The sequence below is a fragment of the Enterobacter sp. PI-10 genome (genome assembly GCF_027947695.1).
Classification (GTDB): Bacteria; Pseudomonadota; Gammaproteobacteria; order Enterobacterales; family Enterobacteriaceae; genus Enterobacter; species Enterobacter vonholyi.
Genome location: NZ_JAJNOG010000001.1, coordinates 115,051 through 229,511, shown reverse-complemented (window position 1 = coordinate 229,511; position 114,461 = coordinate 115,051). Strand labels below are relative to the sequence as shown.

At 55.8% G+C, this 114,461-nt stretch carries 109 protein-coding genes, 1 other RNA gene and 1 other annotated feature (2 of these 111 only partly in view); of the genes, 55 read left to right on the top strand and 55 right to left on the bottom strand.

Annotation, left to right across the window (positions count from 1 at the left end; all coding sequences use genetic code 11):
- The 3 genes from LRM19_RS01085 to fimZ form a co-directional block, all read left to right on the top strand.
- Positions 1–355, top strand: the 3' portion of a protein-coding gene (locus LRM19_RS01085) for an EAL domain-containing protein (protein ID WP_271366956.1). The gene continues 344 nt to the left of window position 1, outside the view; the window shows 355 of its 699 coding nt (coding positions 345–699); the start codon falls outside the window, past its left edge; it ends in the stop codon at positions 353–355.
- A gap of 24 nt (positions 356–379) precedes the next feature.
- Positions 380–1,108 (top strand): helix-turn-helix transcriptional regulator, encoded by a 729-nt coding sequence (locus tag LRM19_RS01080; protein ID WP_111963361.1) that lies wholly within the window; start codon positions 380–382, stop codon positions 1,106–1,108.
- A gap of 799 nt (positions 1,109–1,907) precedes the next feature.
- Complete coding sequence (gene fimZ / locus LRM19_RS01075) at positions 1,908–2,540, top strand: fimbria biosynthesis transcriptional regulator FimZ (protein ID WP_008499339.1); 633 nt, start codon at positions 1,908–1,910, stop codon at positions 2,538–2,540.
- A gap of 51 nt (positions 2,541–2,591) precedes the next feature.
- On the opposite strand, the gene sfmF is transcribed toward fimZ, so the two are convergent.
- The 6 genes from sfmF to fimA all read right to left on the bottom strand — a co-directional run bounded on the left by sfmF (position 2,592) and on the right by fimA (position 8,603).
- Positions 2,592–3,113, bottom strand: coding sequence for a fimbria assembly protein (gene sfmF, locus LRM19_RS01070; protein WP_271366954.1), 522 nt, complete (start codon positions 3,111–3,113; stop codon positions 2,592–2,594).
- A 9-nt stretch (positions 3,114–3,122) separates the two neighbouring features.
- Positions 3,123–4,130: a type 1 fimbria D-mannose specific adhesin FimH gene (gene fimH / locus LRM19_RS01065; protein ID WP_115874401.1), complete on the bottom strand. Its 1,008-nt coding sequence runs from the start codon at positions 4,128–4,130 to the stop codon at positions 3,123–3,125.
- On the bottom strand, positions 4,123–6,684 hold the full coding sequence (locus LRM19_RS01060; RefSeq protein ID WP_271366952.1) for a fimbrial biogenesis usher protein: 2,562 nt from the start codon (positions 6,682–6,684) through the stop codon (positions 4,123–4,125). Before LRM19_RS01060 ends, fimH begins: the two co-directional genes overlap by 8 nt.
- A 14-nt stretch (positions 6,685–6,698) precedes the next feature.
- Positions 6,699–7,391 carry a type 1 fimbria chaperone FimC gene (gene fimC / locus LRM19_RS01055; RefSeq protein WP_115874399.1) on the bottom strand — a complete coding sequence of 231 codons (693 nt, stop codon included), beginning with the start codon at positions 7,389–7,391 and terminating at the stop codon, positions 6,699–6,701.
- Positions 7,392–7,425: 34 nt separating this feature from the next.
- Positions 7,426–7,971: a type 1 fimbrial protein subunit FimI gene (gene fimI / locus LRM19_RS01050; RefSeq protein WP_111963365.1), complete on the bottom strand. Its 546-nt coding sequence runs from the start codon at positions 7,969–7,971 to the stop codon at positions 7,426–7,428.
- A gap of 68 nt (positions 7,972–8,039) precedes the next feature.
- Positions 8,040–8,603, bottom strand: coding sequence for a type 1 fimbrial major subunit FimA (gene fimA / locus LRM19_RS01045; RefSeq protein ID WP_023310641.1), 564 nt, complete (start codon positions 8,601–8,603; stop codon positions 8,040–8,042).
- 310 nt (positions 8,604–8,913) lie between these two features.
- Between fimA and folD the strand changes: the two genes are divergently transcribed.
- From folD to LRM19_RS01020, 5 genes are all read left to right on the top strand, one after another.
- A complete protein-coding gene (gene folD, locus LRM19_RS01040) occupies positions 8,914–9,780 on the top strand; it encodes a bifunctional methylenetetrahydrofolate dehydrogenase/methenyltetrahydrofolate cyclohydrolase FolD (protein WP_008499332.1) in 867 nt (288 codons plus the stop codon).
- Between the two features lies 1 nt (position 9,781).
- Positions 9,782–9,994 carry a ribosome-associated protein YbcJ gene (ybcJ, locus tag LRM19_RS01035; RefSeq protein ID WP_023334767.1) on the top strand — a complete coding sequence of 71 codons (213 nt, stop codon included), beginning with the start codon at positions 9,782–9,784 and terminating at the stop codon, positions 9,992–9,994.
- Positions 9,995–10,228: 234 nt separating this feature from the next.
- Entirely contained in the window at positions 10,229–11,728 is a 1,500-nt protein-coding gene (locus LRM19_RS01030; RefSeq protein ID WP_024906880.1) for a PTS transporter subunit EIIC, read from the top strand.
- Positions 11,729–11,811: 83 nt separating this feature from the next.
- Positions 11,812–12,828: a Mal regulon transcriptional regulator MalI gene (malI, locus tag LRM19_RS01025; RefSeq protein ID WP_127729849.1), complete on the top strand. Its 1,017-nt coding sequence runs from the start codon at positions 11,812–11,814 to the stop codon at positions 12,826–12,828.
- A gap of 73 nt (positions 12,829–12,901) precedes the next feature.
- Positions 12,902–13,423: a metal-dependent hydrolase gene (locus LRM19_RS01020; protein ID WP_127729846.1), complete on the top strand. Its 522-nt coding sequence runs from the start codon at positions 12,902–12,904 to the stop codon at positions 13,421–13,423.
- A gap of 86 nt (positions 13,424–13,509) precedes the next feature.
- Here LRM19_RS01020 and cysS read toward each other — a convergent pair whose 3' ends face one another.
- On the bottom strand, positions 13,510–14,895 hold the full coding sequence (cysS, locus tag LRM19_RS01015) for a cysteine--tRNA ligase (protein WP_127729843.1): 1,386 nt from the start codon (positions 14,893–14,895) through the stop codon (positions 13,510–13,512).
- Between the two features lie 174 nt (positions 14,896–15,069).
- Here cysS and ppiB point away from each other — a divergent pair, with 174 nt between their 5' ends.
- The 6 genes from ppiB to mnmH all read left to right on the top strand — a co-directional run bounded on the left by ppiB (position 15,070) and on the right by mnmH (position 19,539).
- A complete protein-coding gene (gene ppiB / locus LRM19_RS01010; protein WP_111963369.1) occupies positions 15,070–15,564 on the top strand; it encodes a peptidylprolyl isomerase B in 495 nt (164 codons plus the stop codon).
- A gap of 3 nt (positions 15,565–15,567) precedes the next feature.
- Complete coding sequence (gene lpxH, locus LRM19_RS01005) at positions 15,568–16,290, top strand: UDP-2,3-diacylglucosamine diphosphatase (RefSeq protein WP_271366948.1); 723 nt, start codon at positions 15,568–15,570, stop codon at positions 16,288–16,290.
- A gap of 138 nt (positions 16,291–16,428) precedes the next feature.
- Positions 16,429–16,638 carry a YdgH/BhsA/McbA-like domain containing protein gene (locus LRM19_RS01000; RefSeq protein WP_111963370.1) on the top strand — a complete coding sequence of 70 codons (210 nt, stop codon included), beginning with the start codon at positions 16,429–16,431 and terminating at the stop codon, positions 16,636–16,638.
- A 171-nt stretch (positions 16,639–16,809) separates the two neighbouring features.
- Positions 16,810–17,319, top strand: a complete 510-nt coding sequence (gene purE / locus LRM19_RS00995) for a 5-(carboxyamino)imidazole ribonucleotide mutase (protein ID WP_014882834.1) — start codon at positions 16,810–16,812, stop codon at positions 17,317–17,319.
- Positions 17,316–18,383, top strand: a complete 1,068-nt coding sequence (purK, locus tag LRM19_RS00990; RefSeq protein ID WP_271366946.1) for a 5-(carboxyamino)imidazole ribonucleotide synthase — start codon at positions 17,316–17,318, stop codon at positions 18,381–18,383. Before purE ends, purK begins: the two co-directional genes overlap by 4 nt.
- Before the next feature lie 85 nt (positions 18,384–18,468).
- Positions 18,469–19,539, top strand: coding sequence for a tRNA 2-selenouridine(34) synthase MnmH (mnmH, locus tag LRM19_RS00985; protein ID WP_271366944.1), 1,071 nt, complete (start codon positions 18,469–18,471; stop codon positions 19,537–19,539).
- An 87-nt stretch (positions 19,540–19,626) separates the two neighbouring features.
- Here mnmH and LRM19_RS00980 read toward each other — a convergent pair whose 3' ends face one another.
- From LRM19_RS00980 to ybbA, 3 genes are all read right to left on the bottom strand, one after another.
- Positions 19,627–20,772, bottom strand: coding sequence for a porin (locus LRM19_RS00980; RefSeq protein WP_115874391.1), 1,146 nt, complete (start codon positions 20,770–20,772; stop codon positions 19,627–19,629).
- 184 nt (positions 20,773–20,956) lie between these two features.
- On the bottom strand, positions 20,957–23,371 hold the full coding sequence (ybbP, locus tag LRM19_RS00975; RefSeq protein WP_271366943.1) for a putative ABC transporter permease subunit YbbP: 2,415 nt from the start codon (positions 23,369–23,371) through the stop codon (positions 20,957–20,959).
- A complete protein-coding gene (ybbA, locus tag LRM19_RS00970; protein WP_271366942.1) occupies positions 23,368–24,054 on the bottom strand; it encodes a putative ABC transporter ATP-binding protein YbbA in 687 nt (228 codons plus the stop codon). The genes ybbP and ybbA overlap by 4 nt, the downstream gene beginning before the upstream one ends.
- Between ybbA and tesA the strand changes: the two genes are divergently transcribed.
- From tesA to LRM19_RS00955, 3 genes are read left to right on the top strand one after another with little or no spacing between them, the layout of a single operon-like run.
- Positions 24,025–24,648: a multifunctional acyl-CoA thioesterase I/protease I/lysophospholipase L1 gene (tesA, locus tag LRM19_RS00965; protein ID WP_115874389.1), complete on the top strand. Its 624-nt coding sequence runs from the start codon at positions 24,025–24,027 to the stop codon at positions 24,646–24,648. The two genes, ybbA and tesA, sit on opposite strands and share 30 nt — an antisense overlap.
- A gap of 28 nt (positions 24,649–24,676) precedes the next feature.
- Positions 24,677–25,447, top strand: coding sequence for an SDR family oxidoreductase (locus LRM19_RS00960; RefSeq protein ID WP_115874388.1), 771 nt, complete (start codon positions 24,677–24,679; stop codon positions 25,445–25,447).
- Positions 25,448–25,505: 58 nt separating this feature from the next.
- Positions 25,506–26,360, top strand: coding sequence for a co-chaperone YbbN (locus tag LRM19_RS00955; protein WP_023310624.1), 855 nt, complete (start codon positions 25,506–25,508; stop codon positions 26,358–26,360).
- Between the two features lie 51 nt (positions 26,361–26,411).
- Here the strand turns inward: LRM19_RS00955 and fetB are convergent, their stop codons facing one another.
- Together fetB and fetA are read right to left on the bottom strand one after the other, a co-directional pair.
- Complete coding sequence (fetB, locus tag LRM19_RS00950; RefSeq protein WP_111963376.1) at positions 26,412–27,194, bottom strand: iron efflux ABC transporter permease subunit FetB; 783 nt, start codon at positions 27,192–27,194, stop codon at positions 26,412–26,414.
- Complete coding sequence (gene fetA / locus LRM19_RS00945) at positions 27,187–27,858, bottom strand: iron efflux ABC transporter ATP-binding subunit FetA (protein ID WP_115874386.1); 672 nt, start codon at positions 27,856–27,858, stop codon at positions 27,187–27,189. The genes fetB and fetA overlap by 8 nt, the downstream gene beginning before the upstream one ends.
- A gap of 143 nt (positions 27,859–28,001) precedes the next feature.
- Between fetA and LRM19_RS00940 the strand changes: the two genes are divergently transcribed.
- From LRM19_RS00940 to LRM19_RS00930, 3 genes are read left to right on the top strand one after another with little or no spacing between them, the layout of a single operon-like run.
- A complete protein-coding gene (locus LRM19_RS00940; protein ID WP_271366939.1) occupies positions 28,002–28,853 on the top strand; it encodes a hypothetical protein in 852 nt (283 codons plus the stop codon).
- 44 nt (positions 28,854–28,897) lie between these two features.
- Positions 28,898–29,812 carry an SPFH domain-containing protein gene (locus LRM19_RS00935; protein WP_008499312.1) on the top strand — a complete coding sequence of 305 codons (915 nt, stop codon included), beginning with the start codon at positions 28,898–28,900 and terminating at the stop codon, positions 29,810–29,812.
- A complete protein-coding gene (locus tag LRM19_RS00930; protein ID WP_032656590.1) occupies positions 29,809–30,261 on the top strand; it encodes an NfeD family protein in 453 nt (150 codons plus the stop codon). Before LRM19_RS00935 ends, LRM19_RS00930 begins: the two co-directional genes overlap by 4 nt.
- Here LRM19_RS00930 and cueR read toward each other — a convergent pair.
- The gene (gene cueR, locus LRM19_RS00925; RefSeq protein WP_021241620.1) at positions 30,258–30,668 is read right to left on the bottom strand and encodes a Cu(I)-responsive transcriptional regulator; all 411 of its coding nucleotides are present in this window, start codon (positions 30,666–30,668) and stop codon (positions 30,258–30,260) included. The two genes, LRM19_RS00930 and cueR, sit on opposite strands and share 4 nt — an antisense overlap.
- Positions 30,669–30,776: 108 nt before the next feature.
- Here cueR and copA point away from each other — a divergent pair, with 108 nt between their 5' ends.
- The 3 genes from copA (at position 30,777) to ybaK (ending at position 34,799) form a co-directional block, all read left to right on the top strand.
- Complete coding sequence (gene copA / locus LRM19_RS00920; RefSeq protein WP_271366937.1) at positions 30,777–33,275, top strand: copper-exporting P-type ATPase CopA; 2,499 nt, start codon at positions 30,777–30,779, stop codon at positions 33,273–33,275.
- Positions 33,276–33,325: 50 nt separating this feature from the next.
- Positions 33,326–34,120: a TraB/GumN family protein gene (locus tag LRM19_RS00915; RefSeq protein WP_271366936.1), complete on the top strand. Its 795-nt coding sequence runs from the start codon at positions 33,326–33,328 to the stop codon at positions 34,118–34,120.
- Positions 34,121–34,319: 199 nt separating this feature from the next.
- A complete protein-coding gene (gene ybaK / locus LRM19_RS00910; RefSeq protein ID WP_248172712.1) occupies positions 34,320–34,799 on the top strand; it encodes a Cys-tRNA(Pro)/Cys-tRNA(Cys) deacylase YbaK in 480 nt (159 codons plus the stop codon).
- Positions 34,800–34,920: 121 nt separating this feature from the next.
- On the opposite strand, the gene ushA is transcribed toward ybaK, so the two are convergent.
- Positions 34,921–36,573, bottom strand: coding sequence for a bifunctional UDP-sugar hydrolase/5'-nucleotidase UshA (ushA, locus tag LRM19_RS00905; protein ID WP_143344776.1), 1,653 nt, complete (start codon positions 36,571–36,573; stop codon positions 34,921–34,923).
- A 169-nt stretch (positions 36,574–36,742) separates the two neighbouring features.
- Here ushA and LRM19_RS00900 point away from each other — a divergent pair, with 169 nt between their 5' ends.
- Complete coding sequence (locus LRM19_RS00900; protein WP_045887946.1) at positions 36,743–37,951, top strand: MFS transporter; 1,209 nt, start codon at positions 36,743–36,745, stop codon at positions 37,949–37,951.
- A gap of 230 nt (positions 37,952–38,181) precedes the next feature.
- On the top strand, positions 38,182–39,858 hold the full coding sequence (gene ybaL / locus LRM19_RS00895) for a YbaL family putative K(+) efflux transporter (RefSeq protein WP_045909744.1): 1,677 nt from the start codon (positions 38,182–38,184) through the stop codon (positions 39,856–39,858).
- Between the two features lie 92 nt (positions 39,859–39,950).
- On the opposite strand, the gene LRM19_RS00890 is transcribed toward ybaL, so the two are convergent.
- From LRM19_RS00890 to LRM19_RS00850, 9 genes are all read right to left on the bottom strand, one after another.
- Complete coding sequence (locus LRM19_RS00890; protein WP_045909745.1) at positions 39,951–41,255, bottom strand: inosine/guanosine kinase; 1,305 nt, start codon at positions 41,253–41,255, stop codon at positions 39,951–39,953.
- A gap of 62 nt (positions 41,256–41,317) precedes the next feature.
- Positions 41,318–42,280, bottom strand: a complete 963-nt coding sequence (gene hemH, locus LRM19_RS00885) for a ferrochelatase (RefSeq protein WP_023616311.1) — start codon at positions 42,278–42,280, stop codon at positions 41,318–41,320.
- Positions 42,281–42,404: 124 nt separating this feature from the next.
- On the bottom strand, positions 42,405–43,049 hold the full coding sequence (gene adk / locus LRM19_RS00880) for an adenylate kinase (protein WP_006809841.1): 645 nt from the start codon (positions 43,047–43,049) through the stop codon (positions 42,405–42,407).
- A gap of 195 nt (positions 43,050–43,244) precedes the next feature.
- Complete coding sequence (htpG, locus tag LRM19_RS00875) at positions 43,245–45,119, bottom strand: molecular chaperone HtpG (protein WP_136195275.1); 1,875 nt, start codon at positions 45,117–45,119, stop codon at positions 43,245–43,247.
- Positions 45,120–45,229: 110 nt separating this feature from the next.
- The gene (gene recR / locus LRM19_RS00870) at positions 45,230–45,835 is read right to left on the bottom strand and encodes a recombination mediator RecR (protein ID WP_008499298.1); all 606 of its coding nucleotides are present in this window, start codon (positions 45,833–45,835) and stop codon (positions 45,230–45,232) included.
- Positions 45,835–46,167 (bottom strand): YbaB/EbfC family nucleoid-associated protein, encoded by a 333-nt coding sequence (locus LRM19_RS00865; protein ID WP_045286615.1) that lies wholly within the window; start codon positions 46,165–46,167, stop codon positions 45,835–45,837. Before LRM19_RS00865 ends, recR begins: the two co-directional genes overlap by 1 nt.
- A gap of 55 nt (positions 46,168–46,222) precedes the next feature.
- Positions 46,223–48,151, bottom strand: coding sequence for a DNA polymerase III subunit gamma/tau (dnaX, locus tag LRM19_RS00860; RefSeq protein WP_271366929.1), 1,929 nt, complete (start codon positions 48,149–48,151; stop codon positions 46,223–46,225).
- Positions 46,829–46,893 (bottom strand) — a sequence feature (DnaX frameshifting element). Its footprint overlaps the gene before it by 65 nt.
- 88 nt (positions 48,152–48,239) lie before the next feature.
- On the bottom strand, positions 48,240–48,791 hold the full coding sequence (apt, locus tag LRM19_RS00855; protein ID WP_000127359.1) for an adenine phosphoribosyltransferase: 552 nt from the start codon (positions 48,789–48,791) through the stop codon (positions 48,240–48,242).
- Between the two features lie 150 nt (positions 48,792–48,941).
- Positions 48,942–49,319: a DUF454 family protein gene (locus LRM19_RS00850; protein WP_127729808.1), complete on the bottom strand. Its 378-nt coding sequence runs from the start codon at positions 49,317–49,319 to the stop codon at positions 48,942–48,944.
- Positions 49,320–49,369: 50 nt separating this feature from the next.
- Between LRM19_RS00850 and priC the strand changes: the two genes are divergently transcribed.
- Both priC and rsmS read left to right on the top strand, forming a co-directional pair.
- Entirely contained in the window at positions 49,370–49,897 is a 528-nt protein-coding gene (gene priC / locus LRM19_RS00845; RefSeq protein ID WP_127729805.1) for a primosomal replication protein N'', read from the top strand.
- A 14-nt stretch (positions 49,898–49,911) separates the two neighbouring features.
- The gene (gene rsmS / locus LRM19_RS00840; RefSeq protein WP_127729803.1) at positions 49,912–50,088 is read left to right on the top strand and encodes a pleiotropic regulatory protein RsmS; all 177 of its coding nucleotides are present in this window, start codon (positions 49,912–49,914) and stop codon (positions 50,086–50,088) included.
- Between the two features lies 1 nt (position 50,089).
- Here the strand turns inward: rsmS and mscK are convergent, their stop codons facing one another.
- Together mscK and acrR are read right to left on the bottom strand one after the other, a co-directional pair.
- Complete coding sequence (gene mscK / locus LRM19_RS00835) at positions 50,090–53,437, bottom strand: mechanosensitive channel MscK (RefSeq protein WP_127729800.1); 3,348 nt, start codon at positions 53,435–53,437, stop codon at positions 50,090–50,092.
- Between the two features lie 113 nt (positions 53,438–53,550).
- Entirely contained in the window at positions 53,551–54,204 is a 654-nt protein-coding gene (acrR, locus tag LRM19_RS00830) for a multidrug efflux transporter transcriptional repressor AcrR (protein ID WP_271366924.1), read from the bottom strand.
- Positions 54,205–54,344: 140 nt separating this feature from the next.
- Between acrR and acrA the strand changes: the two genes are divergently transcribed.
- From acrA to LRM19_RS00800, 6 genes are all read left to right on the top strand, one after another.
- Entirely contained in the window at positions 54,345–55,538 is a 1,194-nt protein-coding gene (acrA, locus tag LRM19_RS00825) for a multidrug efflux RND transporter periplasmic adaptor subunit AcrA (RefSeq protein WP_023310601.1), read from the top strand.
- Positions 55,539–55,560: 22 nt separating this feature from the next.
- Complete coding sequence (gene acrB, locus LRM19_RS00820) at positions 55,561–58,707, top strand: multidrug efflux RND transporter permease subunit AcrB (RefSeq protein ID WP_029741964.1); 3,147 nt, start codon at positions 55,561–55,563, stop codon at positions 58,705–58,707.
- A gap of 510 nt (positions 58,708–59,217) precedes the next feature.
- Positions 59,218–59,592, top strand: coding sequence for an Hha toxicity modulator TomB (tomB, locus tag LRM19_RS00815; RefSeq protein ID WP_008499288.1), 375 nt, complete (start codon positions 59,218–59,220; stop codon positions 59,590–59,592).
- Between the two features lie 27 nt (positions 59,593–59,619).
- Positions 59,620–59,838 carry an HHA domain-containing protein gene (locus LRM19_RS00810; protein WP_008499287.1) on the top strand — a complete coding sequence of 73 codons (219 nt, stop codon included), beginning with the start codon at positions 59,620–59,622 and terminating at the stop codon, positions 59,836–59,838.
- A gap of 204 nt (positions 59,839–60,042) precedes the next feature.
- Positions 60,043–60,594: a maltose O-acetyltransferase gene (gene maa, locus LRM19_RS00805; RefSeq protein WP_023310599.1), complete on the top strand. Its 552-nt coding sequence runs from the start codon at positions 60,043–60,045 to the stop codon at positions 60,592–60,594.
- 117 nt (positions 60,595–60,711) lie between these two features.
- A complete protein-coding gene (locus tag LRM19_RS00800) occupies positions 60,712–61,179 on the top strand; it encodes a YlaC family protein (protein WP_023310598.1) in 468 nt (155 codons plus the stop codon).
- Here the strand turns inward: LRM19_RS00800 and pdxR are convergent.
- The gene (pdxR, locus tag LRM19_RS00795) at positions 61,151–62,611 is read right to left on the bottom strand and encodes a MocR-like pyridoxine biosynthesis transcription factor PdxR (protein WP_271366917.1); all 1,461 of its coding nucleotides are present in this window, start codon (positions 62,609–62,611) and stop codon (positions 61,151–61,153) included. The genes LRM19_RS00800 and pdxR overlap by 29 nt on opposite strands.
- A gap of 101 nt (positions 62,612–62,712) precedes the next feature.
- On the opposite strand from pdxR, the gene LRM19_RS00790 reads away from it, so the two are divergent.
- Entirely contained in the window at positions 62,713–63,423 is a 711-nt protein-coding gene (locus LRM19_RS00790; RefSeq protein WP_271366915.1) for a GNAT family N-acetyltransferase, read from the top strand.
- Here the strand turns inward: LRM19_RS00790 and ykgO are convergent.
- Positions 63,420–63,560: a type B 50S ribosomal protein L36 gene (gene ykgO, locus LRM19_RS00785; protein WP_003859006.1), complete on the bottom strand. Its 141-nt coding sequence runs from the start codon at positions 63,558–63,560 to the stop codon at positions 63,420–63,422. The genes LRM19_RS00790 and ykgO overlap by 4 nt on opposite strands.
- A gap of 2 nt (positions 63,561–63,562) precedes the next feature.
- The gene (locus LRM19_RS00780) at positions 63,563–63,823 is read right to left on the bottom strand and encodes a type B 50S ribosomal protein L31 (protein ID WP_010428154.1); all 261 of its coding nucleotides are present in this window, start codon (positions 63,821–63,823) and stop codon (positions 63,563–63,565) included.
- Positions 63,824–64,043: 220 nt separating this feature from the next.
- Between LRM19_RS00780 and LRM19_RS00775 the strand changes: the two genes are divergently transcribed.
- Positions 64,044–65,609 (top strand): EAL domain-containing protein, encoded by a 1,566-nt coding sequence (locus tag LRM19_RS00775; RefSeq protein WP_271366911.1) that lies wholly within the window; start codon positions 64,044–64,046, stop codon positions 65,607–65,609.
- Here LRM19_RS00775 and LRM19_RS00770 read toward each other — a convergent pair.
- Positions 65,602–65,874, bottom strand: a complete 273-nt coding sequence (locus LRM19_RS00770) for a metal-sensing transcriptional repressor (RefSeq protein ID WP_115874368.1) — start codon at positions 65,872–65,874, stop codon at positions 65,602–65,604. The two genes, LRM19_RS00775 and LRM19_RS00770, sit on opposite strands and share 8 nt — an antisense overlap.
- 134 nt (positions 65,875–66,008) lie before the next feature.
- On the opposite strand from LRM19_RS00770, the gene LRM19_RS00765 reads away from it, so the two are divergent.
- Positions 66,009–66,866, top strand: coding sequence for a nickel/cobalt efflux protein RcnA (locus tag LRM19_RS00765; RefSeq protein ID WP_271366910.1), 858 nt, complete (start codon positions 66,009–66,011; stop codon positions 66,864–66,866).
- Positions 66,867–66,905: 39 nt separating this feature from the next.
- Here LRM19_RS00765 and LRM19_RS00760 read toward each other — a convergent pair whose 3' ends face one another.
- From LRM19_RS00760 to yczE, 3 genes are all read right to left on the bottom strand, one after another.
- Positions 66,906–69,995 (bottom strand): beta-galactosidase, encoded by a 3,090-nt coding sequence (locus LRM19_RS00760; protein ID WP_271366909.1) that lies wholly within the window; start codon positions 69,993–69,995, stop codon positions 66,906–66,908.
- A 102-nt stretch (positions 69,996–70,097) separates the two neighbouring features.
- Positions 70,098–71,168, bottom strand: a complete 1,071-nt coding sequence (locus LRM19_RS00755; RefSeq protein WP_271366908.1) for a LacI family DNA-binding transcriptional regulator — start codon at positions 71,166–71,168, stop codon at positions 70,098–70,100.
- Positions 71,169–71,246: 78 nt separating this feature from the next.
- Positions 71,247–71,858, bottom strand: a complete 612-nt coding sequence (gene yczE / locus LRM19_RS00750; protein WP_111963402.1) for a membrane protein YczE — start codon at positions 71,856–71,858, stop codon at positions 71,247–71,249.
- A gap of 86 nt (positions 71,859–71,944) precedes the next feature.
- On the opposite strand from yczE, the gene yczR reads away from it, so the two are divergent.
- Positions 71,945–73,366 carry a MocR-like transcription factor YczR gene (yczR, locus tag LRM19_RS00745; RefSeq protein WP_271366907.1) on the top strand — a complete coding sequence of 474 codons (1,422 nt, stop codon included), beginning with the start codon at positions 71,945–71,947 and terminating at the stop codon, positions 73,364–73,366.
- An 81-nt stretch (positions 73,367–73,447) separates the two neighbouring features.
- Here yczR and LRM19_RS00740 read toward each other — a convergent pair whose 3' ends face one another.
- The 5 genes from LRM19_RS00740 to ffs all read right to left on the bottom strand — a co-directional run bounded on the left by LRM19_RS00740 (position 73,448) and on the right by ffs (position 76,773).
- Positions 73,448–73,663: a hypothetical protein gene (locus tag LRM19_RS00740; RefSeq protein ID WP_023310588.1), complete on the bottom strand. Its 216-nt coding sequence runs from the start codon at positions 73,661–73,663 to the stop codon at positions 73,448–73,450.
- Positions 73,660–73,911 carry a hypothetical protein gene (locus tag LRM19_RS00735; RefSeq protein WP_032638522.1) on the bottom strand — a complete coding sequence of 84 codons (252 nt, stop codon included), beginning with the start codon at positions 73,909–73,911 and terminating at the stop codon, positions 73,660–73,662. The genes LRM19_RS00740 and LRM19_RS00735 overlap by 4 nt, the downstream gene beginning before the upstream one ends.
- Before the next feature lie 948 nt (positions 73,912–74,859).
- Complete coding sequence (locus LRM19_RS00730) at positions 74,860–75,468, bottom strand: hypothetical protein (RefSeq protein ID WP_271366905.1); 609 nt, start codon at positions 75,466–75,468, stop codon at positions 74,860–74,862.
- Positions 75,465–76,514 (bottom strand): N-acetylmuramidase family protein, encoded by a 1,050-nt coding sequence (locus tag LRM19_RS00725; protein WP_271366904.1) that lies wholly within the window; start codon positions 76,512–76,514, stop codon positions 75,465–75,467. Before LRM19_RS00725 ends, LRM19_RS00730 begins: the two co-directional genes overlap by 4 nt.
- 162 nt (positions 76,515–76,676) lie before the next feature.
- An RNA gene (ffs, locus tag LRM19_RS00720) (signal recognition particle sRNA small type) lies at positions 76,677–76,773 on the bottom strand.
- 170 nt (positions 76,774–76,943) lie between these two features.
- Between ffs and LRM19_RS00715 the strand changes: the two genes are divergently transcribed.
- Positions 76,944–77,255, top strand: coding sequence for an MGMT family protein (locus LRM19_RS00715; protein ID WP_271366903.1), 312 nt, complete (start codon positions 76,944–76,946; stop codon positions 77,253–77,255).
- Positions 77,256–77,288: 33 nt separating this feature from the next.
- Here LRM19_RS00715 and LRM19_RS00710 read toward each other — a convergent pair whose 3' ends face one another.
- Positions 77,289–77,816 (bottom strand): YbaY family lipoprotein, encoded by a 528-nt coding sequence (locus LRM19_RS00710; RefSeq protein WP_024906833.1) that lies wholly within the window; start codon positions 77,814–77,816, stop codon positions 77,289–77,291.
- A 200-nt stretch (positions 77,817–78,016) separates the two neighbouring features.
- Here LRM19_RS00710 and tesB point away from each other — a divergent pair, with 200 nt between their 5' ends.
- Positions 78,017–78,877: an acyl-CoA thioesterase II gene (gene tesB / locus LRM19_RS00705; RefSeq protein ID WP_023310585.1), complete on the top strand. Its 861-nt coding sequence runs from the start codon at positions 78,017–78,019 to the stop codon at positions 78,875–78,877.
- A gap of 96 nt (positions 78,878–78,973) precedes the next feature.
- On the opposite strand, the gene amtB is transcribed toward tesB, so the two are convergent.
- The 5 genes from amtB to LRM19_RS00680 all read right to left on the bottom strand — a co-directional run bounded on the left by amtB (position 78,974) and on the right by LRM19_RS00680 (position 84,892).
- Positions 78,974–80,263: an ammonium transporter AmtB gene (amtB, locus tag LRM19_RS00700; protein WP_115874359.1), complete on the bottom strand. Its 1,290-nt coding sequence runs from the start codon at positions 80,261–80,263 to the stop codon at positions 78,974–78,976.
- Between the two features lie 35 nt (positions 80,264–80,298).
- A complete protein-coding gene (gene glnK, locus LRM19_RS00695) occupies positions 80,299–80,637 on the bottom strand; it encodes a P-II family nitrogen regulator (RefSeq protein WP_008503304.1) in 339 nt (112 codons plus the stop codon).
- 207 nt (positions 80,638–80,844) lie between these two features.
- On the bottom strand, positions 80,845–82,638 hold the full coding sequence (locus LRM19_RS00690) for a SmdB family multidrug efflux ABC transporter permease/ATP-binding protein (protein WP_271366900.1): 1,794 nt from the start codon (positions 82,636–82,638) through the stop codon (positions 80,845–80,847).
- The gene (locus LRM19_RS00685) at positions 82,631–84,403 is read right to left on the bottom strand and encodes a SmdA family multidrug ABC transporter permease/ATP-binding protein (protein ID WP_271366899.1); all 1,773 of its coding nucleotides are present in this window, start codon (positions 84,401–84,403) and stop codon (positions 82,631–82,633) included. The genes LRM19_RS00690 and LRM19_RS00685 overlap by 8 nt, the downstream gene beginning before the upstream one ends.
- Before the next feature lie 30 nt (positions 84,404–84,433).
- The gene (locus LRM19_RS00680; RefSeq protein WP_023310581.1) at positions 84,434–84,892 is read right to left on the bottom strand and encodes an Lrp/AsnC family transcriptional regulator; all 459 of its coding nucleotides are present in this window, start codon (positions 84,890–84,892) and stop codon (positions 84,434–84,436) included.
- A gap of 112 nt (positions 84,893–85,004) precedes the next feature.
- On the opposite strand from LRM19_RS00680, the gene LRM19_RS00675 reads away from it, so the two are divergent.
- On the top strand, positions 85,005–86,054 hold the full coding sequence (locus tag LRM19_RS00675) for a PLP-dependent cysteine synthase family protein (protein WP_271366898.1): 1,050 nt from the start codon (positions 85,005–85,007) through the stop codon (positions 86,052–86,054).
- A 40-nt stretch (positions 86,055–86,094) separates the two neighbouring features.
- Here LRM19_RS00675 and cof read toward each other — a convergent pair whose 3' ends face one another.
- The gene (gene cof / locus LRM19_RS00670) at positions 86,095–86,913 is read right to left on the bottom strand and encodes an HMP-PP phosphatase (protein WP_271366896.1); all 819 of its coding nucleotides are present in this window, start codon (positions 86,911–86,913) and stop codon (positions 86,095–86,097) included.
- Positions 86,914–87,014: 101 nt separating this feature from the next.
- On the opposite strand from cof, the gene LRM19_RS00665 reads away from it, so the two are divergent.
- Positions 87,015–88,715, top strand: a complete 1,701-nt coding sequence (locus LRM19_RS00665; protein WP_223581443.1) for an SgrR family transcriptional regulator — start codon at positions 87,015–87,017, stop codon at positions 88,713–88,715.
- A 66-nt stretch (positions 88,716–88,781) separates the two neighbouring features.
- Positions 88,782–89,477 (top strand): 7-cyano-7-deazaguanine synthase QueC, encoded by a 696-nt coding sequence (gene queC / locus LRM19_RS00660; protein WP_008503311.1) that lies wholly within the window; start codon positions 88,782–88,784, stop codon positions 89,475–89,477.
- Between the two features lie 61 nt (positions 89,478–89,538).
- On the opposite strand, the gene LRM19_RS00655 is transcribed toward queC, so the two are convergent.
- From LRM19_RS00655 to bolA, 9 genes are all read right to left on the bottom strand, one after another.
- Positions 89,539–89,937 (bottom strand): YbgC/FadM family acyl-CoA thioesterase, encoded by a 399-nt coding sequence (locus tag LRM19_RS00655; protein WP_024906822.1) that lies wholly within the window; start codon positions 89,935–89,937, stop codon positions 89,539–89,541.
- Positions 89,938–90,036: 99 nt separating this feature from the next.
- A complete protein-coding gene (locus LRM19_RS00650; RefSeq protein WP_133293886.1) occupies positions 90,037–90,417 on the bottom strand; it encodes a helix-hairpin-helix domain-containing protein in 381 nt (126 codons plus the stop codon).
- A gap of 148 nt (positions 90,418–90,565) precedes the next feature.
- Positions 90,566–92,437, bottom strand: a complete 1,872-nt coding sequence (ppiD, locus tag LRM19_RS00645) for a peptidylprolyl isomerase (protein WP_271366893.1) — start codon at positions 92,435–92,437, stop codon at positions 90,566–90,568.
- A gap of 212 nt (positions 92,438–92,649) precedes the next feature.
- Positions 92,650–92,922, bottom strand: a complete 273-nt coding sequence (hupB, locus tag LRM19_RS00640; protein ID WP_002444653.1) for a nucleoid-associated protein HU-beta — start codon at positions 92,920–92,922, stop codon at positions 92,650–92,652.
- A gap of 210 nt (positions 92,923–93,132) precedes the next feature.
- Positions 93,133–95,487: an endopeptidase La gene (lon, locus tag LRM19_RS00635; protein WP_023334706.1), complete on the bottom strand. Its 2,355-nt coding sequence runs from the start codon at positions 95,485–95,487 to the stop codon at positions 93,133–93,135.
- A 182-nt stretch (positions 95,488–95,669) separates the two neighbouring features.
- The gene (gene clpX / locus LRM19_RS00630; protein ID WP_023310570.1) at positions 95,670–96,944 is read right to left on the bottom strand and encodes an ATP-dependent protease ATP-binding subunit ClpX; all 1,275 of its coding nucleotides are present in this window, start codon (positions 96,942–96,944) and stop codon (positions 95,670–95,672) included.
- 126 nt (positions 96,945–97,070) lie between these two features.
- Complete coding sequence (gene clpP, locus LRM19_RS00625) at positions 97,071–97,694, bottom strand: ATP-dependent Clp endopeptidase proteolytic subunit ClpP (RefSeq protein ID WP_010428105.1); 624 nt, start codon at positions 97,692–97,694, stop codon at positions 97,071–97,073.
- Between the two features lie 260 nt (positions 97,695–97,954).
- Positions 97,955–99,253, bottom strand: a complete 1,299-nt coding sequence (gene tig, locus LRM19_RS00620) for a trigger factor (RefSeq protein WP_133293885.1) — start codon at positions 99,251–99,253, stop codon at positions 97,955–97,957.
- A 330-nt stretch (positions 99,254–99,583) separates the two neighbouring features.
- Complete coding sequence (gene bolA, locus LRM19_RS00615) at positions 99,584–99,901, bottom strand: transcriptional regulator BolA (protein ID WP_021241655.1); 318 nt, start codon at positions 99,899–99,901, stop codon at positions 99,584–99,586.
- Positions 99,902–100,206: 305 nt separating this feature from the next.
- On the opposite strand from bolA, the gene LRM19_RS00610 reads away from it, so the two are divergent.
- The 8 genes from LRM19_RS00610 to LRM19_RS00575 all read left to right on the top strand — a co-directional run bounded on the left by LRM19_RS00610 (position 100,207) and on the right by LRM19_RS00575 (position 109,081).
- Positions 100,207–100,785 (top strand): lipoprotein, encoded by a 579-nt coding sequence (locus LRM19_RS00610; protein ID WP_023310568.1) that lies wholly within the window; start codon positions 100,207–100,209, stop codon positions 100,783–100,785.
- A gap of 46 nt (positions 100,786–100,831) precedes the next feature.
- On the top strand, positions 100,832–102,307 hold the full coding sequence (ampG, locus tag LRM19_RS00605) for a muropeptide MFS transporter AmpG (RefSeq protein ID WP_271366886.1): 1,476 nt from the start codon (positions 100,832–100,834) through the stop codon (positions 102,305–102,307).
- A gap of 477 nt (positions 102,308–102,784) precedes the next feature.
- Positions 102,785–103,732: a cytochrome o ubiquinol oxidase subunit II gene (gene cyoA / locus LRM19_RS00600; RefSeq protein ID WP_014882770.1), complete on the top strand. Its 948-nt coding sequence runs from the start codon at positions 102,785–102,787 to the stop codon at positions 103,730–103,732.
- 16 nt (positions 103,733–103,748) lie between these two features.
- A complete protein-coding gene (gene cyoB, locus LRM19_RS00595; RefSeq protein ID WP_014168864.1) occupies positions 103,749–105,740 on the top strand; it encodes a cytochrome o ubiquinol oxidase subunit I in 1,992 nt (663 codons plus the stop codon).
- Positions 105,730–106,344 carry a cytochrome o ubiquinol oxidase subunit III gene (locus tag LRM19_RS00590; RefSeq protein ID WP_008503324.1) on the top strand — a complete coding sequence of 205 codons (615 nt, stop codon included), beginning with the start codon at positions 105,730–105,732 and terminating at the stop codon, positions 106,342–106,344. The genes cyoB and LRM19_RS00590 overlap by 11 nt, the downstream gene beginning before the upstream one ends.
- A complete protein-coding gene (locus LRM19_RS00585; RefSeq protein WP_006176899.1) occupies positions 106,344–106,670 on the top strand; it encodes a cytochrome o ubiquinol oxidase subunit IV in 327 nt (108 codons plus the stop codon). The genes LRM19_RS00590 and LRM19_RS00585 overlap by 1 nt, the downstream gene beginning before the upstream one ends.
- A gap of 11 nt (positions 106,671–106,681) precedes the next feature.
- Positions 106,682–107,569, top strand: coding sequence for a heme o synthase (gene cyoE, locus LRM19_RS00580; RefSeq protein ID WP_013095848.1), 888 nt, complete (start codon positions 106,682–106,684; stop codon positions 107,567–107,569).
- A 150-nt stretch (positions 107,570–107,719) separates the two neighbouring features.
- Positions 107,720–109,081 (top strand): MFS transporter, encoded by a 1,362-nt coding sequence (locus tag LRM19_RS00575; protein WP_115874347.1) that lies wholly within the window; start codon positions 107,720–107,722, stop codon positions 109,079–109,081.
- A gap of 31 nt (positions 109,082–109,112) precedes the next feature.
- Here the strand turns inward: LRM19_RS00575 and LRM19_RS00570 are convergent, their stop codons facing one another.
- Positions 109,113–109,604 carry a YajQ family cyclic di-GMP-binding protein gene (locus tag LRM19_RS00570; protein WP_008503327.1) on the bottom strand — a complete coding sequence of 164 codons (492 nt, stop codon included), beginning with the start codon at positions 109,602–109,604 and terminating at the stop codon, positions 109,113–109,115.
- 121 nt (positions 109,605–109,725) lie between these two features.
- Between LRM19_RS00570 and panE the strand changes: the two genes are divergently transcribed.
- Positions 109,726–110,637 (top strand): 2-dehydropantoate 2-reductase, encoded by a 912-nt coding sequence (panE, locus tag LRM19_RS00565; RefSeq protein WP_149366117.1) that lies wholly within the window; start codon positions 109,726–109,728, stop codon positions 110,635–110,637.
- Positions 110,600–111,190 (top strand): protein deglycase YajL, encoded by a 591-nt coding sequence (yajL, locus tag LRM19_RS00560; RefSeq protein WP_214576059.1) that lies wholly within the window; start codon positions 110,600–110,602, stop codon positions 111,188–111,190. Before panE ends, yajL begins: the two co-directional genes overlap by 38 nt.
- A gap of 69 nt (positions 111,191–111,259) precedes the next feature.
- Here yajL and thiI read toward each other — a convergent pair whose 3' ends face one another.
- Complete coding sequence (thiI, locus tag LRM19_RS00555; RefSeq protein ID WP_111963420.1) at positions 111,260–112,708, bottom strand: tRNA uracil 4-sulfurtransferase ThiI; 1,449 nt, start codon at positions 112,706–112,708, stop codon at positions 111,260–111,262.
- 191 nt (positions 112,709–112,899) lie between these two features.
- Between thiI and xseB the strand changes: the two genes are divergently transcribed.
- The 3 genes in view from xseB to dxs are tightly spaced (at most 24 nt apart) and all read left to right on the top strand, a layout consistent with a single transcriptional unit that may run on beyond the window.
- A complete protein-coding gene (gene xseB, locus LRM19_RS00550) occupies positions 112,900–113,142 on the top strand; it encodes an exodeoxyribonuclease VII small subunit (RefSeq protein ID WP_008503331.1) in 243 nt (80 codons plus the stop codon).
- Positions 113,143–114,042, top strand: a complete 900-nt coding sequence (gene ispA / locus LRM19_RS00545) for a (2E,6E)-farnesyl diphosphate synthase (protein WP_133293879.1) — start codon at positions 113,143–113,145, stop codon at positions 114,040–114,042.
- 24 nt (positions 114,043–114,066) lie between these two features.
- Positions 114,067–114,461, top strand: partial view of a 1-deoxy-D-xylulose-5-phosphate synthase gene (gene dxs / locus LRM19_RS00540; protein WP_271366881.1) — the 5' portion only. The gene runs 1,468 nt beyond the window's last position; the window shows 395 of its 1,863 coding nt (coding positions 1–395); it begins with the start codon at positions 114,067–114,069; the stop codon falls past the right edge of the window.

Sequence of the window (114,461 nt, the reverse complement as noted above, 5' to 3'; positions counted from 1 at the left end):
CCCCGCGTCCATTTTGGCGCTTTCCGTCGCACAGAAGCAGTTCGTGGTTCAGAATCTCCATCAGTTGAGCAGACGAGGGCACGCAATCTGGCTGGACGACATAGATGACGTCTTAGTGCAGTCGTTTTTATCCTTTCGACTCCCGTTAAGCGGCATCAAAATAGATAAGGAAGCATTCTGGCGTTTACGCGACACCCCTGAGTTGAGGCAACTGGTTTCCCTTTGCTTTCAGCTTGCCGGGAAAGTGCTTATTGAAGGTATTGAGACTGAACGCGATCGTACCTGTGCACTGCAGGCAGGCGCAGATCTCGGCCAGGGGTATTACTGGCCGTCCTGGACATGGCCGGAGGATTAGAAAGCCATTTCCAGGAGGGAGACCATGCGAATGACAGTGCGCCGTTACCGGCGGCGGCGTACAGGAAGTGATGCACTGGGATTTACGCGCTCACCTTTTGCTCCCCCCTTTTTCGACCGGCTCGAATTCTTGAGCCAGTCCATCAGCCAGCCCCGCAAAACAGACGCCCCTTTTATCCTTCTGGTGACTGAGGATCACTACCTGCGCACCGGTTTTCTCAACGGGCAATTTCCCCTGAGCAGCTGCTGCGACTACGCCACGCTGGACGATGCCCTCATCGCTCAGACGCAGTGGCCCTCAGCCCGTCTGGTCGTGGATATTGAAAGCCGGTCCACGGGGCTTCTGGAGAAACTGGATCAGTTGAGACGGCATAGTCTGTTTCCTCCGTTCCTGACGCCCTGGCTGTTGGTCAGGGCCGATAATTACGACACCCGCCTCTTCTGCAAAGCGGCAGGTCCCTTTCATGTTCTCGAACGCCAGCTGAATGCCGCTGCGCTCCAGCAGAGCCTGCTGGATACCCTCCCTCCGCAGGGTACGGAGAAAGACTGGTTTTCACGCAACGAATGGCCCATCCTGCAGGAGCTTTCCCGGGGCAAGACATTACGTCAGATTGCCCTTATGCAGAATCGTCCCTATAGCCGTATTATCTATCGTCTCAGCTGCATCCTGGTGAAGCTCGGGCTGAGCCATCGTCAGGAATTGCTACATCTTCTTAATAACCTCTCAGACTGCACATTTTCACTCACGTCCTAACCCCTTATTTCCTAAAGCTGTTTAGGAATTTACTTACCACTTGCGTTGCATAAATGTTAATTTTTAACAATTAAATCGAATTTATAACTATTCCTAATTTAAGGACGCGAACATTGTGAAATGCCACAGAATGAACAAACGGCAGCACTTTACTCCATCCGTTAAGTGAATGCAGATAGCGTTAACAAGATGATAATGATGTAAAAACAAGCAGCTTAGCGACAACGTCCGGGAGGAAAAAGCAAAGCGGATAGCATGTTCTCCTGTGCAGGAGATGCGGACCCTCTAATCAACCAGCGCGCTTTCAGATGAAGGACTGGCGGCCTGCGAGGGCAATTGTTGAGCTCATCAGCGTGGGTTAGTCCCCCTAAATGATGGGTATTTTCGTTAACAATTAATCAACATAAAGAGATATCTGTTATTTTTTGTTATTACATAAAGATGAAAATATGCGGTAAATGAGATAACAGGATATTTCCGCTAAATTTAAAAAAATAGCGATTCAGATCCAGAAGATAATACAAACCCATAAGCGGATATTAATTTACAGGGTTTTCGGAAAAAACTTACCCTGTATAATAAGATGCGTATCAAATCTGAATAAGAAAAACCTTTTTGCCAACACCAGCCTAATGAGATGACCGCGCTGAGGCATAGTTCTTTTCATTACGTAAACAAGGATGCTTTCGCTCTTTCCAGGGAAATACTACGGTATAGGGATCTGCACATTATATCCTTCCGGCATTTCGAGAGTTTTACAAACTCTGCACAACGCTTTTAACAATCTGAGGCATTAAAAATGAAACCGGCATCCGTTATCATTATGGACGAACATCCTATCGTCAGAATGTCGATAGAAGTCCTGCTACAGAAAAATAAGAATATCACAGTCAAGCTCAAGTCTGGCGATAGCCATGAAGTTCTTGACTGTATCCGCAATCACCCTATCGACCTGGTGATCCTTGACATTGAACTCACGGGCACGGATGCTTTCGCTTTGCTTAAGAGAATCAGAAACTTAAACAAAGACATTAAGGTTCTGTTTCTCTCGTCTAAATCAGAGTTATTTTACGCGGGTCGCGCCATTCGCGCCGGGGCAAATGGCTTCGTCAGTAAGCGTAAAGATTTGGGTGAGATCTACAACGCCGTAGAAATGATCCTGATGGGCTATTCCTTTTTCCCGTCAGAAACGCTGAACTTTATAAACCATTTGGGTTCAGGGAAAGGGATGGCAGTAGATATGCCATTATCGAACCGCGAGGTCACGGTATTACGATATCTGGCGAATGGTTTATCCAATAAGGAAATTGCAGAACAGCTACTATTAAGCAACAAAACCATTAGCGCGCATAAATCCAATATTTATTCCAAGCTGGGTGTGCAAAGCATCGTGGAATTAATTGATTACGCCAAAGCGCACGAACTGCTTTAACCTGAATTCACTCCCTGCAGCTTATCTGAGCTGCAGGGAGTGCGGTCAGTGCTAATTATAGTTAATCATAAAGGTGGCATCCGCATCGGCTCGTCCGGGCTGAGGGTTATCGGCAGTGGCAATATAATTAGCATAAAACGACAGTATCGCATTCCCCTGCGCATCAACCGAGACCGGCTGGCTGGCCTGCTGGAGAGCCAGGCGCGTTTTATCCGCATCCCTGATCTCTACCGCGACACGACTTGCAGTACTGGCGTCATTCAGCGCCAGCAGGCCGCTATTGCTCCCGTCGGCTTTACCCGAAAACGTGATGGACGCCGAGCCCGGCGGACAGCCGGTCAGCTTCAGCGTAAACGGCATGGGCTGCGTGCGGCTCCCGGTGGTGCTGAGCTGTTTGGTGGGCCAGGTGCCCAGCGTGACGGTCTTGTCGCTGTCGCTGCCTTCCGCGACGCAGGTAAAATCGACAATATTGCCGTAGAGCCGAATGTTGATCTCGCCCAACGCGGTGTCCGCCTGGGCCTGTGTGCAAAGCGCAAAGAGCGCCACGGTGATTAAACAGATCCCGTTTCGCATATCGGCTCCTTAATCGTAATCCACGCGCAAATACCCGCGCGAGGTGAAGCGCCCTTCCGCAGGCTTGTTGCCCGTCACGCTCACCGGCCAGACCCGGATCCCCACCTGCGCCTGCGCGCTGTCGTCAAGGCGGAACGGAATTTTACTTGTCAGGTTGTTAGGCGTCAGCGGCGCCCCGCTCTGATTAGCAATGATGAATCCCACATCCGGGTTATCCGATACCAAAACATTATCAGAGACTTTTTCCGCCTCGACGCGCATCGTCAGCATGGCGTTCGCCTCTACATTGGTGCATTTAATGGCGATGGTTTTGCTCTGCGATGAGACGCCCTCCGGTTTGTTACCTACGCCCGCCTTGCTGAACAGGGAGGCGCCAATGTCGCCGAAATCAAATTCCACCACGTTACCGGCATTAATGGCGCAGCTTTGCGGCACCTGAATGGTTCCGCTGTAGCTAATGGTATAAACCGGCGTGGTTAACGGATCGGATGAGGTGGTGGTGACGTAGACGCGGAACATGGTGGCGCGCGGGATAACGACCATGTTAATAAAACGCCGGGTCACCTTAAGGCGGAAGACAAGGCTGGAGTCCTGAACGCCAAACGGTTTGTTTTTAGAGACGTTAGGATGGCTCCCCATCTGGATATAGCTTTTTGGCGGATAAAACACGCCAGCATAGCTGTCCGTGATTTTCATGGCCCCGTCCAGATAGTCGTTAAGCTTCAGATACTGGTAGCCATCGCTCGTTCCCGTTACCTGATAATCGGTCACATAGCTACGCTTGGTGGTATTCCCGACGGTGCCCTTCGGGCAGACGGCATTGACCCCTACCCACTGCGACTTCTCGCTGAGCGTCACGACCTGTCCGATCTGGTTATTCGAGCTGTTGAATTTATCCGTCAGATCGTAATGCACTTCCGTCGGCACGCCTTTTTCATTGACGCACACGGTCGCTAATGCGTTTGTCGCGGGCAGTAACGCCAGAAGCGACAAAGCAAAGATTTGAGTTTTAATCACAGCCGATCCCCTTAAGTGTGATTGCCTGTTGCAGGCTCTTTTCAGGCAAGCTATAAGGCGCGCGACACTGGGACTGCGCCCCGTCGCCCCACTGGATCAGCAGTTCGCCTTCCAGAGGCAGCCCGCTCAGGTAAATTTGCCCGTCATCCCCCACCATGCTGGTCACGCCGCTTCGGTTTTCGCGAACCACCGCGCCGAACGGCACCGGCTGGTTGCCGCGCATCACCGTCAGCAGGGCGCGCACGCCGATGCGGGTATCAAAGCTGGCGCGCACCAGCGCGCCTTTGGTCGGCACCACGCTGCTCACGTTGTTTTCGATATCGGTATTGTTGCTCATGGTGTTGGTATCCAGCGCCACACGGTTGTAGCGGTAGACGGTGGCATACGGCATCACCGCGTAGCCACGCCAGTCGGTTCTCACGCCGGTCTGGTTTTCCACGCTGACGCCAGATGCCCCCGGAGCTTTGATCAGCACGTTGGTGTCCCCCAACGGCTGGCTGAAGGTCACGCCATCGGCGTGGCCGACCACCCCGCCGGAGAGCTGCCAGTTGAGATCGTGCTGATCGTCGCTGTAGTTGTAGCCGACGCCCAACGTGCCGTAGGTCGCCTGCCAGTTGGCGCTGGCGCTTCCGCTTGAGCCGTTGGTGCTGGTGTGTCCCTGGGTCACACTGTAGTTCAGGTTGCGGTCTTCCAGCAGCGTGCCGCTGACGCCGGTTTGCCAGCTTGTATCGCCATCGCTGTTCCGGCTGGCGGATGCCGTAGCGTAGGCGCGGTCAATCGCGCTGTCCCGGCGATAGCCCTGACGGGTAAAGATACTGAACGGCACGGAGACGTTAAACGACGCGATGCGGTCGGTGCCGTCGATCCCGACGGATTTGTTCCACGACCACGAGACGGAGTAGTTGATCCCCTTCATGCCTCCCGCGTAGCCCAGCTGGTACCAGAGATTCGTCTCGTCTGTTCCCCAGTAGGTCTGCTCGCTACCGGAGATATAGACCGAGCCATAGTCCCCCAGCGACTGAGAAACGTTGAGCTGGAAGCGGCCTTTTTTATTCCACGTCAGGTTGTGATAACTCTGCACGTCCGGCACATCGTTATCGTTCTTGCTATCGGCATACTGATAGCCCTCCATTGAGCGCCAGGCCACATCGTCAAGGGTGTAAAACCCTTTTGTGGAGTAGCGGTAGCCCAGCAGCTGGAAGTTGGTGCCGAAGCCGTTAAGGGATTTCGCGTAGAGGAAGCGCAGAGACTGCCCTTCATGCTTGCTGTCGTCCACGAGCTGGCTGCGGGCGTGGGTGATATCGAGCGAGACCGCGCCCCAGTCGCCTAGGTTTTTTCCGGCCCCGACGGCCACCGCGGTATAGCGCGATGCCAGCTGAGTTCCGCCGTAGAGCGTGTAACCGTTGGCGAGACCGGTAATCAGGGTTCCCTGGGTGAAGAATGGCGTATCCTGATCGCTGTTACCGCTGCGGTAATCCCCCGCCACGAGGTCATACTTCCAGCGCCCTTCACGCTGCAGAAGCGGCACGGTGGAGTACGGCACGGTATAGCGCTGCTGGGTGCCGTCTTTCTCTTCGACCGTGACTTCCAGGTCACCGCTTGAGGAGGTGGGGTTAAGGTCGGTGATGGCAAATGCGCCCGGCTGCACATAGCTTTGATAGATAACGTAGCCATTCTGTCGAACGACCACTTTGGCGGGCGTACGGGCGATCCCGCGCACGGTCGGCGCGTAGCCCTGCAGGCTGTCCGGGTACATGCTGTCAGACGAGAAAAGCCGCCCGCCGCGAAAACCCATGCTGTCGAAGACGTCATTCCCGGTATTGCTGTCGCCCAGCACCAGTTCACTTTTCAGCGGGATGACGGTGCGCTGCGCCCAGGTGCCAATATTCTGCCACTCGCTGTGCCGCTGCCCGTTATTCTCCGTGTACCGCCATGCGCCGTTGTTACGTAAACGCCAGGCGCCATAGTTCAATCCGCTTTGCAGGTTGAGGTAATAGCTGTCGTCTTCGCTTCCCCGGTTACCGGAGAAGCTGTAGTTCACCAGTGCGGCGGGGATACCTTCATCCCATTGTTCAGGCGGAATATAGCCCCGGGCGCTGTTTTGCAACGCCACCTGCGGCAGGCTGACGTCCAGACGCTGCGAGGCAAAGTTGAATACCGTTTCGCTGCCGGGTATAGCCGTGGTCAGCGGAACGCAGGTCTCGCCCTGCACCTTCGCCAGCTCGGGAAACGCCGCGACGTTGACGCCAAAGCGATCGAGCATCGCGCGCGTAATGCACGCCGACAAACCGCCCGACACCGGCGGCGTGTTCTCTGCCTGCTCAAAACGCACGTCCTGGGTACCGATAAACTCATCGTTACGCCAGATATCCACGCGATAAACGCCGGGTGCCTGCTGGTGTCCCTGTTCAAAACGCGACAAATCCGCCACGCTGGCGGTATCGTCGGACAAAAAGGCCGGGTTGAAATAACTTTCGCTCCAGCCAGCCTGCGGCCAGAGCGCAGCCATCAGCGCCAGCGCAACCGGGCAGTAACGTCCCTGGTGGTTTTTCATCGCCCTGACTCTGCTCACAGGTTGACGCTACGCGCCGGGGTGATGGCACCGTAGTCATTCACGCTCTGCCAGGAAAGCGTACCGCTGGCACCGGCTGGCAGCACCTGCTGAGACGAACTTTTCGGCGCAACCATCAGGTTGTCCAGCGTCTGCCCGCCCAGCTTCAGATTAACGAGCGTGATGTAATACGGCGACGCGTTGCTGACTTTGAGATGGTTGCCCGCGCGCTCAAACCGCAGCTGGGAAAGCGCCTCTTCCGGCTGCATCGCCAGGTTGTTCGGGCGCACAAACAGCTTGATGCGTGAAAGGATAGCCAGCTGCAGCACGTTATTGTTTTCCGTTTTCGCTTTGTTCACCGACGGGATCGCCTTCACGTTCATGTAAAAGAGCGATTCGCGATCGGCAGGCAGCGCCGGCCCGGCGTAAATAATACGCAGCGTGTTTTCGCTGTTCGGCTCGCTAACAAACAGGGGCGGAGTGACGGCAAACGTTTTTTCTTTTTGCCCGCTCGCATTTTCGATCCACGCGTTAATTAAATAACGTTCCTGTTTGTTGCTGTTGGTGATCGCCAGCGACGTTTGCTTCGCCTCTGCCGGATAAATAACGCGCGTGGCCCCCAGTGCAATACCGCCGGATGCATTTGCGCATGCAGAAACCATCATCAAAATAAACGATAAAAAAAGTCCTGGTTTAATTAGGGTATTCATCACAACCGTACCTTTAATAATGTGTTCGCAGGTGTTACGGATAAATCAACGTAAACCAGACATCCGACTGAATTTTGCCTGGCTCGAGATGTTCGGAAATAGCCCGATAGCGGGCGCTAAAATGGAACGCGAGCTCGCGGGTATCGACAGGCAGCCAGCTGACGGCCGTAGCGTTTGGGATTATCTGACGTTGCTGTTCGTCAAAGAGCGCCAGCCCGACGCCGCTGCTGACGGATGTTTCACCCGGCCGCGATGTCGCCAGAAAGACCTGCGGATCCTCTGCGGGCGTGACGCCCTGAAACTGGATCCCCACGGTGCGCGAAACATCAACGCTGCAGTCCAGCAGCCGTACGGTGAAAGGCACATTCACCGTGGAAAAACTGCCCACACCGGAAAATGAATTGGTTCGGTACTGGCCCATGTCGATGCGCATATTCTGGCTGTCGGGCGCCACGGCGCAGCCGCCGTTCACCAGTTCACCTCTGAGATGAACCTTGCCGCCTTCGATCACCACGGTATGCGCTGATGCCGGGCAAGCCATCGCAAGGGTTAACAGCAGTAGTGTTCCAGTCCTTGTCATCCTTCGTTCCTGGCATTAGCGTATGACGGGCCTCGTCCCTGAGGCCTGAACATCCCTGTGCGGAGGAATTACTCGTATTTCATTACGAAGGTGGCGTCAGCGTTCGCCTGGCCTGGCTCAGTGGTGGCAGCCGTTGATTTGTAACGCGCGGTGAACTTCAGGGTGTTCGTCCCTTCGATCAGCGTCTGCGCAGCAGAGAAGGTCGCGCCGTCCGGGGTCAGAACGCTGGATTTGCTGTCGAGGATCTCGATACCCACGCCTTTCGCGGTGTTGTCGTTGTTACCGGAGGTGACGGCCAGCAGGGTTTTGTCGGTTGGGTCGATCTGACCGGTGAACGCAACGGCTGCAGTTTTGGCAACCAGCGGATCGCAATCGTTCAGTTCAATGTTGAATGGGATATTAGAGGTGGTGTCGCCCACTTTGGTGAATTTCGCGGTACGATACTGACCCAGATTAACGGTCTGCTCGGAAGAATCAGTATTTACTGAACAAGCAGCATTAACCAGCTCACCTTTAAAATGTACGGTACCGCCATTTACGGAAACCGGCGCAGCAGGATCCGCTGCATTTGCGGCACCCGCAACCAGGGCCAAAGTTGCAATAACAGTAGAAGCAATGTTGCTGAGTTTCATGTCTATTCCTTTAAAATGTAAATAACCCTTCCCGCGAATAATCGGGAATAAGAAATACGTTCAATTGATGAATTGAAAGCTTATTTCGGAGGAGACAAAGTAGCTCAGGACACGGTTTTTAAATATGTCAAAACGCTGCCATTTCGCCAGGTCACATCCTAATCCCGCCTAAGAAATTGACCATCCCTTAAGAAGGGTTTTTGCGTCACGCTGATAAAAACGCGTAAAGGGTGACTGACAGCGACGCTCGCTTCTGACAAAATACACGCCATCCCCCCTTTCAAACGTTACAGACGGAATCTTCTCTCTGATGGCAGCAAAGATTATTGACGGTAAAACGATTGCGCAGCAGGTGCGCTCTGAGGTCGCGGAAAAAGTGAAGGCGCGTAAAGCTGCCGGAAAACGCGCCCCCGGGCTGGCCGTTGTGCTGGTTGGCAGCAACCCGGCATCGCAAATTTATGTCGGCAGCAAGCGCAAAGCGTGTGAAGAAGTGGGCTTCGTCTCCCGCTCTTACGATTTGCCGGAAACCACCAGCGAAGCAGAACTGCTGGAACTTATTGACACCCTGAACGCCGATAAAGAAATCGACGGTATTCTGGTTCAGCTGCCGCTACCCGCCGGTATCGACAACGTGAAGGTGCTGGAGCGTATCGCACCGGATAAAGACGTGGACGGTTTCCACCCGTACAACGTTGGCCGCCTGTGCCAGCGTGCGCCGCGTCTGCGCCCGTGCACGCCGCGCGGTATCGTGACGCTGCTTGAGCGTTATAATATCGACACCTACGGTCTGAATGCCGTGGTCATCGGCGCGTCCAACATCGTGGGCCGTCCGATGAGCATGGAGCTGCTGCTGGCCGGCTGCACCACCACCGTCACCCACCGCTTCACCAAAAACCTGCGTCACCACGTCGAGAACGCCGATCTGCTGATCGTCGCGGTCGGCAAGCCGGGCTTTATTCCGGGCGAGTGGATCAAAGAGGGCGCGATTGTCGTGGACGTCGGAATTAACCGTCTGGAAAACGGCAAAGTGGTCGGCGACGTGGTGTATGAAGATGCCGCCGCGCGCGCCTCTTACATTACCCCAGTACCGGGCGGCGTAGGCCCGATGACCGTAGCAACGCTGATTCAGAATACGCTGCAGGCGTGCGAAGAATATCACGACGTAGAGGACGCGTAAGATGGCGACTTTTTCATTAGGTAAACACCCGCACGTTGAGCTGTGCGACCTGCTCAAGCTGGAAGGCTGGAGCGAAAGCGGCGCACAGGCGAAAATCGTTATCGCCGACGGGCTGGTAAAAGTCGACGGCGTGGTAGAAACGCGCAAGCGCTGCAAGATTGTCGCGGGCCAGACCGTGAGCTTTGAAGGACAGAGCGTAACCGTTACGGCCTGAGCCGTTTGATGCCCTCACCCTAACCCTCTCCCACAGGGAGAGGGGATATAAAATCCCCTCACACCCATCGCGGTTATTTATCGATCCACTTCAAATAATCACTATTTCATCTGTTGAAAAGTGAAAATTCAGTTGCGCGTTTTTCACTCTTTGCCCACGATAAGTAGAACGTTCTACTAAAACGTTCTACTTACAATAACAGCGCAAAAAAAGCGCTACTCGGGGGAAATCAGCATGAGTCTGATATCAGGGTTTGTTAAATCGCTGTCTAAGTTATCGATGATTGGTCGCGCCTTAATGCTGCCAATTTCACTGCTCCCCGCTGCGGGCCTGCTGCTGGCCTTCGGCGATAAGTTCCACCTGCCGCTGATGATGAACGCGGGCGGGGTTATTTTTGATAACCTGCCGATGCTGTTTGCCATTGGCTCCGCCGTGGGTCTGGCGTCAGAATCCGGTATTGCGGCGCTGTCTGCGGCCGTTTCGGTGTTTGTCACGAATATCACCATCAGCACCGTGCTGAGCATCACGCCGGAAATGGCCTCTCAGGGCGGGAAATACGCCATGGTGGTGGGCATTCCGACGCTGCAGATGGGCGTCTTCGGCGGCCTGATCTGCGGTATTCTCGCGGCCTGGTGCTATAACCGCTTCCACACCATGCAGCTTCCGGAATTCCTGGGCTTCTTCTCCGGCAAGCGCTTCGTGGCGATTGCAACGGCGTTCCTCTCGTTCCTGATGGGGCTGCTGCTGCCATACGTCTGGCAGCATATTCAGGCCGGTATCGACGCGCTCTCCGTGGTGGTGAACGGTGATAATCAGGCGGCGTCGACCTTTATCTTCGGTCTGGTAGAGCGCGCGCTGATCCCGCTAGGTCTGCACCATATCTGGTATCCGTCCTTCTGGTATTCGTTTGGGGATTACACCACCCAGGCAGGCCAGGTGATCCACGGCGACCAGACCATCTGGTTCAAGATGCTGGAAGAAGGGGTGAAATCCTTCAGCAGCGACACCTACCAGAACGCTGGTAAGTTCATGCAGGGTGAATTCCCGCTGATGCTGTTCGCGCTGCCTGCGGCATGCCTGGCGATGTATCACGAAGCCCATACGAAGAATAAGAAAATCGCGGCCGGTATTCTGTTCTCCGCGGCGCTGACCTGCTTCCTGACGGGGATCACCGAACCGGTTGAGTTTACCTTTATCTTCGTGGCGCCGATCCTGTACGTCTTTAACGCCATCATGGCGGGCCTGGCCTACATGACCATGTACCTGCTGCATGCGCATATCGCCAAGTCGTTCTCCGCGGGCTTTATTGACTATCTGTCATTCGGGATCCTGCCGTCCTTTAACGGCTACCAGACCCACTTCCTGAGCGCCATTATCATCGGCATTCCAATGGGCCTGATTTATTACTTCACGTTCCGCTTTGTGATCCGTCGTTTCGACGTGAAAACGCCGGGCCGCACTGAAGTGACCGCTAACGCGGATGAGAAATCGGATTCCGAACTCGCGACAGAGATCATCACCCTGCTGGGCGGTGCGCATAACATCGACTCCGTCGGCGCCTGTATCACCCGTCTTCGCCTGGAAGTGACAAAAAGCGAGGTGGTGGATAAAGACGGTCTGAACGGACTCGGCGCGCGCGGCGTGGTGTTTGTCGGCGACAACGGTATTCAGGTGATTTTCGGTGCCAGAGCACAGTTTATCGCCCAGACCATGTCCACCATGATCGGCAAATAATAAGATGCCTGAACGACACGTCTCCTGTACGCTGGGAGACGTGTTTTATCTGGCTGATAATCGGTAAATTTCAGGGAGCGGTTTTGAAGAAAGTCAGCATTATTGATGTCGCAAAGCACGCGGGCGTGTCGGTCTCAACCGTCTCGCTGGTGCTGCGCCAGAAAGGGAAAATCTCAGAGGCAACGATCGAGAAGGTCAACGCTGCCATCAATACGCTGGGCTATGTTCATAACGTTGCCGCTGCCAACCTCCGCGCCAATACGTCCAACCTGATTGGCCTGATCCTCCGTGACTTTAGCGACAGTTTCTCCATCAAGGTGATGGCGAGCATCGTTCAGGATCTCGAAAAACAGGGGTATATGGTTTTTCTCGGTCAGCCCCAGAACGACCATGACCATCTTGAGCGCTGCCTGCTGTCGTTTAAGCAGCAGGGCGTCGCCGGAGTTATCTATCTGGCCTCGGATACCCGCACGTCTACCCTGCCGGAACAGATTCGCCGCTGCCCGCTGCCGCTGGTGGTGGTCTCGCAGTCGCTGCTGGATGAAAAATGCAATCTGGTGATGCGCGATAACCGACAGGCGGCCAGTCTGGCGGTGCGTTATCTTATCGAGCGCGGTCACCGCAATATTGCCTACATTGGCGGACGCGAAGGCTGCCTTATCCGCGCACAGCGCCTGCTCGGTTTTCGCAGCGCGATGGCGCAAAACGGGCTGGTCTGGCGCGATGAATACTCTCCGGCCTGCAGCGATGACACGCTGGCCGCGGGTTTCGCCACCCGCCAGCTGCTGGAAAAAAACAATACCATCACCGCCCTGCTCTGCCACTCGCCGGATGCCATGATCGGCTCCATCTCCGGTATTCATCAGGTCGGGCGTACGGTGGGTAAAGATGTCTTTCTGACGCAGCAGGTCGCGCTGGTCGGTTTCGAAGATATGCTCCACGTTAACCTCACCTCACCCTCGTTTACCTACGTCTCGTCCGCCAGCGAAGAGACGGGGCGTCAGGCGGCCGGGCTGATTATCCGCACGCTGAAGGAGCCGACGCTGCAAACCCAGCGTATTACGCTCTCCGGGCAGCTTATCGCTCGCGAGTCGGCGTAAATTCAGAATTTCGCACAGATTTTTTAGCGCGGGATGACTGCTATATTTCCATGATTTGCCATGGATAATTACAATGCCTACCGTTATTACGCACGCTGCTGTTCCGCTTTGCCTGGGCTTAGGCCTGGGAACCAAAGTGATTCCTCCCCGCCTGCTGTTTGCCGGGATTATCCTCGCCATGCTTCCGGATGCCGACGTGCTGGCATTTAAATTTGGCGTCGCGTACGGCAATGTTTTCGGCCACCGCGGCTTTACCCACTCCCTGCTGTTTGCCTTCGTGGTGCCGATACTTTGCGTGCTGACTGGACGACGATGGTTCAGGACCAGCCTGACGCGATGCTGGCTGTTTTTAACCGTGTCACTGCTGTCGCACAGCCTGCTGGATTCGATTACCACGGGCGGGAAAGGCGTCGGCTGGCTGTGGCCGTGGTCAGATGAACGTTTCTTTGCGCCTTGGCAGATGATTAAGGTGGCGCCGTTTGCGCTGTCGCGCTATACCACGCCGTACGGGCATGAGGTCATTATCTCGGAACTGCTGTGGGTGTGGCTGCCGGGGGTGGTGCTGATGGGAATGTTGTGGTGGAAAAGAAGGTAAAAAAAAGCCGGGTGGCGGCTGCGCCTTACCCGGCCTACTTTTGCCTGTAGGCCCGGCAAGCGTGAGCGCCTCCGGGCGTTACAGACTTACTTACGGCGCCAGGTGGTTCCCTGCGGGCCGTCTTCCAGGATGATGCCCATCTCGGTCAGACGGTTGCGAGCCGCATCTGCCGCCGCCCAGTCTTTCGCCTGACGCGCTTCCAGACGCGCCTTGATCAACGCTTCAATTTCCGCCACTTCACCGTCATCTGCCTGCGCACCGCTCTGCAGGAACGCGTCCGGCTCCTGCTCCAGCAGGCCAAGCACGGAAGAGAGCTTACGCAGATGGGACGCCAGCGCATTCGCGGCCGCCACATCTTCTGACTTCAGGCGGTTCACTTCGCGCGCCATGTCGAACAGCACGGAGTAGGCTTCCGGTGTGTTGAAGTCGTCGTTCATCACCTCAACGAAGCGAGCTTCGAACGCTTCGCCGCCTGCAGCAGGAACAGACCTGTCGGTACCGCGCAGCGCGGTATACAGGCGCTCCAGAGCCGAGCGCGCCTGTTTCAGGTTCTCTTCGCTGTAGTTCAGCTGGCTGCGATAGTGGCCGGACATCAGGAAGTAGCGAACGGTTTCCGCGTCGTAGTACTTCAGCACGTCGCGCACGGTGAAGAAGTTACCCAGCGATTTCGACATCTTCTCGCGGTCAACCATAACCATCCCGGAGTGCATCCAGTAGTTCACGTACTCGCCGCCGTGGGCGCAGGTGGACTGCGCGATTTCGTTTTCGTGGTGCGGGAACATCAGGTCTGAGCCGCCGCCGTGAATGTCGAAGTGTTTGCCCAGCTGTTTGCAGTTCATCGCGGAACATTCAATGTGCCAGCCCGGACGGCCTTCGCCCCACGGGGATGGCCAGCTTGGTTCACCCTCTTTGGACATCTTCCACAGCACGAAGTCCATCGGGTTACGCTTCACGTCAACCACGTCAACGCGGGCACCGGCCTGGAGCTGATCCAGATCCTGACGGGAAAGCGCACCGTAGGTGGGGTCCGTCGGCACGGAGAACATGACGTCGCCGTTGTCCGCAACGTAGGCATGACCGCGGGCGATCAGCTTTTCGGTGATCTCGATGATTTCGTGAATATGGTGGGTCGCGCGCGGCTCGCTGTCCGGACGCAGAATATTCAGGGCGTCGAAGTCTTTGTGCATCTCAGCGATCATGCGATCCACCAGCGCGACAAAGCTTTCGCCGTTTTCATTGGCGCGCTTGATGATCTTATCGTCGATGTCGGTGATGTTGCGCACGTATTTCAGGTTGTACCCCAGAAAACGCAGGTAGCGAGACACCACGTCGAAGGCGACAAAGGTACGGCCATGGCCAATATGACAGAGATCGTAAACCGTAATACCACACACGTACATGCCAACTTCCCCGGCATGGATAGGTTTAAATTCCTCTTTTTGGCGCGTCATTGTATTAAAGATTTTTAACATCGAAGATTCCATGTAAACACGTGTGTGGTTGAAAACCGGCTATTCTACCCGTAATTCAAACCCGAAGCAGCACACAATGCAAGGTGATCGCATCCTGTGGTTATGCTATAACAAGCCCCTATAGATGACCCGAAGGCGGGTCGACGTACCACAATAACGGAACAGGATGCAAAAATGGTTACTTTCCACACTAATCATGGCGATATCGTAATCAAAACCTTTGATGACAAAGCGCCTGAAACAGTTAAAAACTTCCTGGACTACTGCCGCGAAGGTTTCTACAACAACACCATTTTCCACCGCGTGATCAACGGTTTTATGATCCAGGGCGGCGGTTTCGAACCTGGCATGAACCAGAAAGCCACCAAAGAAGCGATCAAAAACGAAGCGAACAACGGCCTGAAAAACACCCGCGGCACGCTGGCGATGGCGCGTACTCAGGCACCTCACTCTGCTACCGCGCAGTTCTTCATTAACGTGGCTGACAACGACTTCCTGAACTTCTCCGGCGAAAGCCTGCAGGGTTGGGGCTACTGCGTATTCGCAGAAGTGGTTGAAGGTATGGACGTGGTTGACAAGATCAAAGCCGTCGCTACTGGCCGCAGCGGTATGCACCAGGACGTTCCTAAAGAAGACGTTGTGATTACAAGCGTGACCGTCAGCGAGTAATTGGTGGCGACACTCTTTATTGCAGATCTGCATCTGCAAACAGAAGAACCGGCGATTACCGCCGGTTTTCTGCGTTTTTTACGCGGTGAAGCGAAAAGCGCCGATGCGCTGTACATCCTGGGCGACCTGTTTGAAGCCTGGATTGGCGACGACGACCCTAACCCGCTGCACCGTGAAATGGCCGCCGCCATTCACGCGCTGGTAGATTCCGGTGTCCCCTGCTACTTCATTCACGGCAACCGTGATTTTCTGATCGGCAAGCGCTACGCCCGCGAAAGCGGCATGACGCTGCTGCCGGAAGAACGGGTGCTCGATCTCTATGGCCGCAAGGTCCTGATCATGCACGGCGACACGCTCTGCACCGACGATACCGGCTACCTGGCGTTTCGCGTCAAGGTCCACACCCCGTGGATCCAGAAGGTGTTCCTTGCCCTGCCGCTGTTTATCCGCAACCGTATCGCCGCCAGAATGCGTGCGGGCAGCAAAGCCGCCAACAGCAGCAAATCCATGACCATCATGGACGTGAATCCGCAGGCCGTGGTGAGCGTGATGGAAAAGCATGGCGTTCAGTGGTTGATACACGGTCATACCCATCGTCCAGACGTCCATTCCCTTATCGCCAACGGCGAACCGGCCCATCGCGTGGTGTTGGGTGCCTGGCACACCGAAGGCTCCATGGTCAAAGTCACGCCAGAGGGCGTCGAGCTGATCGCTTTCCCGTTTTAATCCCCCTCAAAATTCATTCTATTTTTTTGAACAATATTGGCAAATTGTTTCGATTTTAATCAGTCCATGGTCGGTCTACTATTTATCACATCAGGGCAAAACACCCTATCCCAAACAAAATACTTAAGGAATACGACCATGAAATCCATCAAAACTTTCGTTGCAGTTGCTGCTCTGTCTCTGGCTTCTTTCGGTTCTTTCGCTCAAAGCGTGAGCGCAACTGCCTCTACCCTTGACCGCGCAGAAGCGAAAATCGCTGCACAGGCTGCTGAACAGGGTGCGTCTTACAAAATCACCAGCGCGAAGGTCGACAACCGCGTCTATATGACCGCAGAACTGACGAAATAATGATTGCCCATCGACGAAAACAGACCGCCAGAATGCGGTCTGTTTTGTTATGAATTGACGGCAACAACGGCTCAAGATTTAACCGCGCAACCGTTTTCCTTGCCCGTATAACATGCTATTCTCTGTGCCCTCGAAAGCAGTGTGTTTCGCACCACAGGAGTTTTAAGACGCATGTCTTCCCGCAATAATCCGGCGCGTGTCGCCATCGTGATGGGGTCCAAAAGCGACTGGGCTACCATGCAGTTCGCCGCCGAAATCTTTGAAATCCTGAATGTTCCGCACCACGTTGAAGTGGTCTCCGCGCACCGTACGCCTGACAAACTGTTCAGCTTCGCAGAAAGCGCCGAAGAGAATGGTTATGAGGTGATCATTGCCGGCGCGGGCGGCGCAGCACATCTGCCGGGCATGATTGCCGCCAAAACCCTGGTACCGGTTCTGGGCGTCCCGGTACAAAGCGCCGCGTTAAGCGGTGTGGATAGCCTCTACTCCATCGTCCAGATGCCGCGCGGTATTCCTGTCGGCACGCTGGCGATTGGCAAAGCGGGTGCCGCCAATGCCGCCCTGCTGGCTGCGCAGATCCTGGCGACACACGATAAAGCGTTGCATCAGCGTCTGGCGGAGTGGCGTAAAGCCCAGACCGACGAAGTGCTGGACAATCCAGACCCGCGGGGTGCGGCATGAAGCAGGTTTGCGTCCTCGGTAATGGCCAGTTAGGCCGCATGCTGCGTCAGGCCGGTGAACCTCTGGGGATTGCCGTCTGGCCCGTCGGGCTGGACGCCGAGCCGGAAGCCGTCCCATTCCACCAGAGCGTGATCACCGCCGAGATCGAACGCTGGCCGGAGACCGCTCTGACCCGCGAGCTGGCGCGTCACAACGCTTTTGTTAACCGCGACGTGTTCCCAATCATTGCCGACCGTCTGACGCAAAAGCAGCTGTTCGACAAGCTCGGTTTGCCGACCGCACCGTGGCAGCTCCTGTCCGATAAAAGCGAGTGGAACGACGTCTTCGCCATGCTGGGCGAGCTGGCGATCGTGAAGCGCCGCGTGGGCGGCTACGACGGCCGCGGCCAGTGGCGCCTGCGCGCAAACGACACCGCCGAGCTGCCGGACGACTGCTACGGCGAATGCATTGTTGAGCAGGGCATTAACTTCAGCGGTGAAGTCTCGCTGGTTGGCGCGCGCGGGCACGACGGGCATACCGTCTTTTATCCGCTGACGCATAACCTGCACCAGGACGGCATTCTGCGCACCAGCGTCGCCTTCCCGCACGCCAATCCTGACCAGCAGGCGCAGGCGGAAGAGATGCTCTCTGCCATCATGCACGAGCTGGGCTACGTGGGCGTCATGGCGATGGAGTGTTTTGTGACGCCGTCTGGCCTGCTAATCAACGAGCTGGCACCGCGCGTGCACAACAGCGGCCACTGGACGCAAAATGGCGCGTCCATCAGCCAGTTCGAACTGCACCTGCGCGCCATCACCGACCTGCCGCTGCCGCAACCGGTGGTCAATAGCCCGTCGGTGATGATCAACCTGATCGGCACCGATCTGAACTACGACTGGCTGAAGCTGCCGCTCGTGCATCTGCACTGGTATGACAAAGAGGTTCGCGAGGGTCGTAAGGTCGGTCACCTGAACCTGAACGACAGCGACACGGGCCGCCTGAGCGCCACGCTGGAAGCCATGATCCCGCTCCTGCCGCCGGAATACGCGAGCGGTATTGTCTGGGCACAGTCAAAGCTAAAATAGTTCTCCCTCCGCCGGGGAGTTGACCTTCCCCTTCCCCGGCGTAAAATCCCCGCCCATTGCTGCTGAGTTTTCTTCTGGAATAACCATGAACGATGGAACGGACTATCGCGCGATCCTCGCGTCTGATACCCCTTTAATCGACGTTCGCGCGCCGATCGAATTTGCCCAGGGTGCGATGCCCGCCGCCATTAACATGCCGTTGATGAATGACGACGAGCGCGCCGCCGTCGGCACCTGCTATAAACGCCAGGGCCCCGAGGCCGCGCTGGCGCTCGGCCATCGTCTGGTGAACGGCGACACGCGTGAAGCACGCATCAACGCCTGGCGGGAAGCCAGCCTTGCCCATCCTGAGGGCTTTCTCTGCTGCGCGCGCGGCGGCCAGCGCTCGCATATCTCGCAGGCCTGGCTGAAAGAGGCGGGTATCGACTACCCGCTGATCCGCGGCGGCTATAAGGCCCTACGCCAGACGGCGATTCAGGTGACCATTGAGCAGTCGCAAAAGCCGATGGTGCTTATTGGCGGCTGTACCGGGAACGGTAAAACCCTGCTGGTGAAGCAGCACGCGCAGGGTATTGATTTAGAAGGGCTGGCGCACCATCGCGGTTCGTCGTTTGGCCGCACGCTCACGCCGCAGCTTTCCCAGGCCAGCTTTGAAAATCACCTTGCGGCTGAGCTCCTGAAAAAAGACGCCGCACGCTGGGTGCTGGAAGACGAAGGCCGGATGATTGGCTCCAACCACCTGCCGGAGTGCCTGCGCGACCGCATGGTTGAAGCCCCTATAGTTGTTGTCGAAGACCCGTTTGAGATCCGTCTTGAACGGCTGCGCGAAGAGTATTTCGACCACATGTGGGCGGATTTTTCTGCGGCCTACGGTGAAGAAGCGGGATGGAAAGAATACAGCGAGTACCTGCATCACGGCCTGTTCGCCATTCGCCGCCGCCTGGGGCTGCAGCGCTTTGCGGAATTTACCGCGCTGTTAGATTCCGCGCTGCTGGAACAGCAACGATCTGGCCGTACGGACGCGCACTTCAGCTGGCTTGCGCCGCTGCTGAACGACTATTACGACCCGATGTACGGCTATCAGCTGGAGAAAAAGGCGGAGAAGATTGTCTATCGCGGGACGTACGGCGAGGTCGCTGACTGGCTTAATCGCTGAAAAAAGCCGGGTGGTGGCTACGCCTCACCCGGCCTACGCGTGCATTTGTAGCCCAGGTAAGCGCAGCGCCACCGGGGAACAGACGGCTTAGAAGTCGTAACGCAGACGCACCAGGTTCATGTCGCCCAGGTTGTCGGTGCTGGAAGTGAACACGTGTTCGTAATCCACGCGGAAACCGTAATCCAGCTGGAAGCTGATACCCACGCCGTTGTCGATGCGCTGGTAGTTACGGCCGTTCACGTACTCAATGCGGTCACCCATGAAGTAAGGCTGGATGGATTTAACCGCGTACTGACCGACTGGGAATTTATAACCGGCGAAGTACTCAATACCCCACGCGTCGCCCGCAAAGTAATCGTTAACAGACACTTTTTTGGTGGTCAGGAAGTTCTGATACCAGCCGCCGCCTGCGGAGAAGGTCCAGTTGTCCGGGGTCCAGCTCAGCGCGGTACCGAGAATGTTCTGGTCGTAGGTTTTGCTGTCGCCGTTGTCCGGGTTACGCATGTCGGCGCGGGTGTAGTTCCACGCGGCGCCCCAGGTCAGGTCGGTAGTCAGGTGGTAATCCAGACCCAGCGAGCCGCCGCCTTTACGCTTGTAGCGCAGGCCGTTGCCCGGCAGGTATTCACTGTCTTCAAACAGGTAGGATGCATAAATGTCAGCATCGCCCACGGTTTTCTTATATTTCAGCATTTTACGTGAACGGTAAGAACCGTCGTAATCGCCTTTGATCCCGTTACCCGGCGCCTGACCAATCATGTCGTAGTCCCAGATATCGGTTTTCGCGCCCACCACATCATAGTAAACGCTGTTCTGTTGACCGAAGGTCAGCGTACCCCAGGTATCGCTCTTGAGACCGGTGTAGAGCATACGACGCGTCGTGTCGTGATCGCTCTCGCTGTAGTGGTTATCCCAGTTGAACATTGCAGGGAAGTTCACGCCCAGCTCGTAGTAGCTTACCCAGCTGATATCATCAAACAGGTAGTAATCTGCAGCGAAACGGAAGCGGGTACCGCCGTCAAAACCGTTACGCTTGTAGCTGTTTTTACCGTCGTCGCCGGTCATGTTCTGGAACTGAGGACGAATGCTGCCGCCAACGGTGAAGTTCAGGCGGCTCAGCGGGTTACCCGCCTGAGGATCCTGCTTAAGAACCGTGATTTCCGCCTGAGAAGCGAAGGTAGTCAATGCCACTGCCGCGCCGATCGTTGCCGCCAGCGCTGATTTTTTTATAGTCATTATTTTTCCCTTAATAGACACGCTGCTAAATATTTAGCGGGTGAATATTAACTGGAAATAATCGGGCCGTGTGGTCGGTTTTTTAATGTTTTGTGCTACTAAATGAGTGGGTATTATCACTTTGTGCCATTTTAATACTACGCGCCGGAATTAAAAACCGACGCGTAATTATCACAGTGCTAAATCAACTGGCAAACTGACGGAACAGGGCTTTGCCCTTTAACAGCCGCGTGCCGAGCCAGCCTCCGCAGAGAGAAAGCAGCGCAGCGCCGCACAGAGGCAGGATCAACCAAAGACGCCAGTCAGGCTCCCACGGGAAGTCGAAGACCTTTGTCTGCAGCACCGCCAGCGCAGTCTCTGCGCTAATGGCGGCCACCAGACCGGCCACCAGCCCCAGCAGCGCAAACTCGCTCCAGAGCGTCATTCGCAGCAGCCGCTTTCCGGCCCCCAGCGTACGGTAAACCACCAGCTCCTGATGGCGCTGGCGCATGCCCACCTGCACCTGGGCCAGCAGCAACAGCACGCCGCAGATCGTTACCAGCACCACCATGACCTCCAGCGCGCGGCTTACCTGCTCCAGCACCTGCCCCACCTGTTTGAGGATCGCGCCGATATCCAGCAGGCTGACCGTCGGAAACTCCCGGTTAAGCTGGGTCAGCATGCCGTTGCCGTTCTCCCAGCGGAAGCTGGTCAGCCAGCTCTGCGGCTGCCCGTCCAGCGCCCCCGGGGGGAAGATAAAGAAGAAGTTGGGCCGCAGGCTCTCCCAGTCCACCTTACGCAGGCTGGTGACCTTCGCGGTGAAATCCTGCGTATCGCCTGTGAAGGTGACGCTGTCCCCCAGCTTCACGTTCAGGCGCGTCGCCAGCCCCTCCTCCATCGACACCTCCCCCGCTTTTGGCGGCCAGGTGCCGGCGGTTATCGGGTTGTGGTCAGGGCGTTTCTCCTGCCAGGTCAGGTTCAGCTCGCGGTTAAGCGACTCGTCCTTGTTCCCCTCCGTTGGCTGCCCGTTGATCTGCGTCAGACGCGCACGCACGATGGGGTAGAACGACTCGGGAATAATGTGATGCTCCGCCAGGAAGCCCTTCAGCGGCGTAACCTGCTCAGGCGCGATATTGATCAGGAAATAGTTCGGGCTTTCCGGTGGAAGCTGCTGCTGCCAGCGGTCGAGCAGATCGCCGCGCAGCACCAGCAGCAGCGCCAGCAGCATAAACGACAGCGAGAACGCCGACAGCTGGCTGAGCGTAGACCAGGGCTGGTGCAGCAGTCGGTTGACCGCCAGGCGCACGGGCAGCGATTTTACCGTCACCCTTTTCAGGAGGTTGAGTAGGATCCAGCCCAGCACGCCGCACAGCAGCGCCAGCACAACCGCTCCGGCCAGCACCGCCCACAGCAGCGTGCTGCCGCCCATCAGCCACGCCAGCAGCCCCACCGTCACCGCAATAATCACCGGAAGGTAGAACTTCAGCGGCCAGACGTTCGCCACGACATCGTTGCGGAGCACGCGCAGCGGCTGAGTGGCGAGCAGCAGGCGGTAGGGTCGGAGCCCCACCAGCACCGAGATCACCGTCATCGCGCCCATCGCCCACAGCCACGGCCAGAGGCTGGCCGGCGGCAGTGCGGCCGGGAGCACCGGTTTCAGCATCATCATCAGCAGTTTTTCAAACAGCAGCCCTATTATTCCGCCGGTCAGCGCGGACAGGACCAGCAGCATCAGCCACTGGCCGACAATCAGCTTGCGCAGCTGCGCCCGGCCCGCCCCGAGGGTTTTGAGGATCGCCACCAGGTCGTAGCGGCTGCGGCAGTAGTGCCCCATCGCCACGGCCACCGCCGCCACCGCCAGCAGCAGGGTCAACAGGGCCGAAAGCAGCAGGAACTGCTGAGAGCGCTCCAGAGATTTACCCAGCGCCCCCTCATCCTGCTCCAGCCCGTACCAGCGGTGCTCTGGTTTGAGCTGCGGCTGAAGCCATTTTTCATACGCGACAAGCTGGGCGGGCGTGCCGCCAAACTTATAGCGCCAGGTGACGCGGCTGCCCGGCTGTACGGCATGGGTGGCCGCGACATCAGCGGTGTTCATCAGCAGGCGAGGCGCAAGCTGGAACGGGTTAAAACCGCCGTCGGGCTCCTGCACCACTTCTCCGGCGATTTTCAGCGTGGCGTCGCCCACGTCGATACTGTCTCCAGGTTTCAGGTTCAGCAGCGCCATCAGACGCGATGCCAGCAGCACCGTACCGGGCGTCGGCTTTAATCCCGGCGGGCTGGTCTGTAAGTCACCGTACATCGGGTAGATATCATCGACGGCCTTGACGCTCGCCAGCTGCGGCGTGTCGCCCGCGAAGGTCATGGTCTGGAAGGTGATTTGTTCCCCCACCTTCAGCCCTTCTTTGCGCGCTGCTTCAATCCAGCCCGACGACACGGGGCGGGAGCTTTCCAGCGCCCTGTCTCCCGCCATAAACTCCCGGCTCTGCTGGCCAAGCCCTTTTTCCATGCGGTCACTGACGCTGCCGAGCGCCAGCACGCAGGCCACCGCCAGGCTGAGCGCCAGCCAGACAATCAGCAGCGAGGGCGAGCGCCACTCGCGCCAGAACCAGCGGGTAATCATGCTTCCTCCTGCAGAACACCGTTGACCAGCCGCAGGCGACGGTCGCAGCGCACCGCGAGCTGCGGATCGTGGGTCACGAGGACAAGCGTAGTGCCGTGCTCGCGGTTGAGCGAAAATAGCAGGTCGGCAATCCGGTCTCCGGTTTTACGGTCAAGGTTGCCGGTAGGCTCATCGGCAAACAGCACCTCAGGGCGGCCGTTAAACGCGCGGGCCAGCGCCACGCGCTGCTGCTCACCGCCGGAAAGCTGGGCGGGAAGATGGTCGAGACGTTTACCCAGACCGAGCTGCTCCAGCAGCGCCTTCGCGTGAGCGCGGCTTTCACGGCTATTTTTACCGCGCAGCAGCGCCGGGAGCTCAACGTTTTCCAGGGCGTTCAGGGTCGGGATCAGCATAAAGGACTGAAAGACAAAACCAACGTGACGCGCGCGCAGCGCGGCCCGCGCCTCTTCATCAAGCTGATGCAGCGGCTGCCCGACAAGGTGGACCTCGCCGCTGCTGCCGTCGTCCAGACCGGCTAAAATCGCCAGCAGCGTGGACTTGCCGGAACCGGATTCGCCAATCAGCGCGATGGTTTCAGCGCGTTTGACAACGAGTTCAACTCCGGTAAGGATGGAAAGCTCGTGCTCCCCCTGACCGACGGACTTCTTAAGATGATGAACTTCAACACTGTTTTCCGCTGGCATTTGCCCTTCCTGTTTTTGATTCTGATGACCTTCCGCGCGGCGGCAGCGGACACGTTACTGGTTCTCGGCGACAGCCTGAGCGCAGGCTATCGCATGGCGGCCAGCGCGGCCTGGCCCGCCCTGCTCAATGACAAATGGCAGAGCAAAACGTCTGTAATCAACGCCAGCATCAGCGGCGATACCTCGCAGCAGGGTTTATCGCGCCTGCCTGCGCTGCTCAAACAGCATAAGCCGCGCTGGGTGCTGGTTGAGCTTGGCGGTAATGATGGGTTGCGCGGTTTCCAGCCTCAGCAAACCGAGCAAACGCTGCGCACCATTCTGCAGGACATCAAGGCGGCAAACGCCCAGCCGCTGCTGATGCAAATTCGCCTGCCCGCCAACTACGGTCGTCGGTATAATGAGGCCTTTAGCGCGATCTACCCTAAGCTTGCCAAAGAGTTTGATATTCCGCTGCTGCCATTTTTCATGGAAGAGGTCTATCTCAAACCCCAGTGGATGCAAGACGACGGGATCCACCCCAATCGCGATGCGCAGCCGTTTATTGCCGACTGGATGGCAACGCGGCTGGCTCCTTTAGTTAAACATGACTCCTGATTAAGCGGAGATCCTGACAGGTAAAGTTATGCAAAAATCGGTCTTAATTACAGGATGTTCCAGTGGAATCGGCCTGGAAAGCGCGCTCGAACTGAAGCGCCAGGGGTTTCGGGTTCTGGCGGCCTGTCGCAAACCCGACGACGTCGAACGCATGAACGGCCTGGGCTTTACCGGCGTGCTGCTGGATATGGACTCGCCGGAAAGCGTTGAACGCGCCGCCGATGAGGTGATCGCACTGACCGCTAATCGTCTGTACGGGCTCTTTAATAATGCCGGCTACGGCGTGTATGGCCCGCTGGATACCCTCTCCCGCGAAACGCTGGAGAAGCAGTTTTCGACCAACTTCTTCGGCGTGCATCAGCTCACCATGCGTCTGCTCCCCGCGATGCTGCCGCACGGTGAAGGGCGCATCGTGATGACGTCGTCGGTGATGGGACTGATTTCCACCCCGGGCCGCGGCGCCTACGCCGCCAGCAAATATGCGCTGGAGGCCTGGTCCGACGCCCTGCGCATGGAGTTACGCCACAGCGGCATTAAGGTCAGCCTGATTGAGCCCGGCCCGATCCGCACCCGCTTTACCGAAAACGTTAACCAGACGCAGGCGGATAAACCGGTCGAAAACCCCGGCATCGCCGCGCGTTTTACCCTCGGGCCAGAGGCGGTGGTAGCCAAAGTGCGCCATGCTTTTGAGAGTGAACATCCCAAAATGCGCTATCCGGTAACGCTGGTCACCCACGCCGTAGGCTGGTTAAAGCGCCTGCTGCCGGGCCGGATAATGGACAAAATTTTGCGCGGTTGAGTTGAAGCGACGACGCTCATCCCCATGTAAAGAACAAACCGACAAAAGAGAAAGCCGCATGTCCGTACAGAATATCGTCAATATCACAGAAGCTAACCTGCAACAGACTCTTGAACAGTCGATGACCAAACCGGTCCTGTTCTACTTCTGGTCTGAACGCAGCCAACACTGCCTGCAGCTGACGCCGGTGCTGGAAAGCCTTGCCGCCCAGTACAACGGTCAGTTCATTCTCGCGAAGCTGGACTGCGACGCCGAGCCGATGGTCGCGTCTCAGTTTGGCCTGCGCGCCATCCCGACCGTCTATCTGTTCCAGAACGGCCAGCCTGTTGATGGTTTCCAGGGGCCGCAGCCGGAAGAGGCGATCCGCGCCCTGCTGGATAAAGTGCTGCCGCGCGAAGAAGAGCTGAAAGCGCAGGAAGGCATGGCGCTGATGCAGGAGGGCAAATACGACGAAGCGCTGCCGCTGCTCAAAGAGGCGTGGCAGCTGTCGAATCAGAACAGCCAGATTGGCCTGCTGCTGGCGGAAACGCAGATCGCCCTGCACCGCTCAGAAGACGCGGAAGCCGTACTCAAGACGGTTCCGCTCCAGGATCAGGACACCCGCTATCAGGGGCTGGTTGCACAAATTGAGCTGCTGAAACAGGCCGCGGACACCCCTGAAATTCAGCAGCTGCAGCAGCAGGTTGCCGACAACCCGGCCGATGCCGCGCTGGCAAGCCAGCTGGCGCTGCAGCTGCATCAGGTGGGGCGTAACGAAGAAGCGCTTGAGCTGCTGTTCAGCCATCTGCAAAAAGATTTAGCCGCCGCGGACGGTCAGGCGCGCAAGATGTTCCAGGAGATCCTGGCCGCGCTGGGCACCGGAGACGCGCTGGCGTCGAAGTATCGTCGTCAGCTGTACGCGCTGCTGTACTGATAAAAAAAGCCCGGTGGCGGCTTCGCCTTACCGGGCCTGGAAAAGCCGATATTACCCCATCTTTTTCAACTGCGTCACCACCAGCTGGTGGCGCGCGTTGTAGAACTTCCGATAGGTCAGGTAGCAGGCAATGATGGTCGACAGGCTTGCCGTGGAAAGCAGCATAAACGTCACCATGATCTGATACTTAATCGCTTTTACCGGATCGATACCGGCAAAAATCAGCCCCGACATCATGCCCGGCAGGCTCACAAGCCCCACCGTTTTGGCGGAATCCACGGTCGGGATCAGCGATGAGCGAATGCTCTCGCGAATCAGCCGCGCCGAGGCCACTTTAGGCGTCGCCCCCAGGCTTAGCTTTTCCTGCAGCTGCTGCTGTTCGCTGCTGAAACGCTGGCCGAGATTGTTGTAACAGAGCCCAACGGCCACCATCGCGTTCCCCGCGATCATCCCCGAGATAGGGATAACCTGCATCGGCGTAAACTCAATCGAGCCGGAGAGCACCAGCACCGCCAGCGTGAGCGCCGTTCCGGTGGTAATCGCGATAAACGACGAAACAAACGCTTTATCAATGTATTTGCTGCGCTTTTGCGCATTCCACGCCGCGTTAAAGCAGATAAAGAGCACCATCAGCAGCGTCAGCACCGCGTGGTTAACGTTGAAGATATACTTCAGCACATAGCCGACGATGATGAGCTGAACCACCGCGCGGCAGATACTCCACACGATATCTTTTTCCAGCCCCAGCTTTTCCCGGTAGCTGACCACAATCGCAATCAGCACCAGCACCATCGAAAAGGCCAGAGATTCGTTGGTAATGTTATGTTCACCCACGGTTTGCCTCCTGCATTTTTCCGCCGTGCGGCTGGAGCGTAATCACGTCATCCGCATGGGTTATTTCGTTAGCGTCGTGCGTCACCCACAGCACGGCAATGTTCTGCTCCCGGGCGTAACGATGAATAATCTCGTTAACGTTGCGCTTGTTGACGTCATCGAGCGCGCTGGTGATTTCGTCCAGCAACAACACCTTCGGTAAAAACTGCAGGTTGCGGATCAGCGAGACCCGCTGCTTTTCGCCGCCCGACAGCGCGTTGATGGATTTGGTCAGCGTCTCCTGCGCCAGGCCAAAGCGGGCCAGATCCTGGATAAACTTTTCCGGCTCCGGCGTTTTATTGCGAATTTGCCACGGGAAAATCAGGTTGTCGTAAACCGTATCGCCAAAAAGCACGGGCGTTTGCACGCAGTACGAGACCTGCTGGCGATAGCTTTCCGGGGAAAGCGACGCGATATCCTCGCCTTCAAACAGAATGGCTCCCTCCGTCGGGCTGAGGAGTGACGCCACAATTTTCAGCAACGTGCTTTTACCACAGCCTGAGGGACCCGTGATTAATTTAAACTCGCCCGGCGACAGGCTAAACCCGACGTGCTGCAGGATCGTGTTTTCCCCGACTCGAAACCCGACGTCCCTGAGATGCAAAAGGTTTTTTTTATCGTTCATTGCGCTTCCGTTAACCGCTTCGTGTAATAACCGCCTGTAGCATAATCCTTTCGCCCGCACAGCGCGAATAGCCTCACGCTGAAGCAAGTGTTAAACTTTTTGTTTATAAATTGTCACCACCATCACTACAGGAAGTATGCAGCATGGCACATATATTTTATGAGTTTCCTTCCCTGAAGCCTGGTGTTCCTGATGTCGAAACATTAATGGAAGTCATCAAATCGTCGGAGCTCACGCGGTTTGTGATAGGTGCAGAGGTGGTGGACTTTGTTAAGAAGGCGCTCATCGTGAACACCACGATCGCCAGCTTCAAAAATTGCTATTTCGCCTTCGACAACGGGACACACTTCCTTGAATTTGACGGTAAAGGCAAATCAAAACGCTTCAATGAGGTGCCGGACTGGTTCGTCTCTCCGGCGGAATTTTCACGCACACAGTGGCTTATCAACCACGATCTTGCGGATGTGAAAGCCACCCGGTTCATTGAGGTCCTGATGTCCTACCCGCTGAAAGCGCGCCGCGCGCACTGTAATTTGTTATTCGGGCTGGAGCTGGAAAAGGTGAATGCGGTTCCGGCCGCGGCGTCAGCGGCAGGTAAAATCGGCAATAAAAACGGAAAAACGACCAAACCCCGCGTCACCGATCTGGGATCGTTCGAGCTGTTCAGCCAGTTCTTTGCGCGCATGAAAACCGCCGTGCTGGCCGATGAGTTCCCTACCCTGCAGATCCTGACGGGCATGGATAACCTGGCAAAAGCGCCGCATAATTTAAAGCAGGGTATCAGAACCTGGTTTAAAGCCATCGCGGGCGACCTTCCACCGAATAACAAACGCGTTGAGGCGGGAAATGCCGTTCTGTTCTGCGCCCCCATTCGCGAACAGATCCAGCGTATCGAAGGGCTGGGGCTGGAGAATTACTATCAGGGATTATCGAAAGCCATTGCCGAAGCGGGTGATGGATTCATCTCTGACTTTACCTATACTTACGAGCAATAAACACACACTTTCACTCGTCACAGCATGCAAAACAGGAGGTTTTTATGCTTATCGTTGTTCCTGTCCTTATTTTCGTTGCGCTGGTTATCGTAGGCGCTGGCGTCAAAATTGTCCCTCAGGGCTATCAGTGGACCGTCGAGCGTTTCGGTCGCTACACCAATACCCTCCAGCCAGGCTTAAGCCTGATTGTTCCGTTCATGGACAGAATCGGTCGCAAGATCAACATGATGGAGCAGGTACTGGACATTCCTTCACAGGAAGTAATCTCCAAGGATAACGCCAACGTCACCATCGACGCCGTCTGCTTTATTCAGGTGATTGACGCGCCGAAAGCGGCCTATGAGGTCAGCAACCTGGAGCTGGCGATCGTCAACCTGACGATGACCAACATCCGTACCGTGCTCGGCTCGATGGAGCTGGACGAGATGCTTTCCCAGCGCGACAGCATCAACACCCGCCTGCTGCACATTGTCGATGAGGCAACGAACCCGTGGGGGATCAAAGTCACCCGCATTGAGATCCGCGACGTGCGCCCGCCGGCGGAGCTGATCGCCTCCATGAACGCCCAGATGAAGGCCGAGCGAACCAAGCGCGCCTACATTCTGGAAGCCGAAGGGGTACGCCAGGCGGAGATCCTCAAAGCGGAAGGGGAAAAACAGTCGCAGATCCTGAAAGCGGAAGGCGACCGTCAGTCCGCGTTTTTACAGGCGGAAGCGCGTGAACGTTCAGCCGAAGCGGAAGCCCGCGCCACCCAGATGGTGTCCGAGGCAATCGCCGCCGGTGATATCCAGGCCGTGAACTACTTTGTGGCGCAAAAATATACCGACGCGCTGAAAGAGATCGGCTCGGCGAACAACAGCAAAGTGGTGATGATGCCGCTGGACGCCAGCAGCCTGATGGGCTCTATCGCGGGCATAGCCGAACTGATCAAGGACAGCGGAAACGAGCGTAAAAAATGATTGAGCTGATTGTTGCACATCCTCACGCCTTCTGGCTAAGCCTCGGCGGCTTATTGCTGGCGGCGGAGATGCTGGGCGGCAACGGCTACCTGCTCTGGAGCGGTGTGGCCGCCGTCATTACGGGTCTTCTGGTCTGGATCCTTCCCCTGGACTGGGCGTGGCAGGGCGCGCTGTTCGCCGCGCTGACGCTGGTGGCCGCCTGGCTGTGGTGGCGCTGGCTTAACCGGCGGGTCAAAGAGCAGAAACCGGTCGACGCCCACCTTAACCAGCGCGGACAGCAGATTGTCGGCAAGCGTTTTACGCTCGACACCGCGCTGGTGAACGGACGCGGGCACATGCGGGTGGGCGACAGCTCGTGGCCGGTGGTGGCCGACGATGACCTCAGCGCCGGCACGCGGGTGGAGGTCATTGCCGTGGAAGGCATTACCCTGCGGGTGAAAGCCTGCTAAGCGTGGGTTTTACGGTGGCAGCAGCCGGCAAGGTTATCGATAATCGGGCAGTCGGCGCTGTCATCCCCCGGACAGGAGTCCGCGAGCTGCAGCAGCTGTTCGCGCATCGCCTGCAGCTCGACGATGTGGCGTTCAATTTCGGCCACCTTTTCCAGCGTGCGTTTTTTCACGTCGGCGCTGTGACGCTTCGGATCGTTGAACAGATTAACCAGCTCGCCGCACTCTTCCAGATTAAAACCAACCTGTCTTGCCTGGCGAAGCAGCGTCAGCTCATCCAGATGCAGCTGCGTGTAGCTGCGGTAGCCGTTTTCACTGCGCAGCGGCGGCGTGACCAGCCCCTTCTCTTCATAAAAGCGAATCGCTTTGCTGGTTAAGCCGGTTTTTTTTGCCACGTCACTGATATTCACAATTCCCCCTTGACCTTCCCCTTGATGGAAGGTTTAACCTTCATAACAGTTAGCGAAAAGCGTTACTCCGGTCAACTACTGACCAGTTCATTATACGGGAGTTTTGTTATGTCTCACACTATCGACCTGACGCTGGACGGCCTCTCTTGCGGCCACTGCGTCAAACGCGTTAAAGAAAGCCTGGAACAGCGCCCTGATGTGGAAAGCGCTGACGTGACTATCGATCATGCCGCCGTCACCGGCAGCGCCAGCGCGGATGCGCTGATCGATACCATCAAGCAGGCCGGTTACGGGGCGGAGTTAAGCCACCCAAAGGCTAAACCGCTGGCAGAGTCATCATCCCCGTCGGAAGCACTGACAGCGGCCACTCCTGAGCTTCCGGCAGCGGATGATATTGATGACAGCCAACAGCTGCTGATCAACGGCATGAGCTGCGCCAGCTGCGTCTCCCGGGTACAAAACGCCTTACAGGCTGTACCAGGCGTCGCGCAGGCACGGGTTAATCTTGCGGAGCGTACTGCGCTGGTGATAGGCAGTGCCTCCGCCGCAGAATTAGTGCAGGCCGTTGAGAAAGCAGGCTACGGCGCGGAGGCCATCGAAGACGATGCCGAGCGTCGCGAGCGCCAGCAGGAAACGGCTATCGCCACCATGAAGCGCTTCCGCTGGCAGGCCATCGTCGCCCTGCTGGTGGGTATTCCGGTGATGGTGTGGGGCATGATGGGTGACAATATGATGGTCACCGCTGACAACCGCACCCTGTGGCTGGCGATCGGTCTGATTACCCTGGCGGTGATGGTATTCGCAGGCGGTCATTTCTATACCAGCGCCTGGAAGAGCCTGAAAAACCGCACCGCGACGATGGATACGCTGGTTGCGCTCGGTACCGGCGCGGCGTGGCTCTATTCGATGAGCGTGAACGTCTGGCCACAGTGGTTCCCGATGGAAGCGCGGCATCTCTATTATGAAGCGAGCGCAATGATTATCGGCCTGATCAACTTAGGCCATATGCTGGAAGCCCGCGCCCGCCAGCGCTCCTCGAAAGCGCTGGAAAGGTTGCTTGATTTAACCCCGCCGACGGCCCGCGTGGTCACGGACGAGGGGGAAAAGAGCGTTCCGCTGGCCGAGGTTCAGCCCGGCATGACGCTGCGTCTGACCACGGGCGACCGGGTTCCCGTTGACGGCAAGATAACGCATGGCGAAGCCTGGCTGGATGAAGCGATGCTGACCGGGGAGCCTATCCCTCAGCAGAAATCAGACGGCGACGCCGTGCATGCCGGTACGGTCGTGCAGGACGGCAGCGTGCTGTTCACCGCCAGCGCCGTCGGCAGCCATACGACGCTGTCGCGTATTATCCGCATGGTGCGCCAGGCGCAGAGCAGCAAGCCGGAAATTGGCCAGCTTGCTGACAAAATCTCGGCCATTTTTGTTCCGGTGGTGGTCGGTATTGCCCTGCTGAGCGCGGCGATCTGGTACTTCTTCGGCCCGGCGCCGCAGATTGTGTATACCCTTGTGATCGCCACCACGGTGCTGATCATCGCCTGCCCTTGCGCCCTTGGTCTGGCGACGCCGATGTCGATCATCTCCGGCGTAGGCCGCGCGGCCGAATTTGGCGTGCTGGTGCGGGATGCGGACGCGCTGCAGCGGGCCAGTACCCTGGACACGCTGGTGTTTGATAAAACAGGCACGCTGACGGAAGGCAAACCGCAGGTGGTCGCCGTCCACACTGTGGGCATTTCGGAAGAGGATGCACTGCGTCTCGCCGCCGCGCTGGAGCAAGGCTCCAGCCATCCGCTGGCGCGCGCCATTCTTGATAAAGCCAATGCGTCTGCCCTGCCGCAGGTGAATCAGTTCCGCACCCTGCGCGGGCTCGGCGTGAGCGGTGAAGCAGAAGGCCACGCGCTGCTGCTGGGCAACCAGGCGTTGCTCAATGAAAACGGTGTTGATACCGCCGCGCTGGAAAACGAGCTGAAGGAGCAGGCGTCACAGGGCGCCACCCCGGTTCTGCTGGCGGTGGATGGCAAAGCCGCCGCGCTGCTGGCCGTGCGCGATCCGCTTCGCCAGGACAGCGTGGATGCCTTACAGCGCCTGCACCGTGCGGGCTACCGTCTGGTGATGCTGACCGGGGATAACCCGACCACTGCCAACGCCATCGCAAAAGAAGCCGGTATTGATGAGGTCATTGCAGGCGTACTGCCGGACGGCAAAGCGGACGCCATCAAGAAACTGCAAAGCCAGGGTCGTGAGGTGGCGATGGTCGGCGACGGCATCAACGATGCCCCGGCGCTGGCCCAGGCGGACGTGGGGATCGCAATGGGCGGCGGGAGCGATGTCGCCATCGAAACCGCTGCCATCACGCTGATGCGCCACAGCCTGATCGGCGTTGCCGACGCGCTGGCCATTTCAAAAGCCACGCTGCGCAACATGAAGCAGAATCTGCTGGGGGCGTTTATCTACAACTCGCTCGGCATCCCGATTGCTGCCGGCATTTTGTGGCCGCTGACCGGTACGCTGCTTAACCCGGTGGTCGCGGGTGCGGCGATGGCGCTCTCCTCCATTACCGTGGTCAGCAACGCCAATCGGCTGTTGCGGTTTAAACCGAAGGATTGAACCTTGTACCCGTACGCGCTAGCATGAACTTTTCCGTTCATGGAGCGCGTATGGGTCTGTTTCATCGTATAAAAACATCGTTTCGCGCCCTCTTTCCTCGCCGTTATGCCTGGCCCGGTCTGGATATCTCGCTTCCCGGCGGGCAGCACCTGCACCTGGTCGGCAGCATCCATATGGGCACGCGGGATATGTCTCCCCTGCCTCCGGGCCTGATAAAACTGCTTAAACACGCCGACGCGCTGGTCGTTGAGGCGGACATTTCGGGTCAGGAGTCACCGTTTGCCGGGCTCGAAAGCGATCTCACTCTGGCGGAACGCCTGGATGAAACCCAGCTTGCGGAACTGACGCGCGTCGCCGATGAGACGGGCGTCTCGCTCTCCATGATAGACACCCTGCCGCTGTGGCAAATCGCGATGGTATTGCAGGCTACGCAGGCGCAGCGTCTGGGCCTGCGCGGTGATTACGGTATTGATTACCAGCTGCTGAACGCGGCAAGGGCGCGCAGCCTGCCCATCATCGAGCTGGAAGGAACGGACAGCCAGATTGCGCTCCTGCGACAGCTTCCCGACGACGGTCTGATGCTGCTGGATGATACACTGACCCACTGGCACACCAACGCGCGCCTGCTGCAAACGATGATTGGCTGGTGGCTGGATGCGCCGCCCGCGGACGGCAGGCTGGCGTTACCATCAACGTTCAGCGAATCGCTGTATGATGTGCTGATGAATGCGCGTAACAAAGCCTGGCGAGAGACGCTGCATGCCTTACCTGCGGGGCGTTACGTGGTGGCGGTCGGGGCATTACATTTGTACGGAGAAGGGAATTTGCCGTCGTTGCTGAAATAAAAAAATGGCCAATATTTCTATTGGCCCGTCAAAGAGGAATTTCATCGTTTTTATTATGCCGAAGGAGACCTTCGGTTGAGCCGATTGTCGCTCAAAGTGACCATCACTGCCAATACTATTGCGCAAGATGGTGCTATTTTTTAGACAAACGTCAGGCGTATGCTGGCTGCATGAATTGTCTGTCGTAAGAAGGATAGCTATGACTCCCGCCGTTAAATTACTCGAAAAAAACAACATTTCTTTCCGGATCCACACCTACGATCACGATCCGAATGAAACCAACTTTGGTGATGAAGTGGTGCGCAAGCTGGGGCTGAACGCTGACCAGGTTTATAAAACGCTGCTGGTGGCGGTGAACGGCGATATGAAGCACCTCGCCGTCGCGGTGACTCCCGTGGCAGGACAGTTGGATCTGAAGAAGGTCGCCAAAGCGCTGGGGGCGAAGAAGGTGGATATGGCGGATCCCATGGTGGCGCAACGCACCACGGGCTACCTGGTGGGCGGGATCAGTCCGCTCGGACAGAAAAAACGCCTGCCGACGCTGATCGATTCTCCTTCACAGGAATTTGACACCATCTTTATCTCCGGTGGCAAACGCGGGCTGGACATTGAGCTTGCCGCGGGTGATCTGGCAAAAATGCTGGACGCGAAGTTTGCGGATATTGCCCGCCGGGATTGAGGAAATTGCCCGGTGGCGGCTACGAGGTAAAAGCAAAACGGTAACAGGCGTTACCGTTTTTTGTATTTGCGCCCTCTCCCGGTGGGAGAGGGTTGGGGTGAGGGCATCAGGCAGCACAACGCTACTGCCAGCTCACCTCACCTTTCGGCTCATACGCATTCACGTCAATCGGCGAATTCTGCTCGATATACTGCTTCAGCACTTCCGCATCGATAAAGCCGGTATTCACGTATCCCGGCTTATTATCAATATGCGGATAGCCGTCGCCGCCGGTGGCGTTAAAGCTTAACGTTGCCAGACGGTAGGTTTTCGCCGGGTCAACCGGTTCGCCTTTGATCTTCAGGTCGTTAAGCTTGCCGTCTTTCGCTACGAAGCTCACGTTGGCAAACTGTGGATAGGCCCCGGAATCCGGCTTCATCTGCGCCACGGCGGTCAAGTACTCAACAACCTCTTTCCCGCTCATGTCAGCATAAACCACTACGTTGCCGAACGGCTGCACCTTCAGAACGTCTTTATAGGTGATGTTTCCACCTTCGATGGAATCTCGAATACCGCCGCCGCTCATCACCCCAAAATCAGCCCCGGTGCGCGCCATTTGCGCCGCCAGCACCAGGTGCCCCATGTTGGTCTGCACGAAGCGAACTTTACTGCGGTCCCCCTCCAGACGCCCGTTCAGCGTGCCGATTTTCACGTCCAGCTGCGCCTTGCCTTTGTTCTGGAACGGCGTCAGCAGGGAGAGCATCTGCTGGTTTTCTGCGATTTCTGGCGTGTAAAGTACGCGCTCGCTCTTCCCGTCCGGGTAGGTCACTTTCTTCTTCAGGTTGACCGGGATAAGCTGATAATGAACCAGCTTCATCTCGCCGTTACGGAACTCAAAGTCCGCCCTGCCCACGTATTTGCCCCACTCGTGCGCCTGCACAATCCAGATACCGTTCTGACGGTCTGGCGCACAAGGCGTGCCCGGGACATAGTCCACCTGCTTTTTGTTCTCGGATGCCATACATACCGGATCCTGTGAGTGACCACCCACAATCATCGCCAGCGAGCCCGCAGGCAGGCTGCGCGCCATCTCTACGTCGCCGGGCGCGTTAGAGCCATGCTCGCCGTTGTCATAGTGCCCCATGTGCGTGGTGGCGATAATCACGTCCGGCTTTTCGTTTTGCTGCAGCTCCTGAATCACCAGCTTCGCTTCGTCTGCCGGTTTACGGAATTCGATATCGGTAAAGAACTCAGGATTGCCAATTTTCGCCGTGTCGTCGGTGGTTAAGCCGATGACCGCGATCTTCAGATCCTGACGCTTAAACAGCGCCCACGGCTTAAACAGCCGCTCGCCGGTGCTTTTCTGGTAAATATTGGCGGAGAGGAACGGGAATTTGGCCCATTTTTCCTGCTGACGCAGCACGCTCAGCGGATTATCAAACTCATGGTTACCGACGGCCATCGCGTCGTAGCCAATCAGATTCATGCCGCGAAAGTCAGGTTCGGCGTCCTGCAGGTCGGATTCCGGCACGCCGGTATTAATATCGCCGCCTGAGAGCAACAACACGCTGCCGCCCTGGGCCGCCACCTCTTTACGAATGCCATCCACCAGCGTTTTTTGTGCCGAGAGGCCATATTCGCCGTATTCACTGCGCCAGAAATGACCGTGGTGGTCGTTGGTATGCAGAATGGTAATTTTATAGGTTTTGTCTTTTTCATACGCCTGCGCGGGCAGGCTTACCAGCCCCCACGCCGCGATGAGCGCCAGCGCGACGCCCCGCTTCATTAACTTCATCTTCTCTCTCCCTGACCAATAGACAAAGGCAGAAATTACAGTGACTAATAAGAATAGACAAATAAGTTTTCGGAATTGCGACTTTCTTCAAATGTCCCGGGCGGGTATGTTAGTCGGATAATAATTACACCCTGCACCTCTAATAACTAAAGACGTGGTACTTCTCTCTATGGCAATCAGTGAATCAACTCAGCCCGTTCCGGGCGCGCCGGCGTCGCGCACCTCCTTTAAAGTCTTAGGCGCAATCAGTCTCTCGCACCTGCTCAACGACATGATCCAGTCGTTGATTCTGGCAATTTACCCGCTGCTGCAGTCCGAATTTTCGTTAACCTTCGTGCAGATCGGGATGATCACCCTGACCTTCCAGCTGGCTTCCTCGCTGCTGCAGCCGGTGGTGGGCTACTGGACGGATAAATATCCTATGCCGTGGTCGCTGCCCATAGGCATGTGCTTTACCCTAAGCGGCCTGGTGCTGCTGGCCATGGCCGGGAGTTTTGAAGCCGTGCTGATCGCCGCCGCGCTGGTGGGTACCGGCTCGTCCGTGTTCCATCCGGAGTCTTCCCGCGTGGCGCGCATGGCGTCCGGCGGTCGTCACGGCCTGGCGCAGTCGCTCTTCCAGGTTGGCGGTAACTTTGGTAGCTCTCTCGGCCCATTGCTGGCGGCGGTGATCATCGCGCCGTATGGTAAAGGCAACGTGGCGTGGTTTGTTCTGGCCGCGCTGCTGGCGATTATCGTGCTGGCGCAGATTAGCCGCTGGTATGCCGCTCAGCATCGCGTGAATAAAGGAAAACCTAAAGCGAAGGTTATCAATCCCCTGCCGCGCAATAAGGTTATCCTGGCGGTTTCCGTCCTGCTGGTGCTGATTTTCTCGAAATACTTCTATATGGCGAGCATCAGCAGCTATTACACCTTTTATCTGATGCAAAAATTCGGATTATCGGTACAAAACGCGCAGATCCACCTGTTTGCCTTCCTGTTCGCCGTCGCCGCCGGTACGGTCATTGGCGGGCCCGTGGGTGATAAGATCGGGCGGAAATATGTCATTTGGGGCTCTATCCTCGGCGTGGCGCCCTTTACCCTCATTTTGCCGTACGCCAGCCTTGAATGGACGGGCATTTTAACCGTGATTATTGGTTTTATCCTCGCCTCCGCGTTTTCCGCCATTCTGGTTTATGCCCAGGAGCTGCTGCCTGGCCGTATCGGTATGGTTTCCGGACTCTTTTTCGGTTTTGCCTTCGGCATGGGCGGGCTGGGTGCAGCGGTGTTAGGGATGGTTGCGGATCACACCAGCATCTTCCTGGTTTATAAAATCTGCGCTTTCCTGCCACTTCTTGGGATGTTGACCATATTCCTGCCTGATAACCGCCACAAAGCGTAAATTACGGGCAGCCAAAGTTTGACTTTGGCTGCCTGACACCCTGATGCCATAAGGGTTTCTTCTTTCTCCACTCGCTGAATTTATCAAAATGCGCTTTTTTACGTGCATATTGCTGTTTTATTCAAACTTCAACAATTATTCATAAACATAAGGGTAAAAATTGTCATAAACTATTACTCGGTTTTTTGGTTTTTCACCAAAAAGGAACACCCACAACGAAAGGAGACGGAATGCACCACGCCACACCGCTTATCACCACCATTGTTGGTGGACTTGTGCTCGCTTTTATCCTCGGCATGATTGCCAATAAACTGCGTATTTCTCCTCTTGTCGGTTATCTGCTGGCAGGTGTGCTGGCGGGACCGTTTACCCCAGGTTTTGTTGCGGATACCAAACTGGCCCCTGAGCTGGCGGAATTGGGCGTGATTCTGCTGATGTTTGGCGTCGGTCTGCATTTTTCCCTGAAGGATTTGATGGCGGTAAAGTCGATTGCCATACCGGGAGCGATCGCCCAGATAGGGGTGGCGACGCTGCTTGGGATGGCGCTTTCGGCCGTGCTGGGCTGGTCGTTGATGACCGGCATCGTATTTGGGCTGTGTCTCTCAACCGCCAGTACCGTGGTGCTGCTGCGCGCGCTTGAGGAGAGACAACTGATTGACAGCCAGCGCGGGCAGATCGCGATTGGCTGGCTGATTGTTGAAGATCTGGTCATGGTTCTGACGCTGGTGCTGCTGCCCGCCGTCGCCGGGATGATGGAAAAAGACAACGTCGGCTTCGCCTCGCTGGCGCTGGATATGAGCATCACCATCGGTAAAGTGGTGGCGTTTATCGCCATCATGATGCTAGTGGGCCGCCGTCTGGTACCGTGGATCATGTCCCGCAGCGCGGCGACCGGCTCCCGCGAGCTGTTCACCCTCTCCGTGCTGGCGCTGGCGCTGGGTATCGCCTTTGGTGCCGTTGAGCTGTTTGATGTCTCCTTTGCCCTGGGTGCGTTCTTCGCCGGGATGGTATTAAACGAGTCAGAGCTGAGCCACCGTGCGGCGCACGACACGCTGCCGCTGCGCGATGCGTTTGCCGTGCTGTTCTTCGTCTCCGTCGGGATGCTGTTCGATCCGCTGGTGCTGATCCAGCAGCCGCTGGCCGTGCTGGGCACGCTGGCGATCATTATTTTTGGTAAGTCGCTTGCCGCCTTCTTCCTGGTGCGGATGTTTGGCCACTCCCCGCGGACGGCGCTGACCATTGCCGCCAGCCTGGCGCAGATCGGTGAGTTCGCCTTTATTCTGGCCGGTCTGGGCATGGCCCTGAACCTGCTGCCGCAGGCGGGACAAAACCTGGTGCTGGCGGGGGCGATCCTGTCGATTATGCTGAACCCGGTGCTGTTTGCCCTGCTGGAAAAATACCTCGATAAAACCGAAACGCTGGAAGAGCAGACGCTTGAAGAAGCCATCGAAGAAGAGAAGCAGATCCCGGTTGATATTTGCAATCATGCCCTGCTGGTCGGCTTTGGCCGCGTGGGCAGCCTGCTCGGCGAGAAGCTGATGGCGCAGGGCATTCCGCTGGTGGTGATTGAAACCTCACGCACCCGCGTCGACGAGCTTCGCGAGCGCGGTATTCGTGCGGTACTGGGCAACGCGGCGAACGAAGAGATCATGAATCTGGCGCATCTGGACTGCGCCCGCTGGCTGCTGCTGACCATACCCAACGGCTATGAAGCGGGTGAGATTGTGGCCTCCGCGCGCGCGAAGTGCCCAACGATTGAGATTATCGCCCGGGCGCACTATGACGACGAGGTGGAGTACATTACCGAGCGCGGTGCAGATAAAGTGGTGATGGGCGAGCGCGAGATTGCTAACACCATGCTGACGCTGCTGGAGAAACCACCGGTTGAAGAGGCGGTGACGGGGTAAGTTTGGTGCGATCTGGTCCCCTCACCCTTGCCCTCTCCCACAGGGAGAGGGAATAAACACTAAAAACGGCAACCTGGGTTGCCGTTTTGATTTTACCTGTCCCAATACGCCTCTTCGAGGCTGTCTTCCCGTTCAGGCAGGCCACGCGTTAAGCGCGGTGAGTGCTGGTTCAGCACCTGATAGCTTACGCGGTTGGCGTACTTGCATACCTGCGCCAGCGACGAATAGGTCAGCCAGCTGAACTTATGCTTGCTGGAATTTGGCACGTTGGTTTTGTGGTAGGCATTGGCGGTAATGTCGTGCAGCAGCGCGGCCAGCGCGCCGTCGCCCGCACCGTTGGTGTTCATGATCTTCTCCGGTCCGCCCATGTAAGGGGCGATGTGCGAGTAGATGCGCAGCGGGTTAATGCAATCTTTATAACGCATGCCGCGGCTGAACTCGTACTGGTTAAACTCGGCAATCGCGCCGGGCAGCAGCGGGTGCTGGGTTTTGCGTTTGCTCTCTTCTTCCGTGAAGCCTGCCATATACAGCCCAACCGGGCCCGCGGTGCAGAGCACCAGATCCACCCAGTCCAGCGCTTTGTCAGACGCCAGCAGCGGATCGCTTTCGCCGGTCAGCGCTTCGGCCTCTTCTTCGTTCATCGCCAGAATCGAGACGTGCTCTTTCAGGAACGCCTGCCACCATTCAGGATTATCGGCGATAACGAATTTAGTACCCAGTGTAAGAACGACGGGCACGTCGTACTTCTTCGCGTACTCAATCGCCTTCATGGTCGCTTCCGGCATCGGCTCGCCCGGCTTACAGCGCACCAGATAGGAAGTCAGCACCAGCGCCGAGGCACCCGCAATCACCTCTTCCGGAATACTCTCGGCGCGCAGCTTGTTCATATGACCCGGGCTGATGGCGAAGGTGCGCTCGCCGGATTCACCGATCAGGGTAAAGCAGCGGCCAATCGGGCCGTCGACGCCCTGCAGGTAGTTCAAATCGGTGCGGCTGGAGGTGTTGCAGAGATAGCGGTAGGCATAGCCGCCGATTTCAATGTTGCTGCACATCACGCCGAGCAGCACCGAACGGTCGTCTGCCAGCACGGAGTAGTTGTGCATGGTATTGCCGATGGTACCGCCGGCGAACTGGTGGGTAATCAGGTTTTCGCGCACCAGCTCCTGATACAACGCTTCGGCAACGTCGTCTTCAATGACCAGCGAGTGGCCGGCACTCAGACCATAACGGGCGACAAACGCATCATCCACTTTCGCTTCAATGTCCACCAGCGTCTGGTCGATACCGACGACCCAGGCCGCGCTGGTTTCATTTTCTGGCTGGATTTGCTGCAGGAGCGGATCGCGGGCATCGACGGGGAAGTAGTGTTTGGATTTGCGTTTACCGGGAAATTTCATGGTCTGAACTGTACGAAGAATATGGGCCGGGAATGGTAGCACAAACCCGGCCCGAAGTGCGATTAGCGACCGTTCGTTACCAGCGAGACCATCATGTCAATATGCTCAGGCGAGTCGTTAAGCGCCGGAATGTACTCGTACTTTTCGCCGCCAGCCTCCAGGAAAAATTCCCGGTTTTGCACCGCGATCTCCTCCAGCGTTTCCAGACAGTCTGCCGAGAAGCCCGGCGACATCACCTGAATATGCTTCACGCCCTTCTCGCCGAGCATTTTGAGGGTTTCATCGGTGTATGGCGTCAGCCACGGCTCGCGGCCGAAGCGCGACTGGAAGGTCATCATCACCTTCTCCGGCGGCAGGCCAAGGGCGGAGACCAGCTCGCGGGTGGTATCGCGGCAGCGCTGCGGGTAATCATCCCCTTCATTGGCGAAGCGCTGCGGGATCCCGTGATAGGAGAGCAGCAGCAGATCCGGCTCACCGTGCTTTTCAAACGACGCGCGCGCGCTGTTAGCAAGCGCCTTGATGTAGAGCTCGTTATCCGCGTAGTCGCGAATAAAGGTCACGCCCGGAATGCGGCGGCGGGTCGCCAGTATGCGGGCCAGCTCGTCCCAGACGGCGGCCACGGTCGAGCAGGAGTACTGCGGGTAGAGCGCCAGCACGACGATATGGTCCACGCCCTGCGCCAGCAGTGATTCCACCGCGCTTTCCAGAGAGGGTTTGCCGTAGCTCATGCCGAGCGCGACAGGCATCTCCGGCAGGCGGGCGGCCAGCGCTTTTTCCTGACGACGGCTGTAGACCATCAGCGGCGAGCCCTCTTCCATCCAGACGGACTGATAAAGTTTGGCGACGCGCGGGGAACGAATCGGCAGAATGACGCCACGCAGCAGCGGCCACCACAGCAGTCGCGGGAAATCCACGACGCGCGTGTCGCTTAAAAATTGTCGCAGGTAGCGTTTTACCGCGTCTGATGTAGGTGCTTCTGGAGTGCCCAGATTGGCAAGCAGGATGCCGGTTTTCGCCTGACTCATTCACGCCTCTTAACCATTTGATAGGTTGTCAATTGTAGCGGAAATGCGTTTAAACGAAACCCATTGCTGTAATAGGTAAGATGAGAATATTTCTCACCCGGGAGCCCGGGTGAGAGGCGCGCGATTAGCCGAGGATTTTTTCCAGCTCTGCACGTACGTCAGCCACGGCTTTGGTGCCGTCAACTTTGGCGTATTTGGTGTTACCCGCCTGCGCTTCTTTGGTGTAGTAGCCGATCAGCGGCGCGGTCATCTGATGGTATTCCACCAGGCGTTTACGCACGGTCTCTTCCTGATCGTCTTTACGGGTGGTCAGCTCTTCGCCGGTCACGTCGTCTTTGCCTTCAACCTTAGGCGGGTTGAATTTGATGTGGTAAACACGGCCAGAAGCAGCGTGTACGCGACGGCCAACGATGCGGTCAACGATCAGCTCGTCCGGTACGTCGAACTCCAGAACGTAGTCCACGTTGATGCCCGCTTCTTTCATGGCGTCAGCCTGAGGAATGGTGCGTGGGAAGCCGTCCAGCAGGAAGCCGTTACGGCAGTCTTCCTGAGCAATGCGCTCTTTAACCAGAGCAATCACCAGCTCGTCGGTCACCAGCTTGCCTGCGTCCATGATGTCTTTCGCCTGTTTACCCAGCTCGGAGCCAGATTTAACAGCGGCGCGCAGCATATCACCGGTGGAGATTTGCGGAATACCGTATTTCTCCATGATGAACTGAGCCTGAGTTCCTTTACCCGCGCCCGGAGCGCCAAGCAGAATAATACGCATTGCGAAAATCCCCTCAAAAGTCGTTTCAATTTTTCAAAAGCGCTAAACAATACCACCAGAACGGGCATCGCTCAAGGAAGGCGGGAAGGCTGAAACGGTTAATGAGGGGTGATTATTTGGAGTTGTGCGGTCTGATCCCCTCACCCCGGCCCTCTCCCACAGGGAGAGGGAGAAGACCAGGGGAGGCGTGGTCAATTACGCCAGCAGCAGCGCATTCACACGTTTAATGAAGAGGTTAGGATCTTCCAGCGTGCCGCGTTCGGCCAGCAGGGACTGATCCAGCAGCAGTTCAACCCACTCGGCAAAGCGGGCGTCGTCCTGGGTATCCGCCGCGCGTTTCACCAGCGGATGATCCGGATTAAGCTCAAAGATATATTTCACTTCCGGTACCGCCTGGCCCGCCGCCGCGAACAGCTTCGCCATCTGGGTGCTCATTTCGTCGGCATCGGTCGTGACGATGGCCGGGGTGTCGGTCAGACGGTGAGTGAAACGCACCTCTTTCACGCGGTCGCCCAGCAGGGTTTTCACGCGCTCAACGAACGGCTCCAGCGCCTTCTCGGCTTCTTTCGCATTTTCATCCACTTCATCTGCCAGCTTGTCGATGGACTCATCGGCTTTGGCAACGGACTGGAACGCCTTACCGTCGAACTCGGTCAGGTAGTTCATCATCCACTCGTCGATGCGGTCAGAAAGCAGCAGCACTTCGATGCCTTTCTTACGCAGCAGCTCCAGGTGCGGGCTGCTCTTCGCCGCGGCGTAGCTGTCGGCGGTGATGTAGTAGATCTTCTCCTGCCCTTCTTTCATGCGGGAGACGTACTCTTCCAGCGACACGGTCTGGGCGGAGGAGTCGGTGTGCGTAGAGGCGAAGCGCAGCAGTTTGGCGATGGTTTCAACGTTCGCCATGTCTTCAGCCGGGCCTTCTTTCAGCACCAGACCGAACTGTTTCCAGAAGGTCTGATATTTTTCCGCATCGTCTTTCGCCAGTTTTTCCAGCATCTGCAGCGCACGTTTGGTCAGGGCGTTGCGCAGGTTACGGGTGACGGCGCTGTCCTGCAGAATTTCACGGGAGACGTTCAGCGGCAGGTCGTTGGAATCTATCAGACCACGCACGAAGCGCAGGTAGTTCGGCATGAACTGCTCGGCATCGTCCATGATGAAGACGCGCTGCACGTACAGCTTCAGGCCGTGCTTGTGATCGCGGTTCCACATGTCCCACGGCGCCTGTGCCGGGATGTACAGCAGGCTGGTGTACTCCTGCTTGCCTTCCACACGGTTGTGGCTCCAGGTCAGCGGGTCGGTAAAATCGTGGGCGATGTGCTTGTAGAATTCGTTGTACTCGTCGTCCTTAATTTCAGCCTTGTTGCGCGTCCACAGCGCCTGCGCCTTATTGATTTTCTCCCAGGAAACGATGGTTTCACCGTCTTTCTCTTCCTGTTTTTCAATCTCAACCGGCAGGGCGATATGGTCGGAATATTTGCTGATGATGGAGCGCACGCGCCAGTCGTTCAGGAAATCATCTTCCCCTTCACGCAGGTGCAGGGTGATTTCGGTACCGCGGTCCGCTTTAGTGATGTCATCAACGGTGTATTCGCCTTCCCCTTTGGATTCCCACAGCACGCCGTTTTCAGCGCTGTCGCCCGCCGCGCGGGTGCGCACGGTGACTTTATCCGCCACGATGAACGCCGAGTAGAAACCGACGCCGAACTGGCCGATCAGCTGGCTATCTTTCGCCTGGTCTGAGCCCATGGACTCCAGGAACGCCTTAGTGCCGGATTTCGCGATGGTCCCGAGGTGGTCGATCACCTCGTCGCGGTTCATCCCGATGCCGTTATCGGCGATGGTCAGGGTGCGGTTCTCTTTATTGAACGAGACGCGCACGCGCAGCTCGCCGTCGCCTTCGTACAGATCCGGGTTAGACAGCGCGCGGAAGCGCAGCTTGTCCGCCGCATCCGAGGCGTTGGAAATCAGCTCACGCAGGAAAATTTCTTTGTTGGAATACAGGGAATGGATCATCAGATGCAGAAGCTGTTTTACTTCTGACTGGAAACCACGGGTTTCTTGTCCTTTCATCTATGTCGACCTCAACAATGCCATTTAATGGGGTTTTAAAACGTTGAGTGAGAGATGGGGATACGGGGGGAAATTTTCAAGCGGAGGCCGCGCGCGCAGCCTCCGTTTGGTCAGAAAATAATCTTGTGACGTCCGGCCAGAGAGTGTGACAGCGTGGTGCCGTCCACCATCTCCAGCTCGCCGCCGACCGGCACGCCGTGGGCGATGCGGCTGGCGTCAACGCCATACTGCGAGCACAGCTCGGCGATGTAGTTGGCGGTTGCCTCCCCTTCCACCGTGGGGTTAGTGGCGAGGATCACCTCTTTGATCGTTTCGGACTCAAGACGCTGTTCAAGGCGGTCAAGACCGATATCGTCCGGGCCAATACCGTCCAGCGGGGAGAGATGCCCCATCAGCACGAAATAGCGCCCGGAAAACTGCCCGGTTTGTTCGATGGCGTAGATGTCCGCCGGACTCTCCACCACGCAAATCTGGCCGTTTTCCTGACGACGCGGGTTCGTGCAGATGTTACACACGTCCTGCTCGGTAAAGGTACGGCAATCCGCACAGTGACCAATTTCTGACATGGCGCGGGTTAAAGCCTGCGCCAGGCGCATCCCGCCGCTGCGGTCGCGCTGCAATAGCGTAAACGCCATGCGCTGCGCCGACTTCGGGCCAACGCCCGGCAGGCAGCGCAGTGCTTCCATTAACTGCGTGAGCAGCGGACTGGTTTGCATCAGAATGGCATCTTGAAGCCAGGCGGCAGCTGCATGCCGCTGGACACGGAGGCCATTTTCTCTTTCTGGGTTTCGTCGATACGGCGAGCGGCATCGTTAAACGCGGCTGCAACCAGATCTTCCAGCATCTCTTTGTCGTCTTCGAGCAGGCTCGGGGCGATTTCCACGCGACGGCAGTTGTGCGCACCGTTGATGGTCACCTTGACCAGACCGGCTCCGGACTCACCCGTGACTTCCAGCTGAGCGATCTCTTCCTGCATCTTCTGCATTTTTTCCTGCATCTGCTGAGCCTGCTTCATCAGGCCACCCAGACCGCCTTTTCCACCAAACATAGGCTTCTCTCTTCTTTCACGTTTAAGGGATTACAACCGTAAGTCAGACTCACGATCAAATGGGGCGAATACTCTCTTCATCCAGATCGGCGTCGAAGAACCGGCGCAGGGTCTGAATGTTGTTATCCGCAATAATCGCCTCGCGCGCCTGCGCGAGCTTCTCTTCATAAATGGCCTGGCGCCACTCAAGCGGCGTTTTCACTGCCGGATTATCATCTTCAATGATAGTCAATTCAACCGGCGCACCCTGTAATGCGGCGAGCGCCTCGGCCAGCGCCTTTTGCGCGCCAGGGGAATTGAGGTGCCGCTGGCCCGGACGCAGGTGCAGACGTACCTGATTGCCGTCCTGCTCTTTCCAGGCGTTCAGCGCGACCTGCTCCACCAGCTTAGGCAGCTGAAGTTTGCTGACCTCGGCGGCCCAGGCGTCGCGCGCGATGGACTCTTCGGCAAGCTTCGCGGAAAGCTCCGGCGTTTTTTCATGCTCCAGCGCCTTTTTCAGCGCTTTCGGCGTGGCGACCTCTTCCTTCACCGCTTCGGTGATGGTGGTTGCCTTCCAGCGGTAAGCCTCTTCTTTCACCGGGGCTTTCTGCTCGAGCGAGGACGGTGCCGGACGCGACTGTACGCGCTCCGTTACCGAGGCCAGTCGTTCAAGCGCGGCGTTGTTCACCGGCCGCGCTCTTCCTGGCGCTGCCGGTTCACTCTTTTTTGGTTTGGTTACTCCTTGCGCACGCTGCAGCTGGCTGCGTGCGGCAAGCACCGAACTGGTGGCATCCGACAGCGGTACGTTTTGCTGCGGCGGCGGTGTCGTCTGCGGTGGGACCTGCTGCGGCGACATCACCGCCGTAGGGGCGACCGGCGCGAAAGACTGCCGCGGCACTTCCGGCTCCGGCAATGGCATACGCGGATGAAACGCCAGCGCGCGCAGCAGCGTCATTTCAACACCCATCCTGGGGTCCGGCGCGAACGGTAACTCTTTGCGGCCAATCAGCAGCGTCTGGTAATACAGCTGCACGTCGGCAGGCGGCACGGTGCGCGCAAGCTCACGCATCCGCTGTTCAATGGCCGCCATATCCGCACCGATGGCGGACGGAGAAAGCTGCAGCATCGCCACGCGGTGCAGCAGGCTGAGCATCTCAACCAGCAGTCCTTCCCATTCAATACCCCGGGCAGCGGCGGTATTCACCAGCGACATCACGCGTTCGCCGTTGGCGGCAATCATCGCTTCGATAAGCGACAGCGCCTGATCGTCATCCAGCGTGCCGAGCATGGTGCTGACCGCCTCGGTGGAAAGCTTCCCGTCACCGCTGGCAATCGCCTGGTCGGTCAGGCTGAGCGCATCACGCAGGCTGCCGTCCGCCGCGCGGGCCAGCAGCTGCAGGGCGCGCGGTTCGTGGACAATCTTCTCTTCATCAAGAATATGCTCAAGCTGCGCGCGGATCTGCTCAACGTCCAGCGCCTTCAGGTGGAACTGCAGGCAGCGCGATAAAATCGTGACCGGCAGCTTTTGCGGATCGGTAGTCGCCAGCAGGAACTTCACGTGCGCGGGCGGCTCTTCCAGCGTCTTCAGCAGGGCGTTAAAGCTGTGGCGCGACAGCATGTGCACTTCATCGATCAGGTAGACCTTGAAGCGGCCGCGCGCCGGGGCGTACTGGACGTTGTCCAGCAGGTCGCGGGTATCTTCAACTTTGGTGCGCGAAGCGGCGTCGATCTCGATCAGATCGACAAAACGCCCCTGTTCGATCTCCCGGCAGTTATCACACACGCCGCACGGCGTGGCGGTAATCCCGGTTTCGCAGTTGAGACCTTTTGCCAGCAAACGGGCAATAGAGGTCTTACCGACGCCGCGGGTGCCGGAAAAAAGGTAGGCGTGATGGATGCGACCTAGCGACAAGCCGTTCGCCAGGGCCGTCAGCACATGTTCCTGACCGACAACGTCAGCAAAGGTTTGTGGTCGCCATTTACGGGCTAACACCTGATAACTCATGGGCAGGCTCTGCAACGCTGGAAGGTGAATTTATGGAGGGGAATGCTATCACAACCTCACCCATTGAGCGAGGTTGTGAAAACCGGGATTAGTGACCCGGGAAAGGCACCAGGCTGTAGCTGGTAATACCCTGTTTTTCCAGGCGCTGTTCACCGCCGAGATCGAACAGGTTGATGATGAAGGCCGCGTCGGTCACTTCGCCACCCAGACGGCGGATCAGCTTCACGGTCGCTTCAATGGTGCCGCCGGTCGCCAGCAGATCGTCAACCACCAGCACTTTGTCGCCAGGCTTGATCGCGTCAACGTGGATCTCAAGCTGATCGGTGCCGTACTCCAGCTCGTAGCTTTCTGCGATGGTTTCACGCGGCAGCTTGCGCGGCTTACGCACCGGCACAAAACCCACGCCCATTGCCAGCGCAACCGGTGCGCCAAACAGGAAGCCACGGGCTTCGGTACCTACTACTTTGGTGATCCCGGCGTTTTTATAACGCTCGACCAGCAGTTCAATGCTGAGCGCGTACGCTTTCGGGTCTTCCAGCAAGCTGGTGACATCACGGAAAAGAATGCCAGGCTTTGGATAGTCCTGGATGCTTTTGATGCTGTTTTTCAGATATTCAAGCTGCTGTGCAGTTGCGGTCATCGGTTTTGCCTAAATGAAACAGTGTTACTCACAGCGCGCAACGAGTCGGCCAAGGCAACAATTGTTTAACCTTTGACCAGGCGCACCTGTGCTCGAAAACGGTCGAATTTACTGGCTGCGCGTGATAATTGCAACAGCCATGATGAGGCTTCAGTGCTTTTGTTGCTTTTCATCAACCACGGGGATCCGCCACATAAAGATAAGCAGACAGATCAGGATGACCAGCAGCAGGATCCGCACCCACATCATTTTCACCAGCCATAATGAAATAGCGAAGGTGATAAGGATCACTGCGATCGCGCGCGGCTTCGCGCCGGGCGGCATGGCCCGGTGTTTTTGCCAGTGCCGCAGATAGCCGCCAAACCATGAGCGGTAGAGCAGCCAGTGGTGAAAACGCGGCGACGAGCGGGCGAAGCACCAGGCCGCAAGCAGGATAAACGGCGTGGTCGGCAGCAAGGGTAAAAACACCCCCAGCGTGCCAAGCACTACCGCGAGCCAGCCAATGATGATTAAAATAGTACGCTGCATAATGCGAATCGTTATCAAACTGAACGGCTACTTTACCACTGGAGAGCGCCTTGAAAACAGCACTGCTTCTTGAGAGGCTGCAAAATCAGCTGATTGCTCTGCGGGAGCAAGCCACGCCGCTAATGGGGCACGTCACGCTGAAGCCGCGCTTTGACCGGCAGCTTTTTCGTACCCGCAGCACCGTCATTCAGGATTATCTTGCTGAAGCGCAGACGAACCTCGACGAGCTTCGCCATGCGGTGGAGAGTGAACGGCAGGAGCAGGTGGCGTGGCTTGCGGAGCATCTCACTGAGCAGATCACCGCCCTGCATCGCGAAATTACCGCCTGGCCGCTGCGCGCCTGGGACAGCGCCTCGCCGGGGCTCGGTAAATGGCAGCGCAAGCGGCTGGAGAACCAGGAGTTTGAGCGCCGGCTGTTTGAGATGAAGCGCGAACGCGAGGTGCGTCTGAACCACAGCGAAACGCTGGAAGAGCAGCAGCTATTGATGCGCGAGATTAGCGCGCTGGAAGGGCGCATCGTCCGCTGCCGTCAGGCGCTGGATGAAATTGAGCGCGTCATTGAACGTTTGACCCGTTAACAGGAGCCACACCCATGTCACTGGAAAATGCACCCGATGAGGTCAAGCTGGCCGTCGATTTGATTATGCTGCTGGAGAATCATCAGATCCCCGCCGGGACGGTGCTTAAAGCGCTGGAGATTGTGCGGCGGGATTTTGAGGGGAAACTTCCCCCTCACCCTAACCCTCTCCCTGTGGGAGAGGGAAAATAGATTAAGCCGGAGTCGGGTCGTCGCCCTTAATGTCGCGCTTCACTTCCGTATGCTCATCACCTTTCTCGTTACGCAGGTGAACCTCAAGCTGGTTGAAGGCGATATTAATATCGTTTTCACGACACAGACGATCGATAGAGCGATTAAGCTCATCCACCGTGTAGCTGCGGTCGCGCAGTTCACGCACGTATAAACGCAGCTCGTGATCCAGCGTACTCGGCCCAAAGGTGGTAAAGAACACCGCCGGAGCCGGATCGTGCATCACTTTCGGATGCTCAGACGCCGCCTTCAGCAGCACCTCTTTCACCTTATCCAGATCCGATCCATAGGCTACGCCCAGGCGGATCACCACGCGCGTTACCGTATCCGAGAGCGACCAGTTGATCAGACGCTCGGTCACGAACGCTTTGTTCGGGATGATCACCTCTTTACGATCGAAGTCGGTAATGGTGGTAGCGCGAATACGGATCTTGCTAACCGTTCCCGAGAACGTGCCGATAGTGACGGTATCGCCGATACGTACCGGACGTTCGAACAGGATGATCAGGCCGGACACGAAGTTACCGAAGATCTCCTGCAGGCCAAAACCAAGACCGACCGAGAGGGCCGCCGCCAGCCACTGCAGTTTATCCCACGAGACGCCAAGCGAGCCAAAGACCGTCATCGCCCCAACAATAATGATCACGTAGTTGAGGATCGTGGTAATGGCGTAGGACGCCCCCTGGCGGAGATTCAGACGTGACAGGAGCAGCACTTCAAGCAGGCCTGGCAAGTTGCGGATCAGAGCCCAGGCGACCACCGACGACACCAGTGCAAACAGCAGGCTGCCCATGGTCACGCTTTTCATGACCGCAGCGCCCGCTTCGGTACCGTTGTATTGCCAGAGGGTAATACTGTCGAGATAGGCGAAAACGGTAATAAGATCGGACCAGATAGCCCAGAACATCACCGCAAACAGGGCGATCATCACCAGCATGGTAATGCGCAGCGTCTGCTGGTTAACCTGCTCCAGCGCGATGGTCGGCTCTTCCTGCGGCTCAGCGCCTTCGGCCCCCTCTTTCACCTGATGCTGACGACGCGCGATGGCGCGGCGATAGGCAATGCGGCGGGCCGCCACGCTCAGGCCGCGCAGCACGGTCTGATAAAGCAGGTTCCAGACGATCACCAGATAGACCGTTTCAATCCAGCGCCCGGACAGGCGCAGCGTGGTATAGAAGTAACCCGTTGCCGTCAACACCATCAGCGCCAGCGGAATGATCGCCAGCACCGTCACGGTGACCAGGCGAATATTGTGGGACTCTTTATCACGCCAGCTGTCGCGGCACATCGGCCACATCAGGATCGCAATCAGCAGCAGGTTCAGCAGGATCACCAGCTGGCCCAGCACATCATCCATCAGATGCAGCGGGGAAAGCTCAGAAACAACCGACCAGAAGTGCAGCGGCAGGAGCGCCAGGCTGATGCGCACAATCTGCCGACGCCAGTGGCTGGTCAGCTGCGCAGGCATGTTGAAATGACGCACCGCCACGCCGTCTTTTTCCAGCACCTTCCAGCACACGCCAAACACCAGCCAGAACAGCGCCAGTTTTTTACTGAACGCCCACAGCAGGTCGCTGACGTTGAGCTGCATGGTGAGCAGAATCAGCCCCACGGCCAGAATAATCAGGCACACCGGCAGGGCGCGGATGAGATCGATCAGAATCGCTTTTGGCGTATGGAGCTGGCTATCGTTGCGCAGCTGCCCTACTTCGGAGGCCAGCTTCGCCTGGTATTTTTTCAGCCAGCCCAGACGCCAGCGGATCAGGCCGGCAATCAGCAGCAGCGGTAAACCGGCCAGGAAAGCAATCATTACCGCAGGCCAGGCTTTCTCCCAGTTTACGGTGATCTTCATGCTCTTGATCTGCGTTTTCAGCGTCTCAGGGAAGGATTTGACCCAGTCCCAGTCCATCGGCTTGTTGCTGTTCACCCAGAAAATCTGCTGGGTCAGGATTTCCTGCAGACTTTTCGAGACGCTCACCAGCTGCTGCTGGTTGATTTGCAGGTTAATGGCCATCATTAGCTGGTTACCCAGCTGTTTATTGAGCTGGTCCAGCAGTTCGCGACGCATATCCACGACCTGGAGCAGCGCGTCGTGCACTTCCGGGTTCACGTCGCTGGAATGCCCCTCTTCAATTTTGGCGACAAAGGTATCGCTCTGAAAAAGGGCATCGCGCTGCTGGTTGACGTCAAACTGTTCCAGACGTAAATCCGCAATGCGGTTGGTCATGTCCTCCAGCTCGTCGGCGGACGGAAGCGTCTGCTGCTGCTGGTAGAGAATACGCGACAGCAGGAGGCTGCCCTTCAGGACCGCGATCTGCTCTTTGATGTTGCGTTCAGCCTGCAGGGCGCGATCCAGCCAGTTCTTCACCTTGATATTTTGCTGAACCAGCGAGTTGCCGTTTTCCGTCGCCAGTATCAGGCGCTGGCTAAGCTGGTGGTTGGCCTCGAGCTCCTGTTTCACCAGCGGATTCGCCTGAATGCGGGCGGTTTCGTCAGGCGATACGGCCTCCTGGGCGGTTTTTTCCGTTAGCGTCAGGCGCTTGCTGTTGACCGCTTCCTGCAGCAGCTGAAGCTGGTGTTCGAGGCGATTAATATTCGCGGTGACGTAATCGCGCTGTTTCTGCAGGGTGTCCTGCAGCACCGTATTCCCTTCCAGGCTTTTACGCTGCTGTTCGATTTGCGCATTGAGCAACGTCTGCTGCACCAGCAGCAGGGTATTCTGCGTCGGGCGCAGCGTGCCTTCGCCTACCGTCGTGCCGTTGAGGCGGTTGCGGATTTGCTGCAGCTGCTGAGACGCTGCGTACATCGCGTTTTGCACGCGCTCGGGCTGGGTCTGCAAAGAGACAAGCTGGCTGTTATACGTTGCGAGATCCGACTGTGCGGTTTGCAGGTCGTCGAGCAGTTGAGCCACGCGGGACTCGAGCTGACGTAAGGAGAGCGTCGAGAGCGTCTTGCGCGTCTCGTCGTCGTTATCCACATCGCTGAGGGCATTCAGCGCTTCGGTGGCCTTACGCATGTTTTCAGGTGCCTGCGCCACCTTCTGGCGAAGCTGGACCGTTTCTGCTTTTACGCGTTCAATTTTATCCAGCGTTTCCAGCGTTTCTGTCAGATCCTGCTGGATGAGTTTCTCCTGCGGGGAGAGATCTTTTTGTTTGTTCAGCGTGTCGAGCTGCGACTGAACATCGCCGCGCGAGGGAATATCGTTGCTGTTATCGGCGCGGGCCCAGGTCAGCGGCGCCGTGGCGAAGAAAAACAGCATCGCAAAGAGCAATGCAAAAACAGGATGTTGCGAGCGATTGATGGGCAGCATAGTTGTGAATGATGTCAGAAGATGACCGAAAATAGTCCGGCGTGAAGAATATCACGCTCGCCGAAAGCAGAATAGCGCGAACGTTATCCTCTGAGATAAATCCTGGAAAGGGATCAGGCCGTTAGCGAAGGCGCGTCGCTGCGCAGCGTGGGGCAGAGCTGTAGCATTTCCAGTAAAATCGCCACGTAGCTGCGGGCTTCCTCTTTAAGGTCAAAGGATTGCGGCGCGAAAAGCCAGTTTTCCATCAGACCGGAAATGTAGCTGCGCATCAGGATTGCCGCCCGTCGGGTCAAGAGATTGGCCGGTAATAGTTTTGCCTGCATACACAGGTTCAGGTTCTGTTCAATACGGTCATAGCTCTCCAGGCTTAGGCTGCGCTGTGCCTGCTGCACAACCGCCATCTCGCCCACGAACTCGCATTTATGAAAAATAATCTCCATCATTAATCTGCGACGTTCTTCAACTACCGTTGCTTCAAGGATATATACTAATATTTCTCTCAATACTGAGAGTGGATCGTCAGGGAATTTTGCCCGATACTCACTCTCTAGATCGCTAATGCTGGACTCTGAAAGCTCCCAGATTTCACAGAACAGATCTGACTTATCTTTAAAATGCCAGTAAATCGCTCCTCGCGTCACACCGGCAGCCTGAGCAATCTGCGCCAGCGAGGTGGATGAAACACCCTGCTGCGAGAACAAACGTATTGCCACATCCAGAATGTGTTGTCGGGTTTCCAGCGCTTGTTGTTTAGTTTTTCGTGCCATAGGTGGGTGAATTTACAGGAGTCAGATTTACATACATTTGTGAATGTATGTACCATAGCATGACGATAATATAAACGCAGCAATGGGTTTTAGACTCAGGACCCTTGATCAATTTGAAATCGGACACTCGAGGTTTACATATGAACAAAAACAGAGGGTTAACGCCTCTGGCGGTCGTTCTGATGCTCTCAGGCAGCTTAGCGCTAACAGGATGTGACGACAAACCGGCTCAACAAGGAGCTCAGCAGGCGCCAGAAGTAGGCGTTGTTACGCTCAAATCTGAACCTCTACAAATCACCACCGAATTACCCGGCCGTACAAATGCTTACCGCATTGCGGAAGTGCGTCCTCAGGTTAGCGGCATTATCCTGAAGCGTAACTTCACCGAAGGCGGTGATGTGAAGGCCGGTGAGTCTCTGTATCAGATTGATCCCGCAACCTATCAGGCATCGTATGAGAGTGCGAAGGGAGACCTGGCGAAAGCACAGGCCGCGGCCAAAATTGCTCAGCTGACGTTGAACCGCTACCAAAAACTGCTCGGCACTAAGTACATTAGCCAACAGGATTACGATACCGCCCTGGCAGATGCACAGCAGGCTAACGCAGCCGTGGTGGCAGCCAAAGCGGCCGTCGAAACCGCGCGCATTAACCTTGCCTATACCAAAGTGACCTCCCCGATTAGCGGTCGTATTGGTAAGTCTTCCGTCACGGAAGGGGCTCTGGTGCAGAACGGTCAGACCACTGCGCTGGCGACCGTGCAGCAGCTCGATCCGATCTACGTTGACGTGACGCAGTCCAGCAACGATTTCCTGCGCCTGAAACAGGAGCTGGCTAACGGCACCCTGAAACAGGAAAACGGCAAAGCCAAGGTGGAGCTGATTACCAACGACGGTATCAAGTTCCCGCAGGAAGGTACCCTGGAATTCTCTGATGTGACGGTCGACCAGACCACCGGTTCCATCACCTTACGTGCGATTTTCCCGAACCCTGACAAAAATCTGCTGCCAGGTATGTTCGTTCGCGCACGTCTGGAGGAAGGAACAAATCCAACTGCACTTCTGGTTCCACAGCAGGGTGTGACCCGTACGCCACGCGGCGATGCGAGCGCGCTGGTTGTTGGGGCTGATGACAAAGTCGAAACGCGCAATATCACCGCCACCCAGGCGATTGGCGATAAATGGCTGGTGACGGAAGGTCTGAAAGATGGCGATCGCGTGATTGTTACTGGTTTGCAAAAAGTTCGTCCTGGCGCGCAGGTTAAAGCACAGGAAGTGAAATCTGACGATAAACAACAAGCTTCGGCCGCTGGCCAGTCAGAACAAACCAAGTCTTAACTTAAACAGGAGCCGTTAAGACATGCCTAATTTCTTTATCGATCGCCCCATATTTGCATGGGTGATCGCCATTATCATCATGCTGGCCGGGGGACTTGCGATCCTGAAGCTGCCTGTCGCGCAATATCCAACGATTGCGCCACCGGCGGTGACAATTTCCGCAACCTACCCGGGGGCTGATGCGAAAACGGTGCAGGACACCGTCACCCAGGTTATCGAACAGAACATGAACGGTATCGATAACCTGATGTACATGTCCTCAAACAGTGACTCTACCGGTACGGTGCAGATCACCCTGACCTTCCAGTCAGGTACGGATGCTGACATTGCGCAGGTTCAGGTGCAGAACAAACTGCAGCTGGCGATGCCTTTGCTGCCGCAGGAAGTACAACAGCAGGGCGTGAGCGTCGAGAAATCGTCCAGCAGCTTCCTGATGGTTGTCGGCGTTATCAACACCAACGGCACCATGACGCAGGAGGATATTTCCGACTACGTGGGCGCCAACATGAAGGACGCCATCAGCCGTACTTCCGGTGTGGGTGACGTGCAGCTGTTCGGTTCCCAGTACGCGATGCGTATCTGGATGGATCCGAACAAGCTGAACAACTTCCAGCTGACCCCGGTTGACGTGATCAGTGCGATTAAAGCGCAGAACGCCCAGGTAGCGGCCGGTCAGTTAGGCGGTACGCCGCCGGTGAAAGGCCAGCAGCTTAACGCCTCGATCATCGCGCAGACCCGTCTGACCTCTGCCGATGAGTTCAGCAAAATTCTGCTGAAAGTGAACCAGGACGGCTCGCAGGTTCGCCTGCGCGACGTGGCGAAAGTCGAGCTGGGCGGTGAGAACTACGACATCATCGCGAAGTTTAACGGTAAACCGGCTTCCGGTCTGGGTATCAAACTGGCGACAGGCGCTAACGCCCTGGATACCGCCACGGCGATCCGCGCAGAGCTGAAGAAGATGGAGCCGTTCTTCCCGTCAGGTCTGAAAATCGTTTACCCGTACGACACCACGCCGTTCGTCAAAATTTCGATTCACGAAGTGGTTAAGACGCTGGTTGAGGCGATCATCCTCGTCTTCCTGGTTATGTACCTGTTCCTGCAAAACTTCCGCGCGACGCTTATCCCAACGATTGCCGTGCCGGTTGTTCTGCTCGGGACCTTTGCGATCCTGTCGATATTTGGCTACTCGATAAACACCCTGACGATGTTCGGGATGGTGCTCGCCATCGGCCTGCTGGTGGATGACGCCATCGTGGTGGTCGAGAACGTCGAGCGCGTGATGGCGGAAGAAGGTCTGCCGCCGAAGGAAGCCACCCGTAAATCGATGGGTCAGATCCAGGGCGCGCTGGTCGGTATCGCGATGGTGCTGTCTGCGGTATTTATTCCGATGGCCTTCTTCGGGGGCTCTACCGGTGCGATTTACCGTCAGTTCTCCATTACCATCGTTTCCGCGATGGCGCTGTCGGTGCTGGTGGCGTTGATCCTGACCCCTGCCCTGTGTGCCACCATGCTGAAGCCGATTCAGAAAGGCGGTCACGGCGAGCATAAAGGGTTCTTCGGCTGGTTTAACCGCATGTTCGATAAAAGCACGCACCACTACACCGACAGCGTGGGTAACATCCTGCGCAGCACCGGTCGTTACCTGCTGCTCTATATCATCATCGTGGTGGGCATGGCTTTCCTGTTCGTTCGTCTGCCAAGCTCGTTCCTGCCGGATGAAGACCAGGGCGTGTTCCTGACGATGGCGCAGCTTCCGGCAGGTGCCTCGCAAGAGCGTACCCAGAAAGTGCTGGATGAAGTGACGGACTACTATCTCACCAAAGAGAAAGACAACGTTGAATCCGTGTTTGCGGTTAACGGCTTTGGCTTTGCGGGTCGTGGTCAGAACACCGGTATTGCCTTCGTTTCTCTGAAAGACTGGTCTGAACGTCCGGGCGAAAAGAACAAGGTTGAAGCCATCACCGGCCGTGCAATGGGCACCTTCTCGCAGATTAAAGATGCAATGGTCTTCGCCTTTAACCTGCCAGCGATTGTTGAACTGGGTACCGCGACCGGCTTCGACTTCCAGCTGATTGACCAGGGTGGCCTGGGTCACGAGAAACTGACGCAGGCGCGTAACCAGCTGTTTGGTGAAGTCGCTAAACACCCTGACCTGCTGGTCGGCGTACGTCCAAACGGCCTGGAAGATACGCCGCAGTACAAAATCGACATCGATCAGGAAAAAGCTCAGGCGCTGGGCGTATCCATCAGTGACATCAACACCACGCTGGGCGCAGCCTGGGGCGGTAGCTACGTTAACGACTTCATCGATCGCGGTCGTGTGAAGAAAGTGTACGTGATGTCAGAGGCGCAGTACCGTATGTTGCCGAACGATATCAACAGCTGGTTCGTGCGCGGCAGCAATGGTCAGATGGTTCCGTTCTCGGCGTTCTCAACGTCACGCTGGGAATACGGTTCACCGCGTCTGGAACGCTATAACGGTCTGCCGTCTATGGAGATCCTGGGTCAGGCCGCACCGGGCCGAAGCACCGGTGAAGCCATGAACCTGATGGAAGAGCTGGCGAGCAAACTGCCTGCGGGTATCGGCTATGACTGGACCGGTATGTCCTATCAGGAACGTCTGTCCGGTAACCAGGCCCCTGCTCTGTACGCCATTTCACTGATTGTGGTCTTCCTGTGTCTGGCGGCACTGTACGAGAGCTGGTCGATTCCGTTCTCCGTTATGCTGGTGGTTCCACTCGGGGTTATCGGTGCGCTGCTTGCGGCGACGTTCCGTGGGTTGACCAACGACGTTTACTTCCAGGTAGGCCTGCTGACAACCATTGGCTTGTCGGCGAAGAACGCGATACTTATCGTTGAATTCGCCAAAGATCTGATGGAGAAAGAAGGCAAAGGTCTTATTGAGGCGACGCTTGAGGCGGTTCGTATGCGTCTGCGCCCGATCCTGATGACGTCACTGGCGTTTATCCTCGGCGTACTGCCGCTGGTTATCAGTTCCGGAGCGGGCTCCGGTGCGCAGAACGCAGTAGGTACTGGTGTGATGGGCGGTATGGTTACCGCGACCGTATTGGCCATCTTCTTCGTACCGGTGTTCTTCGTGGTGGTTCGCCGCCGCTTTAGCCGAAAGAATGAAGATGTTGAACACAGTCATTCGGTAGAACCTCACTGATACCGGTTTCACATGATAAAAAGGCCGCATTAGCGGCCTTTTTCATTTTCAGAAAAAATCATAAATTACGCTTATTGTGGTTCAATTTATTTTCTGCCATCTTAAATAGACATATCATAATTAACTGATAACTTAATCGGTGAAATCGGGATTTTTTTAATTTCATTTCCCCGCTTAAAGTATTAGGAATATTCCTAATAAGAAGTTCTTACAAAGATAAGTCTGAATCTAAACTTTTCTCATCATTTTTGCTAAGCCAATGAAACGTAAGGAAGCGATAAAGCACCGTCGTTAATTTGGATAAAAACGTTGAGTCCAGGACGACCATTTGCGTTCTAGCTCCCAGCCTGCGGTTTTATTTGTAATTTTTCGTAATAGCGCGGTGAAATCCAGGAAGGAGTGGCTTATAGTTAGGTTATCAGGAACACAGCACTCATGTAGCTAAGTCAGTTGTATCCATCCCGACAATGATGTTCGGTGAGTAAGAAATCACTCAGAAGGGGATGCGCTATGGACGAGTACTCGCCAAAAAGGCATGATATCGCGCAGTTGAAATTTCTCTGCGAATCCTTGTACCATGACTGCCTTGCCAATCTTGATGAAAGTAACCATGGCTGGGTAAACGATCCAACGTCTGCCATCAATTTACAGTTGAATGAGCTGATAGAGCATATCGCAACCTTCGCACTTAATTATAAAATTAAGTACAATGAAGATAATAAGCTCATTGAGCAAATTGATGAATACCTGGACGACACCTTTATGTTGTTCAGCAGTTACGGCATTAACGCTCAGGATTTGCAAAAATGGCGTAAATCGGGAAATCGGCTATTCCGCTGTTTCGTCAACGTGAGCAGAGCTAACCCGGTGAGTCTTTCCTGTTAAAATTATTACAATTACTAAGGTGAATTTATGTCTGATAAACCACTCACAAAGATCGATTATTTGATGCGGTTACGACGTTGTCAGTCAATTGACACGCTTGAACGCGTCATTGAAAAGAATAAATACGAGCTTTCTGATAATGAACTGGCGGTATTTTATTCAGCCGCTGACCATCGTCTTGCTGAACTAACAATGAATAAGCTGTATGACAAAATCCCTACTTCTGTGTGGAAATTTGTCCGTTAATCTTTGAAGGGTGTCTGTAGAGTTCTACGCCTCGTTCTGAGTTTTACCTATCCCGTTATGCCCCCTGTGCGTAAGCCAGGTCTCCGTGTAAAACGCGTTCAACAACAGCAATGTTGTGACGATGGTCACATCGGCTTTCCGGGAACGTTCCCCTTCTGGCCTGTTCCGATTAATCTGGGGTAATAACATCCAGAGAGGTTTCCAGTGAGCTTAGAAAAACAGAAAATGATTGCCGGTGAACATTATCGCCCCGGCGATGAGACATTACGGGCTGACCGACTGCGGGCCCGCCATCTGGTTTACCGCTATAACCACACTGCGCCTGATGAAAAAACAGAACGCCAGAACATTCTGGCGGAACTTCTCGGACAAAGCGCAGGCGCTTATATAGAGCCGAGCTTCCGCTGCGACTACGGATATAACATTTATCTGGGCAAAAACTTTTACGCTAACTTCGACTGCGTAATGCTGGATGTCTGCCCTGTTCATATTGGCGATAACTGTATGCTCGCGCCGGGTGTTCATATTTATACGGCAACCCACCCGCTGGATGCGGAGGAGCGAAACAGCGGCGTGGAGTTTGGAAAACCCGTCAATATTGGAAATAACGTCTGGATTGGTGGCCGGGCGGTCATTAACCCTGGCGTCACCATTGGTGATAATGTGGTGGTGGCCTCCGGCGCGGTCGTGACGAAAGACGTCCCGGCTAACGTCGTCGTTGGCGGCAACCCGGCAAAAATTATCAAAACGCTGTGAGGTCGCGGGGAGTCAACTGTTATAGTCTTTTAGCGCCAGACTGTTACTTTTTTCAGCCTGATGGCTCCCCTAAAATTGGCAGACACCCTGTATTGTCAACTCTCATGAAGGCAAAAAATGACCGAGATACAGCGCCTGCTTACCGCCACCATCGACGATCTTAACCTCCGCGAAAAGCGCGATAATCGCCCGCGCTTTAGCATTAGCTTTATTCGCAAACATCCTGGTCTGTTTGTCGCCATGTATGCCGCCTGGCTGGCGACGCTTATTGTTATGCTGAAGTCCGAAACGCTGGTGGACTCCGTCTGGCTGCTGGTTGTACTGTTTGTCGTCTTTAACGCCTTTTTCTTTTTCGACGTGAATCCGCGCTACCGTTACGAAGATATCGACGTGCTCGATTTTCGGGTCTGCTATAACGGCGAATGGTACAACACGCGTTACGTGCCAGAGGAGCTGATCGAAAACATCATGCACTCTCCGGCAGTTGAAGCCGGGCAAAAAGAGAAGCTGCAGAAAATGGTCTCCACCAAAGGACAGCTCTCATTCTATGATGTCTTTACCCTTTCCCGCCCTGCTGCTGCGTAATTAACGCCTGCAGACGTCGGATCCCCGGCGCAAACTGAGAAGCAGAGGTATTACCGTAACCTAAAACCAGCCCGGTTTGCCCCTGCTTCGCCTCCAGGTAATACCCGCTCAGTGCAGCGGGTGCCAGCTGAAACGCTCTCGCCTTCGCCACCAGCCTCTGGTCGTCAATACCGTCTATCGCCAGCGTCAGATGCATCCCACCTTCGCCTGCCAGAATGCGGTGCGGAGAATGAAGCTCGGCGCCCAGCACCTCCCGCAGTTGGCGGTAGCGTTTACGGTAGAGCCGACGCATGGCGGCAAGGTGGCGAGCGTAATGACCTTCTTCAATGAACAGCGCCAGGGTACGCTGTTCGGCACGATGCCCTCCGCGCAACAGCGAGCCGATGGCCGGGCGAGCCGCCTTAGACAACGCTGGCGGTAACACCATGAACCCCATGCGAAGTGACGGAAACAGCGTTTTACTGAACGTCCCCAGATACACAACGGGCGCATTGTTAACCATTCCCAGCATCGCCGGTACGGGCTCACCGGCATAACGGAACTCGCTGTCGTAATCATCTTCAATGATCCACGCGTTGTGCTGCCGGGCCAGGTCCAGCAGCGCCAGCCGCCGCCGCGCGCTAAGCACGCTCCCGTAAGGGTACTGATGCGAAGGCGATGTAAAGATCATTGAGGGGGCAGGCGCATCCAGCCCTTCCCAGCACATTCCCTCGTCATCAACCGGTATTCCCGTTATCGCCAGGCCGGTTTTAACAAACGCACTCTTTGCCCCGCTGTAGCCAGGGTTTTCTACCCAGGCAACATCGCCAGGCTCGCTTAACAGCATCGTGCAGAGATTGACCCCCTCAAGTGCACCTTCGGTGAGCACAATCTGGCTGGCGTCGCAGTCGATACCACGGGACAAGGCGAGATGCCGGGCAATCGCTGCCCGAAGAGACGGTTCACCGGCCGGGTCACCATAGCCTAACAGGGCACTTCCCTCCTCACGCAGAACGCGATCGTACAATCGCCGCCACAGCGGCAAGGGGAAATAGTTAATGGCAGGCGTTCCCGGCGTGAACGCCATCACAGGGGTATCGCGCGGCACAGGGGCGGGCAGCAGGGCGACACGTTTTGTCAGCCTGACGTCAGGATCCGGCAGCGTTCGGGCAATCGTACGATGAGCGAATTGCCCCACCCGTGTCCCCTGACGGTTACGCAGCAAATAACCTTCGAGCGTGAGCTGGTCCAGCGCCGCATTGACGGTGTTTCGGGAAACCGAGATCTGCTGCGCCAGCGTTCGCGAACCGGGCAGCAGGCTGCCGGACCGAAGCCTGCCGCACAGTATCGCCTCCCGCAAAGCATGATAGAGCGTGCGCTGGAGCGTCTCATGCCCACGCTTTTTCAGCGCAGCATGGAGCAAAGTGTAAAGCTCATCACCCGGTATATTCATCTTCCCTCCTGGTGGTACCAGAAAAACATAGCCTGGTGGTTCTTTTTAAGGAACCAGCAATTCACTAATCTGGAGTTCTTTTCAACGACATGGAAATAAAAATGAATACATTCAATGAGTTTGGACAGCCTGTAGGTGAAGCCCTTATCGACTGGCAACCTCGTCAACATCCGTCCCGAGTGGTCCTTCAGGGCCGCTATTGTCGGCTTGAGCCGCTGCGCGTGGAGCATGCCCACGCGTTGTTCTCCGCCTATTCCCTGGCCGAAGATACCCGCAGCTGGACGTGGCTACTGCGTGAACCCGATGCCACCGCAGAAGAGTTTGCCAAATGGGTGGCGAGCGTAAGTGAGTTATCCGATCCCATCCACTTTACCGTTATGGATAACCAGACCGAGTCTCCTGTCGGGACGCTGTCCCTGATGCGGATCGATCCTAAAAACGGGGTCGTGGAAGTGGGGCACGTTCACTTCTCTCCTCTGTTAAGCCGCACGCCAGGGTCGACAGAGGCGCAATATCTGCTGATGCGGCACGTGTTCGATACCCTGGGCTACCGACGTTATGAATGGAAGTGCAATAGCCTGAACGAGCCTTCCCGTAAAGCAGCGCTGCGTCTGGGCTTTCAGTTTGAGGGGCGCTTTCGCCAGGCGCTGGTCATAAAAGGCCGTAACCGGGATACCGACTGGTTTTCTATTCTCGACAAAGAGTGGCCGGCGCTGGCGAGCGCCTTTGAAAGCTGGCTTGCCACCGACAATTTTACTGCCGATGGCAAACAGAAAAGATCCCTGGAAAGCTGGCGAGAAACGCGCGTCTAGCGTCTTTTTTTACGTCCCTGAACCGCCTTAAAGCGCGGATTAGATTTGCAAATCACGTATAAGCGTCCCTTGCGTTTGACTATCTGGCAATCCGGGTGACGCTGCTTTGCACTGCGTAATGAGTTAAGTACCTGCATGGTTAGCCCCGCTTCGCATTGAGAAAACCGCCAAAACGCTTGCGGAAGCGCGCGGCGCTACCGTCCGTGGAGAACGTTTTCTGCTTGCCGGTATAAAACGGGTGCGATTTTGAAGAAACCTCAATGGTGATGTACGGATACGTTTCACCGTCGAGTTCAATTTCGCGGTCGGTCTTAATGGTTGAGCCAACCTTGAAGTATTCATTAGCGCTGGTGTCGTGGAATACCACGGTGCGATAGGCTGGATGGATATCAGGCTTCATCGTAAATCCTTTGTGTTTTGTTATAACATAACAAAATAATATCCAGGCCAGTTCGAAAAAACAACCCCCTCTCGCCGGGCGATATTTTCTCGTTTGCCTGAGATAAAATGAAAACCTGGCTGCCCACGTGCTATAACTATATCATTTCGCGGTAAAATCTTTCTCTTCAGGCAAGGAACTCAATGCCCAGGAACGGGTATACGAGGAAGGACACGACAGCATGAAAACCCGACATCTGGTCAGTCTGGTGACTGGCATACTTATCTTTTCTGTGCTGGTTCCCATTTGCCTGAGCATCTGGCTGGCCCATCGCCAGGCGGAAGATAAGTTTGCCAATGCGCTGGATAACTATGCGTCACGCGTGTTGGTAAGAACCGACAGAGTTGTGGATCAGGCAAAAGAAGCGCTCGATCACCTGCAGGCCTTTGAAGGGGTGCCGTGTAGCCCGTTGCAGTTAAGAGAGATGCGCCGGGTCGCTTTCTCGTGGCGATATGTTCAGGAAGTGATTTATATCGATAACCTCCAGCCGCTCTGCTCCTCCCTCGAGCAAACCAGTCATGCTCCCCCTTTCCCCCCACCGATGCGCATTACCGAAGATGGTTACAGCGCATGGCTGACCACGCAAAACGATCTTGGGTTTAACCGCTACATGGCAGTGCTGGGAAAAGGTCACTACCTTGTCATGGTCGATCCTGCCTCGCTGGTGGACGTTATCCCTTTCGGCGAGATAGCGATTGATGCCGCCCTGGTAGGCACTACAACACACCGCATATTCGCCAGCAGCAGTAAGCTTAATTCTCACATCCGCGACATGGTCCAGGAGCGGGATGTTAAAAGCGTGCAGTACAACGGTTCAATGTACGTCATGAAGTCTGTACCTGAGCTTGGATTTACCGTCGTCGCATGGGCAACGCTCAAACCGCTGGCTGAAACCTGGCACCGGCAGCTTCTTTTCTGGTTACCGTTCGGCATGTTAATAAGTCTGCTCGCCGCGCTGTTTGTCCTGCGGATCCTGCGTCGTATCCAGTCGCCGCGCAATCGCCTGCTTGACGCCATTAACAGCCGGGATTTTGTGGTTCACTATCAGCCCATCGTGGCGCTCAGTAGCGGAAAAATTGTGGGCGCAGAAGCGCTGACGCGCTGGCCACAGCCAGACGGAAGCAGCCTATCGCCGGATATTTTTGTCCCCCTTGCCGAGCAAACGGGGCTCATCTCACAGCTGACGCAGTTAGTCATCGAAAAGGTGTTTGAAGATATGGGCCACTGGATGCAACGCCATCCCGATCAGCATATCTCCATTAACCTCGCCCCTGCCGATTTAACCTCCGGCATCCTGCCACCTTTACTGAGTCAGCTACTGAATAAGTGGCAAATACAACCCCGACAAATCGCCCTTGAGCTCACCGAGCGCGGCTTTGCCGATCCCAAAATCAGCGCGCCGGCTATCGCCGCATTCCGCCGTTCGGGGCACCCTGTCTATATTGATGATTTTGGCACGGGCTATTCCAGCCTGAGCTATCTGCAGGATCTGGACGTCGACACGCTAAAAATTGATAAATCGTTCGTCGATGCGCTGGAGTATAAAAACGTGACGCCGCACATCATTGAAATCGCAAAGTCGTTGAAGCTGGCGATGGTGGCGGAGGGCATCGAGACCGCAGGGCAGCTCGCCTGGCTACACCGTCATGGCGTGCAGTACGGGCAGGGGTGGTACTACAGCAAGGCACTGCCAAAAACGGAATTTATTCTTTGGGCAGAAAATAACCTCGGCACGCACGCTACTTGAGATAGGATTTGATCACCCGCAACACCACGCCAAGATCGGCTTCACGCTGCGCTTCTTCAGGCTCTTTCACCACGTGATCGGTTAAATGTCCTTCGATCACCTGCATCATCATGCCATTGACCGCCCCGCGGATCGCCGCCAGCTGCTGTAACACCTCGGCGCATTCGTGATCGCTGTTAAGCATTTTTTCCAGCGCGGTGCTTTGCCCCTGAATTTTCTTCAGGCGAGTCAGTAACATCTTCTTGTCTCTAACGGTATGTGACATCTCTGTATCCCTAATTTTTTAGCTTTTAAAGCATATCACGCTCTACTCCCCCTGAGTATTTTTCTACTGGGGGGTAGTATTACGCTACTGGGGGGGAGTAGTATCTCCGCACGCTTTCCACTCCGGAATTTCCCATGACCGATTTTGCTTCACTTCTTCAGCAGGGCAATGCCTGGCTGTTTGTTCCCAGCGCTATCCTGCTCGGTGCGCTGCATGGCCTGGAACCAGGCCATTCAAAAACAATGATGGCAGCCTTTATTGTTGCCATCCGCGGCACGCTGAAACAGGCGGTACTGCTTGGCCTGGCGGCAACGCTCTCCCATACGGCGGTGGTCTGGCTCGTTGCGATGGCGGGATTATGGTTTGGTCGGGGCTGGGATGCGCATACGTCCGAACCCTGGTTCCAGCTGATCTCCGGGGTGCTGATCGTTGCGATCGCCCTGTGGATGGCGTGGCGAACCTGGAAAGAGAGCCAGCCGCACGATCATCATCACGACCATGATAGCCATCACCACCACGACCATGAACATGAACATGAACATGAACATGAACATGAACATGACCACCATCATGATCATCATCACCACGAACACACGCTGATTGAAGAAGAGTGGCAGGACGCCCACCAGCGCGCTCACGCGCAGGATATTAACCGCCGCTTCAGCGGTCAAAATGTCACCACCGGACAGATTGTGATGTTTGGCCTGACCGGCGGACTTATCCCCTGCCCGGCGTCCATCACCGTGCTGCTGATCTGCCTGCAGCTGAAGCATTTCGCCCTCGGCGCGACGCTGGTGTTCAGCTTCAGTATTGGTCTGGCGTTAACGCTGGTCGCTTCCGGCGCGATTGCCGCCTTAAGCCTCAAGCACGCGACCAAACGCTGGCCCGGGTTTAGCGAATTCTCACGTAAGGCACCGTGGATCTCCGCTGCGCTGATTACCGTGGTAGGAATTTACATGAGCCTGCATGGCCTGAGCGGCATTCTGGCGTAAGCCTGCGGCCACGCTCTGTGGCCGCCTCTCCACGGTCAGTTAAGGGTTCTGCTGCCAGCTGAAGGTATAGCGCAGCTGACGTGTCTGCAGAATGAATTCCGGTGCAACGCTGGGGCTCCAGGAGTCGTCGCCGCCCACGCCCATATGGAACGCATCGAGGTTAAGCCAGCATCCCGGCTCTTCCCAGAGCAGATGATGATGGGTTGTCTCCCGCAGCTGCTGCTGGCTGTAGCGGCTCACCGAGAAGTGGAACTGGCCATTTAGCTGATGCGTTCCCAGCGTCAGCTCCCGCGTATCACAGCGCAAACCATTTTCCGTCGGGAAGATATACGGCGTGTGCATCTCCGCCAGGGGTAATGTCCAGCGCCCCTGCTGTGCCGCCAGCTTTCTGTCCGGATAGTTTTCATGCGGCCCCAGCCCCAGCCAGGAGACGTTTTCCGGCGTTTCGGCAAGATGAACGCTCAGGCCAACGCGCGCAGGCTCCGGGATATCAGATGCAATATCGACCTGAATATCGACATGCAGAACGCCTCGCTCGTCCACCCGCCAGACTTTACGGCTCATAAACAGGGCTTTGCCGCGATACTCAAGGACGTGCTGGGTTGTGACAACCACCTCGTCTGCGTGCTGCTCTGCCTCACAGTGCAGAACGCGCGAGGTGAGATCGTACATGCCCGCCGCTTTCCAGCGTTCAACCCAGGCGTTCGGATCGATCTTCGTCGCTTCACTTACGCCAATGTCGTTGTCCAGCGGCGCGCGGCTGACGTTATCCGTCAGAGGTGAAAGCAGCGTTTCAACGCCATTTCGCCACCATTGAGTCAGATTTCCGGTTGCGCGATCGAATTGCCAGCGCTGTTGACGATGGGAGATCTCCTGAACGCGATCGTTTTGCGTCAAGACCGGCGGCTCGCCCACCGGAGCTGGCGGAGCAATAAAGAGTGGAGCCGGCAGCGGCCACTGCTCCCACGCGCAGCGATGGTCAGCCGGTGACCACGGCGTTGCCCGCGGCTGGCGTACTTCTACGTTCAGCCAGACCTCACCCGGCCCGGCTTTCAGCTCCGGCAGGTCGATCTCCAGACGCTGGGTGCCTTCAGGCGACATCGAGAGCGTCACCTCGCCCTCGGCCAGCACGTCCCCGTCACGGGCAACCGTCCAGCTCAGCACTTCATTATCGGTGTGGCGGAACAGGTAGCCGCTGTGCACCTCAATCACCAGCGGCGAGGTGCTGACCCGCGTAAAGGTAAAGAACTGCTGGGCGCGCTGCGCCTCGTACAGCGCCGGGTGCGGCGTGCGATCGGGGAATACCAGGCCATTGAGGCAGAACTGCCGATCGTTCGGCTTATCGCCAAAGTCTCCCCCGTAGGCCCAGAACGCGTTGCCAGCTTCTTCCTGTTTCGTCAGGGCCTGATCGACCCAGTCCCAGACAAACCCACCCTGCAGGCGAGGGTGACTGCGAAACGCCTGCCAGTATTTCGCGAACCCGCCAAAGCTATTTCCCATCGCGTGAGCGTATTCACAGAGGATCAGCGGACGCGTTTCGTCCGGCATACCGATCCATTTTTTGATTGACCATTTAGGCACTGCCGGGAAGGGCTGATCCTGATCGACACGGGCGTACATCGGACAAACAATATCGGTAGCCGTCGTGTTCGCGCCGCCGCCTTCATACTGCACCGGACGCGTCGGGTCCGTGGATTTCACCCAGCGATACAGTGCGTCGTGGTTTGCGCCGTGCCCGGACTCATTGCCCAGCGACCAAATGATAATTGAGGGATGATTACGATCGCGCTGCACCATTCGGGTCACGCGCTCGCTCATGGCGGGCAGCCAGCGCGGATCGTCTGCAAGGCGGCTCATCGGCACCATACCGTGGGTTTCGATGTTGGCTTCATCAACAACGTACAGCCCGTAGCGATCGCAAAGCCGGTACCACAGCGGATGGTTCGGGTAGTGCGAGCAGCGCACGGCGTTGAAGTTGTGCTGCTTCATGATTTCGATATCGCGGCGCATGGTCGCTTCGTCCATCACCTGGCCGTTTTCCGGGTGATGCTCGTGCCGGTTAACCCCTCGGATCAGCAGCGGTTTACCGTTGAGCTTCAGCAGGCCATTGCTGATATCAACGCGGCGGAAGCCCACGTCGCACGCCTCAATCTCAAGCACTTCACCCTGCGGGTTGATAAGCGCAATCGTCAGGCGATACAGTTCTGGCGTTTCAGCGCTCCAGAGCGCGGGCTGTTCAACGGGCATCGCCGCCGTTAAGCGCTCTGCCCAGCTGCCGCGCTCGTCGACGATGGCTGACCCTGGACGCCGGGAAACGCAGGCGCATTTTTCCTCCGCGCGCCACAGGGTAAAAACCACCTCGCAGTCTGCAAAGCCAGCGCCTGCCAGCGCGACATCAACCTTCAGCACCGCGCGGTCCAGCTCCTTATTCAGGTCCGTCACCACGTGATAATCGGCAATCCGGGTATCGGGTTTATGCAGCAAAGTCACATCGCGGAAAATGCCGCTCATGCGCCACATGTCCTGATCTTCAAGATAGCTGCCGTCGCACCAGCGCAATACCATGACCGCCAGGCGGTTCTGCCCGGGGCGTAATGCCGCCGAGAGGTCAAATTCGGCGGGCAGTCGACTGTCCTGGGAATAGCCTATCCACTTCCCGTTGCACCACAGATGGAACGCCGAGTTCACGCCGTCAAAGATGATGCGGGTTTGCCCGCTCTGAAGCCAGGCGTCATTCATTTCAAATGTGAGCGAGTAACAACCTGTCGGATTTTCCTGCGGCACAAAAGGTGGGTTAACGGAGATGGGATAGGTGACATTGGTATAGATGGGCGTGTCGAACCCCTGCATCTGCCAGTTTGACGGTACGTGCATTGCGACGGCATCCTCGCAATCCTCAATTGCCCATGCTTGAGGAACCTGCTCCGGCGCTGAAAAATAGCTAAACCGCCATAGCCCGTTGAGAGAGCACCTGCTGGTAGATCCGGCGTCATCTCTGGCGGAAGATTCATTGCGCCAGCTGTGTAACGGCGCATGTGCGGGCAGACGGTTCCACTGGGTGACGCCGGGGTTTTCCCAGTCCCGACGGGCCAGAATGGCGCTGAGGGTCAGCGGTGAAGTGGTGGACATAGTAACCTCTTTGCGAAGCGCTCACAATTTTGGTTAACATGCCCTGGCACCCGGCGATGGTAAAGCGCCCATTCGCAGGGTAGCGAGTCAGATCACAAAGTTTTATTTGCGGGCAATCTGCTCGGCAAGGAGTGCCAGGCTTCTCAGCTGCTCCGCCAGATCCTCGCGTTCAGCCTGCTTCGGGTTGCGGCGTGCGCTTGAATGACGGGTAACCAGCGTCACCGGCAGTTGAACCTGCCAGCACGCCTCCTCCCCGGTGGGGGCCAGCAGCCATTCCACGCTGCGTTCACCCGCATCGCGAAACGCCTGACGAATGGTCGTCAGCGGCGGGGAAAACCAGGCGCTGTCGGCCGTATCGTCAAACCCGACCACCGACATCTGGCCAGGAATAGCGATCCCTTTTTCCGCGCAGGCGCGCATTACCCCGAGCGCCATCTGATCGTTAGCCACCAGAATGGCATCCGGTAATATCGTCCCCGACAGAAGGACATGCCCTTTCTCATAGCCGCTGGCGGCGCTCCAGTCACCGTAAGCCACCTCAGCGGCTTCATACCCCGCGCGGGCCAGAGCGGCTTTCCACCCCCCCAGACGCGCCCGAGCAGAGACCGAGCTTTCCGGCCCGCTCAGCAGAGCAATATGTCGATGCCCCAGCGAAAGCAGATGCTCAACGCCCAGACGCGCCCCCTGCTCCGCGTTAAACACGAGGCTGTTTACCCGCGCTGAAGGTGCCACATCGAGGAACAGCACCGGGACGGGCGACGCCAGTGCCCTGAGTTCTTCAGCGTCACGATCGTCAAGCGGAACATTCACCAGCAGCGCGTCCACCCGCTGCGCCAGCAGCGCCTGAAGCGCGACCTGACACTGCTGCGGCTGTTCCACCATGGAGATAAGGACACTCGCCCCCTGTTCCGCCGCGCGGGATTTTACCGCCGACACAATTTGCGAGGGCGCATGCAGGGCCAGATCGGTGGTGATAAGTCCCAGCGTGCGGGTGCGTTTACCCGCCAGCTGCTGTGCGCGCAGGTTAGGCACGTAGTGCAGCTCCGCCATCGCCTGCTGCACCTTTTCCCGCGTGCGGGCAGAAACATGCTCCGCGTCGTTAATGACGCGGGAAACGGTCTGATAAGAAACCCCCGCAAGGAGGGCGACATCATAGAGAGTGATAGCTTTCATGCATTGTGGCATCGCGTGAGTCGGGGCCCATTATTGTGGCACAGCGACGCCGTTAAAACATGTGAGCGCTTCGCAAAATTAAACAACCCGCTCCGGCTGGGGTATTTCCGCAATGCGCGGCTTCTGGCGAAACCAGGGCAGACAGAGCTGGATAAGCGGGCCAATGGTCAGGGCATAAAGTACGGTTCCCACGCCAAAGGTGCCGCCAAGCACGCACCCAATCAGCAGGACGGACACTTCAATTGAGGTGCGCACGCTACGAATGGACCACCCCAGCCGGGCGTGAATGCCGGTCATCAGACCGTCGCGCGGGCCTGGCCCGAAACCGGCCCCGATGTACATGCTGGTCGCAATCGCGTTCATCACGATGCCCGACACCAGGAAAGCGATTCGAACGGGTAACGATTCCAGTTCCGGGATAAGCGCCATGCTGGCGTCCGCCGCCAGACCGATACAAATCACGTTACTGATCGTGCCAAGCCCCGGCATCTGGCGCAGCGGGATCCACAGCAGCAGCACCGCCGCGCCGGTCACAATAATCACCGTTCCGATAGTCATTCCCAGCTGTAACCCCACCCCAAGGTGAAATACATCCCAGGGGTCGACGCCCAAATCGGAACGAATAAACATCGCGGTGGACAGGCCATACAGTCCTAAACCAACATAGAGTTGTAGCAGACGACGTACCATTTTTATCTTCTCCAGTGAACCAGGCTTTCATCCTGACCTAAAATGGCACTATGATTAATGTCCAGTTTTCAAATAGTGGACTGCATATGTCATCACGCCGCTTCGGAAGTCAGTCTCTGGTACGCCTTTTAGGCCACTGGCAACAAGCCTCATCCCGAACCCCGCTCTGGCGACAGCTGGCCGACGCGCTGCGTTTATTAATCCTTGATGGACGGCTGGCACTGAATACGCGGCTGCCGGGCGAGCGTGAGCTGGCCGCGGCGCTGGACGTGAGCCGTACCACCGTCAGCAGCGCGCTCGCCCATCTGCGTGAAGAGGGATATCTTGAAAGCCGCCACGGCAGCGGGTCACGCGTGATCCTCCCGGATACGCGCGCCGTTCCCACTCTTTCCGCGGCGAGCGCGGCACTGGATCTCTCCACTGCCGCCCTCAATGCCGGGCCGGAGATCCATCAGGCGTATACCCATGCGCTCACGGCCATTACCCAGCATCTCTCGCTGACGGGCTACGATCAGCTAGGGCTGCCGACGCTGCGGGAAGCCATCGCTGCACGCTATACCGCGCGTGGTCTTCCCACCCGCGCGGACGAAGTGATGGTGGTCAATGGCGCCGTCAGCGGCTTTGCGCTGGTACTGCGGATGATGACCGGGCCCGGGGATCGCGTCGTGGTCGATCACCCCACCTATCCGCTGGCGATTGCCGCCATTCAGGGCGCGCAGTGTCGGCCCGTGGGGGTGTCGCTGCCGGAAACCGGCTGGGATACGGATGGCTTCGCCGCCACGCTTGCCCAAACCGCGCCGCGCCTGGCGTACCTGATGCCGGATTTTCATAATCCGACCGGGCGCTGTATGGATATTGCCACCCGTCAGGCCATCACGGATATTGCAGCCCAAACCCGCACGGCGCTGGTGGTGGATGAAACGATGGTGGATCTCTGGTTTGATGCGCCTCCCCCACCACCGCTGGCCTCCTTCAACCCGCAGGCCACCGTCATCACTTTAGGCTCTGCCGGCAAAAGCTTCTGGGGAGGGCTTCGTCTAGGTTGGATCCGCGCCTCATCGCGCACCATCGCCACGCTTGCCCAGACGCGGGATACGCTGGATTTAGGCTCGCCGCTGCTGGAACAGCTGGCAATGCAGTGGCTCATTAACAACAGCGAGACGTTTCTGCCCGCACGCCGTAAGATGCTAGCGGAACGGCGCGATCGATGCGGTGACCTGCTGCGAGAACATTTCCCGGAGTGGAAATTCCACGAGGCGGAAGGCGGGCTCTCATACTGGATAGAGCTACCGGGCATGCTGGCGACACAGCTTGCCGCACGGGCAGAAATAATCGGGATTAACCTTGGAACCGGGACGCGATTTGGTTTATCGGGGGCGTTTGACCGCTATTTACGTATGCCCTTCTCGCTGGAATCGACAGAGCTTGAGCAGGCGTTACTGAGGATCAAACCGTTATGGCTCGCCCTGAATAAAAACGTGCCATCGTTAAAACGCAGCGTAATTTAATATTAAAAAATTTGAAGCAGATCATAAAATAAAAACTGCTGACTGTAATATATGCAGTCAGCAGTTTTCACTGGTCAGTGTTTAATGCTGAGGAGGAATAGGAAAGCCTTTTAGTGAAATAACGAAATTATCACCGTCTTTCTTTATTTTTGCACCGGTATCACACCAGTCAGACGCAATACGAAAGAACTCATCGCTTCCAACATTCCAGCCAAGACGTACGTGCTTCACGTAGCCTGAACGCAACAGATCGCAGGCCTCGTTGTAGTCACTGGCAGTTGACAGTTGTTGTTTCATTTTCTCTTCTTCAGAAGTTTACGTAGAGCTTTGATTTCTTTAGGAGTAAAAGGAGAAACACTCTCTTCTTCCGTATGCTGATTATCAATATCCTCTTCCGATACTCCCGCCTCTTCTACTGCTTCGAATGCCAGCAGCAGCAGTTTCTCTGTTGTCACGCTTAAATTCTCGTTATTGAGTTCCGCATAGTGGCGAAGCCTTTCTTTTAGCGCGTCATCAATCTTAACGTTTAATACCGCTGTAGCCATGTTTGTCACTTCCCTTCGGAATAAGTACTTTATTTAATACACGAAGTTAACAATGTTATCCAGATATAAATTTTTTCGAGTTATGGAGGAAAATAGACGTCCAATTATAAAATGACAGTCTATTATTACAGGTTTATGACAATAATATTTCAGCACGATGAAATATATATTACACGATATAGGCATAGTATTATTGTGGGATAGCAGTCAAAAGTGAGAGGTGAAAGAAGGAAGATTTTATGAGGGCGGAAATGGGTGGGGGCCCTGCCAGCTAAGCTTTTTCTAACAAAACCTATGTATTTCAATGCACTAAAAAGCGGTGGGGCAATGATTTTGTATCACCAAAAGTATACACTGGCAAGCCGTTTTCTCATGCGACAGACACAAAAAAACCGGGGCTGACCCGGCTTTGTATGGCTTTTGACCAAACTCCAGCTAAGCTACATTTTCCACTACCATGTAGGATCGCCCAACCTCTTCAATCAGTGGTTGGAGGTTCGTATTGCTGCCTTTGACTGTAAATAGGTCTTCTGGCTGTTCATCTTTTACGGCTTTTTTAACATAACCATAATACGGACGACTAACCGCAGTCCTTAAAGATACCTCCGTACAAGAAGATAAAGCGACCACATTTTCCCCTGTGTACTTGAACACTGGCGGCTCATAGTTTTTGATCACGCTCCGGCAAGAGTTCACAAATTGTGTGAACGCTTCAATTTTACCTGCCAGGGCCATACGTCGGGCATGTTCGATCTCATCTACCGTGAGAGCGGGAGCGGAATATCTGTCGCACAAATGGGTGGGCCCTTGACGGCTAGCTATACTCTTATTTTCAGTGTCATAGGGTGCGGTCATGCGGGGAAAATAGCGTTACGGATTAGCTTAATGAGATTGCCGATGCGAAAGCATCGCCCGGCAATATTGAATTCAGGGTGAGAAATAAATCGATCAGGATGCAGAAGGCGTTAACGGCTGAACGTCATTGCTATTCACCCAGCCGTGCGTCGTTTTTCCGCTACGGGCGACAAACTCTACCTCTGCCCAGCCAGCCTGGGTTTGTATTACCCCTACTACGTCTCCTTTAACGATCCAGGCTTTACGCCGGGTCGCGGCATCAGGCGTGGAGCTCAGATAAGCCCGCGGGCTGCTTACCTTCATCAGCGTTTGCCACTGTGTCTGCCGCGTCCTCTCCAGTTCCAGACCTGTCGCAATTTCAGGCATCAGCACATTCATACACCCAGCATGGTTTTGCCCATCAGGAATGGCTAATGTGACACCCGCGGTATTCGCGGCAATATGGCCCGCGAGCACAGATGAAGACCATGAAGTGATGGTGTCTGGCTGTTGCGCTGAAACATGGCCTGTCAAAAAGAAAGTGCAGGTACGTTTTACGCTGTCTTCAGCCGATTCAGAGTAATACCCGGTGATATTGCCCGTCGGTGATACGGCGAGTAACAAACCTTCATATACGCCAGACTGTAGCGTCGTGGCATACGAAGAAAACGCCGCCATTAAGACTGAAAAACCGCAAACTATGCGCATCATTTTAATTTTCATCTCCGCCCCTTCTCCAGGCTTTCATACGTTCTGCGAATTTTAACGTCATAATCACCGAAATCGCTTCCGTTATAGTTGAATGCCATATTATAAAAGTCCTTATTTACCATTGCCGACAGTAGTGAGCTGTTCTTATTGCACAAATGTAAAAAAGCATTTAATTGCTTACCGGCATTTGACTTCATATCTTTTAAAAATGTGCCGAGATCTTTATAACCGCACGATTCGTAATTAAACCCCATAATCTGGAACATCCCCCATGAACACGATTTTATCGCAGCTTCGGCATCAAGTGCGTAAGCCTTCGCCAGGGTATTCCATGCAGAAAGCTGGTCGATATTGTTTTTTTGCCATTCCGGACCCGCTTTCTTTACATATTTATAAGACAAAAAAGGGTGGGTTTGATCGTATTTCCTTTTGGTGTATTTACGGAAAATATGCCCTTCATACGCAATAATCGGTAGATTTAAAGCATTAAACCCAGATCGTCCGCCCGACTCCACAATAGAAAAAGCTTTGATGATATTCAGTTCTACCCGACGATTAAGATTTTCCCAGGCTTCAGTAAAGTCCTGTTCCGTCAGCGATACAGCCCCATCAATACCAGGTGCCATCAGCTTGCTTCGCTCAAGGGTTTCATCTGCTACGTTGTAGCGCTCTTTTCTCAGATAATCGTTAACCAGCTGACGGACGCTATTTTCATTGGCAGAAGGTTGCCTAAAAAATGAAGACGCGAAAGACGATTGTTGGGACGCAAGGGGATATTTCATCGCAGCAGCAACTAATCCACGGAAAGTCTTCCCTTCTGGCTCAATAACCCCATCGGGATGCTGGAAACGCAAATGAATGGACTGAAACTGGCTGATGGTTCTGATCAATGTCGGGGAAATAATCCCATCTTCTGGGATGTCATACTGGATGATAGGCTTAATGAGATTAAACAGGTATTGCACGATAATCACGTCGCGCTGAAAGTTTCCTGCTTTACCTGGCGTTCCTACGGCACTTTTCAATAAAGGTGACAAACGTCTGAGAGAATTATCCATTTCTGAGTACTCATAAATGAAAAAATATACGGTTAGTGGGAAACCGCATCTCGTGATCGACAGCATCAAGCTGCTCACATCCAGCAGGCATTGATACGCCACTTGTGCCGCACCAGGTAAACACTGAAAACAGGAGTTATTGGGAGCACAAATGGGTGGGGGCCCTGCCAGCTACATCCCGGCACACACGTCGTCTGCCCTGGCTGCTTCCTTCCGGACCTGACCTGGTGAACAGAGTAGCGTTGCGGGAGAACCAACAGAGCCCCCATTGAGAGCGTTGATAACCAACGCGCTGGCGCATTATCCCTGTGCTAAAGCCCAATTGCAAGTGACCAGGAACCGGATGCTGGTTTCTTGCGCAAACAGGCGCAGCAATCATGAAGATCTTCGTTTACCATAGCGTTCCAGAACCCCCCCACAGGTGAAGGTATGGACGAACACGACTCCTTTCCACAGCGCGTATGGCAAATCGTGGCCTCAATCCCGGAAGGCTATGTCACTACCTATGGTGATATTGCGCGCCTGGCCGGTTCCCCGCGCGCGGCGCGACAGGTTGGAGGCGTCCTGAAACGGCTACCGGAAGGCAGTACGTTGCCCTGGCATCGCGTGGTGAATCGTCATGGGAACATTTCGCTCACCGGGCCGGATCTTCAGCGTCAGCGTCAGGCGTTACTTTCAGAGGGTGTCCAGGTGACAGGGTCGGGTCAGATTGATTTGCAGAAGTTTCGCTGGATATATTGACCCCTCTCCCGGAGGAGAGGGGAAATGCAGGAATTACATCTGAGTCGGTGGGGTTGGCAGAGACGGCTGATTGGTCTGCGGTGCGACCGGTACTTCGGTCTGCTGCACCGGCACCAGGTTCAGGTCGATTTTTGTCCCACCGTTGTTGATTGCTTCCTGAACCGTATCGGTGATAAAGACCAGCTTACCGTTGATGGTTACCGCTGCACTCAGCAGAATACGGGCGTTAGGCTGCACGTCCGACGGGTTATACGGCAACACGAAGCTAAATGGCGCCTGCTTACCTTCTGTACGGACCGCACGCTGGGCCACGACTTTAGACGGCGCGTCGGCCAGGGAAGCATCAGACAGCGTTACCGTTAGTACCGCGTCCGGAGGCAGAGCGACTCTCTGCTTGATCCAGATTGTACCGGAAACGTTAGGCTGCTGAATGGACTGCTGTGAAAGGGTGTTAATCCCGTTCGGATCTGCAGCTGGAACCGGCACCTGGGCGCTCTTACCGGCACAGGCGGACAACGCCACCGCAATAGCTACACCACTAAGCATGGGCACGAGTTTCATTGAAGTCTCCTTATCAATGCACCAGCGGGATCGATCCCATCCGATGTCGTTTCAATCACATAACGTATTCAAGTGTGGCACAGATCACCGATTTATGCCTGAAAACGTGCCGATATTCAGATTATTCTACCCATCGGACCACTTTCATTTCTGCGTTATACTCTGCCTATCTTTCGCTGCGGCGTTTATTGAGGACAACTATGAGTCAGGCACTGAACAATCTGCTGACATTACTAAATCTGGAAAAAATTGAGGAAGGACTCTTTCGCGGACAGAGCGAAGATCTCGGCTTACGCCAGGTATTCGGGGGGCAAGTCGTCGGACAAGCACTGTACGCAGCAAAGGAGACTGTCCCGGCAGACCGTCTGGTGCATTCATTCCACAGCTACTTCTTACGCCCTGGCGATAGCGCAAAACCGATTGTGTATGACGTTGAAGTTCTGCGAGACGGCAACAGCTTCAGCGCGCGCCGCGTAGCGGCCATTCAGAGCGGCAAGCCGATCTTTTACATGACGGCCTCTTTCCAGGCGCCGGAGCCGGGCTACGAGCATCAGAAAGTGATGCCCCCGGCTCCGTCACCTGACTCTTTAAAATCAGAGACGGATATTGCTCGCGCGCTGGCGCATCTGCTTCCCCCTCAGGTCAAAGAGAAGTTTCTCTGCGATAAGCCGCTGGAGATCCGCCCGGTTGAGTTCCACAACCCGATGAAAGGCCATACCGCCGAGCCGAAACGCCAGGTTTGGATCCGTGCCAACGGGACCGTGCCGGAAGATTTCCGCGTCCATCAGTATCTGCTGGGCTATGCGTCTGACTTCAACTTCCTGCCGGTGGCGCTGCAGCCGCACGGCGTTGGTTTCCTGGAAAAAGGGATGCAGGTCGCGACGATCGATCACTCCATGTGGTTCCACCGTCCGTTCAACATGAATGAGTGGCTGCTTTACAGCGTGGAGAGCACGTCAGCGTCGAGCGCACGCGGATTTGTGCGTGGAGAATTTTATACTCAGGACGGCGTGCTGGTCGCTTCGACGGTGCAGGAAGGGGTGATGCGTAATCGCGGGTGATTGTGTGCGGCCTGATGCCCTCCCCCTGACCCTCTCCCACCGGGAGAGGGAATACACATTAAAAACGGCAACCAGAGGTTGCCGTTTTGCTGTTTATCAGGCGTTATACGCATTCTCGCCGTGGCTGTTGACGTCCAGGCCTTCGCGCTCCTGCTCTTCCGGTACGCGCAGACCTACCGTCATATCCGCCAGCTTATAGCCAATGAAGGCCACAACAGCAGACCAGACAACGGTGATAGCAATACTTTCCAGCTGCACCAGCACCTGATGAACCATGGTGACACCTTCCGCGTAACCCACGCCACCGAGCGATTTCGCCGCGAAGATACCGGTCATGATACAACCGACTATGCCGCACACGCCGTGCACGCCAAATACATCGCATGGGTCGTCGACGCGCAGCACACGTTTCAGTGCGGTCACGCCCCACAGACCCGCCAGACCCGACACCAGGCCGACCAGCAGCGCACCGCCGACACCGACATAACCACACGCAGGGGTGATACCAACCAGACCGGCAATGGCACCCGAACAGGCACCCAGCAGAGAAGGTTTACCGCGCACCGCCCACTCGCCAAACACCCAGGAGAGAATCGCACCCGCCGTGGCAACAACGGTGTTCACGAAGGCCAGCGCGGCAATTTCGTTGGCCGCACTCGCAGAGCCGGCATTGAAGCCAAACCAGCCAAAGTAGAGGATAGCAGTACCGGTAAACACCATCGGCAGGTTGTGCGGTTTAAACGCTTCTTTACCGAAGCCCACGCGTTTGCCAATCAGGTAGGCCCCCACCAGACCCGCTACCGCGGCGTTGATGTGTACAACGGTACCGCCCGCGAAGTCCAGCGCACCGTGCGTTGCCAGCAGACCGCCCCCCCAGACCATGTGCGCAATCGGCACATAGGAGAGCGTCATCCAGACCACTACGAAGATCAGAACGGCAGAGAAACGAATACGCTCCGCCAGCGCGCCCACAATAAGCCCTACGGTAATACAGGCGAAGGAACCCTGGAACGCCACGTGAATATACTGATAGAAGCTGCCCATCAGCGCGGTCAGCTCAATATTTTTCAGCATCACCCAGTCGAAATTACCAAAGAACGCGTTGCCCGTACCGAATGCCAGCGAGTAACCGTAAACCACCCACAGCACGCAGACCAGCGCAAACGTCACGGCAACCTGCGTCAGCATGGAGAGAACGTTTTTGCCACGGATCAGGCCGCCGTAGAACAGCGCAATGCCCGGAATGGACATGAAAAGCACCAGCGCGGTGCTGATCATCATAAAGGCGTTATCGGCTTTATCAGCCACCGCAGGGGCAGCAGCCAGCGCCAGGCCCGGCAGCAGCGCCAGCGAACCCAGACCCGTTTTAAGTGTTGCTATCTTCATTTTCTCGATCCCTATCACTGTGTGCCAGGCGTTATTTACAATGCCGCTTCGTCAGATTCGCCGGTACGGATGCGAATGACGCGCTGCAGTTCGGCAACGAAAATTTTGCCGTCGCCAATTTTGCCGGTATAGGCCGCTTTGCTAATGACATCAATGACCTCATCAAGCTGATCGTCAGCAATCGCGACATCAATTTTTACTTTTGGCAGAAAGTTAACGCTGTATTCCGCCCCGCGATAAAGCTCGGCATGACCCTTCTGACGACCAAAGCCTTTCACTTCGGTGACAGTCAGTCCCTGAATACCCATTGAAGACAACGCTTCACGCACGTCTTCGAGTTTGAATGGTTTGATTACAACCGTAACCAGCTTCATAGATCCCCTCCAGTCAGAATTCGGTAATGGCCGTAGCTTACGCAGAAGGTATTGCAAGGGATGTGCCAGAAATGCAAACGGGGGGGAACGGCGGCGCACAGAGCATTACACGGCCTTGATAAACAAACTGGTGAAAAAAAACGCACCATGCCGGTGCATGGTGCGTTTCAGTTTTGCACCAACAGGAATGACTGTTAGTGCGCCGCCTCATTTTGGTGCATCAGGCGCTAGCGACTCTTCATCGCGCACGCTGGCCGCAAGCTCTTCGCCCGCCAGCTGCAGCTGGTACATCTGCCAGTAGCGCCCTTTTGCTTCCAGCAGTTCACGGTGGGTACCACGTTCAACGGCCTGTCCGCGATGTAGCACCAGAATGGTATCGGCATCGACGATGGTGGAAAGACGGTGGGCAATCACCACCAGCGTCGTATGGTCGCGTACGGCGGAGAGTGCCTGCTGGATGGCCTGCTCGGTGCCGGAGTCAATACTGGCAGTGGCTTCATCCAGAATCAGGATCTGCGGCGTTTCAATCAGCACCCGCGCCAGCGCCAGGAGCTGCTTTTGCCCGACAGAGAGATTATTCCCCTGCTCGCCCAGCCTGGTATTTATCCCATCGCTAAACCCGCGCGCAAGCTCTGCCAGCTGCACTTTTTCCAGCACGTCCCAGACCTGTTCCTGGGTGTAGTCTCGTCCCAGAGTCACGTTGGCGTAGAAGGTATCGGCCAGCACGACCGGATCCTGTTGCACCATCGCGACGCCTTTACGCAACACGGTGTGGCTGAGAGACGCGAGCGGGCGCCCGTCGAGGCGGATTTCGCCGCGCGTGACCGGGTAATAGCCCATCAACAGGCTGGCAAGTGTGCTCTTACCGCTGCCGGTATGCCCCACCAGCGCCACGAAACCGCGCGACGGAACGTCAAGCGTGATGTCCTGAAGCACCAGCCGATCTTCGCGATAGGCAAACGATACGTTATCAAAGGCGATAGTCCCGCTTTGCAGAGGTTGCTCGTCATTGCCGTAGGCCTGACGCGGCCTGTCCATCAGCTCAAACACGCGCTCACCGGCGACCACCGCCTGCTGCAGCATCGATTGCTGGGTGGTGAGCTCGATCAACGGCTCGTTAAGGCGTCCCAGATAGCTAATAAAGGCGTATAGCACGCCCACCTCAATCGTACCGTTTGAGCTCAGCCCAAAGAGCATCAGCAGCCCGCAAAGCACCAGCGCCGAGAAAAGGCTCAGCAGCGGACGCAGCAGGAAACCATCAAGCCGCAGCGTCTGCATACGCGCCATATAGTGCGAACGGCTGGCTTCTCCCATGCGTTCGCCAAAGCGGGCCTGCTGGCGGAACTGCTGGATGACGCTCATGCCGTTAATCACTTCGTTGAAGCCATCGTTGATGTCGGCCAGATAGGCGCGAACCCGGCGCACAATCGGCGTGCTGTAACGCTGGTATATCACCATGACGATCAACACCGCCGGGAAGATGGTGATCGCCACCAGCGCCATGCGCCAGTCAAGGCTGAACATCGCCACCAGCATCGCGCCAATCAGCGCCGCGCTGCGCAATACGGTCGCCACAACGGTGACGTACAGATCGCGGATCACCTCGGTATCGTTGGTCACGCGCGAAATGACCTGCCCGACCGGCTGGATATCAAACTCGCTGAGCGGCTGGCGAAGCGCCGCGTCCATGACGTCGGTGCGCAACTGCTGCACGACGCCCACGGCAGCCCGGTTAAACAGCAGCGACTGAGCATAGTGCAGCCCTGCCGCCGCCAGCTGAAGGCCAACGTAGGCCACGCCTAACCCCGCCACCAGCCCCAGGGGCAGATAGCTTTTGGCGACCATATTGTCGATGAAGTAGCTAATGAGCAAAGGACCGCTCACTTCAGCAATCGCCGCAATCCAGAGTAAAAGCACGGCAACGGAGAGCGGTTTACGCCACGGTGAGCCGTAGGCCAGCAGACGTTTGAGCGTCGGCCACATCGTTCCGAGCTTACGCATTGGCGGCCTCCTCATCTTCTTCCGGCGCATCGTCCAGCGCCGCCTCAAGCTGTTGATAGCGGTACATATCGCGATACCAGCCCGGCTGCTCGGCAAGCGTTTCATGCTGCCCGCGCTGGGCAATGTGCCCGTGCTGCAAGACCAGAATTTCTCTGGCTTCGGTTAGCGCAGACAAACGGTGGGCGCTGATAATGACCGTGCGTCCGTCGCCCCACTGGCGCAGGTTATGCAGAATTTGATGCTCGGTACGGCCGTCCACGGCGGAAAGTGCATCATCCAGAATCAGGATTTCAGCATTCAGCAGCAGCGCGCGGGCAATGGAGATACGCTGTTTTTGCCCGCCGGACAGCATGACGCCGCGTTCCCCGACTTCCGTCTCGTACCCCTGCGGCAGACGCAAAATATCATCATGAACGCTGGCCAGACGCGCCACATGTTCAATCTCTTCCTGCGTCGCCCCAGGGCGGCCAAGGGCGATGTTGTTCGCCACGGTGTCCGAAAATAAAAACGGCGTCTGGCTGACGACCGCCAGGCGACCACGCCACTCGTCCAGCAGCAGATTCGTCAGGGGGATATCATGGAAACGAATATCGCCCTCGGTGACGTCAAAGTGGCGCTGGAGCAGAGAGAGCACGGTACTTTTACCGGATCCCGTCGGGCCGCAGATGCCCAGCATCTGGCCCGGCTGAAGCGTAAAGCTGACGTTCTCCAGCACCGGATGCTCCGTTTGTGGATAGACAAACTTGCGGACGTCGACATGCATGACGCCGCGTCCTTCCGGTACGACTTCGCTGCCGTCATTGACCACCGGCGCTTCGGCCAGCATGGCGCGAATGCGGCTGTAGGCGGCGCTGCCGCGCTCCACGATGTTAAACATCCAGGCCAGCGCCAGCATCGGCCAGATCATGAGACCCAGATACATCGCAAAGCTTGTCAATTGCCCCAGGGTAAGCGTGCCCTGCACTACCATCCAGCTTCCGCCGCCAATGGCCAACATATTTGCCATGCCGATTGCGATATAAATCGTCGGATCGAAACGGGCGTCGATACGCGCGACGCGCATGTTTTTCGCCCCCGTGTCTGCCGCATCGGCGGCAAACAGCGCAGACTGCCGGTCTTCCAGACCAAACGCTTTGATCATGCGGATGCTGGTCATGCTCTCCTGGGTGCGATCGTTCAGCGACGAAAACGCCGCCTGCGCCAGCTTAAAACGCTCGTGTAGCTGTTCACCATAGCGATTAATCGCCAGAGCCATGAGCGGCATCGGCAGCAGGGCGAGCAGGGTCAACTGCCAGCTGATCTGCGTGGACATCACGATCAGCACCGCACAGCCCATCACCAGCGAGTCCACCAGCGTCAGCACCCCTTCCCCGGCGGCAAAGACCACGCGATCGACGTCGTTCGTCGCGCGGGCGATGAGATCCCCGGTGCGATGGCGCAGATAAAATTCGGGATGCTGTCGGCTCAGCTGGCGGTAAAAATCTTCACGTAGCTCAACGGCCAGCTGATAGGACGCACCAAACAGCAGCACGCGCCAGACGTAGCGCAGCAGATAAACAATGACCGCCGTCAGCACCAGCGTGCCAACCCACATCAACACCCGTGCGGTGGTGTAATGCTGTTCGGTGACGCCATCCACGACGTAGCCCACCACTTTCGGCGGGATCAGCTGCAGGATGGCAATGATAATAAGCAGGGCGACTGCACCGAGGTAGCGTTGCCACTCCCGACGAAAGTACCAGCTTAATTGGGCAAATAATCGCACGCGGTTTGTTCCTGAAGGTATTTTACTAAGTTATTCAATAGGTAATGCTGTGGTGTATTTAATCTGTTCCATGGCGAAGCTTGAGGTGACGTCCGATAACCCCGGCACGCTGTTCACCAGCCGCTTGTAGAAGTCATCATAGCGCTTCATGTCGGCCACCTGGACGCGCATCAGGTAATCGTACTCGCCGGCCATGCGCCAGAAACCGAGCACTTCGGGCATCTCAGACACCTGGGTGACGAAGCGGCAATACCACTCGCTGCTGTGATGCTGGGTTTTTATCAGCACAAATGCGGTCAACCCAAGCCCCAGCTTTTCGGGATCTAACAACGCGACGCGCCCCAGAAGAATGCCGTCATCTTCCAGCTTCTTAAGACGCTTCCAGCACGGGGTGGTGGTCAGATTAACGGCATCTGCCAGCGCCTGCAAAGAGAGGGTACAGTCATTTTGCAGCAATGAAAGGAGCTTGCGGTCAATTTTATCTAGCATACCCACCTCTCAGAGAAAATTTTTCTCCCTTCATTCTATTTTAAAGGCCAGATAGCAACAATTTTTTCTGTGCTTTTCGCTATCCTAGACACAAAATGACAAACGGATAACGATGATGAATAGCACCTGGGTTAAACATGCGATCAGCGAAATCAATGCCGACTATCAGCGCTCGGCGGATACGCACCTGATTCGCCTTTCCCTGCCGGGATTTGACGGCATTCAGCTCTATCTGAAAGATGAAAGCACCCATCCTACCGGCAGCCTGAAGCATCGCCTGGCGCGCTCGCTGTTTTTATACGGTTTATGTAACGGCTGGATTAAAGAAGGCACGACTATCATTGAATCTTCGTCCGGTTCAACGGCGGTGTCCGAAGCCTATTTTGCCCGCCTGCTGGGCCTGCCGTTTATCGCGGTGATGCCGTCCTGCACCGCAAAACGCAAAATCGAACAGATCGAATTTTACGGCGGACGCTGCCACTTTGTGGAAAGCGCCTGCGAAATCTACGCCGCCTCTGAAATGCTGGCCCGCGAGCTGAACGGCCACTATATGGACCAGTTCACCTTCGCCGAGCGCGCGACGGACTGGCGCGGCAATAACAACATTGCCGACAGTATTTTCCGCCAGATGACCCACGAACCACATCCGGTTCCGTCCTATATCGTCATGAGCGCCGGTACCGGCGGCACGTCAGCCACGATCGGACGCTACATCCGCTGTCAGGGTTACGATACCCAGCTGATGGTGGTTGACCCGCAAAACTCCGTGTTCCTCGACTACTGGCAAAATCGCGATGCCGGCCTGCGCAGCCCGGTGGGCAGTAAAATTGAAGGGATTGGCCGCCCGCGCGTGGAGCCCTCTTTCATCCCCGACGTGGTGGACGAGATGATGCGCGTGGCGGATGCCGCAAGCGTGGCAACGGCACACTGGCTGGAAACGCAGCTGGGCCGCAAAGTGGGCGCATCGACGGGCACCAATATGTGGGGCGCACTGCAGCTTGCCGCACGCATGCGCGAAGAGGGCCGCACCGGTTCCATCGTCACGCTGCTGTGCGACAGCGGAGAGCGCTACCTTGAAACTTACTACAATGCGGAGTGGGTGCAGGCCAACATCGGCGATATCGCCGCGTGGAAAGCGCAGATTGCAGAACTGGTGAAATAAAAAAAGCCAGACCGAAGTCTGGCTTGCTGGAAGGGTCTCACTATTCGGGGGAATACGGGAGATTGTTGTTGTCCAGCCAATGAGTCAAAAAATGAGACACTGCTTCATTGCGGCAGTGGCCAATAACCGGCAGATGGGGAAGTTCTGCTTTCAGCTGCGCCATCGCATTTCCCATGATCAGACCGTGACCTACGCTACCCAGCATTTCGCGGTCGTTCATGGCATCACCAAACGCCATACACTCCTGCAGCGTTAAGCCCAGGTGGTCGCTCAGAACCGCCAGAGCGGAACCTTTGTTACAGCCCACCGGCAGCACTTCCAGACAATCAACCGCCGAGAAGGTCAGATGCGCCCGGTCGCCTAGCGCCTCATTCAGCTGAATCCGTAAGCGACACAGATCGTCGTGATCGCCACAGAAACAGATCTTAGTGACCGCATGGGCGGGGATCCGACGCAGATCGATAAGCTGGTACCTGAAGCCGCTGTATACATGCGCGTGCAATAATTCCGGGATTTCGCTTCCGGTAAACCAACCCCGATCGTTAAAGACGTGGATACTGGCCTTAGTGTCCCAGGTGCTGTGCAGCACGATATCCGCCACTTCCGGGTTGAGATCCTGTCGGTACAGCACATCGCCTTCTACAGAGTGAATTCGCGTCCCGTTGCCGGTAATCAGAAAAGCGTCGAGGGTAAACGCGCCCAGCAGATGGCGCATCTCCAGCACATGGCGGCCAGTGGCAAACGTCAGGGTAACATCACGCTCGTGCAGGCGTTTCAGCGTGTTCAGGGTTTTTTCCCCTAAACGGTGATCCGGCATTAACAGCGTACCGTCCATATCAAATGCAGCGAGCCGAGCCATGATTACTCCCGAAATGTGATGCGGTTAACTTGTGCATCAGTATCGTGTGAGATATACGGAAGTAATAGTGAATAGATGAAAATTATTGTTCCGGGTTTCTTATGCGCCAGCTCAATCGACTCAATCAGTATCACCGCCTCTGGCAGCCTTCCCTGGGTGCAACGCAACAGGTCACTATCAGCGAGCTGGCTGCCCGCTGTTTTTGCAGCGAGCGGCATGTCCGAACGTTGCTGCGTCAGGCCCAGGAGGCGGGCTGGCTGAGCTGGCGAGCGCAGTCTGGCCGCGGTAAGCGCGGTGAGCTGACGTTTCATGTCGCGCCGGAGTCACTGCGCAATGCGATGATGGAGGAGGCGCTGAAGAGCGGGCAGCAGCATAACGCGCTGGAACTGGCCCAGCTTGCCCCTGAAGCGCTGCGGTCATTACTGCATCCTTTTTTGGGCGGGCAGTGGCAAAACGATACGCCGACGCTGCGCATTCCTTACTATCGCTCCCTGGAGCCGCTGCAGCCGGGGTTCTTACCTGGTCGGGCGGAGCAGCATCTGGCAGGACAGGTGTTCTCAGGCTTGACGCGTTTTAACGGTAACAGCAGTGAACCCACGGGCGATCTGGCGCATCACTGGGATGTCTCTGCTGACGGCATGCGCTGGCATTTCTACATTCGCTCCACCCTGCACTGGCATAACGGCGATAAAATAGAAACGGCGCAACTCCAGCGAAGTCTGACAGCGCTGTTGACGCTCCCCGCCCTGCGCACCCTGTTACAGAGCGTCTTAAATATTGAGACAACGCATCCACAGTGTCTGACGTTTACGCTGCATCAACCTGACTACTGGCTACCGCACAGGCTGGCAACCTACTGTAGCCGTCTGGCGCATCCCGACCATCCTTCGGTTGGCTCTGGCCCCTTTCGGCTGGCTGCCTTTGAGCCCGACCTGGTTCGTCTGGAAAGCCATGAGCAGTATCACCTGAGTCATCCGCTGCTCAAAGCCATCGAATATTGGATCACACCCCAGCTTTTTGATTACAGGTTGGGTACCAGCTGTCGTCACCCGGTGCAAATCGCGATCGGCGAGGCCGACGAGCTGGAAAGTCTGCGGCTGGTAAGCAGCAGCACCAGCCTGGGGTTCTGTTACCTTACGCTAAAACAGAGCGCACGCCTGAGTGAGCTCCAGGCAAAGCGGCTTATCAATATCATTCATCTCTCCCGGCTTCTCCACACCCTTCCACTAAACGAAGGGCTCATCACGCCAACTCAGGAACTGCTTCCCGGCTGGACCATCCCCGAATGGCCTGATTTATCGGGTGTAACCCTCCCTGAAGCATTGACGCTTGTTTATCATCTCCCTGTTGAGCTTCACACCATGGCCAGCCAGTTGAAGGCATACCTGGCGCTACAGGGGTGTGAACTGACCGTCATCTTTCACGACGCCAAGACGTGGGACGGATGCCTGGAGCTTGCCGATGCAGACATCATGATGGGCGACAGGCTTATTGGCGAAGCGCCAGAATATACGCTGGAACAGTGGCTGCGCTGCGATGCCCTCTGGCCGCACGTTCTTAGCGCACCGGCTTACGCCCATTTGCAAGCGACGCTGGATGCGGTACAGACGCAGGCAGAGGCGCGGGATAGGCACGCGGGGCTGCAAGCCATCTTCAACCGGTTAATGGAAAGTGCAGTGCTGACACCACTCTTTAATTATCAATACCAAATCAGTGCTCCACCAGGCGTAAATGGTATACGTCTCAATACCCGCGGCTGGTTTGACTTTACCGAAGCCTGGCTTCCCGCCCCTAAATCGTGAAGAAGCTGGTCGGCGCCACAGGCAGACGGTAACATAACGTTTTTACCGTAACAGTCGAGATGATTTATGAAACGTGCCGTCGTCGTGTTCAGCGGAGGACAAGACTCTACTACCTGCCTGGTTCAGGCCCTTCATCAGTACGATGAAGTTCACTGTGTCACTTTCGATTATGGTCAGCGCCACCGCGCTGAAATCGACGTTGCCCGTGAACTTGCCCTGAAACTGGGCGCACGCGCGCACAAGGTGCTGGACGTTACGCTGTTAAATGAACTGGCCGTGAGCAGCCTCACCCGCGACAGTATTCCCGTCCCGGACTACGAACCTGATGCCAGCGGCATTCCGAATACCTTCGTGCCGGGCCGTAATATCCTCTTCCTGACCCTGACGGCGATCTACGCCTACCAGGTAAAAGCCGAAGCGGTGATTACGGGCGTTTGCGAGACCGACTTCTCCGGCTACCCGGACTGTCGTGATGAGTTCGTGAAAGCGCTAAACCACGCCGTCAATCTGGGGATGGCGAAAGAGACGCGCTTTGAAACTCCGCTCATGTGGCTGGATAAAGCCGAAACCTGGGCGCTGGCGGATTACTGGGGCAAGCTGGACCTGGTTCGCAGCGAAACGCTCACCTGCTATAACGGTATCAAAGGCGACGGTTGCGGCCAGTGCGCGGCCTGTAATCTTCGCGCGAACGGACTGAACCACTATCTTGCCGATAAAGCCGGCGTGATGGCCGCGATGCAGAAAAAGACTGGCCTAAAATAGGGCTACTTGACCGTGCTGTCACAAAACGGGTGTCGACAGCACGAGTACGCCTTAACAAGTCTTACGCGATCATCAACTCCAGCTTTTCACGCAACTCACCTTCGAGCGGCAGCGCTTTCTGCGTTTTCAGATCGATACAGACAAAGGTGATCAGCGCATCAGCCACCACCTGCCCTTCTGGATCGAGCGTCACCACCTGGCTTAACACCCCGCTTTTTCCATTGATTTGCTGCACCTGGCTTGTCACCGTGAGCACATCGCCCAGCACGGCCGGACGGCGGTAGTTGATATTGATATTGACGACCACGAACGCGATGTTGTGCGCGGTCAGCCACTGAAAGCTTTCGCTATTTTCCAGCCCGTCCCACCGCGCTTCTTCAAGAAACTCAAGATAGCGGGCATTGTTCACATGCTGATAAACGTCGAGATGAAAACCGCGTACTTTGATTTTTGTCTGCATAGCGCAATAGCCTTTACTGTTATTGTAGGATGAGAGGTCATAACTGGTATGACCTCTTTATCCTGGCAAAATTTTGCCGCAGTGCAAGAAATTGCGTGATTACAATGTCAGGTGTGAGAGGTTGCGCTCAACCAGCGCGCTGCCCATGCCCGGCACCTGTTTGAGATCGTCGACCGTTTTGAAAGGACCATACTCTTCGCGGTAGCTGACGATGGCCTGCGCTTTTTTCAGGCCGACACCATTCATCGCGCGGGCCAGATCTTCCGCAGAGGCAGAATTGATACTGACCCGCGTACCGTCATCATCCGCATTTTTACCGGCGTCAATCGCTTTGGTTTGCCCTTGCACCGGCGCTGCCGCGTCGGACTTGCTCTGGGTAGTTTGTGATTTGGCGGCGGGAGCCGACGCCATCGCGCCCGCGCTCATCCCGGTGGTGGCAATAGCCAGCGTAATTAACAGTGCTTTGATTCCACATTTCATGCTGTTATCTCCTTGTTTGTTGACAGCCACGTCACGATAGCCGCCAGTTCAAACCGGCACAAACAGCAGATTGCAGAAATGGAAAAGGCCGCGAAAGCGGCCTTTAGTTTTTGCAGAGCGTTACGAAAATCTGCGAGCAGACACGTAATTACTGCTGCTGAGTCATTACATCACCCAGCTTGATTTTGGCTTCTTTACGCAGGTTGCTCATCATGGCTTCGAAGGCAATCTGGGCATTGTTCTGGGTAATTCCCTGAACCATCGCTTTCTTCTGCGCTTCTGGTAAGGTGCCGGCTTTCACTTCATCCAGCGCCAGCAGAACGACGTTACCCTGCGCATCGGTGGTGGTACCGAAGCTTGGCTTGTCCTTCGCAGGCAGAGTCAGACCAAACGCGGCCTGGCTGATAGGGTCCTGACCGGTACGGCTCAGCGTTTTCGCTTCACCGAAGCTTAGGCCAGCCGCTTTCAGCGCGTCTTCTTTACCCGCTTTCAGATCGGACAGAATCTTCTCAGCATCCAGTTTCGCCTGCTGTTCAGCTTTGTTGTGCTTAACCTGAGCGATGACCTGATCCTTCACTTCCGCCAGCGGTTTGACCGCTTCTGGCTTATGCTCGCTGACGCGCAACACAAACGCACGATCGCCGTCGACGGTAATGATGTCAGAGTTACTGCCCGGCGTGCCGTTCTCGCCCACCAGACCACCGTTGAAGATGGCATCGGAAACCGGTTTGAAGTTCAGCTCTTCCGGCAGATTGTCACGACCAAACCAGCCAGTTTCAACCGCCTTCACGCCCGCCGCCTGCTCTGCACCTGCCAGAGATTCGTTGTCGTTGCTGGCAGCATCGCTAACCTTCTGCTGCAGCGCGTAGTAGGCATCCAGCGCTTTTTCCTGTTTCACTTTCGCTGCGATATCATCGCGGACGTCAGCCAGCGGTTTGGTTTTCGCCGCGGTGATGTCGTCCAGACGCACGACCAGGAAACCGACGGAAGACTTAATGACGCCAGAAAGCTGGCCTTTCTCTTTCAGACCGGCATTTTTCAGCTCGTCAGGCGTGGTCGCATCTTCCAGCCAGCCCATATCACCGCCGTTTTTCGCCGAGATAATGTCGGTGGATTTCGCTTTCGCAACGGTCGCGAAATCAGCGCCTTTGTTCAGCTCATCCAGCGCCGCTTTAGCATCAGCCTCGGTTTTCGTCTGAATCACGCTGTAGCGGTTACGCTGGGGCTGAGTGAACTGATCCTGATGCTGATCGTAGTAAGACTGGATCTCTGCATCAGACGCGGTTTCCTGCAGCGCGGCCGCATCCAGCTTGATGTAGCTCACGCGGAACTGCTCTGGAGAAACAAAAGAATTCTTGTTCTGTTCGTACCAGGCGTTAACGTCAGCGTCGCTCACCTGCTGTTTCGCCGCCAGGGCGTTAACATCAATGGTCGCTTCGCGTACAACACGCTGCTGTGCCACCAGCGCGGCCAGTTCGTCCGTTTCACCTTTGAGCATGAAATCGGTGCCCACGACAGCATTGATGAGCTGCTGGGTGGTCAGCTGGTTACGCAGCGCCTGAGCGTACTGATCGGCCGTCATCCCCATCTGGTTGACGATACTGTTGTAACGCGCGTTGTCGAATTTACCGTTAGACTGGAAGGCCTGGGTGGAGAAGATGGCTTTTTTCACCTGCTCATCACTAATGCCAAGGCCGATTTTTTTGGCATACTGATCGAGCAGCGCTTCGTCGATAAGACGGTTCAACGTCTGTTGGCGCAGAGTCTTCATGTACCCTTCGTTCGCCGCCAGTTCAGAGAATTGGTCGCCCAGCTGTTGCTGCATACGGTTACGTTCACCGGCAAAAGCATTCTCGAACTGACCGCGGCTGATCTCCTGGCCATTCACTTTTGCGGCGTAGTTTGCGCCACCGCCAATAAGGTAACTGCTCACGCCGGTCAATATGAACGACACGATAATGATACCGAAAATAATCTTGAGCACGAGACTGTTAGCAGCCGTGCGTAAGCTGTCCATCATGGTGTAACAACACTCCGCTGTAGGTGACTGGTTACCTGACGCTGACGGAAAATCCTGCCCGTCGCGCGTGAAGGCGTATTGTGACAAGAAAACGGGGCGATTGTCAGCCCACAACTCGCATAAACTCGCACAAATCAGGTCTGGACAAACAAAAAAGGCACATCAAATGATGCGCCCTTGTACTTTCCGGCTTCCCTGAAACGGGAAAGCAATCAGTTTACTGCGTCTTTCAGCGCTTTACCTGCACGGAAACCCGGCACTTTAGCAGCAGCAATGGTGATCTCTTTACCGGTCTGAGGGTTACGGCCAGTACGGGCAGCACGCTCTTTAACAGCAAAAGTACCGAAGCCTACCAGTGCAACGTCGTCCCCAGCCTGCAGAGATTCAGTAACAGAAGCAATTAATGCATCTAACGCACGTCCAGCTGCAGCTTTAGAAATATCAGCACCAGCAGCAATTTTGTCAATCAGTTGAGATTTATTCACTGTTCTCTTCCTCTCTTTATAATTTATATCGCGCCTGAATCCTTCACAACGCGACCGCGCAGCAGTTATATCAGGCCTGCCATGACCTTACAACACCCGTTGTTGATGGCTGACCTAATCAGCAATCTAAATTAGCTATACAAAAAAAGGCTGGCAAGTGCGAAATCACTTACCAGCCTTGTTTTTATTGACGCTCTTTGCGCGAGGTCACTATTTTGCGGTTACAACCTGCATTCCGGAGGGTTCATTCTGCAAAGCGAGACTGAGAACTTCCTCAATTCGCTTAACAGGATGGATCTGCAGATCGGCAATCACGTTGTCCGGAATCTCTTCCAGATCGCGTTTGTTTTCGTAAGGGATCAATACGGTTTTGATCCCACCGCGGTGTGCCGCCAGCAGTTTTTCTTTTAAACCACCAATCGGCAGAACCTGGCCACGCAGCGTAATTTCACCGGTCATTGCCACATCGGCACGCACCGGGTTCCCGGTCAGGCAGGAAACCAGAGCGGTACACATGGCAATACCCGCGCTTGGACCATCTTTTGGCGTCGCCCCTTCAGGTACGTGCACGTGGATGTCGCGTTTTTCGTAGAAATCAGGGTTAATTCCCAGTTTCTCCGCACGCGCACGCACCACGGTCAGCGCAGCCTGGATAGATTCCTGCATCACTTCACCCAGCGAGCCGGTGTAGGTCAGTTTGCCTTTACCCGGTACACAGGCGGTTTCGATGGTCAGCAGATCGCCGCCCACTTCCGTCCATGCGAGTCCGGTCACCTGACCAACGCGGTTTTCGTTATCCGCGCGGCCGTAGTCGAAGCGCTGAACGCCGAGATAGGCATGCAGATTGTCGCCGTTAATCACAATGTGTTTCAGGCTCTTATCCAGCAGCAGCTGTTTCACCGCTTTACGACACAGCTTCGAGATTTCACGCTCAAGGCTACGCACGCCCGCTTCACGGGTGTAGTAACGAATGATGCCGATAATCGCGCTGTCCTCAACGGTCAGCTCGTTGGCTTTCAGCGCGTTACGCTCAATCTGTTTCGGCAGCAGGTGCTGCTTAGCAATATTCAGCTTCTCGTCTTCGGTATAGCCCGAGAGACGGATCACTTCCATACGGTCCAGCAGCGGGGCCGGAATGTTCATGGAGTTGGAGGTCGCTACGAACATCACATCGCTCAGGTCGTAGTCCACTTCCAGGTAGTGATCGCTGAACGCCACGTTCTGTTCTGGATCAAGCACTTCCAACAGTGCAGACGCAGGGTCGCCACGCATGTCCGACGACATTTTGTCGATCTCATCGAGCAGGAACAGCGGGTTTTTAACTCCCACTTTCGCCATCTTCTGGATCAGTTTACCCGGCATAGAACCGATGTAGGTACGGCGGTGACCGCGGATTTCCGCTTCATCGCGCACGCCACCCAGCGCCATACGGATATACTTACGTCCGGTCGCTTTGGCGATGGACTGACCCAGAGAGGTTTTACCCACCCCCGGCGGTCCTACCAGGCACAGAATTGGGCCTTTAATTTTGTTTACACGGCTTTGTACCGCGAGGTACTCAAGAATGCGGTCTTTCACGCGTTCCAGGCCGTAGTGGTCAGTATCCAGGATTTCCTGTGCCTGACGCAGGTCTTTTTTGACCTTGCTGCGGGCGTTCCACGGAACCTGCACCATCCACTCAATGTAGCCGCGTACAACGGTCGCTTCAGCCGACATTGGAGACATCATTTTCAGCTTCTGCAGTTCTGCTTCGGCCTTCTCTTTCGCCTCTTTCGGCATCTTCGCCGCGTCGATCTTACGCTTCAGGGCTTCGTTTTCGTCCGGCGCGTCGTCCATCTCGCCCAGTTCTTTCTGAATGGCCTTCATTTGCTCATTCAGATAGTACTCACGCTGAGATTTCTCCATCTGCTTTTTCACGCGGTTGCGAATGCGCTTCTCAACCTGCAGCAGATCGATTTCAGACTCCATCATCGCCATCAGGTATTCCAGACGCTCGTTAACGTCGGACATTTCCAGCACGGACTGCTTGTCAGCCAGCTTCAGCGGCATATGGGCAGCGATGGTGTCCGCCAGGCGCGCAGGATCGTCGATGCTGTTCAGCGACGTCAGCACTTCTGGTGGGATTTTCTTGTTCAGCTTGATGTAGCCTTCAAACTGGCTAATCGCGGTGCGAACCAGTACTTCCTGCTCGCGCTCATCAAGTTCAGGCGAATCAAGGTACTCTGCCTTGGCAGAGAAGTGTTCGCCGTCGTCTGACAGAGTGGTAATACGCGCACGCTGCAGGCCTTCTACCAGCACCTTCACGGTGCCGTCAGGCAGCTTCAGCATCTGCAAAATAGAGGCCACGGTCCCGACGGTGAAAAGATCGTTTACACCCGGCTCATCCGTTGATGCTTCTTTCTGCGCCACCAGCATGATTTTTTTATCATGATCCATGGCGGCTTCGAGGCAACGGATAGATTTTTCCCGCCCTACAAATAAGGGTATGACCATGTGCGGATAAACCACCACATCGCGCAACGGCAATACGGGGATTTCAATGCGTTCAGAACGCTCAGGATTCATAGAGCTCTCTCTTAGTTAGTGTCCGCCAGGTAAGCTGGTCATGTCACTGTGCTTCACATAACCATTAACATGTATCCAGTATATGGGGATGTTTCCCACACATTCAACGCTATGAATACGGAAAAAGTAAAGGGGAGATAAAATCCCCCCTTTTTGATTAACTGCTTGTATGATTTGGTGAATTATTCGCCAGACGCCTGCTGCGCTTCCGGTTTGCCGTAAATCAGCAGCGGCTTGGTTTGACCGCTAATAACGGACTCGTCAATCACCACTTTCTCAACGTCTTCCATCGACGGCAGATCGTACATGGTGTCGAGCAGTGCTGCTTCAACAATTGAACGCAGACCACGAGCACCGGTTTTACGGACCATCGCTTTCTTGGCAATAGCATCCAGCGCTTCGTCGCGGAATTCCAGGTCAACGCCTTCCAGATTGAACAGCGCCTGATACTGCTTGGTCAGCGCATTTTTCGGCTCTTTCAGGATCTGGATCAGCGCGTCTTCACTCAGCTCATTGAGCGTTGCCACAACCGGCAGACGGCCGATGAACTCAGGGATCAAACCGAATTTGATCAGATCTTCCGGTTCAACCTGAGACAGCAGTTCACCTTCGTTTGGTTTTTCGGACGTCGATTTTACCGTTGCGCCAAAACCAATGCCGGAGCCGGTTTCAACACGGTGGGAGATGACTTTATCCAGACCAGCAAACGCACCACCACAGATGAACAGGATCTTGGAGGTATCAACCTGCAGGAACTCCTGCTGCGGATGTTTACGACCACCCTGTGGCGGAACGGCGGCGACCGTACCTTCAATCAGCTTCAGCAGTGCCTGCTGTACGCCTTCACCCGATACGTCACGGGTGATGGACGGGTTGTCTGATTTACGGGAGATCTTGTCGATCTCATCGATGTAAACAATCCCGCGCTGGGCTTTCTGTACGTCGTAATCGCACTTCTGCAGCAGTTTCTGAATGATGTTTTCAACGTCCTCACCCACGTAACCGGCCTCGGTCAGGGTGGTGGCATCCGCCATCGTGAACGGAACATCGAGCAGACGCGCCAGGGTTTCAGCCAGCAGCGTTTTACCGGAACCGGTTGGGCCGATCAGCAGAATGTTACTTTTACCCAGTTCTACGCCATTGCTGGTGTCGCCGTTACGCAGACGTTTGTAGTGGTTATAGACCGCTACCGCCAGCACTTTCTTGGCCTGCTCCTGTCCGATGACGTAGTCGTCAAGGTGATGACGAATTTCATGCGGTGTTGGCAGCGCGCTGCGCTCACGGTGCGGTGCGACTTCTTTAATCTCTTCGCGAATAATGTCGTTACATAAATCGACACATTCGTCGCAGATATACACGGACGGCCCGGCAATCAGTTTACGCACTTCATGCTGGCTTTTGCCGCAAAAAGAGCAGTACAGCAGTTTGCCCGAACCATCTTTGCGTTTATCTGTCATGAGTCCAAACCTCTTTTTAAGTTCTTTGTGCCGCACATGACGACGCAAATGCCATTCTAAGACGCAAGCTGCAATGAGCAGCGTGCCGCCCTACCTTAGTATAGCGGCACACTCGCGTCGCGGGCATCAATTACGATGGGTCAACACGGAGTCGACTAAGCCGTACTCAACTGCCTCTGGAGCAGAGAGGAAGCGATCGCGCTCGGTATCGCGCTCGATCTGCTCGAGTGGTTGACCCGTATGCTGCGCCATAAGTTCATTCATGCGCGCTTTTACTTTCAGAATTTCGCGGGCGTGGATTTCGATATCCGTCGCCTGCCCCTGATAACCGCCCAGCGGCTGGTGAATCATCACGCGGGAATTTGGCAAGCAGAAACGCTTACCCTTCGCTCCTGCTGTTAACAGGAACGCGCCCATAGATGCAGCCTGACCCATACAGATAGTGCTTACATCAGGTTTGATGAATTGCATGGTGTCATAAATGGACATCCCTGCTGTAATCACGCCACCCGGGGAGTTAATGTACAGGTAAATGTCTTTTTCCGGGTTTTCCGCTTCCAGAAACAGCATCTGCGCCACGATCAGGTTAGCCATATGGTCTTCCACCTGGCCAGTCAGAAAGATAACGCGTTCCTTGAGCAGACGGGAATAGATATCAAAAGAACGCTCACCACGTGAGGTCTGTTCAATAACCATTGGCACCAGAGCCATATGGGGTGCAAAGTTATCTCGTTCGCCACTGTATGACATTTCCGTCTCCTGGATCAAAATTGAAAACACCTGCTGTACTGATTGTAACCTTACGGACGGATTATCAGCCAGTCTCATTCATCGTGATTACGTACTTATGGGGTTTACAGTGCCCTATTTCAAGCATAACAACCTTTTGTTGTTACGCTAACACCGAAAGGGCGTTTTAGCACTCTTCCTGGGCTATAGCTGCGATAAAAAAAACCCGCTGCCGCAAGGCAACGGGTTTTCTGTTCAAACTTTAAACCGTTGGGGCGAAATTACGCCTGCTGGTTCATCAGTTCGTTGAAAGAGGTCGCTTTTTCGGTCACTTTCGCTTTCGCCAGTACCGCTTCAACAGCCTGCTCTTCCAGGGCAACGTTGCGCATGTTGTCCATCAGCTCTTTGTTCTTACCGTAGAACTCGATCACTTCTGATGGATCTTCGTATGCAGAAGCCATCTCTTCGATCAGGCCTTTCACACGCTCTTCGTCAGCTTTCAGCTCGTGGGTACGAATCACTTCGCCCAGCAGCAGGCCAACAACAACGCGGCGTTTCGCTTGCTCTTCGAACAGCTCGCGCGGCAGTTCCATCGCTTGCTGCTGGTTGCCACCGAAACGCTGTGCAGCCTGACGGCGCAGAACGTCGATTTCGCTGTCGATCAGGGCAGCTGGAACGTCGATTTCGTTGGCTTTAACCAGACCTTCGATCGCCTGAGATTTCACACGGTTACGCACCGCGCCGTTCAGTTCGCGTTCCATGTTCTTACGCACTTCGGTACGCAGACCCGCTACGGAACCATCTTCCACGCCGAAACGCTTGATGAATTCTTCAGTCAGTTCTGGCAGTTCGCGCTCTTCAACTTTCTTCAGGTTGATAGCGAACTTCGCTGCTTTCCCTTTCAGGTTTTCAGCGTGGTATTCTTCCGGGAAGGTCACGTCGATGGTGAACTCTTCGCCAGCCTTGTGGCCTTTGATACCGTCTTCGAAGCCTGGGATCATACGCCCCTGGCCCATTGCCAGTACGAAGTCAGACGCTTTACCGCCTTCGAACTCTTCGCCGTCTACAGAACCGGTGAAGTCGATGGTGACACGGTCTTCAGCGTCAACAGCGCCTTCTTTCTCTTTCCAGTTCGCCTGCTGCTTGCGCAGGGTTTCCAGCATGCCGTCAACATCTTCGTCAGTCACGGAAACAACTGGCTTTTCAACTTCGATAGATTCCAGACCTTTCAGCTCAACTTCCGGGTACACTTCGAACTCTACGGAGTAGGTGAAGTCTTCGCCCAGTTTGTATTCGCCTGGAACGTAGTTCGGCGCGCCGGCCGGATTGATTTTTTCTTTGATGATCGCATCGATAAAGTTGCGGCTCATCAGTTCACCCAGCACATCCTGACGCACGGAAGCGCCATAACGCTGAGCAACAACATTCATTGGTACTTTGCCCTTGCGGAAGCCGTCAATACGTACTTTTTTTGCTACGTTGACCAGCTCGCTTTTCACAGCAGTTTCGATGCTGTCAGCAGCGATAGTAATCGTTACACGGCGGCCAAGGCCTTGAGTGGTTTCAACTGAAACTTGCATCTTGTTACCTCAAAAAAATCACAGTGCTCGGTCAACTCTGAATCTGTCTGTTATACCGGGATGCTCTCTTAGTGCAGATTCACATTCCCTGTCGCCAGAATCATCCCGAAGACATTCAATAAGACGCGGCATTATAGCGGCATCACTTAGGTGAGTCGAGAACGGTTGGGGCATGTTGCTGCGGCTTTTTTCACACTTTAAGGCTATTTTTAGCCTTAAAATCGCACCATCCGCTCAAAACGTAGACAAAACAAAACGGCCCGGAGGCCGTTTTGAGGAAATCTCTAAGCAACATACTGGAAAAGCTCCAGCCGTTGCAAATCCGATTTATCAGGCGATAGTGCCTGCACCGCGACAAGGTGGCGATGCGAAAACCGTATCCTGCAGACCTTCCCATTCCTTAATGGTGTAGGTATGCAGCGCCAGCGCATGCACGGTCGTGGAGAGTTCTTCCGTCAAGGTGCTGTAGATCAAGCGGTGTCGATTCAGGAAACGTTCTCCCGTGAAGCGATCGCTAACCAGAACCACTTTAAAGTGGCTTTCAGAACCTGCCGGCACGTTATGACGATAGCTTTCGTCGACGACTTCGAGGAACACAGGGTTGAACGCTGCCCTTAATTTATCTTCTATATGCTCACGTATCATCATGAAATTACTCCTCCGACAACGCCAGGATGTCACCCATCCCTTTAAATGTTAGCCGCTTTTACCGTTTCCATTACACCTTGACAACAAATATTTAGCTTTCGTCTGATTTTCTCATTCAAACGAATGAAGTTCACTGTGAGACTCATACGTTTTGTCATACACGGTTTGAGAAAAACGGTGAACTGGTCAGTTTTCGGACAAGGCGATGAATTTACATGCGTTGACCACTTCCCCTTGCCGTTGGCGATGTTATGATGGCGACAATTTTTCTCTTTATATGCTTACGATTCGTTGAGAACCCGAAAATGTTAAAAAAACTCTTCTTTCCGTTGGTAGCCCTTTTTATGCTGGCAGGCTGCGCTACCCCGCCAACCACTATTGATGTCTCACCAAAAATCACCCTGCCTCAGCAGGACCCAAGCCTGATGGGCGTCACCGTGAGCATTAACGGCGCCGATCAGCGTCAGGATCAAGCGCTGGCTAAAGTGACCCGCGATAACCAGCAGGTTACCCTCACCGCGTCCCGCGACCTGCGCTTCCTGTTGCAGGAAGTGCTGGAGAAACAGATGACCGCTCGCGGGTATATGATTGGCCCAAGCGGCGCGGTCGATCTGCAGATCATCGTGAACAACCTGTACGCTGACGTGTCTCAGGGCAACGTGCGCTACAACATCGCGACCAAAGCGGATATCGCCATCATTGCCACCGCGAAGAATGGCAACAAGATGACCAAAAACTACCGCGCCAGCTATTCTGTTGAAGGTGCGTTCCAGGCCTCCAACCAGAACATTGCTAACGCCGTTAACAGCGTGCTGACCGATACCATCGCCGATATGGCGCAGGACACCAGCATTCACGACTTCATCAAGCAGAACGCGCGTTAATCCCGCTCGCTGACCCGGTGTATCACCGGGTCAGTTTTATAAGAACATGTCCAGCCATTACTTACGCATTTTCCAGCAACCGAAATCAGCGATTCTGCTGATCCTCGGCTTTGCCTCCGGTTTACCCCTCGCGCTCACTTCCGGCACGCTTCAGGCGTGGATGACGGTTGAAAACATCGATCTTAAAACCATTGGGTTCTTCTCGCTTGTCGGCCAGGCCTATGTCTTTAAGTTCCTGTGGTCTCCGGTCATGGATCGCTACACGCCGCCTTTCCTCGGGCGTCGGCGCGGCTGGTTAGTGATGACGCAGATTCTGCTGCTGTTGGCTATTGCGGGTATGGGCCTTCTTGAACCCACCACCCAGCTTCGCTGGATGGCAGCACTTGCGGTAGTGATTGCTTTCTGTTCCGCCTCTCAGGATATCGTGTTCGACGCCTGGAAGACGGACGTGTTACCTGCGGAAGAGCGCGGTGCTGGTGCAGCAATCAGCGTGCTGGGCTATCGCCTCGGGATGCTGGTTTCCGGCGGGCTGGCGCTGTGGCTCGCCGACAGGTACCTCGGCTGGCAGGGTATGTACTGGCTGATGGCCGCCCTGCTTGTCCCCTGCATTATCGCGACGCTGTTCGCGCCCGAACCGAGTGACGTTATTCCGGTACCCCGCTCGCTGGAGCAGGCCGTCGCCGAACCGCTGCGTGACTTTTTTGGCCGCAACAACGCCTGGCTGATCCTGTTGCTTATCGTCCTATATAAGCTGGGCGATGCTTTCGCCATGAGCCTGACCACCACCTTCCTGATCCGCGGCGTCGGTTTTGACGCCGGTGAAGTAGGCGTAGTGAATAAAACGCTTGGGCTGTTTGCCACCATCGTCGGCGCGCTTTATGGCGGCGTGCTGATGCAGCGTCTGACGCTGTTTCGCGCGCTGCTAATTTTCGGCATCCTTCAGGGTGCCTCTAACGCAGGCTACTGGCTGCTGTCGATTACCGACAAACATACGATCAGCATGGCCACAGCGGTATTCTTCGAAAACCTCTGCGGCGGCATGGGCACTGCGGCGTTTGTCGCCCTGCTGATGACCCTGTGCAATAAGTCGTTTTCAGCCACTCAGTTCGCTCTGCTCTCGGCGCTCTCAGCCGTTGGCCGGGTGTACGTTGGCCCGATTGCCGGCTGGTTCGTGGAAGCCCACGGCTGGCCAACATTTTATCTCTTCTCGGTCGTAGCTGCCGTGCCGGGAATTTTATTGCTGCTGGTCTGCCGTCAGACGCTGGAATATACCCAGCGAACAGAACACTTTATGCAGCGCACCGAATATCACCGCGCCTACCGTTTTGCGTTACGTCTGTTAATGGCGGGCTGCATTGCTCTGGCGCTCTGGCTCGTGGTGCTTATTATCAATGCCAGCACCTCTCTGGCACTTTCTTTCGAAGCCCTTCTGCTGGACGCAGGCGCCCTGCTGGCTATCGCCGGGATCCTGATCGGAGGTCTGCTTGATTTCATGGCGTTGCGTAAAACGCAGATGACCTGAAGAAAAATGCGAAAGGTTATTTCCCGTTGTAATCACTAACCGAAATTATAACGACGAAATAGCCGCCAGGCGCAAAAAAAATATTTGTTGTTTTGTGCGGGATAGGATTTGGAAATTATTGGCTCCTATTCCAAAACGCTATTTTTCATTAAACGATTCAGCATACGAGAGTTTGATTTTTCGTTTTTTATATGTCTTTTTATTGATAATTAATTGTTAATTTTTTGTTTATTTTCAACAATGGTTATACCAATTGCCCCTTTTAGGGTATGCTTGGGGGTCCTTTCGTTATAAAGCCCATGCCGTGCGGCTTCGGTCATAAAAACCGACATAATTTGCAACACTTGTGACACGTGCGGCAGAACCCGGTAACACCTTCCTGACACAGGCCTAATGATGTTTACAGTAATGTAACCTTCCCGTAAAATGCCCGCACACTTTAAACGCCACCAGACTCCGTGGAATTGAGGTCGTTAAATGAGACTCGGGAAATACAATAAAAGTTTGGGATGGTTGTCATTATTCGCGGGCACTGTATTACTCAGTGGCTGTGATTCTGCACTACTAGACCCCAAAGGACAGATTGGACTGGAACAACGTTCACTGATATTGACGGCTTTTGGCCTGATGTTGATTGTGGTTATTCCTGCCATTTTGATGGCTGTTGGTTTCGCCTGGAAGTATCGTGCGAGCAATAAAGATGCGAAGTATAGCCCTAACTGGTCACACTCCAATAAAGTGGAAGCTGTGGTCTGGACGGTACCTATTCTGATCATCCTGTTCCTTGCCGTGCTGACCTGGAAAACCACTCACGCACTTGAGCCAAGCAAACCGCTGGTTCACGATGAGAAACCTATTACCATTGAAGTGGTCTCCATGGACTGGAAATGGTTCTTCATCTATCCAGAGCAGGGTATTGCTACCGTGAATGAAATCGCCTTCCCGGCGAACACTCCGGTTCAGTTCAAAGTGACCTCCAACTCCGTAATGAACTCCTTCTTCATCCCACGTCTGGGTAGCCAGATTTACGCGATGGCCGGTATGCAGACCAACCTGCATCTGATCGCGAATGAAGCAGGCACCTATGATGGTATCTCCGCCAGCTATAGCGGCCCGGGCTTCTCAGGTATGAAGTTCAAAGCTATTGCGACGCCAGACCGTGCCGCTTTCGACCAGTGGGTTGAAAAAGCGAAGCAGTCTCCAAACACCATGTCTGACATGGCGGCGTTCGAAAAAGTGGCTGCACCAAGCGAATACAACAAGGTGGAGTACTTCTCTAATGTGAAACCTGATTTGTTCAAAGATGTTATTGGCAAATTTATGGATCACGGCAAGAGCATGGACATGACCCAGCCAGAAGGCGAGCACAGCGCGCACGAAGGTATGGAAGGCATGGACATGAGCCACGCGGAAACCGCTCACTAAGGGGCCGAGGAAGAAAATGTTCGGAAAATTGACACTGGATGCAGTGCCCTACCATGAACCGATTATCGTGGTTACGGTGGCTGCAATTATCATTGGTGGCGCGGCCTTACTGGCCCTGATCACTTACTTCGGTAAGTGGAGCTACCTGTGGAACGAGTGGCTGACTTCGGTTGACCACAAAAAACTCGGTATCATGTACTGCATCGTCGGTATCGTCATGTTAATTCGTGGCTTTGCGGATGCGATCATGATGCGTAGCCAGCAGGCACTCGCTTCTGCGGGTGAAGCCGGCTTCCTGCCACCGCACCACTACGATCAGATCTTTACCGCCCACGGCGTTATCATGATCTTCTTCGTGGCGATGCCGCTGGTTATCGGTCTAATGAACGTTGTCGTTCCGCTGCAAATCGGCGCACGCGACGTGGCGTTCCCGTTCCTGAACAACCTGAGCTTCTGGTTCACGGTTGTCGGCGTTATCCTGGTTAACCTGTCACTGGGCGTGGGCGAATTCGCGCAGACCGGCTGGCTGGCTTACCCACCGCTGTCAGGAATTGAGTACAGTCCGGGCGTTGGCGTCGACTACTGGATTTGGGCGCTTCAGCTCTCCGGTGTCGGTACTACCCTGACCGGTATCAACTTCTTCGTGACCATTATCAAGATGCGTGCCCCTGGCATGACCATGTTCAAGATGCCGGTATTTACCTGGGCATCTCTGTGCGCTAACATCCTGATTATTGCCTCCTTCCCAATTCTGACCGTCACCATCGCGCTGCTGACCCTGGATCGCTATCTGGGCACCCATTTCTTCACGAATGATATGGGTGGCAACATGATGATGTACATCAACCTGATTTGGGCCTGGGGTCACCCGGAAGTGTACATTCTGGTTCTGCCTGTGTTCGGTGTGTTCTCCGAAATCGCGGCAACCTTCTCGCGTAAACGTCTGTTTGGTTACACCTCTCTGGTGTGGGCAACCGTGTGTATTACCGTTCTGTCGTTCATCGTTTGGCTGCACCACTTCTTCACCATGGGTGCGGGCGCGAACGTAAACGCCTTCTTCGGTATCACAACCATGATTATCGCCATCCCTACCGGGGTGAAGATCTTCAACTGGCTGTTCACCATGTACCAGGGCCGTATCGTGTTCCACTCAGCGATGCTGTGGACCATCGGCTTCATCGTAACCTTCTCCGTAGGTGGGATGACCGGCGTACTGCTGGCGGTACCGGGCGCTGACTTCGTTCTGCACAACAGCCTGTTCCTGATTGCGCACTTCCATAACGTTATCATCGGTGGCGTGGTCTTCGGCTGCTTCGCTGGCGTAACCTACTGGTGGCCAAAAGCGTTCGGCTTCACGCTGAACGAAAAATGGGGTAAACGCGCGTTCTGGTTCTGGATCATCGGCTTCTTCGTAGCATTTATGCCGCTGTACGTGCTGGGCTTCATGGGTATGACCCGTCGCCTGAGCCAGCAGATCGATCCGCAGTTCCACCCAATGCTGATGGTTGCAGCGGGCGGTGCCGTGCTGATTGCCTGTGGTATCGCGTCTCAGCTGATTCAGTTCTACGTGTCTATTCGCGACCGCGATCAGAACCGTGACCTGACCGGTGACCCATGGGGTGGCCGTACGCTGGAGTGGGCGACCTCTTCTCCACCTCCTTTCTATAACTTCGCCATTGTGCCGCAGGTTCATGAACGTGACGCATTCTGGGAAATGAAAGAGAAAGGTGAAGCGTACAAGCAACCTGCTCATTACGAAGAGATCCACATGCCGAAAAACAGCGGTGCGGGCATCGTGATTGCCGCCTTCGCAACGGTATTTGGTTTCGCAATGATCTGGCACATCTGGTGGATGGCGATTGTTGGCTTCGCCGGCATCGTAATCAGCTGGATTGTGAAGAGCTTTGACGAGGACGTGGACTACTACGTACCAGTCCGTGAAGTTGAGAAGCTGGAAAATCAGCATTTCGACGAGATTTCTAAAGCGGGGCTGAAAAATGGCAACTGATACTCTGGCGCACTCAACTGCCCACGCGCATGAGCATGCGCACCACGATACAGGACCGACCAAAGTCTTCGGTTTCTGGATCTACCTGATGAGCGACTGCATTCTGTTCTGCTGTCTGTTCGCAACCTATGCCGTTCTGGTGAACGGCACAGCGGGCGGCCCGACCGGCAAGGACATCTTTGAACTGCCGTTCGTTCTGGTTGAAACCGCACTGCTGTTATTCAGCTCCATCACCTACGGCATGGCGGCTATCGCCATGTACAAAAACAACAAGAGCCAGGTTGTTTCCTGGCTGGCGTTGACCTGGTTGTTTGGTGCTGGATTTATCGGGATGGAAATCTATGAATTCCATCACCTGATCATGGAAGGCTTCGGCCCGGATCGCAGTGGCTTCCTGTCCGCGTTCTTCGCGCTGGTTGGCACTCACGGTCTGCACGTGACCTCCGGCCTGATCTGGATGGCAGTCCTGATGTTCCAGATCTCCCGTCGCGGCCTGACCAGTACTAACCGTACCCGTATCCTGTGCCTGAGCCTGTTCTGGCACTTCCTGGACGTGGTGTGGATCTGTGTGTTCTCTGTTGTCTATCTGATGGGGGCGATGTAATGAGTCATTCTAACGATCATGGCGCTTCCCACGGCAGCGTAAAAACCTACATGACAGGTTTTATCCTGTCGATCATCCTGACGGTGATCCCGTTCTGGATGGTGATGAGCGGTTCTGCGTCTAAGCCGGTTATCCTGGGTGCAATCCTGGTAACCGCTGTGATTCAGATTCTGGTGCATCTGGTTTGCTTCCTGCACATGAACACCAAGTCCGATGAAGGCTGGAATATGACCGCCTTTATCTTTACCGTGATTATCATCGCTATCCTGGTAGTCGGTTCCATCTGGATTATGTGGAACCTCAACTACAACATGATGGTTCACTAAGAGCGGCGAGTATGTTTAAGCAATACCTGCAAGTAACGAAACCAGGCATCATCTTTGGCAACCTGATCTCCGTGATCGGAGGGTTCCTGCTGGCCTCTAAGGGCAGCATTGATTACACCCTCTTTATCTACACGCTGGTCGGTGTGTCACTGGTTGTTGCGTCCGGTTGTGTATTTAACAACTACATCGACATGGATATCGACAAGAAGATGGAAAGGACCAAAAATCGGGTGCTGGTGAAAGGCCTGATCGCCCCTTCCGTCTCGCTGGTGTACGCCACCTTGCTGGGTATTGCTGGCTTTATGCTGCTGTGGTTTGGTGCTAACCCACTGGCCTGCTGGCTGGGGGTGATGGGGTTCGTGGTGTATGTGGGCGTCTACAGCCTGTATATGAAACGCCACTCCGTCTACGGCACGCTGATTGGTTCTCTCTCCGGCGCTGCGCCGCCGGTGATTGGCTACTGTGCGGTCACGAACGAGTTCGACAGCGGTGCGCTGATCCTGCTGGCTATCTTTAGCCTGTGGCAGATGCCGCACTCCTATGCCATCGCGATTTTCCGCTTTAAGGATTATCAGGCAGCGAACATCCCGGTTCTGCCGGTCGTGAAGGGCATTTCGGTTGCCAAGAACCACATCACGCTGTACATCATCGCCTTTGCCGTGGCAACGCTGATGCTCTCTCTGGGTGGTTACGCTGGATATAAATATCTGGCGGTAGCGGCTGCGGTGAGCGTCTGGTGGCTCGGTATGGCGCTGCGCGGTTACAAAGTGGAAGATGACAAAGTCTGGGCGCGCAAACTGTTTGTGTTCTCGATTGTGGCCATCACCTCGCTGTCCGTGATGATGTCCGTAGACTTCATGGTGCCGGATTCACATAACCTGCTGACTTACGTCTGGTAAGCCAAAACAGGTCAATAAAGGGGGTGCTTCGGCACCCTTTTTTATTCGCTGAATCTACTAATAACGCATGTAATATTTGTTAAATAACCCTTTATTTACCCCGCCCCTTCCCCGCACTACACTATGGCCTGCTTTTGAACTGAGGTGGTAATGAACGATTATAAAATGACGCCAGGCGAGCTACGCGCGACCTGGGGCTTAGGGACTGTCTTCTCGCTACGGATGCTTGGCATGTTTATGGTCCTGCCTGTTCTGACCACGTACGGTATGGCGCTGCAGGGGGCCAGCGAGGCGCTGATTGGACTCGCGATCGGCATCTACGGCCTGGCGCAGGCGGTTTTCCAGATCCCTTTTGGCCTGCTCTCTGACCGGGTGGGCAGAAAGCCGCTGATCGTCGGCGGGCTGCTGGTCTTTGTGCTCGGAAGCGTAATTGCCGCCCTCTCCCACTCCATCTGGGGGATTATACTCGGCCGCGCCCTGCAGGGCTCCGGCGCGATTGCCGCCGCGGTGATGGCGCTGCTGTCCGACTTAACCCGCGAGCAAAACCGCACCAAAGCAATGGCGTTCATCGGCGTGAGCTTTGGCGTAACGTTTGCGATTGCGATGGTGCTTGGCCCCATCATTACGCACACGTTGGGTCTGCACGCCCTGTTCTGGATGATTGCCGTGCTGGCAACCATTGGTATTGCGTTAACCCTGTGGGTCGTGCCGGACAGCAAAAACCACGTCCTCAACCGTGAATCCGGGATGGTAAAAGGCTGCTTCAGCAAAGTGATTGTCGAGCCGCGCCTTCTGAAGCTGAACTTTGGCATTATGTGTCTGCACATCCTGCTGATGTCGACCTTTGTCGCCCTGCCCGGCCAGCTTGCGGCAGCGGGTTTCCCGGCGGCTGAGCACTGGAAAATCTATCTGGTCACGATGCTGATTTCGTTTGTCTCCGTCGTGCCGTTCATCATCTACGCCGAAGTGAAGCGCAAAATGAAGCGCGTCTTCGTGGGCTGCGTGGCGGTCCTGCTGATTGCCGAAATCGTGCTCTGGGGTGCCGGTCCGCACTTCTGGGAGCTGATTGCCGGCGTGCAGCTGTTCTTCCTGGCATTTAACCTGATGGAAGCCCTGTTGCCGTCGCTTATCAGCAAAGAGTCCCCCGCCGGTTACAAAGGTACGGCAATGGGTATTTACTCCACCAGCCAGTTTCTCGGCGTGGCGATCGGCGGCTCGCTCGGCGGCTGGGTGGACGGCCTGTTTGATTCACAAACCGTATTTCTCGCCGGTGCGCTGTTAGCGACAGTCTGGCTGCTGGTCGCCAGCACCATGAAAGAGCCGCGCTACGTGAGCAGCCTGCGGATAGAAATCCCGGATGATGTGGAAATCAGCGATGCGCTTAAGCAGCGTCTGGAAGAAAAAGAGGGCGTGACGGACGTGCTCATTGTCCCGGAAGAGCGCAGCGCTTACGTCAAGATAGACAGTAAAATGACTAACCGCTTCGAAGTCGAGCAGGCGCTCAAGGCGTGAAAAAAAGCCCGGTTTAACCGGGCTTTTTATATTAATCGCGGAAGTTTTTAAACTGGAACGGTTGTCCCAAATCGCCGCCGCGCACCAGCGCCATTACGGACTGGAGATCGTCGCGGGACTTACCGGTCACACGAATTTCTTCACCCTGGATCTGCGCCTGCACCTTCAGCTTGCTGTCTTTAATGAGCTTCACGATCTTCTTCTGCACCGCGCTCTCAATGCCCTGCTTCAGCTTCGCTTCAACGAACCACGTTTTGCCGCTGTGCACGAACTCTTCCGGCACATCGAGAGACGTCCCTTCGATGCCGCGCTTTAACAGCTTGGCGCGCAGAATGTCGAGCAGCTGATTCACCTGGAAATCAGACTCGCTCAGCACCTTAATGGTCTTATTTGCATCGTTCAGCTCAAACGACGCCTCAACGCCACGAAAATCGAAACGTGACTCAACTTCGCGGGTTGCGTTCTCAACGCCGTTGCGAACTTCCTGGATATCAACTTCGGAAACAATATCGAAAGATGGCATCTTTTCTTCTCCCTTCACTTTTGTTGCGTTGCATAATACCCGCTACGAGGCATAACTCAACAGAAGCTTAGCTGTATAATTAAGCTGTAACACCTGGCGCAGTTGCAGGTGAGGAGGAACAATGAAAATTACGGTGCTCGGATGCGGAGCGCTTGGTCAGCTGTGGCTGACCGCGCTGTGCAAGCACGGACATGAGGTTCAGGGCTGGCTGCGAGTGCCCCAACCCTACTGCAGTGTAAACCTGATTGGTGAAGACGGAAGCATCTTTAACGAATCTCTCACCGCCAACGATCCTGATTTCCTGGCGCAAAGCGACCTTTTACTGGTGACGCTCAAGGCCTGGCAGGTCTCAGACGCGGTAAAGACACTGGCCGCGCAGCTCCCCCCCACTTCGCCCATACTGCTGCTGCATAACGGCATGGGTACCCTCGATGAGCTGAAAAGCGTCCCGCAGCCCCTGCTGATGGCGACGACCACGCACGCTGCCCGTCGCGACGGCAACATCATTGTGCATGTCGCCAGCGGCGTGACGCACATGGGTCCTGCCAGACCACAGGATGGCGACTACAGCTATCTTGCCGATGTTCTGCAAAAGGTCTTGCCGGACGTCGCATGGCACAACAACATCCGCCCTCAGCTGTGGCGTAAGCTTGCGGTAAACTGCGTGATCAATCCGCTGACGGCGCTGTGGAACTGCCCGAACGGGGAGCTGAAAAATCATCCGCAGGACGTTGCCATTTTGTGTGCGGAAGTCGCGGCGGTCGTTGAGCGGGAAGGGCTGCATACCTCGGCAGACGATTTGCGCTGCTATGTCGAGCAGGTCATTGAGAGTACAGCAGAAAACATCTCCTCAATGCTGCAGGATGTTCGGGCATTACGCCACACGGAGATCGACTACATCACGGGATATCTGCTAAAACGCGCCCGCGCGCACGGCATCGCCATGCCGGAAAACGCCCGTCTGTATGACCTGGTTAAACGTAAGGAGAGTGAATATGAGCGCGTCAGCACTGATCTGCCTCGCCCCTGGTAGCGAAGAGATGGAAGCGGTCACCACCATTGATTTGATGGTGCGCGGCGGCATTAAGGTCACCACCGCCAGCGTCGCCAGCGACGGCAATCTTGCAATCACCTGTTCACGCGGGGTGAAAATCCTGGCAGACGCGCCGCTTGTTCAGGTGGCAGACGGAGATTACGACATCATCGTGCTGCCCGGCGGCTTAAAAGGCGCGGAATGTTTTCGCGACAGCCCGCTGCTGGTCGAGACCGTGCGTCAGTTCCATCTATCAGGCCGTATCGTCGCGGCTATCTGCGCCGCCGCGGGAACGGTTCTGGTTCCGCACGATATCTTCCCCGTCGGCAATATGACCGGCTTCCCGGGGCTGAAGGATACGATCCCGGAAGAACATTGGGTGGACAAACGCGTCGTCTGGGACCCGCGCGTAAACCTGCTGACCAGCCAGGGGCCAGGCACTGCGATTGATTTTGGCTTAAAGATTATTGACCTGCTGGTCGGGCGCGAGAAGGCCTACGAAGTGGCATCATCGCTGGTGATGCCGGCGGGGATTTATAATTATTACGAATAGATGTTTTCTCCCTCTCCCCGTGGGAGAGGGCCGGGGTGAGGGCATCTGGCCGCACTCCCCGGTAATAAACTACGGGCGATACACCTTCACATTCGCAAAGCCCTGCTCGCGCAGATACAGCGCCTGCAGGCGACTCATCACCCCGCGCTCACACCACAGCAGATACGTTTTGCTCTGGTCGAGATCGCCAAACTTCGTGCTCAGCTTGTAGAACGGCAGAGAAACCACTTCGACGCCTTCCACCTGCAGCGGCTTATCATCCTGCTCGTCAATGGAGCGAATATCCAGAATCGCATCGTTCGCGCCGAAACCGCTCACGGTCTCCACTTCAACCACTTCCTGCTCGGTCTGCTGGGCAATCTCGCGGATATCAATGTTGGACGCTTCTTCCACCACTTTATCCAGAATGCTGAAATCGAAGTTCTCTTCTTCCGCTTCGATCTTCGCCTTCACCGCTTTCACCGTTGGGCTTTTAGAGATCACGCCGCAGTATTCCGGCATGGTGCGGGCAAAATCTTCGGTGCCGATTTCGCGCGCCAGATCGATGATGTGCTCTTTGTCATGGGAGATGAGCGGACGCAGGATCAGCGTATCAGATACGTTGTCGATCAGACGCAGGTTGGTCAGCGTCTGGCTGGAAACCTGGCCCAGCGCTTCGCCGGTGACCAGCGCCTGCACGCCGTAGCGTTCAGCCACTTTGGACGCCGCACGCACCATCATGCGCTTAAGGATGACGCCCATCTGACCATCATCCACTTTCTCGAGGATTTCGCCGACCACAGGTTCGAAATTGATTGCCACGAAACGCACGCGGTGGGAGCTGCCGAAGCGGTTCCACAGATAATGCGCCACCTGACGAACGCCGATTTCGTGCGCCGCGCCGCCCAGGTTGAAGAAGCAGTAGTGCACACGGCAGCCGCGACGCATCAGCATATAGCTTGAGACGCCGGAGTCGAAGCCGCCAGAGATCAGGGATAATACGTCTTCCTGGGTGCCGATAGGGAAGCCGCCGATACCTTCATAGCGCCCTTTCACCAGCAGCAGGCGATCGTTTTCGATCTCCAGGTTCACCGTCACGTCCGGGTTGGTCAGACGTACGCGCGCCGTTTCAACGTGCTGGTTTAAACCGCCGCCGACATAACGTTCCACTTCAATGGAGCTGAATTCGTGCTTACCGCGACGCTTGACGCGCACGCAGAAGGTTTTGCCTTCGATCTGGTCACGGTACTGGACCAGCGCTTTCTCGAAGATGTCATGCATATCGCTGAACGGAACATCTTCCACTTCCAGGATATGGTGGATCCCCGGAATTCGGGTCAGCGCGTCGCGAATATCCTGACGTTTGTTTTCGTCTTTCGCACGGACCTCAACGTGGTCCCAGTGGCGCACCACGGCGAGGGTTTCGTCGTAGTGCTTTAACACGTTACGAATGTTCCCGGTGAGAATTTTAATAAAGCGCAAACGCACAGATTGGCTTTTGATGGTGATTTCAGGGAACAATTTAATGATAAACTTCATGGCGGCAATGTTTCTTAGGCAAGCCTGTTAAGGCTTGTAATGGAAAAGAGTACAGCAGCCCACACCCGTGGCTGCATCCAGGCGCGCAAGTATACCACCATCGCGCCGCTCCTGTGCACATTGCGCGTTATTTGCTTATCCGCCCGAGTCCGTTACCATGTCGGGGCGAAGAATATAAGAGTCAATTCACTATGCCGAAGAAGAACGACGCACCGGCCAGTTTTGAAACTGCGCTGAGTGAACTGGAGCAAATTGTTACCCGTCTTGAGAGCGGCGATCTCCCGCTGGAAGAGGCGCTCAACGAATTCGAGCGCGGCGTGCAGCTGGCGCGCCAGGGGCAGGTCAAGCTGCAGCAGGCCGAGCAGCGCGTGCAGATCCTGCTTTCCGACAGCGAAGACGCGAAAACCACGCCTTTCACACCGGACGCCGAGTAAATGGATTTTGCCAACGAGCTTCAGGCGCGTGTCGTACGCGCCAACGACGCCCTGCGCCGTTTTATTGCGCCACAGCCTTTTCAGAACACTCCACTGGTTGAAGCCATGCACTATGGCGCACTCTTGGGTGGAAAGCGCCTGCGCCCGTTCCTGGTGTATGCCACCGGCAATATGTTTGGCATCAGCGATAGCACGCTGGACGCTCCGGCAGCCGCCGTTGAGTGCATTCACGCCTACTCGCTGATCCACGACGATCTCCCGGCGATGGACGACGACGATTTGCGTCGGGGTAAACCCACCTGCCATATCAAGTTTGGCGAGGCGAATGCCATCCTGGCGGGTGATGCCCTGCAGACGCTAGCGTTCTCGATTCTGAGCGACGCGCCAATGGCGGAAGTGGCTGACCGCGACCGTCTGGCGATGATCTCCGAGCTGGCAATGGCCAGCGGCGTGGCCGGCATGTGCGGCGGACAGGCGCTGGATCTTGAAGCGGAAGGACGTCAGGTTAATCTGGAACAGCTGGAGCGTATTCATCGCCATAAAACCGGGGCACTGATTCGTTCCGCCGTTCGCCTGGGCGCGCTGAGCGCGGGTGAACAAGGGCGCAAAGCCCTGCCGATTCTGGACAGATACGCAGAAAGTATCGGTCTGGCATTCCAGGTTCAGGATGACATTCTGGATGTGGTGGGCGATACTGCAACATTGGGTAAACGTCAGGGTGCGGACCAGCAGCTTGGCAAAAGTACCTACCCCGCCCTGCTGGGTCTTGAGCAAGCCCAACGTAAAGCCCGGGATCTGATTGACGATGCCCGCCAGTCGCTGAATGAACTGGCTGCGCAATCGCTGGATACCTCGGCACTGGAAGCGCTAGCGGACTATATAATCCAGCGTGATAAATAAACTATATATCTCGATGAGCCTTTGATGAGTTTTGATATTGCCAAATACCCGACACTGGCGTTAGTTGACTCCACCCAGGAGTTACGTCTGTTGCCGAAAGAGAGCCTGCCGAAGCTGTGCGACGAGCTGCGTCGCTACCTGCTCGACAGCGTAAGCCGCTCCAGCGGCCATTTCGCCTCCGGGCTTGGCACGGTAGAGCTGACCGTGGCGCTGCACTACGTCTATAACACGCCGTTCGATCAGCTCATCTGGGACGTGGGTCACCAGGCCTATCCGCACAAAATTCTGACCGGCCGTCGCGATAAAATTGGCACCATTCGTCAGAAAGGCGGCCTGCACCCGTTCCCGTGGCGCGGTGAGAGCGAGTACGACGTGCTGAGCGTCGGCCACTCCTCTACCTCCATTTCGGCGGGCATCGG

Excerpts from the sequence above, each read along its gene's own strand:
- LRM19_RS01080 (WP_111963361.1), top strand. The coding sequence starts at position 380 with ATGCGAATGACAGTGCGCCGTTACCGGCGGCGGCGTACAGGAAGTGAT.
- fimZ (WP_008499339.1), top strand. The coding sequence starts at position 1,908 with ATGAAACCGGCATCCGTTATCATTATGGACGAACATCCTATCGTCAGA.
- sfmF (WP_271366954.1), bottom strand. The coding sequence starts at position 3,113 with ATGCGAAACGGGATCTGTTTAATCACCGTGGCGCTCTTTGCGCTTTGC.
- LRM19_RS01060 (WP_271366952.1), bottom strand. The coding sequence starts at position 6,684 with ATGAAAAACCACCAGGGACGTTACTGCCCGGTTGCGCTGGCGCTGATG.
- fimC (WP_115874399.1), bottom strand. The coding sequence starts at position 7,391 with ATGAATACCCTAATTAAACCAGGACTTTTTTTATCGTTTATTTTGATG.
- fimI (WP_111963365.1), bottom strand. The coding sequence starts at position 7,971 with ATGACAAGGACTGGAACACTACTGCTGTTAACCCTTGCGATGGCTTGC.
- fimA (WP_023310641.1), bottom strand. The coding sequence starts at position 8,603 with ATGAAACTCAGCAACATTGCTTCTACTGTTATTGCAACTTTGGCCCTG.
- folD (WP_008499332.1), top strand. The coding sequence starts at position 8,914 with ATGGCAGCAAAGATTATTGACGGTAAAACGATTGCGCAGCAGGTGCGC.
- ybcJ (WP_023334767.1), top strand. The coding sequence starts at position 9,782 with ATGGCGACTTTTTCATTAGGTAAACACCCGCACGTTGAGCTGTGCGAC.
- LRM19_RS01030 (WP_024906880.1), top strand. The coding sequence starts at position 10,229 with ATGAGTCTGATATCAGGGTTTGTTAAATCGCTGTCTAAGTTATCGATG.
- LRM19_RS01020 (WP_127729846.1), top strand. The coding sequence starts at position 12,902 with ATGCCTACCGTTATTACGCACGCTGCTGTTCCGCTTTGCCTGGGCTTA.
- cysS (WP_127729843.1), bottom strand. The coding sequence starts at position 14,895 with ATGTTAAAAATCTTTAATACAATGACGCGCCAAAAAGAGGAATTTAAA.
- ppiB (WP_111963369.1), top strand. The coding sequence starts at position 15,070 with ATGGTTACTTTCCACACTAATCATGGCGATATCGTAATCAAAACCTTT.
- LRM19_RS01000 (WP_111963370.1), top strand. The coding sequence starts at position 16,429 with ATGAAATCCATCAAAACTTTCGTTGCAGTTGCTGCTCTGTCTCTGGCT.
- purE (WP_014882834.1), top strand. The coding sequence starts at position 16,810 with ATGTCTTCCCGCAATAATCCGGCGCGTGTCGCCATCGTGATGGGGTCC.
- purK (WP_271366946.1), top strand. The coding sequence starts at position 17,316 with ATGAAGCAGGTTTGCGTCCTCGGTAATGGCCAGTTAGGCCGCATGCTG.
- mnmH (WP_271366944.1), top strand. The coding sequence starts at position 18,469 with ATGAACGATGGAACGGACTATCGCGCGATCCTCGCGTCTGATACCCCT.
- LRM19_RS00980 (WP_115874391.1), bottom strand. The coding sequence starts at position 20,772 with ATGACTATAAAAAAATCAGCGCTGGCGGCAACGATCGGCGCGGCAGTG.
- ybbP (WP_271366943.1), bottom strand. The coding sequence starts at position 23,371 with ATGATTACCCGCTGGTTCTGGCGCGAGTGGCGCTCGCCCTCGCTGCTG.
- tesA (WP_115874389.1), top strand. The coding sequence starts at position 24,025 with ATGAACTTCAACACTGTTTTCCGCTGGCATTTGCCCTTCCTGTTTTTG.
- ybbA (WP_271366942.1), bottom strand. The coding sequence starts at position 24,054 with ATGCCAGCGGAAAACAGTGTTGAAGTTCATCATCTTAAGAAGTCCGTC.
- LRM19_RS00960 (WP_115874388.1), top strand. The coding sequence starts at position 24,677 with ATGCAAAAATCGGTCTTAATTACAGGATGTTCCAGTGGAATCGGCCTG.
- LRM19_RS00955 (WP_023310624.1), top strand. The coding sequence starts at position 25,506 with ATGTCCGTACAGAATATCGTCAATATCACAGAAGCTAACCTGCAACAG.
- fetA (WP_115874386.1), bottom strand. The coding sequence starts at position 27,858 with ATGAACGATAAAAAAAACCTTTTGCATCTCAGGGACGTCGGGTTTCGA.
- LRM19_RS00940 (WP_271366939.1), top strand. The coding sequence starts at position 28,002 with ATGGCACATATATTTTATGAGTTTCCTTCCCTGAAGCCTGGTGTTCCT.
- LRM19_RS00935 (WP_008499312.1), top strand. The coding sequence starts at position 28,898 with ATGCTTATCGTTGTTCCTGTCCTTATTTTCGTTGCGCTGGTTATCGTA.
- LRM19_RS00930 (WP_032656590.1), top strand. The coding sequence starts at position 29,809 with ATGATTGAGCTGATTGTTGCACATCCTCACGCCTTCTGGCTAAGCCTC.
- copA (WP_271366937.1), top strand. The coding sequence starts at position 30,777 with ATGTCTCACACTATCGACCTGACGCTGGACGGCCTCTCTTGCGGCCAC.
- LRM19_RS00915 (WP_271366936.1), top strand. The coding sequence starts at position 33,326 with ATGGGTCTGTTTCATCGTATAAAAACATCGTTTCGCGCCCTCTTTCCT.
- ybaK (WP_248172712.1), top strand. The coding sequence starts at position 34,320 with ATGACTCCCGCCGTTAAATTACTCGAAAAAAACAACATTTCTTTCCGG.
- ushA (WP_143344776.1), bottom strand. The coding sequence starts at position 36,573 with ATGAAGTTAATGAAGCGGGGCGTCGCGCTGGCGCTCATCGCGGCGTGG.
- LRM19_RS00900 (WP_045887946.1), top strand. The coding sequence starts at position 36,743 with ATGGCAATCAGTGAATCAACTCAGCCCGTTCCGGGCGCGCCGGCGTCG.
- ybaL (WP_045909744.1), top strand. The coding sequence starts at position 38,182 with ATGCACCACGCCACACCGCTTATCACCACCATTGTTGGTGGACTTGTG.
- LRM19_RS00890 (WP_045909745.1), bottom strand. The coding sequence starts at position 41,255 with ATGAAATTTCCCGGTAAACGCAAATCCAAACACTACTTCCCCGTCGAT.
- hemH (WP_023616311.1), bottom strand. The coding sequence starts at position 42,280 with ATGAGTCAGGCGAAAACCGGCATCCTGCTTGCCAATCTGGGCACTCCA.
- adk (WP_006809841.1), bottom strand. The coding sequence starts at position 43,049 with ATGCGTATTATTCTGCTTGGCGCTCCGGGCGCGGGTAAAGGAACTCAG.
- htpG (WP_136195275.1), bottom strand. The coding sequence starts at position 45,119 with ATGAAAGGACAAGAAACCCGTGGTTTCCAGTCAGAAGTAAAACAGCTT.
- recR (WP_008499298.1), bottom strand. The coding sequence starts at position 45,835 with ATGCAAACCAGTCCGCTGCTCACGCAGTTAATGGAAGCACTGCGCTGC.
- LRM19_RS00865 (WP_045286615.1), bottom strand. The coding sequence starts at position 46,167 with ATGTTTGGTGGAAAAGGCGGTCTGGGTGGCCTGATGAAGCAGGCTCAG.
- dnaX (WP_271366929.1), bottom strand. The coding sequence starts at position 48,151 with ATGAGTTATCAGGTGTTAGCCCGTAAATGGCGACCACAAACCTTTGCT.
- apt (WP_000127359.1), bottom strand. The coding sequence starts at position 48,791 with ATGACCGCAACTGCACAGCAGCTTGAATATCTGAAAAACAGCATCAAA.
- LRM19_RS00850 (WP_127729808.1), bottom strand. The coding sequence starts at position 49,319 with ATGCAGCGTACTATTTTAATCATCATTGGCTGGCTCGCGGTAGTGCTT.
- rsmS (WP_127729803.1), top strand. The coding sequence starts at position 49,912 with ATGTCACTGGAAAATGCACCCGATGAGGTCAAGCTGGCCGTCGATTTG.
- mscK (WP_127729800.1), bottom strand. The coding sequence starts at position 53,437 with ATGCTGCCCATCAATCGCTCGCAACATCCTGTTTTTGCATTGCTCTTT.
- acrR (WP_271366924.1), bottom strand. The coding sequence starts at position 54,204 with ATGGCACGAAAAACTAAACAACAAGCGCTGGAAACCCGACAACACATT.
- acrA (WP_023310601.1), top strand. The coding sequence starts at position 54,345 with ATGAACAAAAACAGAGGGTTAACGCCTCTGGCGGTCGTTCTGATGCTC.
- acrB (WP_029741964.1), top strand. The coding sequence starts at position 55,561 with ATGCCTAATTTCTTTATCGATCGCCCCATATTTGCATGGGTGATCGCC.
- tomB (WP_008499288.1), top strand. The coding sequence starts at position 59,218 with ATGGACGAGTACTCGCCAAAAAGGCATGATATCGCGCAGTTGAAATTT.
- LRM19_RS00810 (WP_008499287.1), top strand. The coding sequence starts at position 59,620 with ATGTCTGATAAACCACTCACAAAGATCGATTATTTGATGCGGTTACGA.
- LRM19_RS00800 (WP_023310598.1), top strand. The coding sequence starts at position 60,712 with ATGACCGAGATACAGCGCCTGCTTACCGCCACCATCGACGATCTTAAC.
- pdxR (WP_271366917.1), bottom strand. The coding sequence starts at position 62,611 with ATGAATATACCGGGTGATGAGCTTTACACTTTGCTCCATGCTGCGCTG.
- LRM19_RS00790 (WP_271366915.1), top strand. The coding sequence starts at position 62,713 with ATGAATACATTCAATGAGTTTGGACAGCCTGTAGGTGAAGCCCTTATC.
- ykgO (WP_003859006.1), bottom strand. The coding sequence starts at position 63,560 with ATGCAGGTACTTAACTCATTACGCAGTGCAAAGCAGCGTCACCCGGAT.
- LRM19_RS00780 (WP_010428154.1), bottom strand. The coding sequence starts at position 63,823 with ATGAAGCCTGATATCCATCCAGCCTATCGCACCGTGGTATTCCACGAC.
- LRM19_RS00775 (WP_271366911.1), top strand. The coding sequence starts at position 64,044 with ATGAAAACCCGACATCTGGTCAGTCTGGTGACTGGCATACTTATCTTT.
- LRM19_RS00770 (WP_115874368.1), bottom strand. The coding sequence starts at position 65,874 with ATGTCACATACCGTTAGAGACAAGAAGATGTTACTGACTCGCCTGAAG.
- LRM19_RS00765 (WP_271366910.1), top strand. The coding sequence starts at position 66,009 with ATGACCGATTTTGCTTCACTTCTTCAGCAGGGCAATGCCTGGCTGTTT.
- LRM19_RS00760 (WP_271366909.1), bottom strand. The coding sequence starts at position 69,995 with ATGTCCACCACTTCACCGCTGACCCTCAGCGCCATTCTGGCCCGTCGG.
- LRM19_RS00755 (WP_271366908.1), bottom strand. The coding sequence starts at position 71,168 with ATGAAAGCTATCACTCTCTATGATGTCGCCCTCCTTGCGGGGGTTTCT.
- yczE (WP_111963402.1), bottom strand. The coding sequence starts at position 71,858 with ATGGTACGTCGTCTGCTACAACTCTATGTTGGTTTAGGACTGTATGGC.
- yczR (WP_271366907.1), top strand. The coding sequence starts at position 71,945 with ATGTCATCACGCCGCTTCGGAAGTCAGTCTCTGGTACGCCTTTTAGGC.
- LRM19_RS00740 (WP_023310588.1), bottom strand. The coding sequence starts at position 73,663 with ATGAAACAACAACTGTCAACTGCCAGTGACTACAACGAGGCCTGCGAT.
- LRM19_RS00735 (WP_032638522.1), bottom strand. The coding sequence starts at position 73,911 with ATGGCTACAGCGGTATTAAACGTTAAGATTGATGACGCGCTAAAAGAA.
- LRM19_RS00730 (WP_271366905.1), bottom strand. The coding sequence starts at position 75,468 with ATGAAAATTAAAATGATGCGCATAGTTTGCGGTTTTTCAGTCTTAATG.
- LRM19_RS00725 (WP_271366904.1), bottom strand. The coding sequence starts at position 76,514 with ATGGATAATTCTCTCAGACGTTTGTCACCTTTATTGAAAAGTGCCGTA.
- LRM19_RS00715 (WP_271366903.1), top strand. The coding sequence starts at position 76,944 with ATGGACGAACACGACTCCTTTCCACAGCGCGTATGGCAAATCGTGGCC.
- LRM19_RS00710 (WP_024906833.1), bottom strand. The coding sequence starts at position 77,816 with ATGAAACTCGTGCCCATGCTTAGTGGTGTAGCTATTGCGGTGGCGTTG.
- tesB (WP_023310585.1), top strand. The coding sequence starts at position 78,017 with ATGAGTCAGGCACTGAACAATCTGCTGACATTACTAAATCTGGAAAAA.
- amtB (WP_115874359.1), bottom strand. The coding sequence starts at position 80,263 with ATGAAGATAGCAACACTTAAAACGGGTCTGGGTTCGCTGGCGCTGCTG.
- glnK (WP_008503304.1), bottom strand. The coding sequence starts at position 80,637 with ATGAAGCTGGTTACGGTTGTAATCAAACCATTCAAACTCGAAGACGTG.
- LRM19_RS00690 (WP_271366900.1), bottom strand. The coding sequence starts at position 82,638 with ATGCGTAAGCTCGGAACGATGTGGCCGACGCTCAAACGTCTGCTGGCC.
- LRM19_RS00680 (WP_023310581.1), bottom strand. The coding sequence starts at position 84,892 with ATGCTAGATAAAATTGACCGCAAGCTCCTTTCATTGCTGCAAAATGAC.
- LRM19_RS00675 (WP_271366898.1), top strand. The coding sequence starts at position 85,005 with ATGATGAATAGCACCTGGGTTAAACATGCGATCAGCGAAATCAATGCC.
- cof (WP_271366896.1), bottom strand. The coding sequence starts at position 86,913 with ATGGCTCGGCTCGCTGCATTTGATATGGACGGTACGCTGTTAATGCCG.
- LRM19_RS00665 (WP_223581443.1), top strand. The coding sequence starts at position 87,015 with ATGCGCCAGCTCAATCGACTCAATCAGTATCACCGCCTCTGGCAGCCT.
- queC (WP_008503311.1), top strand. The coding sequence starts at position 88,782 with ATGAAACGTGCCGTCGTCGTGTTCAGCGGAGGACAAGACTCTACTACC.
- LRM19_RS00655 (WP_024906822.1), bottom strand. The coding sequence starts at position 89,937 with ATGCAGACAAAAATCAAAGTACGCGGTTTTCATCTCGACGTTTATCAG.
- LRM19_RS00650 (WP_133293886.1), bottom strand. The coding sequence starts at position 90,417 with ATGAAATGTGGAATCAAAGCACTGTTAATTACGCTGGCTATTGCCACC.
- ppiD (WP_271366893.1), bottom strand. The coding sequence starts at position 92,437 with ATGATGGACAGCTTACGCACGGCTGCTAACAGTCTCGTGCTCAAGATT.
- lon (WP_023334706.1), bottom strand. The coding sequence starts at position 95,487 with ATGAATCCTGAGCGTTCTGAACGCATTGAAATCCCCGTATTGCCGTTG.
- clpX (WP_023310570.1), bottom strand. The coding sequence starts at position 96,944 with ATGACAGATAAACGCAAAGATGGTTCGGGCAAACTGCTGTACTGCTCT.
- clpP (WP_010428105.1), bottom strand. The coding sequence starts at position 97,694 with ATGTCATACAGTGGCGAACGAGATAACTTTGCACCCCATATGGCTCTG.
- tig (WP_133293885.1), bottom strand. The coding sequence starts at position 99,253 with ATGCAAGTTTCAGTTGAAACCACTCAAGGCCTTGGCCGCCGTGTAACG.
- bolA (WP_021241655.1), bottom strand. The coding sequence starts at position 99,901 with ATGATGATACGTGAGCATATAGAAGATAAATTAAGGGCAGCGTTCAAC.
- LRM19_RS00610 (WP_023310568.1), top strand. The coding sequence starts at position 100,207 with ATGTTAAAAAAACTCTTCTTTCCGTTGGTAGCCCTTTTTATGCTGGCA.
- ampG (WP_271366886.1), top strand. The coding sequence starts at position 100,832 with ATGTCCAGCCATTACTTACGCATTTTCCAGCAACCGAAATCAGCGATT.
- cyoA (WP_014882770.1), top strand. The coding sequence starts at position 102,785 with ATGAGACTCGGGAAATACAATAAAAGTTTGGGATGGTTGTCATTATTC.
- cyoB (WP_014168864.1), top strand. The coding sequence starts at position 103,749 with ATGTTCGGAAAATTGACACTGGATGCAGTGCCCTACCATGAACCGATT.
- LRM19_RS00590 (WP_008503324.1), top strand. The coding sequence starts at position 105,730 with ATGGCAACTGATACTCTGGCGCACTCAACTGCCCACGCGCATGAGCAT.
- LRM19_RS00585 (WP_006176899.1), top strand. The coding sequence starts at position 106,344 with ATGAGTCATTCTAACGATCATGGCGCTTCCCACGGCAGCGTAAAAACC.
- cyoE (WP_013095848.1), top strand. The coding sequence starts at position 106,682 with ATGTTTAAGCAATACCTGCAAGTAACGAAACCAGGCATCATCTTTGGC.
- LRM19_RS00575 (WP_115874347.1), top strand. The coding sequence starts at position 107,720 with ATGAACGATTATAAAATGACGCCAGGCGAGCTACGCGCGACCTGGGGC.
- LRM19_RS00570 (WP_008503327.1), bottom strand. The coding sequence starts at position 109,604 with ATGCCATCTTTCGATATTGTTTCCGAAGTTGATATCCAGGAAGTTCGC.
- panE (WP_149366117.1), top strand. The coding sequence starts at position 109,726 with ATGAAAATTACGGTGCTCGGATGCGGAGCGCTTGGTCAGCTGTGGCTG.
- yajL (WP_214576059.1), top strand. The coding sequence starts at position 110,600 with ATGAGCGCGTCAGCACTGATCTGCCTCGCCCCTGGTAGCGAAGAGATG.
- thiI (WP_111963420.1), bottom strand. The coding sequence starts at position 112,708 with ATGAAGTTTATCATTAAATTGTTCCCTGAAATCACCATCAAAAGCCAA.
- xseB (WP_008503331.1), top strand. The coding sequence starts at position 112,900 with ATGCCGAAGAAGAACGACGCACCGGCCAGTTTTGAAACTGCGCTGAGT.
- ispA (WP_133293879.1), top strand. The coding sequence starts at position 113,143 with ATGGATTTTGCCAACGAGCTTCAGGCGCGTGTCGTACGCGCCAACGAC.